Origin of the sequence: Thermosipho africanus Ob7 (assembly GCF_003351105.1) — a bacterium.
Lineage (GTDB): Bacteria > Thermotogota > Thermotogae > Thermotogales > Fervidobacteriaceae > Thermosipho > Thermosipho africanus.
On sequence record NZ_NKRG01000006.1, the window covers coordinates 1 to 115,343 of the forward strand.

The 115,343-nt window shown below is 29.8% G+C and carries 113 protein-coding genes, 4 pseudogenes and 1 CRISPR repeat array (1 of these 118 running past the window's edge); of the genes and pseudogenes, 62 read left to right on the forward strand and 55 right to left on the reverse strand.

What is annotated here, in order from left to right:
* Positions 1-124: 124 nt before the first annotated feature.
* From OB7_RS06900 to OB7_RS06950, 11 genes are all read right to left on the reverse strand, one after another.
* The gene (locus tag OB7_RS06900) at positions 125-970 is read right to left on the reverse strand and encodes a glycosyltransferase family 4 protein (protein ID WP_114702852.1); all 846 of its coding nucleotides are present in this window, start codon (positions 968-970) and stop codon (positions 125-127) included.
* A gap of 4 nt (positions 971-974) precedes the next feature.
* Positions 975-1,841, reverse strand: a complete 867-nt coding sequence (gene mraY / locus OB7_RS06905) for a phospho-N-acetylmuramoyl-pentapeptide-transferase (protein ID WP_004100763.1) — start codon at positions 1,839-1,841, stop codon at positions 975-977.
* 12 nt (positions 1,842-1,853) lie between these two features.
* Positions 1,854-2,204, reverse strand: coding sequence for a beta clamp domain-containing protein (locus OB7_RS06910; RefSeq protein ID WP_004100762.1), 351 nt, complete (start codon positions 2,202-2,204; stop codon positions 1,854-1,856).
* A complete protein-coding gene (locus OB7_RS06915; protein WP_114702853.1) occupies positions 2,201-3,682 on the reverse strand; it encodes a UDP-N-acetylmuramoyl-L-alanyl-D-glutamate--2,6-diaminopimelate ligase in 1,482 nt (493 codons plus the stop codon). The genes OB7_RS06910 and OB7_RS06915 overlap by 4 nt, the downstream gene beginning before the upstream one ends.
* Positions 3,683-3,767: 85 nt before the next feature.
* A complete protein-coding gene (locus OB7_RS06920) occupies positions 3,768-4,568 on the reverse strand; it encodes a PHP domain-containing protein (RefSeq protein WP_004100759.1) in 801 nt (266 codons plus the stop codon).
* Between the two features lie 5 nt (positions 4,569-4,573).
* A complete protein-coding gene (locus OB7_RS06925; RefSeq protein WP_004100757.1) occupies positions 4,574-5,470 on the reverse strand; it encodes a DHH family phosphoesterase in 897 nt (298 codons plus the stop codon).
* A gap of 57 nt (positions 5,471-5,527) precedes the next feature.
* Positions 5,528-6,583 (reverse strand): mannose-1-phosphate guanylyltransferase, encoded by a 1,056-nt coding sequence (locus tag OB7_RS06930; RefSeq protein ID WP_249031048.1) that lies wholly within the window; start codon positions 6,581-6,583, stop codon positions 5,528-5,530.
* Between the two features lie 47 nt (positions 6,584-6,630).
* Positions 6,631-6,960 (reverse strand): sigma factor, encoded by a 330-nt coding sequence (locus OB7_RS06935; RefSeq protein ID WP_004100752.1) that lies wholly within the window; start codon positions 6,958-6,960, stop codon positions 6,631-6,633.
* Between the two features lie 93 nt (positions 6,961-7,053).
* Positions 7,054-7,245, reverse strand: a complete 192-nt coding sequence (locus tag OB7_RS06940) for a hypothetical protein (RefSeq protein WP_012579868.1) — start codon at positions 7,243-7,245, stop codon at positions 7,054-7,056.
* 10 nt (positions 7,246-7,255) lie between these two features.
* Positions 7,256-7,468, reverse strand: a complete 213-nt coding sequence (locus OB7_RS06945) for a DUF2922 family protein (protein ID WP_004100746.1) — start codon at positions 7,466-7,468, stop codon at positions 7,256-7,258.
* A 33-nt stretch (positions 7,469-7,501) separates the two neighbouring features.
* Positions 7,502-7,693 carry a DUF1659 domain-containing protein gene (locus tag OB7_RS06950; protein ID WP_004100739.1) on the reverse strand — a complete coding sequence of 64 codons (192 nt, stop codon included), beginning with the start codon at positions 7,691-7,693 and terminating at the stop codon, positions 7,502-7,504.
* Positions 7,694-8,077: 384 nt separating this feature from the next.
* Here OB7_RS06950 and OB7_RS06955 point away from each other — a divergent pair, with 384 nt between their 5' ends.
* The 23 genes and pseudogenes from OB7_RS06955 to OB7_RS07065 all read left to right on the forward strand — a co-directional run bounded on the left by OB7_RS06955 (position 8,078) and on the right by OB7_RS07065 (position 29,743).
* A complete protein-coding gene (locus OB7_RS06955; protein WP_004100737.1) occupies positions 8,078-8,431 on the forward strand; it encodes a zinc ribbon domain-containing protein in 354 nt (117 codons plus the stop codon).
* Between the two features lie 72 nt (positions 8,432-8,503).
* Positions 8,504-8,947 (forward strand): RNase H family protein, encoded by a 444-nt coding sequence (locus tag OB7_RS06960; RefSeq protein WP_004100732.1) that lies wholly within the window; start codon positions 8,504-8,506, stop codon positions 8,945-8,947.
* 386 nt (positions 8,948-9,333) lie between these two features.
* Entirely contained in the window at positions 9,334-10,578 is a 1,245-nt protein-coding gene (locus OB7_RS06965; RefSeq protein WP_114702855.1) for a sugar transferase, read from the forward strand.
* Between the two features lie 791 nt (positions 10,579-11,369).
* Positions 11,370-11,612 carry a hypothetical protein gene (locus OB7_RS06975; RefSeq protein WP_249031049.1) on the forward strand — a complete coding sequence of 81 codons (243 nt, stop codon included), beginning with the start codon at positions 11,370-11,372 and terminating at the stop codon, positions 11,610-11,612.
* A gap of 283 nt (positions 11,613-11,895) precedes the next feature.
* Positions 11,896-12,728 (forward strand): annotated as a pseudogene (locus OB7_RS06980) (transposase).
* 158 nt (positions 12,729-12,886) lie between these two features.
* A complete protein-coding gene (locus OB7_RS06985) occupies positions 12,887-14,014 on the forward strand; it encodes a glycosyltransferase (RefSeq protein WP_012579861.1) in 1,128 nt (375 codons plus the stop codon).
* A 55-nt stretch (positions 14,015-14,069) separates the two neighbouring features.
* Positions 14,070-15,254 (forward strand): O-antigen polymerase, encoded by a 1,185-nt coding sequence (locus OB7_RS06990; RefSeq protein WP_114702857.1) that lies wholly within the window; start codon positions 14,070-14,072, stop codon positions 15,252-15,254.
* A 33-nt stretch (positions 15,255-15,287) separates the two neighbouring features.
* On the forward strand, positions 15,288-16,382 hold the full coding sequence (locus OB7_RS06995; RefSeq protein ID WP_012579859.1) for a glycosyltransferase: 1,095 nt from the start codon (positions 15,288-15,290) through the stop codon (positions 16,380-16,382).
* Positions 16,383-16,419: 37 nt separating this feature from the next.
* Positions 16,420-17,592 carry a nucleotide sugar dehydrogenase gene (locus tag OB7_RS07000; protein ID WP_012579858.1) on the forward strand — a complete coding sequence of 391 codons (1,173 nt, stop codon included), beginning with the start codon at positions 16,420-16,422 and terminating at the stop codon, positions 17,590-17,592.
* A gap of 24 nt (positions 17,593-17,616) precedes the next feature.
* The gene (locus tag OB7_RS07005; RefSeq protein WP_170128450.1) at positions 17,617-18,639 is read left to right on the forward strand and encodes a glycosyltransferase; all 1,023 of its coding nucleotides are present in this window, start codon (positions 17,617-17,619) and stop codon (positions 18,637-18,639) included.
* A 131-nt stretch (positions 18,640-18,770) separates the two neighbouring features.
* On the forward strand, positions 18,771-18,896 hold the full coding sequence (locus tag OB7_RS10225) for a transposase (protein ID WP_428843309.1): 126 nt from the start codon (positions 18,771-18,773) through the stop codon (positions 18,894-18,896).
* Positions 18,897-19,046: 150 nt separating this feature from the next.
* Positions 19,047-19,259, forward strand: coding sequence for a hypothetical protein (locus OB7_RS09845; RefSeq protein WP_170128448.1), 213 nt, complete (start codon positions 19,047-19,049; stop codon positions 19,257-19,259).
* Positions 19,260-19,450: 191 nt separating this feature from the next.
* A complete protein-coding gene (locus OB7_RS07015; RefSeq protein ID WP_114702859.1) occupies positions 19,451-20,404 on the forward strand; it encodes a glycosyltransferase in 954 nt (317 codons plus the stop codon).
* Between the two features lie 4 nt (positions 20,405-20,408).
* Positions 20,409-21,305, forward strand: coding sequence for a glucose-1-phosphate thymidylyltransferase RfbA (gene rfbA, locus OB7_RS07020; RefSeq protein WP_114702860.1), 897 nt, complete (start codon positions 20,409-20,411; stop codon positions 21,303-21,305).
* Positions 21,306-21,309: 4 nt separating this feature from the next.
* Positions 21,310-21,891 (forward strand): dTDP-4-dehydrorhamnose 3,5-epimerase, encoded by a 582-nt coding sequence (gene rfbC / locus OB7_RS07025; protein ID WP_114702861.1) that lies wholly within the window; start codon positions 21,310-21,312, stop codon positions 21,889-21,891.
* Positions 21,892-21,911: 20 nt separating this feature from the next.
* Complete coding sequence (gene rfbD, locus OB7_RS07030) at positions 21,912-22,769, forward strand: dTDP-4-dehydrorhamnose reductase (RefSeq protein WP_114702862.1); 858 nt, start codon at positions 21,912-21,914, stop codon at positions 22,767-22,769.
* Entirely contained in the window at positions 22,770-23,834 is a 1,065-nt protein-coding gene (gene rfbB, locus OB7_RS07035; RefSeq protein ID WP_114702863.1) for a dTDP-glucose 4,6-dehydratase, read from the forward strand.
* Positions 23,831-24,475: a CatB-related O-acetyltransferase gene (locus OB7_RS07040; RefSeq protein WP_114702864.1), complete on the forward strand. Its 645-nt coding sequence runs from the start codon at positions 23,831-23,833 to the stop codon at positions 24,473-24,475. The genes rfbB (OB7_RS07035) and OB7_RS07040 overlap by 4 nt, the downstream gene beginning before the upstream one ends.
* Complete coding sequence (locus OB7_RS07045) at positions 24,450-25,814, forward strand: MATE family efflux transporter (RefSeq protein ID WP_114702865.1); 1,365 nt, start codon at positions 24,450-24,452, stop codon at positions 25,812-25,814. The genes OB7_RS07040 and OB7_RS07045 overlap by 26 nt, the downstream gene beginning before the upstream one ends.
* A 60-nt stretch (positions 25,815-25,874) precedes the next feature.
* A complete protein-coding gene (locus OB7_RS07050; protein WP_114702866.1) occupies positions 25,875-26,426 on the forward strand; it encodes a DUF4011 domain-containing protein in 552 nt (183 codons plus the stop codon).
* Positions 26,423-26,770: a hypothetical protein gene (locus OB7_RS07055; RefSeq protein ID WP_114702867.1), complete on the forward strand. Its 348-nt coding sequence runs from the start codon at positions 26,423-26,425 to the stop codon at positions 26,768-26,770. The genes OB7_RS07050 and OB7_RS07055 overlap by 4 nt, the downstream gene beginning before the upstream one ends.
* Positions 26,771-26,803: 33 nt before the next feature.
* Positions 26,804-27,847 carry an AAA domain-containing protein gene (locus OB7_RS07060; RefSeq protein WP_282956783.1) on the forward strand — a complete coding sequence of 348 codons (1,044 nt, stop codon included), beginning with the start codon at positions 26,804-26,806 and terminating at the stop codon, positions 27,845-27,847.
* Between the two features lie 63 nt (positions 27,848-27,910).
* Positions 27,911-29,743, forward strand: coding sequence for an AAA domain-containing protein (locus OB7_RS07065; RefSeq protein ID WP_114702869.1), 1,833 nt, complete (start codon positions 27,911-27,913; stop codon positions 29,741-29,743).
* A 310-nt stretch (positions 29,744-30,053) separates the two neighbouring features.
* On the opposite strand, the gene OB7_RS09850 is transcribed toward OB7_RS07065, so the two are convergent.
* Together OB7_RS09850 and OB7_RS10055 are read right to left on the reverse strand one after the other, a co-directional pair.
* Complete coding sequence (locus tag OB7_RS09850) at positions 30,054-30,209, reverse strand: hypothetical protein (protein ID WP_157782486.1); 156 nt, start codon at positions 30,207-30,209, stop codon at positions 30,054-30,056.
* A 281-nt stretch (positions 30,210-30,490) separates the two neighbouring features.
* Positions 30,491-31,271, reverse strand: a pseudogene (locus OB7_RS10055) (transposase); the annotation flags it as partial.
* 102 nt (positions 31,272-31,373) lie between these two features.
* Between OB7_RS10055 and OB7_RS07075 the strand changes: the two are divergent.
* The 22 genes and pseudogenes from OB7_RS07075 to OB7_RS07180 all read left to right on the forward strand — a co-directional run bounded on the left by OB7_RS07075 (position 31,374) and on the right by OB7_RS07180 (position 57,462).
* On the forward strand, positions 31,374-31,610 hold the full coding sequence (locus OB7_RS07075) for a hypothetical protein (RefSeq protein WP_004104354.1): 237 nt from the start codon (positions 31,374-31,376) through the stop codon (positions 31,608-31,610).
* A gap of 458 nt (positions 31,611-32,068) precedes the next feature.
* Complete coding sequence (locus tag OB7_RS07080) at positions 32,069-34,579, forward strand: polysaccharide biosynthesis/export family protein (RefSeq protein WP_114702870.1); 2,511 nt, start codon at positions 32,069-32,071, stop codon at positions 34,577-34,579.
* A 25-nt stretch (positions 34,580-34,604) separates the two neighbouring features.
* Positions 34,605-36,590, forward strand: coding sequence for an exopolysaccharide transport family protein (locus tag OB7_RS07085; protein ID WP_114702871.1), 1,986 nt, complete (start codon positions 34,605-34,607; stop codon positions 36,588-36,590).
* Between the two features lie 50 nt (positions 36,591-36,640).
* Positions 36,641-37,717: a TDP-N-acetylfucosamine:lipid II N-acetylfucosaminyltransferase gene (locus OB7_RS07090; protein WP_004104359.1), complete on the forward strand. Its 1,077-nt coding sequence runs from the start codon at positions 36,641-36,643 to the stop codon at positions 37,715-37,717.
* Positions 37,717-38,589, forward strand: a complete 873-nt coding sequence (gene rfbA, locus OB7_RS07095) for a glucose-1-phosphate thymidylyltransferase RfbA (RefSeq protein WP_004104361.1) — start codon at positions 37,717-37,719, stop codon at positions 38,587-38,589. The genes OB7_RS07090 and rfbA (OB7_RS07095) overlap by 1 nt, the downstream gene beginning before the upstream one ends.
* On the forward strand, positions 38,586-39,665 hold the full coding sequence (locus OB7_RS07100) for a DegT/DnrJ/EryC1/StrS family aminotransferase (RefSeq protein WP_004104366.1): 1,080 nt from the start codon (positions 38,586-38,588) through the stop codon (positions 39,663-39,665). The genes rfbA (OB7_RS07095) and OB7_RS07100 overlap by 4 nt, the downstream gene beginning before the upstream one ends.
* 4 nt (positions 39,666-39,669) lie before the next feature.
* Entirely contained in the window at positions 39,670-40,242 is a 573-nt protein-coding gene (locus tag OB7_RS07105) for an acyltransferase (protein ID WP_004104367.1), read from the forward strand.
* Positions 40,243-40,246: 4 nt separating this feature from the next.
* Positions 40,247-41,317 carry a dTDP-glucose 4,6-dehydratase gene (gene rfbB, locus OB7_RS07110; protein ID WP_004104368.1) on the forward strand — a complete coding sequence of 357 codons (1,071 nt, stop codon included), beginning with the start codon at positions 40,247-40,249 and terminating at the stop codon, positions 41,315-41,317.
* A 62-nt stretch (positions 41,318-41,379) separates the two neighbouring features.
* Positions 41,380-42,774, forward strand: a complete 1,395-nt coding sequence (locus tag OB7_RS07115; protein ID WP_038042752.1) for a lipopolysaccharide biosynthesis protein — start codon at positions 41,380-41,382, stop codon at positions 42,772-42,774.
* A 17-nt stretch (positions 42,775-42,791) separates the two neighbouring features.
* Positions 42,792-43,883: a glycosyltransferase gene (locus tag OB7_RS07120; RefSeq protein WP_114702872.1), complete on the forward strand. Its 1,092-nt coding sequence runs from the start codon at positions 42,792-42,794 to the stop codon at positions 43,881-43,883.
* Between the two features lie 12 nt (positions 43,884-43,895).
* A complete protein-coding gene (locus OB7_RS07125; RefSeq protein WP_114702873.1) occupies positions 43,896-44,870 on the forward strand; it encodes a glycosyltransferase family 2 protein in 975 nt (324 codons plus the stop codon).
* Between the two features lie 5 nt (positions 44,871-44,875).
* Positions 44,876-45,628: an acyltransferase gene (locus OB7_RS07130; RefSeq protein WP_114702874.1), complete on the forward strand. Its 753-nt coding sequence runs from the start codon at positions 44,876-44,878 to the stop codon at positions 45,626-45,628.
* A gap of 470 nt (positions 45,629-46,098) precedes the next feature.
* Positions 46,099-46,545 carry a nuclease-related domain-containing protein gene (locus tag OB7_RS10060; protein ID WP_249031050.1) on the forward strand — a complete coding sequence of 149 codons (447 nt, stop codon included), beginning with the start codon at positions 46,099-46,101 and terminating at the stop codon, positions 46,543-46,545.
* A 651-nt stretch (positions 46,546-47,196) separates the two neighbouring features.
* Positions 47,197-47,895: direct repeats of the CRISPR family, unit length 30 nt; unit sequence GTTTGTACCTTACCTTGTAGGAATTGAAAT.
* A 94-nt stretch (positions 47,896-47,989) separates the two neighbouring features.
* Positions 47,990-48,907, forward strand: a complete 918-nt coding sequence (locus tag OB7_RS07140) for an RAMP superfamily CRISPR-associated protein (protein ID WP_114702875.1) — start codon at positions 47,990-47,992, stop codon at positions 48,905-48,907.
* Positions 48,908-48,922: 15 nt separating this feature from the next.
* Positions 48,923-49,939, forward strand: coding sequence for an RAMP superfamily CRISPR-associated protein (locus tag OB7_RS07145; protein WP_114702876.1), 1,017 nt, complete (start codon positions 48,923-48,925; stop codon positions 49,937-49,939).
* A gap of 50 nt (positions 49,940-49,989) precedes the next feature.
* Positions 49,990-53,112, forward strand: coding sequence for a CRISPR-associated protein Csx11 (locus OB7_RS07150; RefSeq protein ID WP_114702877.1), 3,123 nt, complete (start codon positions 49,990-49,992; stop codon positions 53,110-53,112).
* A gap of 14 nt (positions 53,113-53,126) precedes the next feature.
* Positions 53,127-54,227, forward strand: a complete 1,101-nt coding sequence (locus tag OB7_RS07155; RefSeq protein WP_114702878.1) for an RAMP superfamily CRISPR-associated protein — start codon at positions 53,127-53,129, stop codon at positions 54,225-54,227.
* Positions 54,214-54,591: a hypothetical protein gene (locus OB7_RS07160; protein WP_114702879.1), complete on the forward strand. Its 378-nt coding sequence runs from the start codon at positions 54,214-54,216 to the stop codon at positions 54,589-54,591. The genes OB7_RS07155 and OB7_RS07160 overlap by 14 nt, the downstream gene beginning before the upstream one ends.
* Position 54,592: 1 nt before the next feature.
* Positions 54,593-55,414 (forward strand): hypothetical protein, encoded by an 822-nt coding sequence (locus OB7_RS07165; protein ID WP_114702880.1) that lies wholly within the window; start codon positions 54,593-54,595, stop codon positions 55,412-55,414.
* A gap of 711 nt (positions 55,415-56,125) precedes the next feature.
* Positions 56,126-56,404: pseudogene (locus OB7_RS07170) on the forward strand (AlbA family DNA-binding domain-containing protein); the annotation flags it as partial.
* A 191-nt stretch (positions 56,405-56,595) separates the two neighbouring features.
* Positions 56,596-57,102, forward strand: coding sequence for an ATP-binding protein (locus tag OB7_RS07175; RefSeq protein ID WP_114702881.1), 507 nt, complete (start codon positions 56,596-56,598; stop codon positions 57,100-57,102).
* Positions 57,103-57,249: 147 nt separating this feature from the next.
* Positions 57,250-57,462, forward strand: coding sequence for a hypothetical protein (locus OB7_RS07180; protein WP_147275528.1), 213 nt, complete (start codon positions 57,250-57,252; stop codon positions 57,460-57,462).
* A 210-nt stretch (positions 57,463-57,672) separates the two neighbouring features.
* On the opposite strand, the gene iscB is transcribed toward OB7_RS07180, so the two are convergent.
* The 4 genes from iscB to OB7_RS07195 all read right to left on the reverse strand — a co-directional run bounded on the left by iscB (position 57,673) and on the right by OB7_RS07195 (position 61,502).
* Positions 57,673-58,365: an RNA-guided endonuclease IscB gene (gene iscB, locus OB7_RS10065; protein WP_249031051.1), complete on the reverse strand. Its 693-nt coding sequence runs from the start codon at positions 58,363-58,365 to the stop codon at positions 57,673-57,675.
* Positions 58,320-58,493 (reverse strand): RRXRR domain-containing protein, encoded by a 174-nt coding sequence (locus OB7_RS10070; RefSeq protein ID WP_249031052.1) that lies wholly within the window; start codon positions 58,491-58,493, stop codon positions 58,320-58,322. The genes iscB and OB7_RS10070 overlap by 46 nt, the downstream gene beginning before the upstream one ends.
* A 295-nt stretch (positions 58,494-58,788) precedes the next feature.
* Complete coding sequence (locus tag OB7_RS07190; RefSeq protein WP_249031053.1) at positions 58,789-59,961, reverse strand: KAP family P-loop NTPase fold protein; 1,173 nt, start codon at positions 59,959-59,961, stop codon at positions 58,789-58,791.
* Positions 59,962-60,113: 152 nt separating this feature from the next.
* Positions 60,114-61,502, reverse strand: coding sequence for an ATP-binding protein (locus OB7_RS07195; protein ID WP_114702883.1), 1,389 nt, complete (start codon positions 61,500-61,502; stop codon positions 60,114-60,116).
* 591 nt (positions 61,503-62,093) lie between these two features.
* Here OB7_RS07195 and OB7_RS07200 point away from each other — a divergent pair.
* Positions 62,094-62,354 (forward strand): hypothetical protein, encoded by a 261-nt coding sequence (locus OB7_RS07200; RefSeq protein ID WP_004104379.1) that lies wholly within the window; start codon positions 62,094-62,096, stop codon positions 62,352-62,354.
* A complete protein-coding gene (locus OB7_RS07205; RefSeq protein WP_004104381.1) occupies positions 62,287-62,904 on the forward strand; it encodes a nucleotidyl transferase AbiEii/AbiGii toxin family protein in 618 nt (205 codons plus the stop codon). Before OB7_RS07200 ends, OB7_RS07205 begins: the two co-directional genes overlap by 68 nt.
* 43 nt (positions 62,905-62,947) lie before the next feature.
* Here OB7_RS07205 and OB7_RS07210 read toward each other — a convergent pair whose 3' ends face one another.
* The 3 genes from OB7_RS07210 to OB7_RS10080 all read right to left on the reverse strand — a co-directional run bounded on the left by OB7_RS07210 (position 62,948) and on the right by OB7_RS10080 (position 65,092).
* The gene (locus OB7_RS07210) at positions 62,948-64,351 is read right to left on the reverse strand and encodes an ATP-binding protein (RefSeq protein WP_114702884.1); all 1,404 of its coding nucleotides are present in this window, start codon (positions 64,349-64,351) and stop codon (positions 62,948-62,950) included.
* Between the two features lie 206 nt (positions 64,352-64,557).
* Positions 64,558-64,836: a hypothetical protein gene (locus tag OB7_RS10075; RefSeq protein WP_249031054.1), complete on the reverse strand. Its 279-nt coding sequence runs from the start codon at positions 64,834-64,836 to the stop codon at positions 64,558-64,560.
* Positions 64,837-65,017: 181 nt separating this feature from the next.
* A complete protein-coding gene (locus OB7_RS10080; protein ID WP_249031064.1) occupies positions 65,018-65,092 on the reverse strand; it encodes a hypothetical protein in 75 nt (24 codons plus the stop codon).
* 744 nt (positions 65,093-65,836) lie between these two features.
* Here OB7_RS10080 and OB7_RS07220 point away from each other — a divergent pair.
* The 3 genes and pseudogenes from OB7_RS07220 to OB7_RS07230 all read left to right on the forward strand — a co-directional run bounded on the left by OB7_RS07220 (position 65,837) and on the right by OB7_RS07230 (position 68,993).
* Complete coding sequence (locus OB7_RS07220; protein WP_114702885.1) at positions 65,837-67,006, forward strand: ATP-binding protein; 1,170 nt, start codon at positions 65,837-65,839, stop codon at positions 67,004-67,006.
* 435 nt (positions 67,007-67,441) lie between these two features.
* Complete coding sequence (locus OB7_RS07225; protein WP_249031055.1) at positions 67,442-67,675, forward strand: hypothetical protein; 234 nt, start codon at positions 67,442-67,444, stop codon at positions 67,673-67,675.
* Between the two features lie 197 nt (positions 67,676-67,872).
* A pseudogene (locus OB7_RS07230) lies at positions 67,873-68,993 on the forward strand (IS3 family transposase).
* Here the strand turns inward: OB7_RS07230 and OB7_RS10190 are convergent.
* The 6 genes from OB7_RS10190 to OB7_RS07250 are packed head-to-tail and all read right to left on the reverse strand — an operon-like array spanning position 68,970 to position 70,934.
* Positions 68,970-69,164, reverse strand: a complete 195-nt coding sequence (locus tag OB7_RS10190) for an AAA family ATPase (protein ID WP_114702886.1) — start codon at positions 69,162-69,164, stop codon at positions 68,970-68,972. The pseudogene OB7_RS07230 and the gene OB7_RS10190 sit on opposite strands and share 24 nt — an antisense overlap.
* Positions 69,145-69,312, reverse strand: a complete 168-nt coding sequence (locus tag OB7_RS09855) for a hypothetical protein (protein WP_170128449.1) — start codon at positions 69,310-69,312, stop codon at positions 69,145-69,147. Before OB7_RS09855 ends, OB7_RS10190 begins: the two co-directional genes overlap by 20 nt.
* Entirely contained in the window at positions 69,309-69,482 is a 174-nt protein-coding gene (locus OB7_RS09860) for a hypothetical protein (protein WP_170128451.1), read from the reverse strand. The genes OB7_RS09855 and OB7_RS09860 overlap by 4 nt, the downstream gene beginning before the upstream one ends.
* A gap of 46 nt (positions 69,483-69,528) precedes the next feature.
* Positions 69,529-69,780, reverse strand: a complete 252-nt coding sequence (locus OB7_RS07240) for an AAA family ATPase (protein WP_170128452.1) — start codon at positions 69,778-69,780, stop codon at positions 69,529-69,531.
* Positions 69,761-69,961 carry a hypothetical protein gene (locus tag OB7_RS07245; protein WP_114702888.1) on the reverse strand — a complete coding sequence of 67 codons (201 nt, stop codon included), beginning with the start codon at positions 69,959-69,961 and terminating at the stop codon, positions 69,761-69,763. Before OB7_RS07245 ends, OB7_RS07240 begins: the two co-directional genes overlap by 20 nt.
* A 34-nt stretch (positions 69,962-69,995) precedes the next feature.
* The gene (locus tag OB7_RS07250; RefSeq protein WP_114702889.1) at positions 69,996-70,934 is read right to left on the reverse strand and encodes a UDP-2,3-diacylglucosamine diphosphatase; all 939 of its coding nucleotides are present in this window, start codon (positions 70,932-70,934) and stop codon (positions 69,996-69,998) included.
* Between the two features lie 617 nt (positions 70,935-71,551).
* Between OB7_RS07250 and OB7_RS07255 the strand changes: the two genes are divergently transcribed.
* Positions 71,552-72,748, forward strand: a complete 1,197-nt coding sequence (locus tag OB7_RS07255; RefSeq protein WP_211305598.1) for an ATP-binding protein — start codon at positions 71,552-71,554, stop codon at positions 72,746-72,748.
* Between the two features lie 237 nt (positions 72,749-72,985).
* Here the strand turns inward: OB7_RS07255 and OB7_RS10085 are convergent, their stop codons facing one another.
* The 17 genes from OB7_RS10085 to OB7_RS07325 form a co-directional block, all read right to left on the reverse strand.
* Positions 72,986-73,144, reverse strand: coding sequence for a hypothetical protein (locus tag OB7_RS10085; RefSeq protein WP_249031056.1), 159 nt, complete (start codon positions 73,142-73,144; stop codon positions 72,986-72,988).
* A gap of 35 nt (positions 73,145-73,179) precedes the next feature.
* A complete protein-coding gene (locus OB7_RS10090) occupies positions 73,180-73,491 on the reverse strand; it encodes a DUF234 domain-containing protein (RefSeq protein ID WP_249031057.1) in 312 nt (103 codons plus the stop codon).
* Positions 73,492-73,533: 42 nt separating this feature from the next.
* On the reverse strand, positions 73,534-73,677 hold the full coding sequence (locus OB7_RS10095; protein ID WP_249031058.1) for a hypothetical protein: 144 nt from the start codon (positions 73,675-73,677) through the stop codon (positions 73,534-73,536).
* A gap of 139 nt (positions 73,678-73,816) precedes the next feature.
* Complete coding sequence (locus OB7_RS10100; RefSeq protein WP_249031059.1) at positions 73,817-74,026, reverse strand: ATP-binding protein; 210 nt, start codon at positions 74,024-74,026, stop codon at positions 73,817-73,819.
* A 200-nt stretch (positions 74,027-74,226) separates the two neighbouring features.
* A complete protein-coding gene (locus OB7_RS07265; RefSeq protein ID WP_114702890.1) occupies positions 74,227-75,636 on the reverse strand; it encodes an MFS transporter in 1,410 nt (469 codons plus the stop codon).
* Complete coding sequence (locus OB7_RS07270) at positions 75,633-77,582, reverse strand: alpha-glucosidase (protein WP_114702891.1); 1,950 nt, start codon at positions 77,580-77,582, stop codon at positions 75,633-75,635. The genes OB7_RS07265 and OB7_RS07270 overlap by 4 nt, the downstream gene beginning before the upstream one ends.
* 15 nt (positions 77,583-77,597) lie before the next feature.
* Positions 77,598-78,899 carry an L-fucose/L-arabinose isomerase family protein gene (locus OB7_RS07275; protein ID WP_114702892.1) on the reverse strand — a complete coding sequence of 434 codons (1,302 nt, stop codon included), beginning with the start codon at positions 78,897-78,899 and terminating at the stop codon, positions 77,598-77,600.
* A 12-nt stretch (positions 78,900-78,911) separates the two neighbouring features.
* Complete coding sequence (locus tag OB7_RS07280) at positions 78,912-79,898, reverse strand: LacI family DNA-binding transcriptional regulator (RefSeq protein WP_114702893.1); 987 nt, start codon at positions 79,896-79,898, stop codon at positions 78,912-78,914.
* A 9-nt stretch (positions 79,899-79,907) separates the two neighbouring features.
* Positions 79,908-80,390, reverse strand: coding sequence for an RpiB/LacA/LacB family sugar-phosphate isomerase (locus OB7_RS07285; protein ID WP_114702894.1), 483 nt, complete (start codon positions 80,388-80,390; stop codon positions 79,908-79,910).
* Positions 80,387-81,313, reverse strand: a complete 927-nt coding sequence (locus tag OB7_RS07290; protein WP_114702895.1) for a transketolase family protein — start codon at positions 81,311-81,313, stop codon at positions 80,387-80,389. The genes OB7_RS07285 and OB7_RS07290 overlap by 4 nt, the downstream gene beginning before the upstream one ends.
* A complete protein-coding gene (locus OB7_RS07295) occupies positions 81,306-82,145 on the reverse strand; it encodes a transketolase (protein WP_114702896.1) in 840 nt (279 codons plus the stop codon). Before OB7_RS07295 ends, OB7_RS07290 begins: the two co-directional genes overlap by 8 nt.
* A 14-nt stretch (positions 82,146-82,159) precedes the next feature.
* On the reverse strand, positions 82,160-83,203 hold the full coding sequence (locus tag OB7_RS07300; RefSeq protein ID WP_114702897.1) for an iron-containing alcohol dehydrogenase: 1,044 nt from the start codon (positions 83,201-83,203) through the stop codon (positions 82,160-82,162).
* A complete protein-coding gene (locus tag OB7_RS07305) occupies positions 83,200-84,057 on the reverse strand; it encodes a DMT family transporter (RefSeq protein WP_114702898.1) in 858 nt (285 codons plus the stop codon). Before OB7_RS07305 ends, OB7_RS07300 begins: the two co-directional genes overlap by 4 nt.
* Complete coding sequence (locus OB7_RS07310; protein WP_114702899.1) at positions 84,054-84,872, reverse strand: carbohydrate ABC transporter permease; 819 nt, start codon at positions 84,870-84,872, stop codon at positions 84,054-84,056. Before OB7_RS07310 ends, OB7_RS07305 begins: the two co-directional genes overlap by 4 nt.
* Positions 84,865-85,755, reverse strand: a complete 891-nt coding sequence (locus OB7_RS07315; RefSeq protein ID WP_114702900.1) for a carbohydrate ABC transporter permease — start codon at positions 85,753-85,755, stop codon at positions 84,865-84,867. The genes OB7_RS07310 and OB7_RS07315 overlap by 8 nt, the downstream gene beginning before the upstream one ends.
* Positions 85,739-86,998 carry an extracellular solute-binding protein gene (locus tag OB7_RS07320; RefSeq protein WP_114702901.1) on the reverse strand — a complete coding sequence of 420 codons (1,260 nt, stop codon included), beginning with the start codon at positions 86,996-86,998 and terminating at the stop codon, positions 85,739-85,741. Before OB7_RS07320 ends, OB7_RS07315 begins: the two co-directional genes overlap by 17 nt.
* Before the next feature lie 194 nt (positions 86,999-87,192).
* Complete coding sequence (locus OB7_RS07325) at positions 87,193-88,131, reverse strand: aldo/keto reductase (RefSeq protein ID WP_114702902.1); 939 nt, start codon at positions 88,129-88,131, stop codon at positions 87,193-87,195.
* Between the two features lie 248 nt (positions 88,132-88,379).
* Here OB7_RS07325 and OB7_RS07330 point away from each other — a divergent pair, with 248 nt between their 5' ends.
* From OB7_RS07330 to OB7_RS07365, 8 genes are all read left to right on the forward strand, one after another.
* The gene (locus tag OB7_RS07330) at positions 88,380-90,197 is read left to right on the forward strand and encodes an ABC transporter substrate-binding protein (RefSeq protein ID WP_114702903.1); all 1,818 of its coding nucleotides are present in this window, start codon (positions 88,380-88,382) and stop codon (positions 90,195-90,197) included.
* 63 nt (positions 90,198-90,260) lie between these two features.
* Positions 90,261-91,277 carry an ABC transporter permease gene (locus OB7_RS07335; RefSeq protein ID WP_114702904.1) on the forward strand — a complete coding sequence of 339 codons (1,017 nt, stop codon included), beginning with the start codon at positions 90,261-90,263 and terminating at the stop codon, positions 91,275-91,277.
* 3 nt (positions 91,278-91,280) lie between these two features.
* On the forward strand, positions 91,281-92,123 hold the full coding sequence (locus OB7_RS07340; RefSeq protein ID WP_114702905.1) for an ABC transporter permease: 843 nt from the start codon (positions 91,281-91,283) through the stop codon (positions 92,121-92,123).
* A gap of 2 nt (positions 92,124-92,125) precedes the next feature.
* A complete protein-coding gene (locus tag OB7_RS07345) occupies positions 92,126-93,118 on the forward strand; it encodes an ABC transporter ATP-binding protein (protein ID WP_114702906.1) in 993 nt (330 codons plus the stop codon).
* Positions 93,115-93,918 carry an ABC transporter ATP-binding protein gene (locus OB7_RS07350; protein ID WP_114702907.1) on the forward strand — a complete coding sequence of 268 codons (804 nt, stop codon included), beginning with the start codon at positions 93,115-93,117 and terminating at the stop codon, positions 93,916-93,918. The genes OB7_RS07345 and OB7_RS07350 overlap by 4 nt, the downstream gene beginning before the upstream one ends.
* Complete coding sequence (locus tag OB7_RS07355) at positions 93,918-94,118, forward strand: hypothetical protein (RefSeq protein WP_114702908.1); 201 nt, start codon at positions 93,918-93,920, stop codon at positions 94,116-94,118. Before OB7_RS07350 ends, OB7_RS07355 begins: the two co-directional genes overlap by 1 nt.
* 31 nt (positions 94,119-94,149) lie before the next feature.
* Positions 94,150-95,532: a beta-galactosidase BgaS gene (gene bgaS / locus OB7_RS07360; RefSeq protein WP_114702909.1), complete on the forward strand. Its 1,383-nt coding sequence runs from the start codon at positions 94,150-94,152 to the stop codon at positions 95,530-95,532.
* A 14-nt stretch (positions 95,533-95,546) separates the two neighbouring features.
* Positions 95,547-96,551: a LacI family DNA-binding transcriptional regulator gene (locus OB7_RS07365; protein ID WP_114702910.1), complete on the forward strand. Its 1,005-nt coding sequence runs from the start codon at positions 95,547-95,549 to the stop codon at positions 96,549-96,551.
* 52 nt (positions 96,552-96,603) lie between these two features.
* Here the strand turns inward: OB7_RS07365 and OB7_RS07370 are convergent, their stop codons facing one another.
* From OB7_RS07370 to OB7_RS07400, 7 genes are all read right to left on the reverse strand, one after another.
* A complete protein-coding gene (locus OB7_RS07370) occupies positions 96,604-98,289 on the reverse strand; it encodes a carbon starvation CstA family protein (protein ID WP_114702911.1) in 1,686 nt (561 codons plus the stop codon).
* A gap of 137 nt (positions 98,290-98,426) precedes the next feature.
* Entirely contained in the window at positions 98,427-99,110 is a 684-nt protein-coding gene (locus OB7_RS07375; RefSeq protein WP_114702912.1) for a LytR/AlgR family response regulator transcription factor, read from the reverse strand.
* Positions 99,104-100,771 carry a LytS/YhcK type 5TM receptor domain-containing protein gene (locus OB7_RS07380; RefSeq protein ID WP_114702913.1) on the reverse strand — a complete coding sequence of 556 codons (1,668 nt, stop codon included), beginning with the start codon at positions 100,769-100,771 and terminating at the stop codon, positions 99,104-99,106. Before OB7_RS07380 ends, OB7_RS07375 begins: the two co-directional genes overlap by 7 nt.
* A complete protein-coding gene (locus tag OB7_RS07385; RefSeq protein ID WP_004104412.1) occupies positions 100,765-100,968 on the reverse strand; it encodes a hypothetical protein in 204 nt (67 codons plus the stop codon). Before OB7_RS07385 ends, OB7_RS07380 begins: the two co-directional genes overlap by 7 nt.
* Before the next feature lie 208 nt (positions 100,969-101,176).
* Positions 101,177-102,010: a carbohydrate ABC transporter permease gene (locus tag OB7_RS07390; protein WP_012579683.1), complete on the reverse strand. Its 834-nt coding sequence runs from the start codon at positions 102,008-102,010 to the stop codon at positions 101,177-101,179.
* 10 nt (positions 102,011-102,020) lie between these two features.
* Positions 102,021-102,887 carry a carbohydrate ABC transporter permease gene (locus tag OB7_RS07395; RefSeq protein ID WP_114702914.1) on the reverse strand — a complete coding sequence of 289 codons (867 nt, stop codon included), beginning with the start codon at positions 102,885-102,887 and terminating at the stop codon, positions 102,021-102,023.
* Between the two features lie 71 nt (positions 102,888-102,958).
* Positions 102,959-104,272 (reverse strand): ABC transporter substrate-binding protein, encoded by a 1,314-nt coding sequence (locus OB7_RS07400; RefSeq protein ID WP_114702915.1) that lies wholly within the window; start codon positions 104,270-104,272, stop codon positions 102,959-102,961.
* A gap of 335 nt (positions 104,273-104,607) precedes the next feature.
* Here OB7_RS07400 and OB7_RS07405 point away from each other — a divergent pair, with 335 nt between their 5' ends.
* From OB7_RS07405 to OB7_RS07415, 3 genes are read left to right on the forward strand one after another with little or no spacing between them, the layout of a single operon-like run.
* Positions 104,608-108,522 carry an MG2 domain-containing protein gene (locus OB7_RS07405; RefSeq protein WP_114702916.1) on the forward strand — a complete coding sequence of 1,305 codons (3,915 nt, stop codon included), beginning with the start codon at positions 104,608-104,610 and terminating at the stop codon, positions 108,520-108,522.
* A 7-nt stretch (positions 108,523-108,529) separates the two neighbouring features.
* Positions 108,530-108,928: a hypothetical protein gene (locus tag OB7_RS07410; protein WP_170128453.1), complete on the forward strand. Its 399-nt coding sequence runs from the start codon at positions 108,530-108,532 to the stop codon at positions 108,926-108,928.
* Positions 108,846-109,502 (forward strand): DUF1175 domain-containing protein, encoded by a 657-nt coding sequence (locus OB7_RS07415; protein WP_232618081.1) that lies wholly within the window; start codon positions 108,846-108,848, stop codon positions 109,500-109,502. The genes OB7_RS07410 and OB7_RS07415 overlap by 83 nt, the downstream gene beginning before the upstream one ends.
* A 27-nt stretch (positions 109,503-109,529) precedes the next feature.
* Here OB7_RS07415 and OB7_RS07420 read toward each other — a convergent pair whose 3' ends face one another.
* From OB7_RS07420 to OB7_RS07440, 5 genes are all read right to left on the reverse strand, one after another.
* Positions 109,530-111,470 (reverse strand): S9 family peptidase, encoded by a 1,941-nt coding sequence (locus OB7_RS07420; protein WP_114702918.1) that lies wholly within the window; start codon positions 111,468-111,470, stop codon positions 109,530-109,532.
* A gap of 108 nt (positions 111,471-111,578) precedes the next feature.
* Positions 111,579-111,680 (reverse strand): MetS family NSS transporter small subunit, encoded by a 102-nt coding sequence (locus OB7_RS07425; protein WP_114702919.1) that lies wholly within the window; start codon positions 111,678-111,680, stop codon positions 111,579-111,581.
* Between the two features lie 2 nt (positions 111,681-111,682).
* A complete protein-coding gene (locus tag OB7_RS07430; protein ID WP_012579690.1) occupies positions 111,683-113,200 on the reverse strand; it encodes a sodium-dependent transporter in 1,518 nt (505 codons plus the stop codon).
* Positions 113,201-113,341: 141 nt separating this feature from the next.
* Positions 113,342-114,793 carry a GGDEF domain-containing protein gene (locus tag OB7_RS07435; protein ID WP_114702920.1) on the reverse strand — a complete coding sequence of 484 codons (1,452 nt, stop codon included), beginning with the start codon at positions 114,791-114,793 and terminating at the stop codon, positions 113,342-113,344.
* Positions 114,794-114,889: 96 nt separating this feature from the next.
* Positions 114,890-115,343: the 3' portion of a dihydrofolate reductase gene (locus OB7_RS07440; RefSeq protein ID WP_114702921.1), read on the reverse strand. Its footprint extends 35 nt past the window's final position; only the last 454 of its 489 coding nucleotides appear in the window; the start codon falls outside the window, past its right edge; its stop codon occupies positions 114,890-114,892.

Below are 115,343 nucleotides of genomic sequence, written 5' to 3' on the forward strand. Positions count from 1 at the left end.
CTTAGTTTTATCAACATAAATCATATTGTTATTGACAATATCAGAAAAGTCTTGAAGACCAATGGGCAGACCTTTCACATTTTCACCTCATCAATTTTTAACTATTTCAAGATAATTATATCACTTAATTATTTAGTTTTTTAATGAGGCTGAAGTGGATTAAAAAGAGAATAATGGAGATTGATAGATAGTATAGTATGCTCATATAACTTTTAGGAAGACTTGCAAATAGAAAGGTAAGTAGGTAGGAAAATGGTAAAAAGAGATTTCCCATTTTTTGGGGAAATATATGGTGAAGGTGCTTTCTGTCTGCAAGAAAAGGATTTTCTTTTGAAATGACTCTTCTAATAAAGCTTGCTACCACTTCATAGAATGGGTACCCAAAAAAGATAGTTAGGTATACCATATCATTTTCTAATGATACTGCCGAAGAAAGAAGTATAAACCCTGTAATTAATATTCCGCTTTCTCCCATGAAAAGTTTTCCAAAAAAGTTGAAGATGTATATTGGAAGGTAAGAAAGTGCAAGTTCAAATTGAGAAAGCATTGAAAGGTATATTATTGACACACCGGTTGAAAGGCCATTAAGCCCGTCTATCATATTAAGTCCGTTAAAAAATGCAACTATCCAAAGTGTTGCAAAAATATCTGTGAATATATTATGTATTCCAAATAGTGTTAACTTGTATCTATACACTATATATATAGCTATAACTATTTCAAATACAAACTTTTGTTTGTATGAAAGCTTGAACATGTCATCTAGCATTCCAAAAAGCAGGAGAGAAAAAAGCACTAAAAAGGGATAATCGAAAAAGAAAAGGAGAATTGTAAATAATATAACTCCACCTACTTGAGGTGTAGGTTTGTGGTGGTTTTTTCTCTCTGTAGGATAGTCAAGCAATATATTATACTTTTTTGAAATGTAGTATATCACGAGTGTTATAAGAAAATATGCAAGTAGTTTCAAATTTTCACCATCTTAGTATAGATAAAGAAATTAAGAGATTAATTGCCGAAAAGACTCCAACAATCTTTTCTTCTTTCCACCCCAAAAGTTCAAAGTGGTGATGTATGGGCGACATTTTAAATACCCTCTTTTTGAATACTTTAAAAGAAAATACCTGGATTATAACACTAAGTGTTTCTACTATAAAGATAGATGAGGAAAATACAAGTTGTGTTTCTATGTTATAATACATTGCATATGTTGCAAGAAATGCACCGAGTGCAAGTGAGCCTGTATCACCCATAAATATAGATGCAGGGCGTGAGTTAAAGAGTAAAAACGCAAGAACGGAAGATATTATGATAAGCACGCTGTAGTCTTTGATAAAGACCATGAGCGGAACCATCGAGGTTATCCAAACCCATCCTGCAAGACCATCAAGTCCATCTGTTAGATTTACCGCATTTGATGCGCCAACTATAACGAATGTCCAAAAGATATAATACGTAGTCTTTGAAACTTCAATACCAAATATTGGCCTTACATTTGTAAAGGAGATTAAAAGCAAGGAAAAAATTACCTGAAGCAGAGATTTTTGATATGCTCTAAGGCCTAGAGCATTTTTTTTAAGTATACTTGATATGTCGTCTATAAAGCCAATAAAGCCAAAAAGAATAAGGGAGAGTACGAAAATAGTAGGTGCTTTAGCAAGTAGTAAAAAGATACTTGCGGTTGATATAAATACAATACCCGCTGCAGTAGGTGTTCCACTCTTGTAGTTATGAAGGTCAGGACCTTCTTCTCTTATATATTGGCCAACTCTAATTTTTTTCATAAGTTTTATGTAGTAGTATATTAGTATAGCTGTAATTATAAAGTTTAGTATATACACGTCACCAGCTCCTTAGAGTATTTTTTCTATGAAAAATATGGACAAAAGAAGGTGTAGAATTTCTTCCTCATTTAGTGCTTTTTTAAATACAAATAAAGCTTTCTCACCATCTATGTTAAAAATATACCTATGAAAATTATCGGCAGATTTATAATCTAAAAGGTAGTAGTTTCCAGAGCTTTTTGAGATAAGATATTTTTCTTCTTCAAGCTCAATTACTATAGCATCATCTTTTTTGACTATGCTACATGTTTTGCTGCTATCACAAAAAAATTTGTTTCCCTTTTGGGAAACATTTAAATTTATTGAATCTCCTAAAAATCTTTTAAGAAGTTCTATGTTTATCTTTTCAAATGTAATCATTTGAATGTCTTTTCCCCTTTATTTATTTTTTGAAAGATAATATCTATTGCAACATCCCTATCTTTAAATGGTACTTTGTGATTTTCATCAAATACTTGATATGGTTCATGCCCTCTTCCTGCAATTAATATTACATCTCCTCTGTTTGCAAGTGTGATAGCAGTATCAATAGCTTCTTTTCTGTCTTCAATGGAAAGGCTTAAACTTCCTGGAACAAGACCAGCCTCAACATCTTTAATTATCTTTAAAGGATCTTCACCCCTTGGATCATCAGTTGTAATAATGGTTATATCTGAGTATTTTGATACTACTTCTCCCATCATTGGCCTTTTCCCTATATCAGATTGCCCCCCCGCTCCAAAGACGGTAATAAGTCTTCCTTTTGTAAGTTTTCTAAGCGAGAGTATTACCTTTTCAAGTGCATCGGGAGTATGGGCAAAATCAACAACTATTTCTATTCCAAGTTTCTTTGCCTCAGGTATGATTTCAAATCTACCGTCAACTCCACGGAATGTTGCAACAGATGCAATTACCTCATCTATATCGTAGCCTATTTCAGCAAGAGCAGCTACTACCAATGTAATATTAAATGCATTGTACTCTCCAATTAATTGTGATGCGACTTTCTTTTCACCGTATGGAGTGTCTAACTTGAAGAATGTACCAGACCAATTGGTTGTAATTTCATGTATAACGTAATCTGATGAACTGTCTACTCCAAAGCTAACAAGTTTTATATTTTTGTTTTTGTTTTTAACTTCTTGCAAAAGCTCATGATTTACCACTGCAATTCCATTTGGTTTTAAAAGGTTTAAGATATGAAATTTGGCCTTTTTGTAGTTTTCAAAAGTTTCATGAAAATCAAGATGATCCCTTGTTATGTTTGTTATACCTACAATATCGTAGCGTATGCTTTCCACTCTATACTGTGAAAGAGCATGGGATGAAACTTCCATTCCATAGTATTTTCCACCATTTTCAAGGGTTTTATGCATATTTCTCATTATTTCAATAGCACTTGGCGTTGTGTTTGGATGGTAAAATTTATCACCCATTATATCATTTACCACTGTACCACTTATACTTCCCTTTATTCCAAAGTTGTGCATGATGTGATGGAACAAATGCACTGAAGTTGTTTTTCCATTGGTTCCCGTAACACCAAATGTGATAAGTTTTTCGTATGGTTTGTTGTAAAACATACTTGCAATTATTGATTCAGCAATTCTTGAATCAACAACTTGTATGTAAGGATATTTTCTTATTTCTCTTTCTACAACAAAAACGTTTGCACCTTCTTTGTAGAGGTCATCTACAATATTGTGCGAATCAAAACTAGTCCCTTTTCTGCAAATAAAAAGGGTGTTTTCTTGAATATCTTTTGAGTTTGAAGAGATATAATTAAATTCGAGCTCTTCATCGCAGTTTACCTTAAGAATTAAAGAATTTAATTCTCTTAAAATATCCTTGATTTTCAAAAATAAATCACTCCCTTTTAAAAGGGTTCTTTTTAAAAATTATATAACAAAACATTAAAAAATTCAATATTTTAGGCAGGTAAAATTAAAAAAGTGATAAAAATTCTTTTATATTTTCTCTTCTCACTTCTATTCCAAGTTCTATATCCGGTGTATTTTGACCGTGGAAATCTGAACCTGCCGTTTTTACAAGGTTGTACTTTTTAGCTAGTTTTTCATATGTTTCGATCATACCTTTTGTATGCTTTGAATAATATACTTCTATACCTTTTAGTCCTAAATCAACCATTTTTTTAAGTAGCTTTTCAATTTCATCTTCATCTTCACTTGTTTGATATGGGTGTGCAAATACAGCAATTCCACCTGCCTGAGTAATTATTTCAATTGCATTTTCAAGGTCTAACCTTTTTTTATCTTCATACAGCGGCATTCCTCGTTTGAGGTATTTTTCAAATGCCTCTTTTCTATCTTTAACGTATCCTTTTTTCAATAAAAGCGAGGCAAAGTGTGGACGTCCAATTAGGGTACCGTTTGCCTCTTCTAATAACTCTTCAAGAGTTATATCAAATCCAAGTGCATTAGCCTTTTCAACCATCTTTACGTTTCTTTCGTATCTGTATTGTTTTAATTGATCAAGAACTTTATTAAATTTTTCGTTATTTATATCAAAACCATAACCTAGAATATGAAGAGTTGTAGGATGCTCAATACTTATCTCAACACCTGGGATAAAGTTTTTTTCTTTGATTTGTTTTACTCCATCTATAGTATCATGGTCAGTTAGTGAGAAACATTCAATTTTTCTTTCTTTTACTAGTGTTACAAGCTCATTTGGATTAAACGTTCCATCTGATGCTGTTGAGTGCATGTGAAAGTCTACTAGCAACTAATTCAACCTCCTTTGTAATCTTCAAGCGCCTTTAAAAGAATTTTGTAGTCAAAAAAATTCATCCATATTCCTTGCACTCTTTCTATGTTTAGCTTTTTTTGTATTGGTACAAAAAGCATGTGGTATATTTTTTGAACATATCGTTTTTTCACATGTATTTTTATACCTTCTTTTAGAATTCCAATAAGGACATCTAAGTTTAAGATGTTAAAAAGGCCATCTACAAAACCATAGAATTGATCGTTATCTTTAAATTTTAACACACATACATTTAATCCATTTATATTGTAAAACTTTGCCTTTTTAATTGTTTTTAAAAAAGAACTTTTGTCTATATCTTTGTAGTATACCACATCTAAGATATCTTCAAAACGTCTATTTTTTAAAAACTTTGAAAAGTAGAAAAACTCACCTTCCCTTGCAGTTCTAAACATTGCTGTATCTGTATATAGTGCAACAGCAAAAGAAAAAAGAATCTCATCATTGAGTGGTAGATTTTCTTTTATTGAAAGATTGTAAAGGTTAATAACGTTTGCACTGGAAGGCTCGATATAGCAGAAAAGTGCATTTTCAACAAACTCTCCATCTCTTTTATGGTGATGGTCGAATATAACATATGGTTTATTAATCTTAAAAGGAAGGTCTTGTCTTTTTTCTGTGTCGTATATAAAGATTATGTCAAAATCATCTATACTGTCGGTACTGTTTTTTAAATTGAGCATTTCAATTAATCCTGCAGCACTTCTAAGCTCGTATGGGGGTATAAAGTAGCTCCCTCCAAAAATGGATAGTCCCCAGTAGATAGAGGCAATTCCATCACAGTCAGATTTTACATGTGTTGTGTGAAGAATTTTTTTGCCTTTTAGGTTTAATAACTCTTTAAAACTTATATGTTCCATATCATTTAGATTATACCACTAAAAAAATGCGGCTTTGAACTTCAAAGCCGCCGGAATCTACTTTTTACTTATTTTGTTTTTTATTTCTCTTATTTTTTGAATACTTTCTTTACTTGAGATTATAAGGTAATCGTCTGTTTCTATAACGACTAGGTTTTCAACATCGTTTAAAATTGTTATCTTTTTGCTTTTTACAATATTTGCTTTTGAATCAAAATAGTATGTGTTTTCGTTTATAACATTTCCGTTTTCATCCTTTTTGCTGTGTCTTTCAACGGAAGTCCAGCTTCCTACATCGTCCCATCCAAATTCAGATGGAATGACATATATATCTTTTGCATGTTCCATTATTCCATAGTCAACGGAAATTTTGTCTACCTTTGGGTATAACTCCCCAAGTATTTTCAAATATTCTTTTCCGGAATATTTAAAAATTTCTTCTAAGATGTTATACGTATTTGGAAGAAACTTTTTTGTGTTTTCAAGGATAGTCCCTGTATTCCAGACAAATATTCCTGCGTTCCAAAGGTAATTTCCCTCACTTAAGTATTTTTTTGCAACCTCAAGGCTTGGCTTTTCAACAAATCGTTCAACTTTTAATACAGATTCGTTTATGTTTAAATTGTCTTTGCTTTGATATTTAATATAGCCATAACCTGTTTCTGGTCTATCTGGTTTTATACCAAGTGTTACTATAGCGTTTTTATTTTTGTTTATAAATTCAAAAGCATTGGTTAGTGCTTTTTGAAAGTTTTTTACATCTTCTACAAGGTGATCTGCGGGAAGAACTGCAAGATTTACATCGCCAAGTTTTTCTTTTATATAAAATGCAGACAGTGCAATACATGGTGCTGTATTTCTTCCAGCAGGCTCGATTATAATATTTTCCTCAGGAAGAGTTGGAAGCTGCTCTTTTACCAAATCAACATAGATTTGTCCTGTGACAACAAAGGTATTTTCAATTGGTATGATACTTTTGAGCCTTTCAACTGTTAACTGGATCATGGTTTTTTCATTGAAAAGATTTAAAAATTGCTTAGGTTTTTCATCGGTTGAATACGGCCAAAATCTTTCTCCTTTTCCTCCTGCCATTATAAGGGCGTAGTTTTTCATGCTTTTTCCTCCCTTTGCTTTTTTAACACTTTTAATTATACCATTATTCATTCATACTCTCCGTGGATTTCTTTATAGTATTTTGAATTTTCATCATCTGCAGAAAAGTAGTCAAAGCATAGACATGTAAATGGACTATCTGTACAATACGGTGGTCTTCGATTATTTTTCAGGATTGATATGAGCTTTTGTTTTATAAAGTGCAATACAAAATTTCTTTGATCTCCGCGACCATCAAATTTTGAAAGCGCGCACATTAATATATACCATATGGTTTGCTCTAAATCTTCAAAAGATAAAATTTTGTATTTATATGCCTTGTAATACCTTCCAGCTATATTTTTGACATCATCTTTGTATGTTTTGTATATATCCAAGATACATTCCCCCTTATACACATAAAAATTAACAAATGTATACATAACAGACAAAAATAAAGAGGAGAAGGCGTGTGCCTTCCCCTCAAAACTTTACTTAAACAAAATGTTTGCAAGATAATCTATTGCAGGTGAAAGCACTAGTTCTAAATCTTCTCTGTCTATATCTACGTGTAGATAATCAAATATACTATCTACAAGTTCTATTACTTCTTTTTTCTTTTTTTCACCGTCACCGGGTCGCTCGACTAGACTCATAAAGAGTTTTACAATTGACCATATCATACAGCTCACCTTACTTTAATATGTCTATTAAAACATTTGTGTTTGATTCAAGAACTCTTGCCTCGTCAAAAACATAACCTTCTGGGACAAGACCGTTGTCTATTAAAACTTGTGCGTCTGTTTGAAGCGCAGCTGTATCTATATTTTCAACAGGATTTTGAACATTTACTCTGAACGCTTTACCTTCTTCTTGATTTCTAAAAACAAGTGTAAGTCTTTTCATATATCCCTACCCCCTTAAATTTTTTTATTTTACTTACATTACTGGTGTATATGTAACTAATTGTGCTGAATAAAGTGAATAATTTGTGTACTTTTCTATTGTTTGAGCGATTGAAAGAGCTTTTTGAGCATCGACACTGTCTTGAACATTTAATGACTGTGTTTTTAGTATAGGCTCGCCATTTTCATCAGTTCCAACATTCCATTTTATAGATAGTTTTTTCATTGTTTTAACCCCCTTCAAAGTTTTTGTTTTTCATTTCCAGGCGGCCGCCTTCACTTATATATATCTACGTGAAAAGGAGGTAATTTACTAAATGTATACATATGTATATAAATTGTAACATGTATATATTGACTGTCAAGAATTTATGTGGAAAGTTATAAAATTTTTGTGATTGATCTTTTGTTAATGCTTCTTAAAGATAAAAGAATATCGAAAATATAGTATTTATGTTTGAGCGTTATTGAGATTTTTCTTAGAAATACGTAATTTAAAGAGTTATATTGTAAATTTAGTTTAAATTTACAATAAAAAATAGTTTCCTAAATTTTAAATTGAACATTATATGATATAATCTTTTCGATTTGTAGGAATGGAGGGATTATTGTGTACCAAGGCTGGAAAGAATGTCCTAGGTGTGGAATCGAAGTTAAAAATAATGAGGACTATTGTCCAGAATGTGGATGGGTTTTTTATAATAAAAGGTGTCCAAGGTGCGGAAAATATATGCCAGATTATGCTAAGGTATGCTTTGATTGTGGTTGGTATTTTTATTGGGAAAGGGAAATTGGAGAAGATGATGAAGATTACTATGAATACGATAGCTATGAATATTATGAAGAGGATAATGAACCAGTGGAAGATTATCCAGATATGTTAGAATTTTGGAACTCAGAACTTGGAACAGATTTCGAAGATGAAAATGAACTTGGACAATATTTAGATGATTTAGGGTATTAATTTTAAAATGTCAGATTTTGAAATACAGATTCGTTTAATAAAAGGAACAAGTTGATGAGGAGGGACAAATGCATGCGAATATACGTAGATGGATCCTATTACGATGATTTAAGAATAGCAGGTTTTTCATTTTGCGTAGTTGAAGATGAAGAAATAAAGTTTACGTATAAAGATGCAATGGAAATAAAGAGGGGAAATTCCATTATTGCAGAGTTATTGGGGGTTATTAAAGCATTGGAGTATTGTAATAACCTTGGAGTAAAAGAGGTTACTATAATACATGATTATAACGAAATTCCAATGCTTGCATCTTCGTATAGAAATACAAAAAATCCGTATATTAATTCGTATGCAAGAAAGCTGAGACAGTTTTGTCAAAACTTGCAAGTAAGCTTTGTAAAGGTAAAGGCTCATAAAAATGATAGATTTAACAACTATGTTGATGAAATGTCTAGAAAAAGTGTGGAAGAGTATTTGATAAAAAAGTTGAAGAAAAGTAAGTATTATAAAAGATAAAATAAGAAAGGATTAAATGAGTTGAAATTGGGTTATAAAGATAAAAAGATTTTGTTGTAATTTATAAAAATAATAAACAAAAATCTCTTGTTTGAAGATAGTTTTTGAAAAAATAGTAAAATCAGAGATTTATATTGGATTTCGGTTTCATTCTTACTTTTTTAGAATGGAAAAAATAGAAACATGATGTCTTGAACGATAATGTTAATTTTTTGAAAATATATTATTTAAATAATTTTGTTTGTGCTATAATATTACTTGCAGTCAAGGTTGATTTAGACTAAAAAATGTTGAATCTTAATTTGGATAGTGTTATACTCTAAATGGTAAGTTGATGACTCGTGGTAAGGTAAATACTTAAATAAAAAAAGAAAGAGGGGAATATTGTGAGTATTTCTCGAGCTTTGTTTACTATAGATTTTGTTAGTTTTTTTATAGTTTCATTTTTAACTACAAACTCAGTGTTATTTTCAATATTTTCTTCTTTTTTTCTAGTAATTTCTTTATTTGCATTTAGGGTATATGAAAATATAGAAGTAAAAAACGACCATTTTTTAAGAATAATAGTTGCATACTTTTTTGGTATTGCTATTATTTTGATATTTAACCTTCCTTTTAATTTTCATATCTCAAAATTCTTCTTTATTTCTTCGTTTCTTATGTCTATAACCTTACTTCCAATTATTCACTTTGTGCTTTACAAGTTTGCACTTGTAAAAACACCAGTGAAAAAATATCTTGTTATTGGTAGAAAAGAAGAATTTTATGATATTTTAAAAGAAATTGAAGAAAAATCAAAAGGTAAGATAAAATTTGTTGATTTTATTAACCCATCTCCTGCTGTGCTTAAGGAAAAGGTAAAAACAGCTGATAGGGTTCTTGTGTGTGATTTAGAACTTGAAGAGTATGTAAAGGATGATCTAGAAATTTTGAGTAATACCTATAAAGTGGAGTATTTGCCGAATTTAGTTGAAAAAGTATTAAAGAGAATACCTATTAAAGTGGTTGAAAAATTTGAAGAGTATTATAAAATATCTTTTAGGAATGTAAGTGAATCACCTGCAAAGAGATTGTTAGATATTTTTGGTTCTATTATAGGGTTAATAGTCTTTTCTCCTTTTATGTTAATAGCTGCTATAGCTATACTTATTGAAGATGGTAGACCTGTTGTGTTTAAGCAAGAAAGAGTCGGTAAAAATGAAAGATTATTTGAATTTATAAAGTTGAGATCCTTAAAAAATACAAGAATTGATAAAAATTCACCAAATAAGGATATAGAGAAAAGAGCTTTGAAAATAGGAAAAATAATTAGAAAAACAAGAATAGATGAGTCACTTCAATTCTTGTTAGTATTAAAAGGCAAAATGAGCCTTGTTGGCCCAAGACCGGAAATGATTGAATATCATGAAATGATGAAAGGAAATATTCCATATTATACATACAGACTTTTACTTAAACCAGGACTTACAGGATGGGCTCAGCTTAATTATAAGCATTCTTCAACTTTAGAGGAGTACAAGAAAAAAACGGAGTATGATTTATATTATATAAAAAATAGAAATATTTTTCTTGATTTACAGATTATTTTGCAAACACTTGAAGCTATTTTTTGGAAAAGAGGGGCAAGATAAAATTTATTTTTGTAAATCATGAATTTAGTTAGGTTAAAAGGATTTTGAATATTTTTTATTTTTATTATTTTGTTCTTAGCTTCTATTGATTTAAGACCATGGTCAAAGTAAAAATAGGTTAAACTATATCATAAAAAAACTGAACCTGATAAATTATTTTTGTGCTAAAAATAACTATATTTAAGGGAGTGTAGTTCCTGAAAAAATATTTTCTTCAATATTATTTTATCACAAAAATTGTTCAACAAAAAATCTAATCTTGTCTTTGATAAGTCTGAAAGAATGTATCTAAGAAATCGGTCTACCCCAGGGAATTGGAAAAAATAAGTAAAACTCATTTTTTCACACTTACTGTAAGTTTTTCTAAACTTATTTCTAAATCTTTTATTCTCTCTTCATTCGCTGATGAAAAGTGATTACATATAAATTTTGGGGTTAAATATTTTAATGAAACATGGGGTCTTAGGTTGTTGTAAGAATAGATGTATGAAACATAGTAGTTATATACATCTTCTATATAATCAAATTCAATAGAGTCAACAAATTCATATTACACTGATGAATGAAATGATTTGATATATGCTTGAGAGTGAGGATTATTTTTGTATCCAAATTCATGCGTAATATTCAACTCGTTCATAAATGCTGATGTTATTTTAGCTTTAAATTGTGGCCCATTGTCTGTTCTAATAATTAAGTTTTCTGGATTTACTTTTCTGTACTTGATAGCTTTTTTGGTGTAGTGATAAAATCTTTAGCTTTGATGTAATTACCATACACCAACAATTGATTTGTCAAAGACGTCTATTATACTAAGAATAGGAATATGTCCATCGTATTTAACACTGAAGGCAAAAACAACATTAAAACATAATCATGAAATGAGAGAAAAGTATGAAAAACTGAGGAGAAGAGAAAAGAATCCATTAAAAGTAGTGCAAGCGTTAATAGCAATGGGGCTGAAAATGATAAGGATAGTATTTAAACTAGCAAAAAGTAAGATAAAGTACGAACCAGAGAAAGTTTATGCATAGGTGAGAAGGGAGTTTTCCTCCATAAGGAGAAAATCCAGGATACGAGAACAAGAAAACTTACTATACCTCAAATAGGACGAAGGAATGTAAGGACGGTAAAAGATCCTGGTGGACATAAGAGGTTTAGTTTGAGAGGAAAATGGTAGGGAAGTAGTTGGAAAATTAATTGATGAAGAAATAAAGCTAAAAAATTAATTCATTAAAGAGAAATATACTGCTCCCCTGAAGGATTGGACAGAGAAAAAAGAGAGAGTATAATTATGTAGGAGGGGGAGTAAAAGGTATGAAGAAAAAGTTTTCTGCTGAAGAAAATTGTAGTTGTTCTTGAAGAATTAAGAGGGCAAAAAGCTATAGCTGAAATTTGTAGAGAGCACGGTATTTCTCAAGGGCAGTATTACAAGTGGAGAGATAAGTATTGGTGCAAATTCTGCACTTGAAAATTCTTCCATTTCTTCTCAAGTAACACAATATTAAAGAAAGATACAAGAGCTTGAACAAATTATTGGTAAACAAGCTATTGTTATTCAGCCTAAAAAAACAGTCATTCATCCTGGAGGAAAACAGTAAGTTTATTAATTGAAAAAGGATTCAGTATATCTGAAGCTGTAAGGTATTTGAAAATAAGTAAAAGTACGTATTATTACAAACCAAGAAAATACATGAGAAAGAAAAATGATGAAAGTGTTTGATCATACAAAAGTTAAAGCAGGAACATGCACATTGGGGATATAGACGTATTTGTGCTATAGATGGTAAATTACATAGCAGTAATAGACTGGTATACAAGGGAAGTACTTGGCTCACAAATAAGTCTCAAGTGATAATGGTAGTCAGCCTACAAGCAGGAGATTTATGGAAGAATGTAAGGTATTAGGAATACAGCAAATATTTACAAGTTACAACAATGAACGTGGGAATGCAAATATAGAAAGGTATTTTAGGACGTATAAAGAAGAAGTAGTATGGCCGGTTGAAGAAATGAGTTATTCAGAGTTAGTAGTAAAAACAAAGAAATACGAGAAATTTTACAATAGTAGATATCCACACAGTGCATTGAAATACAGAAGCCCACGAGAGGTATACGTAGAATACTTAAACTACACAAAAGTTTTTTGATTTTTACCAATTTTTCGGGGTGCATTACAGAAAAAACAAAATTATTAAGATAGAGATAAACTTTTTTGGAAGAGAGAAAGTGAAGTAGGAATCTTTCAAAAGAAAATATGGTATTTCAGGAGGCTAAACGGAAATATTTCTTTGAGGAGGAGGACAAGATGAGAAAAAAAATCTTACACATAGTTACTCGTTCAGATTGGACTGGAGTTCAAAAAGTCTTGTACAATATTGTTAGTGGATTAAAATCTAATTACTCCGATCAATTTGAAGTAGAAGTTGCCGCTGGAAAAGAAAATGGAATGTTGTTTAAAGAATTGGAAAAAATAGGCATAAGATATTATGTGTTAGAGAACCTTGTCCGAGAGATTAACCCTATAAAAGATTTGAAAGCTTATTTTGAACTTAAAAAGCTGATCAAAAATGGTAATTATGATATAGTCCATATTCATTCTTCGAAAGCTGGTGTGTTAGGAAGAATAGCAGCTAAAAGATGTGGTGTAAAAAAAGTTATTTACACATATCATGGTTTTTGGGGAATAGAACAATATAAAGGGTTTAAGAAAAAATTTTTAATCTTAGCAGAGCGCATTGCTGCAAAGTATTCAGATTATCTCGTATTTCTTTGCAATAGAGAAAAACAAAAAGCAGAGAAATATAAAATTGGGAAACCACACCAGTATGTTATAATACCAAATGCGATATTGCCAATTGAAAATGTTCAAAAAGGAAAACTAAGGAAAGAACTAAGTCTACCGGACAATGTCAAAATTATAGGCAATGTAGCAAGACTTGATCCTCCAAAAAATCCTATAAGATTTTTGGAGATAGCTAAAAAAATTATAAACGTTAGGAGTGATGTTGTATTTGTTTGGATTGGTGAAAGCATTGTCAATGATTTTTATGGAAAAATTGTTCAAAATTATCTAAGTAAGTACCCAATACTTAGAGAACGAGTGTATTTTTTGCCTTTTAGGAATGACGCCCCTGATTTAATGACTGACTTTGATCTTTTTTTGTTAACTTCTGACAGCGAAGGAGCTCCACTTGTGATCCTTGAAGCCCGGGGAAATGGTATTCCAATCGTTAGTACTGATGTAGGTTGTGTAAGCGAAATGATAGAAGAAGATTTTGTTAGTAATGATGATTATTGTTTGTCAAAAATCGTTTTAGATCTATTAGATAAAAATATTAATTTAGAAAGTAATAAAGAAAATTATTATAAAGAGTTCTTAGTTAAATATGTATCGATTTATAATGAATTTATGTTAGATAGAGATCTTAGTTAGTATTATTTTAAATTAGAAACAATGAGTAATTTTTATTTCTTAGGAGGATTTTTAAATGTCCTATTTAATAATTCTTTTAATTATATCATATTTCGTATATTCATTAGATAAGTATTCAAAAAAGATTTTTTCCATATCAGTAATATTAATTTTGTCTCAGTTTACTTTTTCTTATGTTTTTTATAATAGTGAAATAAATAGAAAATGGATTTTTATTTACGATAAACCAAAAATGTCATGGAGTTTTTTGATTTTTTTTCTGCTGTTTATCTTTGGAATACTTTGGGGTTATTATTTTCAAGAAAAAGTAAAGTTTGTTTTTTCTTTTTTACCTGCTAGGAGCTTGAAATATAGTAAGTTTAAATTAAAACTTATGTATTATTTTTTAGCAATTCTTTCGATTTTAGCGTTTTCTATAGCTATAAGTGGAGTTAATATAAACTTTCTTGTTGTATCTTCGAGGCTATATGAGCAACAATTTGGAAGAAGCACCTTAATTAATTATCTTTATTTTTTAAATGTTGTTGCTATTATTTTAAGTGTTTATTATAGATACTTATTTCAGAAAAGAATAAAATATTCGAAAATTATAAATATTTTGTTGATTTTTATTTCTTTTTTTCATGGAATAAAATTTACTATTTTTGATACTTTTTTGTATCCTATAATATTTTCTTATGTAGTTAATGATGATTTAAAAACGATAAAAGATTTTATTACTCGATATATAATTGTTTTAATATTTTTGTTTATTGCTATAGTGTTATTTTTTATCTTTGTGAGAGGAAATGGTGTTGCTGGTATTTATAACTACTTTTTTTCTAGTGTTTATAATTATTTTTATAATATTGAAACTCGCCCATTTCAATTTGTTAATCCGTTGAGGTTGTTTATACCAAGGGAATTTAATCTGAATTTTAAGTTTGAAATTTGGGGGATCTATGGTTATTCATTAAATGATAGTTATAATACCTATACTGGTTTTAGCATGTTGTACTCAATTTTCAATATTTTTTATCCATTTATATATTTTCCATATTTACTTTTATTAATTAAAAATTTCTACTTAAAGAAAGAAAGTGGACTTTTGAATTCCTTCTTATTAACTTATTTGTTATATTGTAATCTTATGATGTTTTTTTCTTGGCAATTTACAAAGTCAAAGTATATATATTATATTTTTGTGGTTTTTATTATAGATATTTTCTCTAGAAAGCGTAATTGTATTAAGAGTTTTTAGAATTTTTAAAACTTTCAGGTGAGGATGGTAACTATGAAAAAAAAGGGACTAGTATTTATTAGAACAGATTTAAAAAAACATATTGGTGTTTATCATAAGGTTTTGGAAATTTCGAAAACATTATCTTTAAAAGGGAATGTAATTTTAGTTTATAACTTTGGTGGAAAAATAATTTTTTCAGAGTATTGTGAAAATAAATTGGTTTATAAGAGAAAAATTAATAATGTTAATATTATTAAAGTTATAGAAGATTTATTAAAGAAAAACAAGTTTGAATTTGCATATATAAGATTTTCTTTAGGTGACCCAATTTCTCTAATCATTCAAAAGATTTTAAATAAAAATAAAGTAAAGATTTTTCTTGAAATTCCTGTTTTTCCCTTTGATAAGGAAATAATTTCCTTGAAAAATAAGATAAGGTGGTATTTAAATAGCCTTTTTTTTAAAAGTGAAATTTTTCTATCGGATTATATTGTTTCAACTTCGTATAATGTTGATAATATTTTTGGTAAGCCAATAATTAGGATATTTAATGGTATTCATCCAGAAAAATTTCGGTTAAAAAAGAAGCAAAAATTAGAAAGGGATTTTTATTTAATAGGTGTAAGTTCTTTAACTTTTTGGCAAGGATATGATAGGGTTATAAAAGGAATTTATGACTTTAAAAAGAAAAACGAAACTTATAATGTTAAATTTTTCATTATAGGTGAGGGCCATGAAAGAAAAAAATTAGAAAAAATGGTAAAGAAATTAGGTTTAATTGATAATGTAGAATTTTTGGGAGTATTAAAAGGAGAAAAGCTTGATGCGTTTTTTGACATGGCTCATATAGCAGTTGGGGCTCTCGGGCGACATAGAACAAATTCTAATAATATTAGTACTTTAAAAGCATCTGAATACTGTGCAAGAGGTATTCCATTTTTTACGTCAGTTAATGAAATAGCATTTTCAGAGGATTTTAAGTTTATGAAAAGAATTGAATCAAATGATGAGAATATTGATATTTTTGAAATAATAGATTTTTATAAGTACTGTGAGAATTTTGATTATCCATTAGAAATGAGGCAGTTTGCTATGAAAGAATTGTCTTGGCAAAAAGGGTTGAAAAATGTATTAGATCTTATTTAAAATATTTTATGTCTTAAAACTTAGGAGGGATTTATCTATGAAAATCTCGGTAGTAGGATTAGGATATGTAGGATTATCAATAGCTGTATTAATATCTCAAAATCAAGAAGTAATTGGCTTAGATATTTCAGAAGATAAAGTTAAAAAAATAAACAATAAGATTTCTCCTATTAAGGATAAAGAAATAATCGAGTATTTAAAACATAAAAATTTAAATCTTACAGCAACAACTGATAAAGAATTAGCATACAAAAATGCAGAAATGATTTTTATAGCAACACCTACTGATTATAATCCTGAAACAAACTATTTTGATACTTCTTCAGTTGATGAGGTAATAGAAGATGTTTTGAAGGTAAATGAAAAAGCTTTAATCGTAATCAAGTCAACAATACCAATTGGCTATACCGAAAGAAAAAGAAGAGAATTCAATACAGATAGGATAATCTTTTCTCCGGAATTTTTACGAGAGGGAAAAGCATTATATGATAATTTATATCCTTCAAGAATAGTTGTTGGAGATAAAACAGAAAAAGGCGAAAAAATAGCAAGACTTTTACTTGAAGGAGCTATTAAGAAAGATGTCCCCGTCTTTTTAATGGATTCAACAGAAGCAGAAGCTGTCAAATTATTTGCTAATACATATCTAGCTATGAGAGTAGCATTTTTTAATGAACTAGATACATTTGCTGAAATAAAGGGATTAAATACACTTGAAATAATAAAAGGAGTGTGTTCTGATCCAAGAATCGGTGATTTCTATAATAATCCATCATTTGGTTATGGTGGTTATTGTTTGCCAAAAGATACAAAACAGATATTAGCAGATTACTTAGGGAATGGAGTTCCTCATATTTTAATAAGAGCAATAGTTGAATCAAATACAATAAGGAAAAAACATATTGCTGAGATGATAGCAAGTAAAAAGCCTAAACTAGTTGGAATATATAGGCTAGCAATGAAAAAAGATTCGGATAATTTTAGACATTCATCAATTCTGGATGTTATTGATTATTTAAAAGAAAAAGGAGTAAATATGATAATTTATGAACCCATAATAAAAGAAGACAACTTTAAAAGTATAAAAGTAGAAAGAGATTTCGAGAAGTTTATTAGCGTAAGTGATTTAATAGTTGCAAACAGGTTATATGAAGAGTTAAAAATTGTAAAAGAAAAAGTTTATACAAGAGATTTGTTTGAAAGGGATTGATTTATAGACATGGAGGAATTTGATATGAGCAAAAAGAAAAAAAGGATTTTATTAATTCCTAAGCCTTATGTTGGTAATGATTATATTTTAAATTTAAAAGAGTGCTTATCTGAAGAATTTGAAATAGTTAACTATAATAAAAAGACTGATGTTCTACTAAAAAAATATGATTATTTGTATTTAAATTGGATAGAGAATTTGTCAATTGATAGTTGGTTTAAATATTTTGTACTTAGACTTTTTATTTTTTACGTAAAAAAGTTTAAAAGGAAAAAAATCATTTGGACTTTTCATAACAAACTTCCGCATAAAGTAATTGAAAATATTGGGAATAAAAAAGTGTTAAAAAGAGCTCAGGTAACAATGAATTTTATTATTAAAAATTCAGATTTTATAATTTTACATTCCAAATATGCTAAAAATTATCTATTGAAAAATTATAGAACAAAAGCTATTTTAATTGAGGCTCCTCATGGTTCTTACATTAGAAATTTTGATGTTAACAACTTAAAAAAAATGATGAAAAATAATATTTTAAAAGTTGGTTTTTTTGGTACCGTTTCTAAATATAAGAATGTAGAGTTTCTTATTGATACTATAAAGGATATAAAAAATGTTGAGTTTCATGTTTTTGGTTCTGTAGATGAGGAATATAAAAGAAATCTTTTAAGAAAGTATGGTAATTATAAAAATATTTATTTTCATTTTAAGTTTTATGAAAAGGAGGAAGTTCCAAAAGTTTTTTCAGAAATAGATGTTTTAGCATTAAATTATAATGATATTACTTTTTTACATTCTGGAGCAGCTTTTTTATCTTTTTCTATGAAAACACCAGTAATTGCTAATAAAGTGGGAATGTTTAATGATTTTGAAGATAAAAGCTTTGTTTTTTTGTATAATAATAAAAAACAATTAATAGAAATCGTTGAAAATTTAAAATTAAAAAGTAAAATAGAATTATTGAAATTAGGAGAAGAAGCTTTTGAGTATGTTTCAAATAACGATTGGGAACTTTTTTTGAATAAGTTTATTTGTTTTATAAGCTAGTTTAAATATAAATTTTGTATTGAATTTTAAACCTTTTATTCTGTCTCCCTGGAGAATTGGACAGAAAAAATGGAGAGTAAAATTTTTCATGTAGAAAAGGTATGCGAAGAAAGTTTTCTGCATGAATTAAAATTGTAGTTGTTCTTGAAGAATTAAGAGGTCAAAAAGCTATAGCTGAAATTTGTAGAGAGCACGGTATTTCTCAAGTGCAGTATTACAAGTGGAGAGATAAGTGTTGGTGCAAAGTCTGCACTTGAAAATTCTTCCAATTCTTCTCAAGTAGCACAATATCAAAGGAAGATACAAGAGCTTGAACAAATTATTGGTAAACAAGCTATTATTATTCTGCTTAAAAAACACTCATTCATTCTGGAGTGAAATAGTAAGTTTATTAATAGTATAATAGATTGAAAAGATTATCAAAATATAAATTAAGCAAGAAATTAAAAGGACTTTTAAGCGCATTACTAGTTATTGATAGCAGTGAAATTAGAGTAAAGAAAAAGAGACTTCATATATTATATGAAGCAAAAGTATTATTAGATTTTGAGATAGGAAATAATAGAGAAGTGGACCATGCAGAAGTTATGATAGAAGATAAAGAAGAGAGGTATGAATGAAAGAATGCTAAATGCAGAGATTGCATATATTTTACTAGGGTAGCAGTTAACAATATTAATAGACATACTTTCTGCATATCTTAAGATAATTAGATTAATTAACTATTTTAAAAGTTACTTTTTATTAAGAAACAAATAAAAATGGAAATTTAAAATCTTATTTTAAAAATTTTCTAGGAAGGAGTGGTTTTTTGAAAGAAATTGTGACTATAATATTAAATTGGAATAAACCTGAAATGACTATTAAAACTTTTGAAAACATTCAAGAAATAGAGAAAAATAAAACAGATTTTATAATAATAGATAACGGCTCTGAAGTTAGTGAGAAAGAAAAACTAATCAATTATGCAAAAAAAAATAATTGGAGAATTTTAAATGAAGGCGATGAAATTTTAGAAAAAAATGAAAATAAAAACGTAGAAGTTATTCTTTATAATTTAAATAAAAATTATGGTTATGCTAAGGGAAATAATTTTGGATTAAAGCTTGCAGATTTTTTAGGATATAAGTATGCAGTGGTTGCTAATAATGATGTTATATTAGAAGAAGCAGTCATGGAAAAACTTTTACATGTTATTCTTAGTAACGAAGATATTTGTGTCGTTGGACCGAGGGTAATAGGACCAAACGGAAAAAGGCAAGGCCCTTTTTCCAGACCAAATGTTTTTAGTGAGTTTTTGTACCCTATTTTTTATTTTTTTATCTATCCCTTTCATAAATTGTTTACAATACTTTATGAAAAAAAGATTAGTAAAAATGAAGTAGTATATCCATACAGATTGATGGGGTGTTTTATGTTAATAAAATTGGATTGTATGAAGGAAATTGGCTTTTTTGATGAAAGCACCTTCTTGTATGCAGAAGAACCAATTTTATCCGAGAAACTAAAGTTAATAGGGAAAAAAACAGCATATAGAAATGATGTTTATGTAAAACATCTTCACGGGGTTTCAACCATTGAATATGGGGAAAAGAAAAGATTTTTACTGCAACTAAACTCTGATCTTTATTATTTTAAAGAGTATAGGAAATATGGAAAGATTAGATTATTTTTAGTGAAGATGGGGAGATATTATTCCTTTTTTATTCTAAACCCTATAAAAAAAAGTATCAAGAATACTTTAAAATATTTGAAAAGAAGGTGATAAAATGCGCAAAGGAATAATTCTTGCAGGTGGTTCAGGGACAAGGCTTTATCCATTAACTCTTACAACAAGCAAACAATTATTACCTGTGTACGACAAACCAATGATATTTTACCCACTAAGTATATTTATGCTTGCAGGTATTAGAGAGATTCTTATAATTTCTACTCCACATGACTTACCAAAATTTAAAGAATTACTTGGAGATGGTTCTCAATTCGGTGTATCTTTTGAGTATGCAGAGCAACCACAACCAAATGGTCTTGCAGAAGCATTTATAATTGGAGAAAGATTTATAGGTACAAATCCTTCTGCTATGATACTTGGTGATAATATATTCTACGGTCACAATTTAACTAAGTTATTAAAAGATGCAAATGCAAACACAGAACATGCAACGGTTTTTGCATACTATGTCGATGATCCAGAAAGATATGGTGTTGTTGAATTTGATGAAAACTTTAGAGCAGTTTCTTTAGAAGAAAAACCAAAGCAGCCTAAGTCTAATTACGCAGTAACAGGTTTGTATTTTTATCCGGCAGGTGTTTCAGAATATGCAAAATCATTAAAACCATCCTGGAGAAATGAACTTGAAATTACGGATTTAAACAAAATATACCTTGAAAAAGGTTTGTTGGATGTTAAAGTAATGGGAAGAGGATATGCTTGGTTTGATACAGGAACAGTTGAGTCACTTTTTGAAGCAACAGAATTTGTAAGAGCAATAGAAAAAAGGCAGGGGATAATAATTGCTTCACCTGAAGAAATAGCTTACTTAAATGGTTGGATAACGACAGAGAAGCTTTACAAAGCAATAGATAAATATGGAAAGTCTCAATATGGAAAATACCTTAGAAAAGTAGCAGAAGGAAAAATAATATATTCAAAGAATCAGGAGTGAGTATATGGGAAAATTTAAAAGAGTAGATACGCCAATTCAAGGATTATATATAATTGAACCAACAGTATTTGGGGATTCAAGAGGCTTTTTCATGGAAAGTTGGAATAAAAAGGAATTTGAAGAAATAGGAATAAATTGTAATTTTGTACAAGACAATCATTCGAAAAGTAAAAAAGGGGTTTTAAGAGGTTTACATTTCCAAATTGAAAATGTTCAATCAAAGTTAGTTAGATGTATTCGTGGGAAAATAATTGATATAGCAGTTGATTTAAGAAAAAATTCTCCGACATTTGGGAAGTATTTTTCTGTTGAATTATCCGAAGAAAACAGACTGATGTTTTTTATACCAAAATATTTTGCACACGGCTTTTTAGTTGTTTCCGATGAGGCGGAAGTAATTTACAAAGTAGATGAATACTATGATCCAAAATCAGATAGTGGAATAATCTGGAATGATGAAACGTTGAAAATAGACTGGCAATTAGAAAAATATGGAATTAATGAAAATGAGTTGATAATTTCTGAGAAAGATAAAAAATTGAAAACATTCAAAGAATTTATCAATTCAAATATTTGGAATGTATAATATAATAGTAGGTGGATAATATGAAAGTTTTACTTACGGGTGCAAGTGGACAACTTGGAAAAGCTTTTCAAGAGTTATTTAAAAATGAAAATGTAGAATATATAGCAACTGATATAAAGGAACTAGATATAACCAATTTGGAACAAGTATTGTCTTTTGTAAAACGATTTAAAGATATTACGCATATAATCAATTGTGCAGCATATAATCAGGTAGATAAAGCAGAGCAAGATTGGAAAAGTGCATATTTAGTTAATGGTCTTGCTGTAAGAAACCTTTCAATAGCCGCGAATGAAATAGATGCTGAAATTGTTCACTATTCAACTGACTATGTTTTCTCAGGAGAAAAAGGACAACCATATACTATATACGATACACCAAATCCAATAAATAAATATGGTGAAAGTAAAGTTTTAGGAGAAAGATTTCTTATAACAATAGCTAAAAAATGGTATTTGATAAGGACAAGTTGGGTATTTGGAGATGGACCTGTGAATTTTGTTAAAAAAGTTATTGAATGGAGTAAGAAAAATAGTGAATTAAGAATAGTAGAGGATGAAGTAAGCGCTCCAACATATGCCCTAGACCTTGCCGAAGCCACTTACGAATTAATAAAACTTAAAGCGTATGGAATATACCATATAACCAATACAACATGTTCAAGATATGAATGGGTAGAATTTATTCTTAATGAAATTAAATGGAAAGGTAAATTATTAAAGGCAAAACAAGAAGATTTTAATCTTCCTGCAAAAAGGCCAAAGTTATCAATTCTTGATAACTTTGGATATTATGAGACTACTGGAAAAGTAATGCGTGATTGGAAAGAAGTAACAAAAGAGTACATAGAGTTTCTTAAAGCAAGGGGTGAAATATAAATGACAATACTAGTTACAGGGTGTGCAGGATTTATAGGAAGTAATTTTGTATATTACTACCTTGAAAAATATAAAGTTAGAAAAATAATAGGTCTTGACAAACTTACATATGCTGGAAATCTTGAAAACCTTGAAAAATTAACTTATGAGCAAAGAAAAAGATTCAAGTTTATTAAAGGCGATATAAACAACAAAGAACTTTTGGAATACATATTTGAGGAATATGACATAGATGGAGTAATAAACTTTGCAGCGGAAAGCCATGTAGATAGGTCAATATATGATCCACAAATCTTTTTGAAAACAAATGTACTTGGAACACAATCATTACTTGATGTAGCAAAAAAATATTGGTACAAAGATGGAAGATGGAAAGAAAAAAAGAAATTTTTACAGATCTCAACAGATGAAGTATATGGCTCGCTAGGTCCAACTGGATATTTTACAGAAAAGACACCACTTGACCCACACAGTCCATATTCAGCAAGTAAAGCCTCAGCTGATTTATTAGTTAAAGCCTACCATGATACATATAAGATGCCAATTAATATAACAAGATGTTCTAATAACTATGGACCTTATCAATTTCCAGAGAAATTGATACCACTAATGATATGGAACGCGCTAAACCACAAAGAACTTCCAGTATATGGAGATGGAAAGCAAATAAGAGATTGGTTATATGTAAAAGACCATTGTAGAGCAATAGACATGGTATATGAAAAAGGAAAAGTTGGGGAAGTATACAACATAGGTGGACATAACGAAAAAGAAAATATTTATATTGTAAAGAAGATAATAGAGATATTGAGAGAAAAGACAAAAGATGAGAACATAAATGAAGGATTGATAAAACATGTAAAAGACAGGCCAGGGCACGATAGAAGATATGCAATAGATCCAACAAAGATAAAAGAGGAACTTGGTTGGGAACCAGAAGTAATGTTTGATGAAGGAATAGGAATGACTGTCGAGTGGTATTTGAATAATGTAGAGTGGATGGAGAAAGTAATATCTGGTGAATATTTAGAGTTTTATGAGAAAAATTATGGAGGTAGAAAATGATAGGGAAATTATTAAATTATATAAAACTATACAGTTTTAAGAAAAAATGGAGAGAAAAAAATAAGCATAATGAAACTAATCCAGTAAATTTGTTTCCCATAGATATCGTTAAAGTTGGATATTATTCGTATGGCCCGCTTGAAGTATATTCATGGGGTGCAAAAAATGAAAGATTAGAAATAGGGAATTTTGTTTCTATAGCCTCTGGTGTTAAATTTATTTTGGGTGGCAATCACACAATAGACACTTTTTCAACATATCCTTTCAAGGTAAAATTTTTAGGTGAAAAGACGGAAGCGTGGTCAAAAGGACCAATAATAGTAGAAGATGATGTATGGATTGGTATGGATTCAATGATATTATCTGGGGTTAAAATTGGGAAAGGGGCTATTATTGCAGCAAGAAGTGTCGTAGTTAAAGATGTTCCTCCTTATGCTATAGTTGCAGGTAATCCAGCTAAGATAGTTAAATATAGATTTAAAGATGAAATCATACAGAAACTTTTAAATGTAGACTTACTTAAGTTATTGGACAAAAGTTTTGTCGAAAATAATGTTGATTTATTGTATAAAAATTTAGATTTTGAGCTATTAATGAAATTAATAGGTGATAAAGATGAAAATCAAGAAAGATATTATTAGGGTTTTTCTTGTTAATTTTTTGTCTTTAGTGATAGGTATTGTTAATGGTTTTTTAATTCCAAAATTTTTGAACATTGAAGATTATACAATTTTTAAGACATTTACTTTGTACGCTTCATATTTAGGGATCTACCCATTAGGTTTTCTAGATGGTATGTATATTAAATATGGAGGTAAGAAAATAAACGAAATTAATATAAAAATTTTAAAGTTTGAACATATTTTTTTAAACATGTTTTTAATCGTCGAAACTTTTTTAATGTTTTTTTTGTCGATTATTTTAAAAAACAAAATGCTAATGTTATTATCTCTTAGTATATTACCATTTTGTATAAATGGAAGTTTTAGGGTACTTTTTCAAAGTTTTGGAGAATTTAAACTTTATTCATTTATACGTTATTTCGAAATGTTATATATTTTGATGAGTAATATCTTTCTTATATTCGTTTTGAAAAATTATTCTGGCTATGTGTTTTCCCTAAATTATGTTATTTCTTATTTTTTACTTTATATAATTTTAGAAATATTATTTATTAAAAAGTATGGAATTACTGGGTTTACAGTTGATAAGAGCGAGATTAAATATAATTTTAGAGTTGGTTTTTTTATATTATTAGGAAATTTGAGTAACACACTGTTTTATAGTTTAGATAGATGGTTTGTAAAGTTTTTATTGGCTATAGAAAATTTTGCGTATTATTCATTTGCTATTTCCATGATGGGAATAATAAATTTAATGATATCTTCTATTGCAATGACTTTTTACCCTTATTTAGCAAGAGGTTATACAGAAAATTTAGTTAGAGAAATCAAAAAGTATTTACTTATCATTGGTAGTTTTGCTTCTTTTGGATATTTTATTTTAGGTTTTATAGTAAGAGTTTTTTTAGAAAAATATATTCCTTCCTTAAATGTAATATCCATTCTTTTTGCAGGTTTTCCAGCAATTGGAGTTATTAATGCTTTATATATTAACTTATATAAAGTAAATAAACAGGAAAGAAAATATTTCTGGACAGTTTTATTTATGGTTATAATCTCATTTGTTTTAAATTTAATTGCTGTGATAGTAAATAAAAGCAATCAATCTATTGCTTTGGCTACAACTATAGGATTTTATGTTTGGTTTTTTTGGTCATCTAAAGATTTTAAAGGTTTAGAAACAAATAAAAAGGAAATAATGTTTTTGAGTTTATATTTACCATTATTTCTTGTTTCGACATTATACCTAGATTTGGTTAAAGGAACTATTGTTTTTGGAATAGGAGTAAGTGTTTTAGTATTTGCATTTTATAAAAAGGAGTTTGTTGAATTGGCAAAAAAGATTTTAAGAAAATAAAAATATCAAGTATTGTGTTAAGTAACGTCTTAATGATTACATTTAAAAAGAGGGGATTTTATGCAAAAAATACTTGAAAAATATAAAAATAGGTTGATAGACATAAGTAGAAGAAATAGAACTTTGTATTTAGGAAAAATATACAAAAAAAGAAGTTTTGATTTATATTCTTTAGAAAAATTTGAGGAAAATTTCTCAAAAAATATAATTGAGCATGTTGTAAAAAGAAAAAAAGGTAGAGTTATCTTTTTACCAGATCCATATGAATGGAGAAACAAACAAGAAGATAAATTAAATAAATTGCTAAAAGAAAAGAAAATAATCGAAGAAGAATTTGAGAAATCAATGGTAAATTTAGAAAAAGGTTTTGATAATCTTATATCATATTCAAAATCATTACAAAATCTCAAAAGAGAAATAGACTTTATTGAAAAAGAAACGGGCAGATATGAACTATTTCTTGGATATCCATTTGTTGAAGGAAAATTCAAAGATGGGACATATGTAAAATCCCCTCTTTTTCTTTTTCCAGTAAAGATTACAAATGTAGGAGATAAATGGTATTTAGAAAATTTATCTGAAGAAGAAGTAATGTTAAACAAAGTTTTTTGATAGCATATCAAAAGTATAATGAGGAAAAGTTTTTAGAAAATTTTGAAGAAATACCAATAAACGAAGTTTTAGAAGGTAATGTAAGTGTTATAGAATTTTTAGATAACTTGGGTATCAAGGTAAAAATTGATAAAAAAATATATATAGAAAAATTTTCTGAAGGGAAAAAAGAGATTTCAAATGGAAATCTCTACTTGAAATACTATGCAATTTTAGGAAATTTTCACCTTGCAAGTTCTATATACAATGATTATTTAGAATTGGAAAAGTTAGAAAGTTATAACAAACTTTTGGAAAAGATGCTTCTTGGAAAGAATGATGAAAAAGCTCAAAGTGAAGAATAGAATGTAAAAATAATAGAAAAAGATTTTTACTATATTTCTGAATTAGATTTTAGTCAAGAAAAGGCAATAAAAAAAGCGGAATTTAGTGATGCACTTGTAATATATGGCCCACCTGGAACAGGAAAATCCCAAACAATTGCAAATTTAATAGCGGATAATCTTGCTAAAGGCAAAAAAGTACTTATGGTTTCTGAAAAAAGGGCAGCTTTAGATGTGATATACAATAGGCTTTCTAAAATAAATTCTAAGATTGTATTAATTCATGATGCTCAAAAGGGGAAAAAAGAGTTTTATGAAAAGTTAAAAACAGTTTTAGATTCATTATTGTTAGAATATAATTTAAATAATGAAATTGATATTAAATATTATTCTGATAAGATAGATGAAAGTTTAGAAAAGTTAGAAAAATTTGGTAAGGCTTTGTTTGAAAAAAGAGCATTTGGATTAAGCCTTCAAAAGATGTATGCAAAAACAAAAAAGAAATTAAATGAAAAAGAAAAAGAAATTTTTAGATATTTTAGAAAGACTTTATATAAAGCGTATGAAAAAATTACATACAATGAAATTTTAAAAATTGTGGAAAATTTGAAAGAAGATATAGTTGAAAAGTATGTTTTATTTAGAGGTTATAATGAAAAATACAAAGAGGTTATTGAAAGTATAAAAAAGGAATTAGATGGTTTTGAATTGCAATTTTATACAGATGAACTTAAAAAACTTATAAACAACCATCGTTTAAAAGTAAGTTTAACTGGAAAATATAAAAAAGAAATAAAAGAGTTATTTTTAAAAGGAAAGTATGAAGAAAAAGACTTAGAAGAGTTATTGGATAAAATAAATAGAAAAGAAAAAAGCGGGGAATTTAAAAGGCTAGAAAAACTAGAACAATTTCAATGGTGGAATCCATTTTATTATATTTTAAAAAATAAAAGGCATAAAGCAGCAAATGAATTAAGAAAAGAGCTAGAGGATAATAGAAGAAGGATATTTTCGGAGATTAAAAGTGATTACTTTTTATTAAAGAAAGTTATTGATGCATTAGAATTTCTGAAAGAACTAACAAATAAATATGATTAAATATTCACAAGTTTAATAAAGGAAAAAGATGTAAGCAAAGAGGTAGAAAGAATATACGATTTTTTGTTAGTATATGAAAAGTATAAAGATTTAGAATATTTGTTTAAAAATTTTTCAAAAGAAGAAATTGATTTTTTAGATTTTTCCTACGTAATGAAAGATATAGAGTCTCCAAAAGAAATGATAAAAATCCTACCAAAGTTTTTTATCTTACAAAAGATATTTGAAATAGAAGAAAAGGAAAAAGATATAAACCTAATCTATGATTCTTACAAAAGTTTAGTTGAAGAAGTAAAAAGAAACATTTCATTTAAAATGGAGAAAGTGCCCTCACATATAATTAATTTTTGGAATGAAAGATTTAAATATGTGAGCAGTATTTATGAAAACCAGCAATTATTTAAAGAATTTAAAAGGCAAGCATCTAAAAAAAGAAAATTATGGTCAATTAGGAAATACATTGAAACTTTTAAGGATATAGTCTTAGAACTTTTTCCTTGTTTTCTTTTAACACCGGAGACCGTCTCTGAAATTTTCCCACTTGTTGAAGGTATGTTTGATGTGGTTATATTTGATGAAGCATCACAAATTTTTATTGAAAAAGCGATTCCTTCAATTTATAGAGGGAAAAAGGCAGTAATTGCAGGTGATGATAAACAGCTGCGGCCTACTTCATTTTTTATGGTACGTGATATAGATGATAAAGAGGAAGAAAATTTAGAGAGTATGGCAGCAATGGAAGAAGAAAGTTTACTAGACCTTGCAAAGATAAATTTTGATTCTACGCATCTTTTATTCCATTATAGGTCAAGATATAAAGAGTTGATTGATTTTTCAAACCATGCTTTCTATGAAGGTAGATTATATGTCTCACCAAATGTTGAAAATTTTGAAAAGCCGATAGAAAGAATAAAAGTTAATGGAATTTGGGAAAATAGACAAAATCTAGAAGAAGCACAGGTTGTTGTAGAGCTTGTAGATAAAATCTTGAAAGAAAGAAAAGAAAATGAAACTATTGGTATAGTTACATTCAATATCACTCAAAAAGAATTAATAGAAGATTTATTAGATGAGAAAGTAAGAAAGGATATAGAATTTGAAAAATTGTACAATGCAGAATTACTTAGAAAAGAAAATGAAGAAGATAAAAGTATTTTTGTAAAAAACATAGAAAACGTCCAAGGAGATGAGAGGGATATAATAATTTTTTCTACAGGATATGCACCAGACCAATTTGGAAGATTAAGATTAAATTTTGGAGCGTTAAATAAAGATGGAGGAGAAAATAGATTAAACGTTGCAATATCAAGGGCAAAAAAGAAAATATACGTTGTTACATCAATTGAACCAGAAGATATAAAGATTGATAACATCAAAAACCCTGGGCCAAAGCTTTTAAAAGAATATTTGAAATATGTAAGAGCAGTTTCGTTAAATAATAAAAAGGAAGCAGAAGAAATTTTATATTCACTTTCAAATATAAGTTCAAAGGATGAATTAATATTTGAAAGTGATTTTGAAGAAGAAGTATATGAAAAGCTTAGTCAAAGTAAAATAATAAAAGAAAGAAACTTAAGGCTTCATACACAAGTTAGTTCATCTGGATATAGAATTGATATAGGAGTGTATGAACCTAGACAATCAAAATATATACTTGGAATAGAATGTGATGGAGCTTTATATCATAGTTCAAAATCAGCAAGAGAAAGAGATATCCACAGGCAAAAATTTTTAGAATCAAGAGGTTGGAAGATAGTAAGGATATGGAGTAAGGATTGGTGGAGTAATCCTGAAAAAGAAATTGAAAAAATTGAAAATATTTTAGAAAAAATGAATTATAAATTAGATCAGTATAATGACAAAAAAATTACTGATGAGCTACTTGCAAATGATTGATAAAGATAAATAAAGATACTAAAAAATTTTAAAAATTATTAAGTTTAGGAATTTTAATGTATGTGTCTAAATTTAAACTAGCATAAAATTTTATATTAAAAAATACCCTAGAAAAACGCCCAATTGTAATAGAAAATATAGAATATTTAGATTCATATGTAAAAGATGTTATTAAAGAATTTAATAAAGAAATATTAATTTTCAAGTTAAAAAACAAAATGAAATAAGTTAAAATTTACTAATTTACTAAAAGATTCTAATTATTATAGGTTATTCAAAAAACAAAAACTAGAAATTAAAAATTCTTAAGCTATCTTGCAAAAAATGGATCAATAACCCCATATCTTTTATCAACCTTTTCAACCACATTCATCTTTACAAGCTTATCAAGTGCAGCTTTCACACTACCAGCACTTATATCCAAATCATATGGTGATACTTCAAATGCAATACTTTTTAACACCATTTTTTGATTTGCTGTTAGTGAGTTTCACAGTGTTTCAAACATCGCTCTTTCAGATAATATAACCTGATTTATACTTTCCATATTACATTTTCCCTTTGCGTGCGTCATATTCCACAGAGTATGTGATATAAATTGAATATAATACGGATGTCCTTTACTTATTTCATATAGTTTTTCTATTACTTCATTTTCAATTAATATACCTGTTGAATTAAATTTTTGCTTTATAAATCGTACTACATCAATCTTTTCAAGTGGTCAAAGATTATATATCTTTGAAAATCTATCAACTCTGAATAACTCATTTCTTCAACCGACCATACTACTTCTTCTTTATACGTCCTAAAATACCTTTCTATATTTGCATTTCCACGTTCATTGTTGTAACTTGTAAATATTTGCTGTATTCCTAATATCTTACATTCTTGCATAAATCTCCTGCTTGTAGGCTGACTACCATTATCACTTGTCTGTATTACTTTCTTTCCTCTTACTCCGTCTTTATACCCTTCATTTAATGCTTTATTTAGCGTTCCATTCTTCTGTTCTTCCTCTGAGACTTATTTGTGAGCCTAGTACTTCCCTTGTATACCACTTACTGCTATGTAATTTATATAGCACAAATACGTCTATATCACCAATATGGATGTTCCTGTTTTAACTTTTGTATGATCAAACACTTTCATCATTTTTCTTTCTCATGTATTTTCTAGGTTTGTAATAATACGTACTTCTACTTATTTTCAAATACCTTACAGCTTCAGATATACTGAATCCTTTTTCAATTAATAAACTTAATGTTTTCCTCCAGGGTGAATGACTGTTTTTTTAGACTGAAAAACGATAGCTTGTTTACCAATAATTTGTTCAAGCTCTTGTATCTTCCTTTGATATAGTGCTACTTGAGAAGAAATGAAAGAATTTTCAAGTGCAGACTTTGCACCAATACTTATCTCTCCACTTGTACTACTGCCCTTGAGAAATACCGAGCTCTCTACAAATTTCAGCTATAGCTTTTTTCCATCTTAATCCTTCAAGAACAACTACAATTTTCTTTATCAGAAAACTTTCTTCGCATACCTTTCACTCCACCTCATGAAAAATTATACTCTTTCTTTTTTCTCTGTCCAATCCTTCAGGGGAGCAGTATATGTATTTTCAATTTTGATATGTTATGATACCCTTTTATTAGAAACTCTTTCATTCTTAAAAGGTTATGTTGATACTATATTTGTTCCTGCATATAACAAAGGTGTAAATACATACATAGGATTAGCGGATGCTATGAGTAAATTAGTATTTTGTAACTTTGTTATTGCCAACACTGGAGTGTATGGTAATTCAGTTGTTAGAATCCCATATTATGGCATTCACAAAAGGGAAACATTAACACTTGAATGAAATAGGATATTTGGTGCACAATAGATATTCCAATAAAACATTTGCAAGGTTACAGAAAAGAAATTTCAAAAATGGGAGAAGAACCTAATGATAGAAAATTCAAAGCTTTTCCTCCAGGATATGAGTATAGAGAAATTTAATGTTTTTAGTTTACTTTGAGCAAAGAATTTTTTCACTTTTTTAGCATAAAATATTAAAATCCTATACTATTTTTTTAAAAACTGAAAATGTGGAATTGATAAAGAATTCAAGAATACCTAAGATTTTGATATTGCGTATTGACTACATGGAAATAATTGATTAACATGAAAGTATTCATGCTAGCGTGAATTATTCAGAAGCAATCTTTTGTAGAAAAGCAAATGTCTTTTATTATAGCATGCTATATGCTATAATAAAAGTTGGCTTAGGTGAATTTTAAAATAATAAAAATAGCATATAGCTGGGAGGTTTTTGGGATGAAAAAAGTTATCATTTTATTCTTGGTTGTCTTTGTTGTAAGCATTTTTTCATACACCGTAAGAGTAGGAGATACTTTAACAATTGAAGTTTTAAACCAACCTCAACTTTCAAGAACAGTTAAAGTAGCATTTGATGGAACTATTCCTTATCCATATGCTGGGAATATAAAGGTTGTTGGAAAAACAGTTGAAGAAATAGCCCAAATACTAAAACCATATGTTGAAAAAATTGTTAGGGATCCACAAATTACGGTTTATGTTGAAGAATACGCTCCAATGCTAGTTTTTATCCAAGGGGCAGTTAACAAGGTATTTGATATTTCTGTTTATCCAGGCATAACTTTAACAAAGTTATTTTCTTTTGTTGGTATTTCAAAAGATTCAGATGTCGATTTTGAAAATGTTCAAATAAAACGTGGGGATAATATAATTTCAGTTAATCTTTTGCCATATTTTTATCAAGGAAGATTTGACAAAGATATAGTTTTAAAAGAAGGGGACATAATTTATATTCCACCACTTCTAGATAGTAAAACAATAAAGGTTATGGGTGCATATACTCTTGAAATTCCATATGAACCTGATATTAAATTAAGTAATGTTCTTTTAAAACTTGGACCACTAGATGAAAAATCTGCAGATATTGAAAATGCAAAAATATTTATAGATGGAAAAGTTATTGAAATTAATCTTAAAGAAGTTATTTCAAACAAAAAAGATATAGAACTTTCTGCAGGCTCAAGGATATATATTCCAAAAATTCCAGAATTTTACGTATATATTCAAGGGTATGTAAAAAATAAGGGAGAGATAGAGTTTTTAGCTGATGAGAAAAAGACATTAAAAATATTACTTGCAAAAGCTGGTCTTTTAGACGAAGAAGTTGAAAATGAAGGTATAGTGGTGATTAACAATGAGAAAAAATTAAATGCCAAAGATGTAGTTTTTGGAGAACAAGATTACAATTTAAATAAAGGAGACATTGTTCAGGTTTTATACGAACCATTTACTGTTAATGTTGTTGGATTAAAGGGTGGAAGTGTTACACTGCTTCATAACGAGCCGAGGACTTTACCGTATTTGATTAAAAAGATAGGAATTAGTCAGCCTGAATCAATTGAATCAGTTCAGTTGGTAAGAAATGGTAAAATACAGGATTTTGATATTAACACTCTTATTTATCAAAATCCTTCAATTCCACTTGAAAAAAATGATACTATTGTAATTAAAAGTTCTCAGGCAAATGCAGTTTATTTAACGGGAGATATTGCCTCGTATGTAGGTTTTGCCTTAAATGAAAAGATAACGCTACAAAGAATATTAGCAAAAGTTGGACTTTCAGACTATAGAAAAATTGAAAGTATTACATTAAATGGAGAAAAATTAGATTTTAATAAAGACATGGAGATAGAAAAAGGATCAATACTAAATGTAACTTTGAAAAAGCCTATTTATGTAACTGCAATGGGATATATTAAAAACACGGGAAGGGTAGAATTTAACTATTATGAAACAGCAGACCTTAAAACCCTTTTTGGAAAGCTTGGAGGCCTTATTGTAGGTCCTGACTTGTATTATACATCTGATAAGGTTTATGTAATAAGAAATGGGAAAGTTGTAAATACTTTAGATGCTCAAAAGATATATAATGGTGAAGAAAATATGATGCTTGAAGATAATGATTTTGTATTTGTAACTGAAAAAGCTCCAAGGTATGTGTATGTACTTGGAAAAGGAGTTTTAAATAGTATAGTAAAATTCAAAAATACAGAAGAGTTTGATTTTAAAACACTTATTTCAAAAATCGGTGGAATTAAAGATGGAATTAGTAAAACTGTTACCATTTTAAATGGTTCTACGAAAACAACATTTACTTGGAATGAATATACAAATATGGAACTTGAAAATGGTAGCACCATTATATTTGATATTGATACGAAAAATTATGTATTTGTTGTAGATGAAAGTGGAAGACCTAATATGTTTTATCTTAGCAAGGAAAATACAACACTTTATGAGTTAATGAGCAAGGTAAATATTAACAAGGCGTATAAATTTGTAAAACTTACTAGGGATGCAACTGAAAAAATAATTGATATTTCAAACATTGAATATACTTTGTCATTTAATGTAAAACCTGGAGATATTATTAAAGTAATTGATGCTCCACAAAATATAGCATACGTGCTAGGTGAAGTTAATAGACCAGGAGTTATTTCTGTTAATGAGGGAACAACAGTTCTTGAAGCAATTATTTCTGCAGGTTATTTTGGAGCAAAAGCAGCTCCTTCGTCTGTCTACCTATACAAAGGTGGAATAGATGGAGAGGCAATAAAGGTTAACTTAAGTGGAGCAATTAGAGGAGGCAATATTAAAGAAAATCCAAAGATTGAACCAGGAGACATAGTTTATGTACCAGCAGATGCATTTAAAACAGCACTTGACTGGGTGCCAGTTATTAGAAGCTTAATAGGTCTTTATAACGATGTAAACGGGTTAATAAACTAAAACATATTGAGGGAGGGCTGGAATAATGGATAACAACCAAATAGATGAATTAACATTATCTGACATTCTAAAAATTTTCAAAAAGAGGAAACTTTGGTTTTGGGCAGTATTTATACTTACGATCCTTGCTACAGGAGTCTATTTATACTTTTTTGCAACTCCTATTTATGAAGTTTCTACTAAAGTTAAAATACCTGCAAGAAGTGGTGCCTCGTCACTTTCATCATTATCATCTCTTTCGGGAGCTGTTGCTTTAATTTTGGGAGGTAGTAGCGCTGCGCCTGGCATTTCAGATCAGATAGAGATTATAAAGAGCAGAAAGACTCTTACAAAGGTTATTGAGCAATTAAATCTTCTTGAATATTTTAGAAATAAAGTAAAAGATGAAGAGGCAAAGAAAAATATAACTATAAATTATGTTATATCTACACTTCAGGAAGAAATAATAACTGTGGAACCTTTAAAAGACACTTCATTTATTGAAATAAAAGTTAGTTTAGATGATAAAGAGCTTGCATACAAAATTTCTAAAGCACTTATAGATGCATATACAGAAGTTTCAAGCGAATTAAATAAAGATGAAAATACGTATATGATTGAATTTATAGAAAAGCAACTACCTGTTACTGAAAAAGAGCTTGCTGAAATAGAAGAAAAGTTAAAAAATTTCAAGCAAACAAAGTCAGTTCTTCCCTCAAAAGAAGCTGAATTGCTTTTGGATGCACTTTCTGAAATTGACAAGCAGTATTTTGCAACAAAGATACAATATCAAGAAACATTGACAAAGCTTGATGAACTAAAAAAATCTGTATCAGACGTAAAAGACCTTATAGAAAAGCTTAAATATGTTCCTAATAGTCCTATAATAGCATCTTTGCGTGAGAAATTAACGGAATATCAAATAGAATATAACGCACTGCTTCAAAAATATTCAGAAGACTCTGTCGAAGTTTCTGAATACAAAGCAAGAATAGAAGAGGCTCAAAAAAGAATTCAACAAGAGGTTAAAAATATTATTTCAAGCCAGCTAAATACAGATGATCCTATTTTAAGTAGTATTTCATCCGAACTTGTTACTACTCAATCTTCTATTGAGATTCTCAAGGCAAGCCTTAATGCACTATTAAGTTTAAAAACTGAGCTAGAAAATCAAATAAAAAAACTGCCGGAAATTGAGCAAGAATATTTATCACTTCAAAGAGATTATCAATTAAAACAGAGTGCATATGTTCTTTTAAAGTCAAAACTTGAAGAAGCAAAACTTACAACTGCAGGGCTTAATTTAAATGTCCCTATAATTGTTGATGAGCCATTTATTCCTGAAAAACCTGCAAAACCAAACAAGAAACTTACTTTGGCTATTGGTGGAGTTCTTGGAATTTTCCTTGGGATTTTGGCTGTATTTTTGTCAGAGGCAAGTGATAAGAAGATTAGAGACTCGTTTGATATAGAAAAGCTTATTGAAAAAGAACCAATAGTTCTTACAGGTAGTAGCGATTTTACAAACTTGAAATTTTTAAACGATATTAAAACAATTGCGTTGAACTTACTTAAAGAAGGAACACCAAAAACTATTGGTGTTACAAGCATTGGAAAAGTTGAAGAAAAGGATGATGTTACTTTAAGACTTGCAGAATTTTTCTCATCAACAGGTAATACTATTTTGATTGATTTTGAAGGCAAATATATTGCAAGAGGCTTGAAAGGAACTGATAAAAATAATATTTACAATTTCAAGGAAAATTTAGACGTGTTTTCTGCAGCCAAAACATCTGAAATGTCTGAATTTTTGAAATTGGTTAATAGCTTTGAAAAAGATTTTGAAAATATTAAGCAAAATTATGACTATATAATCTTTAACTTACCAAACTATGAAAATCCTGATGTTTTGGCATTTGTAAAATACTGCGAAAAATTTGTTTTGATTGCAAAAAAAGATGTTAGTGAAAAAGAAAGTTTCTTAAAGGCATATGCCGAATTAAAAGAATCAGTAGTTGTCCTAAAAAAATGATTTTTAATTAATTAAATAGTTCTCTATATGATATTTAGGAGGATTACATATTGTATCTTCATATTTTAAATGATAATAAATATTCTGATAAATTTATAGAATTTATAAATCAAAATTTTTCTATATCGGATCATCATTTTGTAACGTTTAGTAAACGCCCTAAATATCTTGATAGAGGCAAGGTAGAGATAGTAGATATCTATAAATTAAGTCAAATAAGATGGTTATATAAAAAAATTTCTAATGCCGACAAAATATTTTTACATTCACTTTTTCGTGGTGGAAAAAGTCTGATGTTATTTTTATTTAATAGAAAAAATCTTTATAAGACCTACTGGGTAGTGTGGGGGGGAGACCTTTACAACTATTGGTTAAAAGATTCTCATTCAGTTAGAGAAAAAGTGTTAGAAAAATTGAAGAGAAAAGTAATAAAGAAAATTTATGGAATAATAGCGTTAGTACAGGAAGATTATTTATTTGCTAAAGAAAAATACAAGACAAAAGCAAAATACTATTATGCATTTTATTTAAATCCAGTTGATTTTAAAATGCTGGATACATTTTCAGATCAAAAAAATAAAGAAGAAAAAACAATATTAATTGGAAATTCTGCAGCACCAACCAATAATCATTTTGAAATACTTAGTAGTTTGTCTAAGTATAGACTTAACAATTTCAAAATTATTTGCCCACTTTCCTACGGTAGTTCACAAGAATATATAAAAAAAGTATGTGAATATGGAGTTAAACTATTTGGAGATAACTTTATTGCATTAACAGAATTTCTCTCCCCGGAAGAATATGCCAAGATATTAGCAAATGTAGATGTGGCAATATTCGCACATAGGAGGCAGCAAGCCCTTGGGAATATATTGGCACTTCTTTATCTTGGAAAGAAAGTGTACATAAGAAGTGATATTTCATCTTGGGCGTTTTTTAACAGATTTGGTATCAAAGTATTTGATACTAAAAACATATTAGATGGTTCTGAGAAAGATATATTTACATTTGAAGAAAAGATTGCAATTAAGAATAGAGAGATAGTATTAAATGAATTTTCAGAAGAACGTTGTGTGCAACTTTGGAAAAATGTGTTTGAATCGAAATTGAACGGGAGAGATATGTAATGAAAGGGATAATACTTTCAGGAGGAAAGGCAACAAGGCTTTATCCAGCAACGATATCAGTAAGCAAACAACTATTACCGGTATATGACAAACCAATGATATATTATCCACTATCAATTTTATTATTTGCAGGTATAAGAGAAATACTAATAATAACCAACCCAGAATTTTTGCCATTATACCAAAAATTGCTTGATGATGGTTCACAATTGGGGATAAAAATAACATATAAGGAGCAACTTAAACCAAGAGGGATAGCAGATGCATTTTTAGTAGGAGAAGAATTTATAGGAGATTCAAATGTAGCACTTATATTAGGTGACAACTTATTCTTTGGTCAAAGCTTTGGTCAGGCAGTGCAAAAAGCTGCTCAATTTAAAGAAGGGGCTGTTGTTTTTGCGTATCCTGTACGTAATCCAAAAGACTTTGGTGTGGTGGAATTTGATAAAAATGGAAAAGCAATATCGCTAGAAGAAAAGCCAGAAAAGCCAAAATCGAATTGGGCAGTACCAGGGCTTTACTTTTATGATAATAAAGTTGTAGAAATAGCAAAAAATCTAAAGCCGTCGGCACGTGGAGAATTAGAAATTACCGATGTAAATAAAGAATATCTTAAAAAGGGGGAATTAAAAGTAATACCTCTAGGCAGGGGAGTTGCGTGGCTTGATACAGGGACTCCCGAAGGATTGCTTGAGGCATCAAACTTTGTAGCAACGATACAAAAAAGGCAAGGATTTTACATAGCATGTATAGAAGAAGTAGCGTATAGAATGGGATATATAACAAGAGAGCAGTTATATGAACTTGGGAAAAAACAAGAAAAAACAGATTATGGAAAATACATTTTAGAATTGGCTGGTGAAATTAAATGATCAATGTAACAAGAAGCATAATGCCTGATTTTGAAAAATATACACAGATGATAGAAAAGCTTTGGGAGACAAGATGGCTTACAAACAACGGAGAATATCTAGTAAAGCTTGAAAAAGCATTGGAGGAGAGATTTAATACAAAATGTGCAGTAGTTTCAAATGGTACATTAGCATTACTAATTGCCATAGAGTTGTTCGATTTTCCGAAAGATTCTGAGATAATAACTACTCCGTTTACATTTGTAGCAACATCAAGTTCAATAATTTGGCAAAAATATAAACCAGTATTTGTAGATATAAATCCAGAAACATTTAACATAGACCCTAATGAAATTGAAAAAAAGATAACAGAAAATACAAGAGCGATATTAGCAGTACATGTTTTTGGGAATCCTTGTGATATTGAAAAAATAGAAGAAATAGCAAAGAAACATAGATTAAAGATAATATATGATGCAGCACACTGTTTTGATGTTTATTATAAAGGAGAATCTATTTATAAATTTGGGGATGTATCAATAGCAAGTTTTCATGCAACAAAGGTATTTCATACAATAGAAGGTGGAGCAATATTTTCAGACAATGATGAATTAATAAGGAAAGCAAAAAGATTAAGAAACTTTGGCTTTAATGAAGAAATAGAAATAGAAGATAAAGGGATAAATGCAAAAATGAATGAATTTCAGGCAGCAATGGGATTATTAAATTTAGAGATAGTTGGAAAAGAAATAAAAAAACGCAAAAAAATTTATGAAAGCTACAAAGAAAAATTAAAAGGGTTAGTAAAGTTTCAAAAATTATCAAGTAATATAACAAAATATAATTACATATATATGCCAGTTTTATTTGAGAATCAAGAGCAAAGAGAAAAAGCATACAAAAAATTAAAAGAAGAAGGCTATAACACACGAAAATACTTTTTTCCATCATTAGATACAGTGTTTAATCAAGAAAATCAATGTAAAACATCGCAAGAAATCTCGAAAAGAATTTTACATTTACCGTTGTATGGTGATTTAGAAGAAAAACATGTTGAAAAAATATGTACAACAATAGAAAAAGTTGTTAGGGGGTAAGCATATGAAAACAAGTTTTTATACACCCGAAGAATTGAAAGAATTAGGGTTTAAATCAATAGGGAAGAATGTTTTAATAAGTAGAAAAGCTTCGATATATAAGCCAGAATTAATTGAGATAGGAGATAACGTTAGGATAGATGACTTTTGCATTTTGTCAGGGAAGATAAAGCTTGGAAGTTTTATACACATAGCAGCAGGTTGTTATTTGTTTGCTGGAGAAGCAGGAATAATCATGGAAGATTTTAGTGGTTTGTCAAGTAGAGTAAGTGTTTATGCTATTACCGATGATTACTCAGGAGAATTTTTAACAAATCCAATGGTACCAGAAAAATACAGAAACATTATATCTGAACCAGTAATTATAAAAAAACATGGATTGATTGGAACAGGTGCGACAATACTTCCAGGCGTTACGATAGGAGAAGGAGCAGCAGTGGGAAGCATGGCACTAGTAAATAAAGATATACCAGAATGGACTATTGCTGTTGGAATACCGGCAAAGCCTGTAAAGGAAAGAAAAAGAGATTTACTTGAACTTGAAAAAAGATTATATGAAGAATTAAAGTTGAGGTGATTATGTGAAATTACTAGTTACAGGATGCTGTGGATTTATAGGAAGCAACTTTGTTTATTATTATCTTGAAAAACACAAAGAAGCTCAAATAATAGGATTAGACAAACTTACATATGCTGGGAATCTAGATAATTTATCAAAACTAAGTGATGATCAAAAGAAAAGATTTGAATTTGTAAGAGGTGATATAAATAACGGAGAATTGATAGAGTATTTGATAGAAAAATATGATATAGATGTAATAGTAAACTTTGCAGCAGAAAGTCATGTAGATAGGTCAATATATAATCCAAGAGAATTTTTAGAAACAAATGTACTTGGGGTACAGACTTTATTGGATGTAGTAAGAAAAAAATGGAACAAAAATGGGAAATGGATAGAAGGTAAAAAATTTATTCAAATATCGACTGATGAAGTATATGGGACACTTGGACCGAGTGGGAAATTTACAGAAAAGACCCCGATTAGTCCTAGAAGTCCGTATTCAGCAAGTAAAGCATCTGCCGATTTACTTGTTTTAGCATATCATGAGACGTATGGTATGCCGGTAAATATTACTAGATGTTCAAATAATTATGGGCCATATCAATTTCCAGAGAAATTAATACCGTTGATGATATTAAATGCTTTAGAACATAAGAACCTTCCGATTTATGGAGATGGCAGGCAGATACGTGATTGGATACATGTGCTTGATCATTGTAGGGCAATAGATTTAGTGATTGAAAAGGGAAAAGTAGGAGAGGTATACAATGTAGGAGCAGATAATGAATGGGAGAACATAAAGATAGTGAGGAAGATAATAGAAATTTTGAGAGAGTTTACTAAGGATGAAGAAATAAATGAGAATCTTATAAAGCATGTAAAAGATAGGCCAGGACATGATAGGAGGTATGCAATAGATAGTACAAAGATCCAGCATGAACTTGGTTGGAAGCCAGAAATCACATTTGAAAAAGGGTTGAGAGATACAATAAAGTGGTATTTGGATAATAAAGAATGGATAGAAAAGATTAGAAGTGGAGAATACAGAGATTGGTATGAAAAACATTATGTGTCTGAAAAAAAGATTTGATAGATAGGCAAAAGCATAATTAAAAATAAATAATAATAAGATCAGGAGTGAATTCTTTGGCGATGAAGAATTATATAAAAAGTTTTTTTTCATTTTCTATTGGGACTTGGATAAGAGCAATAATAGTCTTTTTTTCTACTCCTATTATTAGTTATCTTATTCTTCCTGAAGAATTTGGAAGAGCCTCAATGTTTACATTGGCCTATAATATAGCACTACTTGTTACTTTACTTGGACTGGATCAAAGCCTTGTAAGGTACTATTATGAAGAAGAAGATAAAAATAATGTCTTTTGGTCTTGCCTTTTTCCTTCAGTTATTTTGGGATTCTTTGTTTCTATATTTTTTATAGTTTTTGAAAAATCGTTGAGTATTTTTTTGTATGGAGATTATTACAAAGGGATTGGCTATCTTTTTGCATTTTCACTCCTAAGTGGAATATTTCAAAGATTCAATCAACTTTCAATTAGAATGCAAAAAAGGGGATTTTTATTTTCTTTCATAAACGTAATTTTGGCATTAGGAAATTTTGGAGGAACTGTAGTATTTGCATTAACTGTTTCTAGAAGTTTTTATGCAATTATTTTCGGGCAAATAATAGGGAATATATTTGCGCTTTTAGTGGGCTTTTTTGTAGACAAACAATCAAGGAGTTTTTCAAAGATAGATTTTGAAAAACTATTAGAATTTTTAAAATATGGAATTCCTTTTATTCCATCTTCGATTTTATATTGGCTTTTTTCATCGATTGATAGGATTTCATTGAGGCAATTTTCGACCTTTACTGAAATAGGACTTTACAGTGCAGCATTTAAAATAGTATCGATTATGCAGCTAATTCAAGTAGGATTTACTACCTTTTGGGTGCCTCTTGCATATGAAAAATATAATTCAAAAGCTATTTCAGATAATTTTTTTGAAAAGGCAAATTCATTAATTAGTGCAATTTTATTTATTTTTGGACTACTACTTCTTGCCTTTAAAGATTTAATATTTTTGCTTTTTGCTAAAAGTTATAGGGAAGCATCATACATTGCGCCATTTTTAATTCTTTATCCAATAATGTACATGTTGTCTGAAACAACAGTTTTGGGAATTAATTTTTCAAAAAAGACGTATTGGCATATAGTTATAACTGGAGTTTCTGCATTTGTAAATTTTGTGGGGAATAATCTTCTTGTGCCACTTCTTGAGGCAAAGGGTGCTGCAATTTCTACAGGACTTTCATATGTGGTGTTTTTTACTTTAAGAACGGTTATAGCACAGAAGTATTATACAATGCATATAAAGATAAAAAGGATTTATATGTCTGTAATTTTGATAGTAATAGTTGCAAGTTTAGGTACGTTTTTTAAGGCAAGCTATATATACTATATCTTTTGCATTTTAGTTTTACTTATTTATCTATTGCTATATAAAGATGTAATTTCTTATGTAAAAGACCAGATGAAAAAATAATCTTTGGAGGTATTAGTGTGAAAATATTTATAATTGGTTATATGCATCCAAAGTACGATAAAAGGGTTTTTAGGACAGTAAAAGCATTATCAAAAGATAATGAAGTAATATATCAATATTGGACGGATAAAGAGGAAATAGAGTCTAAAGAGGGGAATATATTTTATAAGCCGATAAAATATGAAAAAAATGTCAAAGCTAACCCAATATTAAAATTAATGCGTAGAAGAAAATTAGATAAAAAGATAGTAGAAATGATAAAAAACTATGACTATGATATAGTATACTTTCATCATTTTCTTGCATCAAGACCGCTTGCACCATTTAAAGTAGCAAAAAAAAGAGATAAAGTGGTAATTTACGATATCCATGAATACCATCCTGAGAATTTTTTAAATACGCTAAAGGGCTTTGCAAAAGTTTTAAAAGAAAAAGTAATGTGGAAAATTTTTGAAAGACAATTAAAAATGTCTGATAAACTTGTTTTTGTATCAAAAGAAACAAAAAGTGATATCTTTGAAAAGTTGAAAATAAATAAGCCTTACTTAATTATTCCAAATTATGCAAGTATTTCTGTTGAAAGCAAAGAAAAAAAGAAAGAAATTTCTTTTGTGGGAAAAGTAACGAGAAATTTATCAAATGAAAAGAAAATAATAAAGAGGCTTATAGAAAAAGGCTTTAAATTTAAAATCATCGGAATGGATTCAGATGTTTTTAAAGATGTTCCTCATGAATATACCACTTTTTTACCGTACGAAGATATGATGGAACAGCTTTCAAAATCTGCATTTTCTTTGATTTCGTACAATACTGTAATGAGTGAAAGTTATAAAAATGATATATTTGCATTACCACATAAGTATTATGATTCTATAGCTGCTGAAACACCTGTAATAGTAAAAAATACTTTTGTGTCAATGGCAAAAGAAGTTGAAAAATATGGAATAGGTGTAGTTATAGATCCAAATAATGTAGATAAGTCTGTTGAAAAGATACTTAAAGCTTACGAAAACTATGAAAATCTTCTAGAAAACATAAAAAAATACAAAGATAGATTTGTTTGGAATGAAAAGAAAGAAAAAGAATTTATTAGTTTTGTGTTAGATTAGTGGAGGCTTGAGATGAAAAAAGTAACAATTGTAATTCCAACAAGAAACGAGGAAAAGCATATTGAAAAATGTATAAATTCAATTTTAGAAAATGATTATCCCAAAAAAGAGATAATAGTTGTTGATGGGATGAGTAGTGATAGAACAAGAGAAATTTTAAAAGGATATAAAGATATAAAGATAATTGACAATCCAGAAAAAATTACTCCAATTGCACTTAATATTGGAATTAAAAATGCCACAGGAGATTACATTATGATAGCTGGAGCACATTCAACATACTCAAAAAATTATATCTCTGAATGTATAAAAAGATTAGACGAAGGAAAATGCGAGATAGCTGGTGGCAAGGTTATAACAAGGCCGGGAAGTGATACAAAAAAGGCGATAGCAATTTCAAAAGTTCTATCGCACCCATTTGGAATAGGTGGAGCAAGGTATAGGATAAATCCTCAAAAAGAAATGTATGTTGACACAGTAGCATATGGAATATACAAAAGAGAGGTATTTGAAAAGGTTGGAACTTTTAATCCAAATCTTGTGAGAAATCAAGATATTGAAATGAACCTAAGAATTAAAAATGCAGGGATGAGAATATTACTTGTTCCAAATGCAGAGAGCTATTACTATGCAAGAGATAATTTTAAAAGTTTATTTAAAAATAACTTTCAAAATGGATTGTGGGTTATTTTATCAACAAAGTATGCAAAAAAGGCTTTTTCTTTAAGGCACCTTGTTCCTTTGTTTTTTGTACTTTTTTTGCTTTCAATCTTATTTGTTTACAAAATTAGCTTTTTAAAAAGTGTGTACTTTTCAATATTAGCATTATATTTATTTTTAAACATATTTTTTTCTTTAAAAATAGCCTTAAAAGAAAAATCTTTAAAGATATTTTTTTATTCATTCATTTCATTTTTGGTTTTACATATTTCATATGGTCTTGGATCGCTTGTAGGGATATTCAAAAGATTATTTAGCAAGGGGTGATTTACATGTATATTTCTGAAACTGCAAAAATAGGTAAGAATGTAAAATTTGGACATAACGTTGTAATTGAAGATAATGTAGTAATTGGTGATGAAGTAGTTTTAGGGCACAATGTAGTAGTTAAAGAGGGCACAGTTATTGGAAAAGGCTGTGTTATAGCAGATAATACCGTTTTAGGTAAAAAGCCTTTTAAGGCAAGTGCTTCGGCTACAACCGAAGAGAAAACTTTGCCACCTCTTGTTTTGGGAGAATATGTAACAATAGGTGCTAACTGTGTTGTATATAGAGGAGCAGTTTTGAAAGATTTTGTTTTTGTTGGAGACCTTGCAAGTATTAGAGAAGATGTAGAAATAGGTGAATATACAATTATTGGTAGAGGCGTTACTGTTGAAAATAAAACAAGGATTGGAAAGTATGTAAAAATAGAAACAGAAGCTTATATAACGGCAATTTCTACCATAGAGGATTACTGTTTTGTAGCACCGGAAGTTACATTTACTAAAGATAACTTTCTTGGAAGGACGGAAGAAAGAAAGAAATACTTTAAGGGACCAACTTTGAGAAAAGGTGCCAGGATAGGCGCAAATGCAACTATTTTACCTGGGATTGAAATAGGAGAAGATGCATTAATTGCTGCAGGTGCTGTCGTTACAAAAAACGTGCCACCTAAAAAAATATTTGCAGGTGTCCCCGCAAAAGAATTTAGAGATGTACCAGAAGAGCAACTTTTGAAAAATCAAAAGTATTATAAAGAATGAGATTAGTTATATACTTTTATTTAAAAGTTTCCCCATCTTTGTGCTAATGCAAAGGTGGGGAATTTTTATTTTTAAGGAGAAATAAAATTAAATAGATAAAATTGTATAAAGATGAGCATAACATAAATAGTAAATACTTTTTTCAAATTGAAAAGTTAGTGGTTAAATAGTATAATAATTTAACAGAATAAAAAATTACATACTAACTTTTTTTAATTGTTTTAAGTTGCAAGGGGGAAGTTTATGTTTGCAAAAATTTTTAGACAAAATAGGGAAATCAAAGAAAAATTTTATAACCTAATTAGTGAAAAAGAGAACAATCAAAAAAAGAATTTTTCTTGAAAAATTTGATAAAAATTTATTTTTAAAAGTCTTAAAACCATTTGCAAATATTTGGTATACTTATGAATTAAAATCAAAAAAGAAAAAAGGTGATGATGGAGAAACCGATGTTTCTTTTTTTTCTTTGAATGTGTCTTTCAAGAAAAGCAATAATTGCTAATGACGCTGTTTTAGAGATAGAAAAAGGGGAGTTTATTCAAATTGATCATTTGATTTTTCATAAAAAAGGAATATTTGTAATAGAGACAAAAAATTGGAATGGAGCTTTAATATGTGACAAAGATATTTGGAGACTTAAGGTAGGAAACATTTGGCAAGAATTTTCGAGTCCTTCAAAGCAAAATCAAAGACATGCTAAACTACTTTTAAAATGGTTTGAAAACAACCTTCCGGAAAGATTATGCAAAAAGGTTAAAAACTGTGTTTTTCCTGTAGTTGTTTTTCCAAGGGCAAATTGGATAAAAGTAAAAAATTGTTCGATGCCTGTCTTTAAGGGAAAACTTTCACTGCTTTTATACATAATAAGTCAAAAAAATAAAATCTTTGAAGAGCACGAATTGATATGTTGCAGCTAAGGTTGTTGGTGCAAAACCGTTTAATTAAAAAATAACTTGTAATGTAGAAATCGTGGTTTTAAACTAAATATATAGGGAAAATAGAATTTGATTTATCTATACTTAAAAATTTTTAAAGTAAAAAATAGTTATTTAAAAATCACAATTATATTTTTGTACCTTATACTAGCCATTTAGAATTATTTATCAGTTTATCTAATAAGTTTATGATTAATATTTTCAATCTAAATTTATTTTTTGTTTGATTAAAAGATAAGTGTATAATCCTTAATTGATTGAGAACTGATTGAATTCAAGAATGATAAAAACAAAAATAGTTATGACATTTTTTAGACATATTCTTTTACAATTTTAAAAAAAGCGTCTCTCTTTTTTGCGTTCTAGAATAAACTAATTTTTTTACTTTGACTAAAGGCAAAATTTTTAATATAATAAATTTTAAAAAAGTATAAAAAAGAAGAAACAAAATTTTTATAGTTAAATTCAGTCGATGTGTAGTAGTGTAAAAAGTCCTGGAGATCGACTGAAAAAAATAAAAAAATTATGTAAATTCAAAGTATTTTACGTTAATATTGTTTATTATTTATTATGATTTTTTCAAAAAGGTTGCAAAAAGTGATAATATGTAATATAATTGTAACGTAATATATGGTTTGTACCTTACCTTGTAGGAATTGAAATTCTAGATATAATGGTGGTATTTTTAATACGTCTGAGTTTGTACCTTACCTTGTAGGAATTGAAATTAATATATCTTTGCCTGATCCAAAGATGGACCACCTAGTTTGTACCTTACCTTGTAGGAATTGAAATGCCGTTTGCTATTTTTACAGTACCTGCAGATTGTATTTGGTTTGTACCTTACCTTGTAGGAATTGAAATGGACAAATTGAAATGATTGACGCTCATATAGTCTATGTTTGTACCTTACCTTGTAGGAATTGAAATGAAGATAATTATGAGAAGTAATAAGGAGGTGTTTTAAGTTTGTACCTTACCTTGTAGGAATTGAAATTCTAGATATAATGGTGGTATTTTTAATACGTCTGAGTTTGTACCTTACCTTGTAGGAATTGAAACTTTAGTACACCTATGGTATCGAGCACTTTGTCTTCGTTTGTACCTTACCTTGTAGGAATTGAAACCCGTGGAAGGCGGTAAGCTCTTTTTAATTGCAAACGGAGGTTTGTACCTTACCTTGTAGGAATTGAAACATAAGTTTGGGATGGTCACTTATTCTTTTAATTAATAGTTTGTACCTTACCTTGTAGGAATTGAAATGGAAAAAGTAAAGTAAGCATATCTGCTAAGTCGCCTGTGGTTTGTACCTTACCTTGTAGGAATTGAAATTTTATTTTACAATCATAGCCAGCTTACGTTCGTAAATTTAGATTTATTTCAAAGAGTTTAAAATTATATATAAATAAAGAACGGGGGACGCTTCATGAATAAAGAGCTAAGAATAAAATTTAAAACTCTCAGTCCTTTGTGGACAGGAAACTATAGAGGAATAACTAATGAAATAAGGCCTTCAAGCTTAATTGGCTCTTTAAGGTTTTGGTTGGATATTATTTGTTATTTTTCTGGTTTACAAATCAATGATTTAGGAAGTTTTGATCCAGAAAAATTTCAAAACTTTATTTTAAAAGAGGGGACTGATTTTGAATCTTTGAACAAAATTTTTTCTGAATTTGGACTAAGTTTATCTTCCAAAATTTTTGGTTGTAATAATTGGGAAGGATGGATTAGGATAAAAGAAATAAAACCAGTCGGGAAATATTGTTTTGGTAACTATTTAAATTTAGATAATGGTTATAGAAAACCGTATTTTTGGGGGACTTTTGAAGTTACTTTTGAAGTAGAAGAAAAGATAATTAATCCGATATTTTATCCCTTGTTGTATTTTATGGAATTATATGGTTTTTGGGGAGGAAAATGGTCTTTAGGATATGGAAGGTTACAAGTTGTGAATATAGAAATAGATGGGAAGATATTGAACAGTGAACAATGGAGAAAAAATGAATTTAAATTTAAACTATTTGGAAATGAGAATAAATTTTTTTTAGAAAATAGTGAAAAAAGTGACATTGTTAATGTTGAAGAGGGCGAAGAAAAAGATTTTGAGATTTTATTATCTAAAAATGAAAAGATTAACGTTTTATTTTTAAAAAATATTGACGGCAAAGGTTATAGTGAATTAATAAAAAAACTTAAAGAAATTAAATCTAATAAACTAAATGAATATAAAAATGGAAGCAAGAGTATGGGAAGTAAAATATTTCCTTTGTTTACCTATCAAATTCAAAAAGATAAATATGAGAGACATTTAAAAGTTGGTTTTATCTCATTTGTTAATTTTTGAAAGGAAGTGAAAAGAATGAAAAAATCACTTAAGTTTGAAACATATAAAAAAATGCTGGAAGAAGGTAAAAAAAATGAAATGCTTGAATATAACGGTTTAATGACAAATAATAATCCACTAAATTTGATAGAAAAAGCAGAAAGACTAAGTGGAATTTTAAGAGAGGATGAGTTGAAAAATTATATAAGTAGGTTAATACCTTATTCGTTTATTTTTTGGGCAGAAATCGAGCTAATTAATCCATATTTTTCGAAAGATGATGAAGATTATAACTTAACTAAGAAAAATTTATGTATTAAGGATAAGGCTTTTAAAATACCTATGATTAGAGGTTCTGCTTGGAAAGGAGCATTTGCTAATGCTTTTAAAATATTAATTAATGAATCATTGTTTTCATCAAATACTGAAGAAAAAGCAATTGACTATATACAATCTTTTGCAAGAATATTTGGAACAGGTTCTATGGAATTTAGGAAATTTACGAAAATGTTGAGTGAATTACTTGAGGATAAATTGAAAGAAAAAGATATGCATGAGATAATTAAGTATTTAATATTTGAATTAGGTCTGAGATTGAAAAAAGAAGATATAGATAATTTGAGAAAAAAGGAAAATTTCAAAGATTGGGTAAGAAATAACATCTGGAAAAAGTATGGAGAAACATCAGAAAAGAATCTTCCTTTTTTCTTGAAACCACATAAAGGGCGCGCAATATTTTATCCTACGTTTTTTAGTAGACTGTCAACGGAAGTCATTAATCCTCACAGCAAAGAAGAAAGAAAAGGGAAAAGGCCTATTTTTTTTGAAGTTGTCTCTAAATATTCAAGAGGGATTGTTCAAATTGTTTATATACCATTTGATGGAATAAGGTTAGAGAGAGAAGTTTTAAAAGATCAAGTAGAAAAAGATGTAAAATTTATAGAATTATCTTTTAAAAAGGTTTCCGACATAGGAATTGGTGCAAAAAGCAAATTAGGTTGGGGAAGATTTACTATAAAAAGCAAAAAATTGAAATTTGCTGCAATGAGGTGAAGTAATATGGATTCATGTGTTATTGAGAAAATTTCGTCCATAAAGAAGATATATTAAAGGCTGAAGCTGGTGCGTTACTTTTTAACATTGGAAAAACTCATGCTGGGATTAAAAATTGGATAGAATATTTCCCTAATGCTGAGCAAAAAATTAAAAGATATGAAGATTATTTTAATAAATTATTTAAAGATGAGATTGATGAAATAGATCAAGTATTTGAAGAATTTTTTAATCAAAAAATTAGGCTACCTAATTTATCAGAAGTTGAATGGATAAAAGTTTTTGATGGAAATTTTAAGGGAATTTTCTTTAGAGGATGTGAAAATCTAAACTCGGGGATTGATAAAGGATTTCCTAAAGAAATACTAAAAAGTTTATATATTTCAAATGCTTTTGGAGGTTTTATTGAAAATGTAGAAGAAAAGAATTTTGATGAAAAGAGAAAGCAATTTTTAAAAAATTTATATGAATATTTAAAAGATAATAATGATTTTAAAAATTCTGATTGGCAGCAAGTAAGAAATTGGATTTTATCAGAAATAAAAAATTGGTACACGCATTTATTGAGTGACAGTAGATTTCCTGTTAACGATGTTACTTTATATGATCAAGTTTATATGGTGGCTTCGCTTTTTAAAGCAACTTTATCAGGATTATACTTATACGAAGAAAAAGTTGATGAGTACATTAATAATCCTAGTAATATAAAATGGTGTATACTTGGTATTCAATATGATAAATTAGGTCTTTCAGAAAAAGCATTAAAGATATCAAATATACAATGGTATAGAAAAAATATAAAAGAGGTAGATCGCAAAGTAAAACAACTTTTAGAAGAGGAATGCCCGATTGGGAATGAAGTTTACAGAGATGAAACGGGAATATATTTTGTTGTTTCTGAACTTTTAAAAGGAAAAAAAGAAGGTGAATTTTATAAATTAAGAGATGATTTAAAAGAACTAGAAGAAAGAATAATTGAAAAATTTAGAAACGTCTTTAATGATGAGATATATCCTGCTATTTTTCTTTCAGAATCATCAAGAGGGCTAATGAATTTGGGAAGATTAATTGAAAAAGCACCAGAAAATTTTTTAAAAGCTAAGGTGTTGTATAAAAATAATGAAAATAACAATAAAAACAGCTTGAAAATAGGTATTTGTCAAATATGTGGGGTAAGAACAGTTGAGAAGAAAGGTAAGTTAAACGAATTAATATGTGATACCTGCTTAAAAAGGCAAGAGGAAAGAATGAAAAACTGGTTAGATAATAGAAATGGTGAGACTATTTGGCTGGATGAACTACAAGACAAAAATGGAAGAATAGCACTTATAACTTTAAAATTTGAATCAAATGAATGGATTAATGGAGATTTAGTAAATACTTTTTTAACTAATGATATAAATACTTTATATAATAAAAGTAAGGACTTTCACATTTTATTTAAAGAAATGTGTAATACTTTAAAAGCTGTTAAAGATTTGAGCAAAAAATCAAAATCGTATGGGTTAAAAGCTTTTACTTCGGATGATTTAAGTAAACTTAAAGATGAAGAATTATTTGAATATTTAAATGAGATCGAAAGGATAATAGAGCCAATTTCCGAAAGTACTATTATAAGTAAATTTGGAAAGTTAGAAAAATCTGGAGAGAAATATTTAATTATTAAAAATAATCATTCAGATTTAATTAAAAATTTATTAAATAATAATAAGTTTAAAAAATTTCTTAAAATATATGATTTTAAAATTTTCAAAGAATTAGCTATGGAAGTTTATAAAAAAAGTTTTAATGATTTTATTAAACAAATTTTCTTTGGAAATATAGTAGATACCAATTGGGAAATTTTTATTAAAAGTACTAGATTAAAGAACAAAATAGACTTTAATAAAGAGGAAATTCATTGGGAATTTCTTGACGATAGAGATATTGAATTTCTATCAACTTTATTATTACAATTTCTCCTCAGAAAAAATCCTTCTCCTGCAAGACTTAGGAGAATTTGGGAAACAACAAAAAATTTCTTTGAGAATTTAGAAAAGGAAAAATTAAAATTATTGAATTTTCCCAAGAGTAGATGTCAAAGATTGTATTGGGAAAGAGTAAATATTCCAGATGGTGAATATGCTGATGGAGATATTCTTTTCTGGGCTAAAAACAATACGGTATATTTAATTTCATCGATAGAGAAAGTTGCAAACAAAGATTCATTTGAAATTAAAAAAATTGATGATGATTCCCACATTATTAAAAAGCTTTATATAGAGGACGCAAATGAAGAAGAATACGAACCATTTTTTACAATACTTTCTCCAACACCAGTAAGTTGGCAGTTTATTATTCCTGCAGAATATGTTCCAAATTTGATTGAAAGCGTAAAAGATGAATATTATAGGCATTTCAAATGGGTTTATGGAAAGCTCCCTTTACATATTGGGATTGTTATTCAAAATTATAAGAAACCTTTGTATGTTGGGCTGAAAGCACTAAGAAAAATTAGAAGAGATTTTCAAAAATGGGAGGATTTGAAGAAAAAAATTGTTGTTAGTGATTTTAAGAGTAGACAAAAGCATGCTGGTTGTTGCTGCAGCTTTGATGAAAATAATAGTGAAAAATATTATTCTTTATTTGAAAGAGCAGACGCTGTTCAAAGAGGATATGCTTTTTATCTATATCCTAGCGATGATGGGAAAGTATGGATTGATACAACACAAAATTCAAATGACAAAGATATTTTTTGGTTTTATCCTAATACATTTGATTTTGAGTTTTTAGATTCAAATGCAAGAAGAAATGAAATATATTATGAAAAAGGGAGAAGGAAAATATCAATTAAGAAAAATAGACCATACGATATAGAAGATTGGCAATATTTTAGTAAGTTTAATAAATTTTTCAAGGATGAAGTTAATTCTGAATCAAAGCTTCAAAAATTAGTTACACTTATATATTCAAAATTGGCTGACTGGAATGATCTATATTCTCTAAAAATCTTCATGCTTTCTTCTTTTGTGAATATCTTAGAACTAAAGGGAACTAAAAAGGATGAGTTTGCAAAAGTTTTCGGAGTGGAAAACTGGGAAAGTTTGGAAAAAATGCCAGAAGATAAATTTGAAGAAAAATTATATATGTTTATCGATATGTTTGAATTTTGGTATAGAATTTTGAAGGTATAAAAGGGGGTAAAAAAATGGTAGATCATATGCTTGTTACAAATAAAAGGATTTTTGCACAAGCCATGGATCCTATTTATATAGGTACTGGAGGATATAACATTGGAAGAGTTGATAATACAATAGTTAGAGATCCTATAACAAATTTACCAAAAATCCCGGGAAGCACTTTAGCAGGTACATGGAGATATTATTCTGCTTTAGAATTAGTAAGTAGAGTAAAAGACTATCAGCCAAGTTTTAAGGATATAAAAAGTATAAATGGAGAAAATTTTAGTAGTAAATTGAAAAATGCCAAATGGAAAAATGATTTTCCATTTGGTGAACATGATTGGAAAAGTTATCCAGGAAATAAAGTTGCAAGAATAAAATGCGCTGGTCAGGATGATTTGCCAAATAAGAGTATTGATGATATTGAAGAAGAAACTGGGCATTGTGGACATTGTATAGTCTGTAAGTCATTTGGTTTTTCAAAAAAAGATATATCAATGCAAGGCTTAGTTTTCTTTTCGGATTTAAAGATATTACTTTATCCAGTTTTTACCATGCAAGGTACAAAATGGATAACATCGGAAGGGTTGTTAAAGGAAGCTGGGGTTTTAGATAGTACTAAGGAAAATAATGTTAACAAACTGGTTTATTATGTAATTACTGATGAAGACAATAAGGAAGGTCATATCAATCTTGGATGGTTATATTTTCCGTACAAAAAAGTGGAAACTAATATAGATTTATCTTTATTAGAAGGTGCTATTTCTCTAAGTGATATAGTAATCGTTCCTGAGCATCTTATTTCACAGATAATAAACTCTAATTTAGAAGTAAGAACATCGGTATCTATTAATCCAATAACAGGGGCGGCCAAAGAAGGTGCACTTTTTACTTCTGAAGCAATTCCAAGAGGTACCATTTTTTATGGTGAGATAAGATTTTTTGATCGCAGTAAGTTAATTGAAGACTTACCATCAAAAGAATTTGTTTTTAAAATGTTGGAAGATTCTAAAAAGTATTACGAAACACTCGGTGTAGGAGGTATGACAACTAGAGGATTTGGAAGGATGAAGGTTTTAACAAAACTTAATAAAAGTAACGGGGGAGATAGCAATGAAAAATCTTGAAGCAAGTATAAACAAAACTAGTTTTGAAATTGCTGAATATTTAAAAAATGAGAATAATGTTAATAAAATGCTTGGAGTTTTGTCAAATTATGGCGTGTATGCTCTTTGGATATTTTCAAAAAAAATATTAAGAGATGAAAAGAATAAAGAATTTTGGGATAAAATTTTTAATGGTTTGAAAGAGTTAATAATATCATTTGGAATTTTAGATAAAAATGATAAAGGATTAACTGAAAAGTTTTTTGAAAAATTGTCGGAAGATATAGAAAAACTTTTATTTTTTAAAGATGTACTTGAAAAAGTTCTTGTATATTCAAGATATCATGTGAAGGCAATGGGTAAAGGTAAAAATGGTGGTGAATAATGTGGAAAGTTCTAGTAAGGGGATTTGGTATAAGTTAGTATTTAAACAAGTTCAGCCAATTCATATTGGATATAAAAGATATGGGGTTATTAATGAGACAAGAATATTTATTCCTGGATGGACAATGTGGGGTGCTTTAACAAACATATATGGTTTGTATACAGGAAGCTATGAAGATATAGACGAGGTTTTTGAAGAAATTTCGTGTTTTTGGCCTTCTTTTGACAAAGGGGGAAATGATGTTTTATTTCCAAGTTTAAGGTATGGAAAACTTCATTTGGGGAATTTTTCAGAAGAAAAATTTAGAACAATGTTTGTTGATACGATTATTTCAACGGCAATATCGCCGGTACTTAGATCTGCCAAGGATGAATCTCTTCACGAGATCGATGTGATTTTGCCAAGGCCAATGGAAGAATTTGTAGGAGAGTTAGATGCTAATATTTCACTTTATTGGGTTGGAATCTTAAATATTAAAGATCAAAAGTTATTAAGTTTTTTAAAGAGTGGACTTGAAATATTTGTTGGTGGAGATATAAAATATGGATTAGGACTTTTGAAATTAGAGTACATAAATGAATGTGAAGAAATTTCAAAATTCAAAAAATATAATTTTTTGGAAATTAATGAAGAAGAATTTAATAGTGAAAACTTAGATAAAATGGGTGAATTAATTTTAGATATAGAAAATACGATGAATGGAGCTACTTTGAAAATAAAAGAAGAAAAATTACTCTTTTTGTGGGATACAAATAATAAGGAAAAAATAGTGGAGCTTGAAAATTATAAGCTAGAAAAGGGAAAATTGTTAAAAAAATTTTAAAGATTAGCACTTTTAATGTTGTTCGTGCATGTTTATATAAAAATTGTTTTAACTTGTAGCTAAAAACAAATATAAAACACAAAATTTGTATAAACTAAGAGCTACTTTTTGAAGTAAAAATTAAAATTTAACTTTTCTAGAGTTTTGAACATTTTTTCACGTAATATATTTTTTGATAAATTATTTGATATAATGAAAGTAATAGATTGAACTAATTAAGATAAAAATATAGTGAAGTTCTAAATATACTTAAAATCTACAAACTTTGAATTCATTTTGTTAAGAAGAGATATATTAGGGAGTAATTAAATTTGTGGGCAATAGTTTAGTTTTTTAAAGTCAAAAGGTTTAAAATTTTTCATGTGTTAGAGTAACAAATACACCTTTTTTATTTGTGACTTTTTATAATATAAAATTTCCAGCAAAATTAGTTAATTGTTAGTTTTAGTTTTTAATTAATCAAGTTAGATTAATACTTTAAGATATATTTCAGAGTATATTACAAATTACAAATAATAGAGTTTTTAAGATAACAATGAATAAAAATCCTAGTTTTTTAATGTTCCTTTTTAAAGTGTTATTAACCCGTCTGTGATATTTGTATTTGAATATAATACGGTTAATAAAAGGGTTTATCTAATTTTTTAATTGAGGTGGAAGTATTATACTTTCTGAAATTAGAAGAGGTGAAGGTAAAATTTAGAATTTAAAGAAAGGCTTTCTGCTAAGAATATGGAATCTTTTTTGAAAACTGTTGTAGCATTTGCTAATGGTTCAGGCGGGAAGATAATTTTTGGAATAAAAGATAAAACAAGAGAGATAGTTGGAATTTTGGAAGATGAAATTTTTTCTATGATGGATAGCATAACAAATATGATACACGATAAATGTTTCCCAACAATTATACCCGAAATATATATTGAAAATGTTTATAATAAAAAATGCTCGTGGTTGAAATTTACCCTGGATCACAAAAACCATATTATTTGAAAGGTAAAACTAAGGAAGTATATATTAGAATTGGAGTCACAACAAGAAAAGCAAGTGAGGAGATAGTATGGTTGCTTGAGAGGCAAAAATTTAACATATCTTATGATGAAGATATAATCTATAATGCAAGCTATAATGAGAAGGAATTTTCTAGTCTAAAAAAAGATTTTTAAAACTTAACAGGTAAAAAGTTGACAAAGTCCGATTTATATAATCTAAAAATATTGAAGAATATAAGGCAAAGAGATTATTTAACAGTGGGCGGGGCACTGTTAAGTGGTAAAGATAATCTTTTTGGTTATGCCAAGATTAGCTATGCAAGATTTAAAGGAATTAGCTTATCCACAAAGGAATTTATTGATCAAAAAGAGTATTCTGGACCTCTTTACAAAAAAGTTGAAAGTGCATTTAATTTTGCTATAGAGCACATTGAAAAAAGAGGAGAGATAAAAGGGTTAAAAAGAGAAGATAGTTATATTGTTCCAATTGAAGCAATCAGAGAAGCTTTAGTGAATGCTGTTGTTCATAGGGACTATTCGATTAAAGGATCAGATATCAAACTTGCAATTTTTGATGATAGAGTTGAAATAACTTCTCCGGGTGGACTTCCTGTGAATCTAAGTGTTGATCTTATTCTGCAAGGTCTCTCAGAAATTAGAAATAGAGTTATTGCAAGATTTTTTAAAGAAATAGGTTAAGTTGAACAGTAGGGAACGGGAATAAAGAGAATTGTGGAATTATGTAAGGCAAGAAATTTAAAAGAACCAGAATTTATTGGTGACGGAGCATTTTTTTAAGTAATAATTTACAAAGTGCCGGATAGTGCCGGGTATGAAAATAAAATCTTGGATTTTCTTTATAAGAATGGTAAGATTACTAGAGTTGATGTTGAACAACTCTTTAATGTAAAAGAAAGAAGAGCAAGATATATTTTGAAAAATATGGTAGATAAAGGTATATTAAAAAGAAAAGGGAAAGGCTCTAAAGTTTATTATGAATTAAATAAAGACAGAGACTTTTTCATCATGATCCAGCGCAGGAGACTCCATCTTCTTTAAGATGGAGAGTAATGCGCTAATCCTTCCTTTCTAACATTAGTGTTTTTGCTTTTTCTAAAAGTTTTAGGTTTGACCACTTAACTGATGAGTGAATTTTTTCTCCACTTAATGAACGCATATCAAAGTATCCAGAGATTCTTAACCCGTAGATTATACCAATTTGATTTTTATATCTTACTTTGTCGAATCTTCTAAACCCTCTAACTTCCTTTACAGTATTTGATGGTCTAATCCCCCCTTTGATTGGATTAGCTTTGTGTAATGACCTGTTTTGTCTTCTAAAAAATTTTCCAAAGTACCATTCAGTGGAATTTTAATCTTACATTCATGCAAGGCTTTGTGTTCTTCTGCAGTTAATACTATTAAATTAGAGGGATTATCAGTACCACCTTTACTTCTTGGAATAATATGATGGACTTCAAGTATGCCTTTTTTACCTGACAGTTCTGATTTATATCCTGCGCACCACAAACAGTATTCTCTTACATCACTAAAACTTTTTTGTGGGCCTTCTTGATATTGAATACCTTCTACGTCAGGATTAACTATTTTGTGTGTACCAAATGGTGCTATTTCAATTACAATTTTTGTAACTGGCAGTATCTTGGCTATTAAATTAACCAGTCTGATGTGTGTATTAACCTTCCATTGAACACTTGGCGCAAGCCATCCTTTGTATCGACGCCTGTTCAAAAATCTTGGTTTTCTATATCTTCTTTTGCGGTACCTTCTGTTTCTTCTATACTCTCTTCTCTCTAAAAGCAATTTCTTTATATCTTGTCGTAGTTCTACTTCCATACTGAGTAGTTCTTGTTTTTCTGTTATTGCTGAAATACCAACTGTTTTTGATCCAATGTCTATTCCGACAGTAACAGGTTGTGTGTATGTCGTTGTGTCATACACAACAACTGAATTGTAAATGGGTCTCTTCTAACAACTTTAGCAAGCCCTTGTTTTAGTAGTCTTCTTACCTTACCATGCCTTTTTGTTGGCATTAATGTTTTACCATCCTTTGAAATAACATATACCATATGCGGTAAGCTTCCTTTGAAGGAGTTAGGTGCTCATCCTTAATGTTAGACAGGCTTGTTATGTGCAGGTCACTGTCCTTACCACTCAGGACTGTTTAGACCCACACGACAGAGCCTGGAACTTGAGCAGCATCTCAGGGTGTCATAACCTGTCTAGCGTAGCCCCGTCAACGTATTGCTGGTGGCTGAGAGTAGTTAACTAAAGCTTTTTACAAGCCTCCGCTTCTATAAGCGGCGGGTAGTTTATTTGTGACTATGTGACTGTTGTACAATTTTGTCTAAAGCTGTGACAAATTTAAAGAATTTCTACATAATATTTTATTTTTGATGGTAAATACAGTATTCCAGATTTTTCAAGTATAATACCTTCATCTTTCATTCTGTTTATATATGTATAAACAGTTTGACGTTTTACCTTTTTTTCAAGTCTTTTGACAAGTGTAGTTCTATCTACTGGTTCTTTTGCAAGCTCTTTTAATATTGTTTTTTGTATATCTGTAAAAGACAATGAATTATTAAGGTTTTGAGAGATTATTCTTCTTATCCCTTTTTTTACTAACTCTTTGGTAATTTTATTTTTATCTGTATTAAACAGTGCTACTTGCTGTGCTATCCATAGAGCATCCCTTGGATTTCCATCGCTGAAAGTTGCTATCTCATCTAGTGCATCCATTTCAAAGTAATCAGGGTATTCTTTTATTCTTTTTAAAATCATCTTTTTAATATCTTCTGCTTTTAACGGTTCAAGAAAGACCATATCTTTAAATATATTTTCTAAATTACCACTTTCATTCCATCTCATTCTATCGTTTGAATATTCTCTGTATATAGAAAATGGCAGTGAAACAATTGTTATTATATTTTCTTTAAACAAAACACTTTTCAGAGAATCTAAAATATTTAAAACTTCTTCTTTCTTTTCCTTATCTAACTCATCGACTATGATCAATACTTTGCCGTATTCTTCAATTAGCAAAGATAAGAGATTGTCAATGTGTTCTTTAACTGAATAAATATTAAACCTCTTTTTATTGTTTATTGATTTTTCATATGAAACGTTGGCAGCAAAATTAATTCCCCCACCGTATGAGGTATTGTAACTCATTTCGTTCAGTATAAAATCTCTTGCCTCAGTTGCTAATTTTCTAACCTTATTATTTTTTGAGTTTATCTGTAAAAGAGAAAGTTTGTATAGAAAATCACCTATTATTACTTCCTTAGAGTCTTTTTCAGTTATTAGTATATATAGCCTTTTTGCATTTTCTGCATTAATAAAGTTTAATGTAGTTGTTTTTCCAACACCGGTTTCTCCGCATACTCCGAAGATACCCATAGGTTGAAAATATGCTATTTTATTTAAATGTTCAAGTTCTTTTTTTCTGTTTACTAAAAGCTCTTTGTCATCAATAGGTTTGTCAAACAATGCTTCAACTATATATTTAAGTTTTTTATTTTCCAGATTGATCACCTCTAAAGTCATTATATCATATTTTGTGACAATGTGACAACTGTAGAAAATATGTATTTAGTTGTGACAAAAGAAAAATTGTTTGATGGCTATGTCTTTGCTCAAAAGTTAATCTGGTCAATCTTGTAAGATGCCGAAATCCAAAATCATTTTTACTCTTTAATAGCAAAAAATAACCATGCAGGAATTCCAACTATATTTTCATCTTTAAAAACTTTATCTTTAGTTATTAAAATTCCTTTTTTAAAAACTTTTTTCATGCCAAAATAATCAAATTTATTTATCTTATTTTGATATTTAACCTCAATGGGAATTAATTTTCCTTTGTAGTCAAAAACAAAATCAATTTCGTTACCGCGATCGGAATACCAAAAAAAGGGGCCGTGGTATAAGTTTAAACCATTATCAACTACGTCTTCATTTTTTAAAATGTGGTTAAGGGTTAACATTTCAATGCGTTGAGGCAGTCCTATTTCTTTGCCGGTCAAGTCGTAAATTACTAAATTTACAATATTGTCCAAAGGATAAATTTTCTTTTGTTTTTTTGGCTTTATAGTTTTTTTGGAAATATCTACAAAGAAAACAGTTGAAAAGATAAAACTGTATCCAAAATATCCAAAGTATTTTTGAACTGTATCAACGCTTTCAAAAAGACCACTTAAATGTTCTTTCAAAGAATTCCAAGAAAACCGCTGACCTATTATATCTGGAATTTTTTTGAAAATTTCTATAATGTTCGTTCTTGATTTTATGTATTTTTCTGCATCTTCCAATACAAAATCTTTGTAAATTTTTCTTGTTAACTCACTAATTGTTCCAGTATCAAAAAATTCATCAATAATTTTGGGAAAGCCACCACAATTTACATATTTTAGAAAATATTCTTGAATAAATGAGTATTTAAATTGTAATGTTTTTAATTCTTCTTCTGTCGAAGATAAAATTTCTTCAATATCTTTTTTTTCAATTTCAACATTTAAGCTTTTTAAAAATTCTCTGAAAGTTATTGGAAGATAAACTAAATCTTTTCCATACCCCTTTCTTCCAGGAAGTCTTTCGCTTGAGCTTTTTAAATCGTATGCAGATGAACCTGTAAGAATTAGCAAAGAGTTATCCAAAATCCCAATATCTACCAAATACTTTATTGAATATTGCCAATCTTCTATTGATGTTACTTCATCTAGAAAAATATATTTCATATCTTTTTTAGATGTATTGTACGTTTGAAAATAAACTTTGAGAATTTCTGTTAATTCATGTCTGCCTTTTAAACCATCACATGTTAGATAAAATATATTTAATGGATTTGTGTTATTTTCAATGAGTTTTTTTGTTAAAAGCTTTAAAAATGTAGTTTTTCCTATTTGCCTGGGACCTCTTAACGTGTATATACCAGGATTTGATAAATCTATTTCTCTAAATAATTTTTCTGGATAATACTTGAATTTACTCTTTTCAAATGAAACTATGTGTTTATCGTTATAAACTTCATTTTTAAGTTTCCACCAGGGGTTCATTATGTATAAATCATCAAAATTCATTTTAATCATCCCCTTTTTGTATTGTATTTCAATAAAATTCTAACACAAACTGTTCTGTTTTTTCGACCACATTCGATAAAAGCGCACGCTTTTGTCTAATATATTCGATAAAAAACGACACTTTTGTTTAATATTTTTAGATGTTTCAACTATTGCTACGATAAATTTTGACATTTGCACTTTTTGTGAAATGAATATATCAAAATTTTCGTTGAGTGAATAAGTTATTCTAAAATTTGGCAATTTTAGTAGAAGAAGCTGTAGTGCTTTCTAGAAAAATTGAATAAAAAAGATGGAGTTTGAGAAATGGAATAAGAACGGGGTGTTATAATTAAAGGATATATTTGGTTTTAGATTTAAAATTAGTTAGTTTTTTTACCTTGTTAAAACTTTATAACTTTTCAGATAAATCTCTTTCAAAAAATAGTTTCACCACTGATAAATATTCACAAGGTATATTAAGTATAGATACTTACAGGATGTATACAAAAATTAGGTAATATTTTTTATTTATGTTTCAAATTGACAAATCTTGTTTAAAAAAGCGCTTAAGGAGGATTTTTATGGTATAATAATATTGGAGATGGTATTATGAATTTTATATGGGATTATTGTTTTGGAACAGAAACAATAATTAGAAAAATGGTATTGGGTAATCTTGAAGATTTTAGTGAGCTTCTAAATAAATATAAAGAAGATGAGTTGAAGGAGATTTTTTTAAGCAATCTCCATAGGTTTAATGGTAAAGATAGAAGTTTTTGGAAAGTTATTTTGGAGGTTTCTAATGAAGAAATTAGAAGAAAATCAAAAGAAAGTTTTAGAAAAGATTTTGCGCTTAGAAATTTTCCATGATTTTTACCTTGCAGGTGGAACTTGCCTTCTGTTAAAGTATGATCATAGACCATCCCTTGATTTTGACTTCTTTCTTTTTCCAGATAAAGATTTTTCAAATGTATATGAAAACACAATATACAGTAAACTGAACGTAACATTTGTTTATAAAGATCCTCAGACTCTTATATTTGAGTTAGATGATATTAAGATTTCGTTGTTTGAATATAAATACCCGCTTTTAAAGCAACCTGATAAAGTTGGAAAGCTTTATTTGGCAAGTGATGAAGATATTGCATGTATGAAAATGAGTGCTATAGCTCAAAGAGGACTAAAAAAAGATTTCTATGATCTTTGGTTTTTAATTAATATCCATAAATGGACTATCAAGGAGCTAGTTTCAATGCTTGAGACTAAGTATAAAGGATATAATCCTCTTATTTTTCTTAAAGCTTTAGTTTATTTTGAAGATGCAGAAAAAAATAAAGATTTTAGAGAAGTTGAAGAAAAGTGGGAGGATATAAAGAAATTTTTTAATGATTTTGTTAGGTCTTTTAGAGAATATATTTAGTTTTAAATTTCAAAAATCGCTAGCTTTTTTACCTTGCTAAATCTTAATTATTTTCGGATAAATCTCCTTCAAAAATAAGTATATTTTTTTCCTTTTTTACTTTATCTATAAAATTTTTTGTATATCCATTATAGGAAAAGAAAGCAAAATACAAATTATTCTGATTGTTATCTTTTAAAAGTTTTTTTGATTTTTCTACCAAAGCATAATACACGTCTAAATCTACTGGTTTTTTTGTGTATTTACACTCTCCAAAAAGAATTGGTTTATTTTCTCTGTCTACTCCTACAATATCAATTTCTAAGTTTTTGTCCCACCATCTTCCAATTTTTGATAATTTTACTGGTAATTTATCATTTAAATTTAAATCTATCAATTTTTCTTTACTAATATCTTCGTATATAAAGCTTACATGTCTTTCAATAAAGGATTTTTTTATTATGTTCATAACAAAGTCAATGTTTCCAATTTCTATATAACTTTTATACGGATATATAAACTTAAACCAAAAATTTAAAAAATTATCTTTTATTTTATATATCCCTTTTTTACTTGTCTGTGGATTTTTTTCTAAAATTGGAACTTCTCTTTCCAATATATCGAGCTCGATTAGATTGTTTAGGTAATAACTTAGGGATGTTTGCTTTATGCCAAGGCTTGTTGAAATTTTTGAGAGTTTGTTATTTCCGTTTGCGATGGCCTTTATTATTGAAAAATATGAGCCTATATCTTTTAACTCTTTTTCTAGCAAAAAATAGGGTTCTTCGAATAGATAAGAATTAACGTTTAAAAAATTCTCTTTAATAGTGTCATATATATTCTCTTTTGATTCTAATATTTCTACATATTTTGGAATTCCTCCTGTTAAAGAATAGAGTTTTATTAAGTCAATATTTTTATTTTCAAAAAACTCTTTGAAATATTTAAATTTAATTGGCTTAAGATTCATTTGACCAGTTCTTCTTCCATATAGTGGACTTGAATATGAAAGAACTTCTCTTTTTATCATAGAAAGTGCTGATCCAGAGATAATTAGCATTATATTTTTATCTTTCAAATATTCATCCCATGATTTTTGCAAAATAGATGAAAAGCCTTTGTTAGACTTTAATAAATACTGGAATTCATCTATCACTATGATTAGTTTTTTCTCTAATTTTAAGGTTGAAATTATGTAAAAAAGGTCATTCCAGCTTAATAATTTGTTATTATCAAGCAGTGGAATTTTATATTTTGAATAGAGGATATTTTGGAATGTTTTAATATTTTCTGCTTCACTTTCCTCGGTTGCCAAAAAATATACACTATCTTTGTTTTTGATAAATTCTTTTATAAGTCTTGTCTTTCCCACTCTTCTTCTGCCATACAATACTATAAAGGAAGAAGTTTTTCTCTTATACTCTTTTTCTAAGAATTTTATTTCGTCAATTCTATCAACAAATTTCATAATATCACCTCAAAAACATTATACCATATTATTGTAAAAAATATTATAGTTTAAACTATTATAGTTTAAACTATAATTATAAAAATACGGCTCTGAAATTTTACGTAATAAGCAAAAACGATTCAATTGGAAGTGCTACAACATTATCCTTATTACATACAGTATAAGGTAAAGTAATCCTCAATTGTATTTTTCGAACCAGTTCCTTAAATTTCGTTATAAAGAGAATTCCAGGTAAAACGTTGACCTATTAAATCTGGAATCTTAAAAAGTAATTGATTTAATATTAACCTTGAGCGATTAAATCGTTCAATATTAACATACAAGTAGTTTGTATATGTATTTAAAGTTTCTTCAGATATAGAGTTATTTTCAAAAAAATCATTAATTACTTTTGGAAACTCTCCAGTATTAATGTATGTTTTAAAATCTTCTTTAAACCTTGTAAGTTTTAGATTTAATGTTTTTAACTCTTTTTCACTCATTTCAAATAAATCTTCCAATTTGTACTGAAAAAGTCAATGTTATGATTTTGATTAATATACTCCTTAAAAGAAACTGGTAAATACACTATATCTTTCCCAAATTCCCTTCTTCCAGGAAGCCTTTCAGAAGATTTTTTCAGATTATATGAAGAAGAGCCAGTTAATACTACAAATGCATTTTCTAGTCTTCTGTATCATATAAATATTTAATAGATTTCTGCCAATTATTTACACTCGAAATTTCATCAAGGAACAAATACTTTTTTTCTTTTATGTTGTTTTTAATGGAAAATAATCAATTAGAATTTGCGTAAGTTCATTCTTGCTGCTTATTAAATCAAGGGTTACATAAAGGAGATTGATTAACATTTTTTTCAATAAAATCTTTGATGAGAAGTTTTAATACTGTTTTTTTCCAATCTGCCTTGGACCTTTTAATATGTAAATACCATTCTTGTAATTTTTTAATTTTTTCATAAAACAAGGTATGTATTTAAATTTACTTTTTTCAAATTTTCTTATATGCATATCAAGATATATTGATTTGCTATCTTCCCACCATGGTTTTGGCTATAGACATATGAAAAATCCATGTTTTTACCTCCTGAAAAAGTTATATTATGGCATATAGTAAATTCACTGACCAAATTGGGCCTAATTTAGTCAGTGTATTGACTAAAAATGAAAAGTTAATTGTAATTCTCTAATTTAATTGATTAATATGATGATAAAAAACATAGAGGGAAAGTTACAAGAAATAAATTCTTAGACCGGTATGAAAATTGCTATTTTATTAATCTTTGACAATATAACGCTCTTTTATACAATTTTCAAAAGTTTTATTCATACATTAAATAATCGTTCTATTTTAAAACGTTTTTCGAATTATATCGTTTTATTATAAAACGATATTTAAAATTAAGCCTATATAACGTTTTATTATAAAACGATAATATGGTATAATAGTTTTGTGATAGAACGAATTAATGGGGGTAAAAATATGAAAAAAGTAGAAATACTTGAAAAATTTGAAGAGAAAAAAGAAAGGATGATTAATTTTCTTCCTAATAAAAAAAGACTTTATTTTGAAAATATTGAAAAATTTGAAAATGAAAGAGGATTATTAATATATGGTCCAAGGGGCGTAGGTAAGACAACTTATTTGTTAATGAGTGCAAAAAAAAATAATCTATTTTATGTTTCAGGAGACGATCCACTGTTTTCACAAATTTCACTTTACGATCTTGGTGAAAGTGTTTTTCAAGAAGGGTTTAACGGATTAATTGTTGATGAAGTCCATTATTTAAACAACTGGAGCATTCAAATAAAATCGTTGTATGATTCTTTCCCAAATAAAAAAATCTGGATAAGTGATAGTAGTAGCATTATTTTAAGGAAAGGAATTTCTGACCTTTCAAGAAGATTTGTTAAAGTAAAGCTACCATTATTATCTTTTAGAGAGTATTTATACTTTGAAACTGAAAAAAAATTTAATAAAATTTCTTCACCATTTGATTTTGACAGAGAATATATTATTTCGATAACAAAGGATGTAGATATTTTGAAATATTTTAAAAATTATTCAACTTCAGGAACTCGTCCTTTTTATATTGAAGGGAATTTTTCAGAAAAAATGAAAAATGTTCTTGAAAAGACAATTTATAGTGATATTCCATATTTTCTAGAAACTATTAGAGATAACCATCTAAGATTAATGTGGGCTATTATTAGCTATTTAATTTATTCAAAAATTCCAACGATTAATGTTGAATCAATGAGCAAAGAATGGAACGTTGGAAAGCAAAAATTATACGAAATACTATATGTTTTGCAGGAGTCAGGACTTATAAATATAGTGAACAGAAAGGGGAATTTTAAAGTTAATACAAAAGGGGATAAAATATTTCTTTCTGATCCATCATTTTACCATATTTTTGATGGTGAAATTGGTAATTTTAGAGAAGCATTTGTGGTTTTTGCTTTAAAAGAAATAGGAAAAATCTATTCAATTAAAAATGAAAGGGATGGGGACTTCATATTCGATAATTATAAAATAGAAGTTGGTGGTAAAAATAAAAAGCTGAAAAATTCAGATTTTGTGATAAGAGATGATCTTGATATTCCAATCAAAAATAAAATTCCGTTGTGGGTACTTGGCTTTTTGTGGTAAGATTAATCATTTTAATTTAAGTACATGATAAATCTTAAGATTTGTATCTTCAAAGATAAAATTTTGCATTTTAATGCATTTAAAACTAATATTCATCTTCTGTAGCTAAATCTTATTCAATTCTTTTTCATGATTTTCAAAAAGTAAAATTATATATCGTATCAAATATTTCTAATAAATTAGTTTTATAACTTAAGTTTGATACACGTGCGTTTTTCATTGCACAAAATTGTTAATAAATGCATTTTATTTTCTATTAGTTGATTAAATTTTATTTTATGCAAAATTTATTTTGAACTTTAAAAAACAAGAATTACTCATATTTTGATTAAAATATAAAATATGGTATGACCTAAAGTAATATATTGAAGGTGATATTATGAGTAAAATACGCTATGTAAGAAGCAGAGAAATACGTTCTAACCCCGCTATTTTATGGAAAGAAATGAAACAATTATTACTTCAAATGGGAAGCCAAAAGCAATTGTTATCCGTATCGAAAATGATATTGAAGATATTGAAAGTACTTTAGCAGCATTTAGACAGGTAAAAGCTATGAGAGCAGTTGAAAAAATGAGACTTATTTCAAAACAAAAAGGGTTAGATAAAATCAGTGACGAGGAAATAGACAAAGTAATTGATGAGGAGCAAGGTGAAGGTAGTTGTTGATGCTAATGTAATAGTTTTGGAATATTAAAAGCTGAAAGCCCCCTGCTAAAATTTTGAATTTCATTCTTTCAGAAAAAATATTAATATGTGCTGACAGTAGGATAATTAGCGAGTATAGAAATGTTATACTGCTCCCCTGAAGGATTGGACAGTTAGAAAGTAGAGAGTATAATCATATACGAAGGGGAGTGAAAGATATGAGAAAGAAGTTTTCTGCTGAAGAAAAGATGGCGATTGTACTCGAAGGATTAAGAGGTAAAAAAACTATAGCTGAAATTTGCAGAAAGCATAGTATTTCTCAAGGGCAGTATTACAAGTGGAGGGATAAGTTTCTTGAAGGTGCAAAGACTGCTCTTGAAACTTCTGGCAATTCTTCTCAAGCAGCACAATATCAAAGAAAGATACAAGAGCTTGAACAAATCATTGGCAAGCAAGCAATTGTTATTGAGACATTAAAAAAAACAATCATTCATCCTGGAGGGAAATAATAGATAATTTGGTCAAAGAAGGTTTCAGTATATCTGAAGCTGTAAGATATTTGAAAATAAGTAGGAGTACGTATTATTACAAACCAAAAGAATACAAAAGAAAGAAAAATAATGAAAGTATTCTTAAACTCATACAAAAGCTAAAGCAAAAACACCCATATTGGGGATATAGACGCATCTATGCGATGTTTAGAAAGCAAGGAAAAAAGATTAATCACAAAAGAGTTTACAGAATAATGAAAGAAAATGGATTGTTATTAAAGCAAAAGAAAAAGAAAGCCAGAAGAGTATTTCAAAGCAAAATAATTCCAAGCAGGCCGAGGCAGGTACTGGGAATAGACATGACAAAAGTACTGACAAAAGACGGAGGATGGGTAAATTACATAGCAGTAATAGACTGGTATACAAGGGAAGTACTTGGATCACAAATAAGTCTTAGGGGAAGAACAGAAGAATGGTTAAAAGCATTAAATAATGCATTAAACAAAGGATACAAAGACGGAGTAAGAGGAAGAGAAGTAATACTTGTAAGTGATAACGGGACACAACCGACAAGTAGAAGATTTATGGAAGAATGTAAGATATTAGGGATAAAACAAATATTTACAAGTTATAACAATCCAAAAGGAAATGCTAATACAGAAAGATACTTTAGGACATACAAAGAAGAGGTAGTATGGCCAGTTGAAGAAATGAGTTATTCAGAGCTAGTAGCAAGAACAAAGGAATACGAGGAATTTTATAACAGTAAATATCCACACAGTGCGTTGAAATACAGAAGTCCGCGGGAGGTATATGAAGAATATCTAAGTTTTACAAAAGTTTCGTAATTTCTGTCCAATTTTTCGGGGTGCATTACACAAATCTGTATCTTTATCTTCCAATCTAGCAATAAAATATGCAAATGCTATGGCTGTTTTTTCACCTTGACTTAGATTTTTAGCTTTTTTACCTTCCTTTAAAATTTGAAATTTATTTTTCTCAGTTGGTTTTATTACCAAATAAAAATTTTAAATAACTATTAATTTCTTTAACTGCCTTAGAAATATCAGATAAACTCTCTTCGATATGGTTAATATTCTTTTTATTTTCCTGAATTTCAACATTTATTTCAGCTATTTTTTGCTGTATCTTTCGTATTTCTTTCATTTTGGAAAAGAATCATGCTCTTTTGCAAATTCTGCTGCATAATGCTTTTCCAACATTTCAAAAATCTCATATTGTTTTTTCATACGCATATTATAAATACTATTATGTTCTTTTATCACTTTATTCATTTCCTCAATTGAAAACTCAATTTTATTAATTATAAGAGTCATAATCACCCGCTAGAAGATTTGGAGAAGAAATAAGGTGATGGTATCATTAAATTAATAAAAATGGGGTGATTTTTATGAAAAAAAGAAACAAGTATTCCCGTTTGTCTCCAACTCTTCTTGCTTTTGTTTCATTTACATCACCAGTTAATCCCCATTCAAGAGCTTCAAAAAAACTGGATTTTCCTTTACCATTTTCTCCATACAAGAAGAAATGTTTCTTGTCTAAACGAATAACGTGAGGAGTTTCATGATACATAAATCCTCTTATTCCATTAATTTTAACTGTTTTTATTTTCATATACTTCATCCTTTTTATGGATTTTATAAAATTCCTCTATTCCTTTGTATTTATTACTTAAAAAATTTCTTCCTTTGTTAATTCCAAATTCTTCTTCCCTTAAATTCAATAAATATTCTTTAAAGATTGAATTTTCAATTTTTTCTATTATTTCTTCTAAAATTTTTAATTTTTTAGACATATTTTTCACTTCCTTCTCATAAAAAATTTTATAACTATTCTTTTTTATCAAGTAATATTGATTTGCTGTTATCCCATTCATACAACGATAAAATTTTCTTTTCATCATCAAACACACAGAAAGTTGGAGTTTTTCCAACCCAGCTTCCAGAATTTGCATAAACAATATTTTCAGTAACTTTTTCAATCTTTGGTTTGTGTGTATGCCCTAATACAACAAATGCTTTTTCATATCCTTTTTCAATTAACTTTTCTCCCAAAGTTATTGATCCTTTTTCATCATATTCTTTATAGTTACCTTTATAATCCTTACTTGCAGGTGTGACATAAGATTGAAGATTACCAGCTACCTTATAAAATGGAGATGAAAATTTATTTTTTAAACTTCTCCACACATCTTTTACACCATCCATTAGATTTTCTAGTTGTTCATCTATATCTTTTGCTCCCATCTTTTCAATAATTCCAATTGTTTTTGCGATGAAGTATCCTATTACACCTTTAGAGCCACCTGCAAGTGTGGAAACATCTCTGTTATATATATCAAATCTATGACCATGTTCAACCCATAGATTCCCCTCACGATAATAGGGAAATATCAATTTTCTTTTTTCATCAATATCGTATTTATCTGTTAATTGGATGGGGCCAAAAGGAAATGGAGCAGCTTTGTAGACTAACTTTGCAAAAGGAAGAGAATCATGATTCCCGGGGATATAAATTATCTTTTTTCCAGTTTCTTTTAATTTTAGTAAAACTTTCCATAAATCAACATACATTTGTAGAATTTTTTCAACCTTACATTGCCATAGTTCAAACAAATCGCCTGCTATAATTATTTTTCCTATTTCCTCATCTTTTTCAATATATTCAAGAAAGGCTATAAATTTTTCAAAATTACCGGAGGTATAAAAATCATCGGCATCAGACATGTCACCGATGTGTAAATCACTCACAATAACCGATTTACTCATCCCTACCCCCCTAAAAATAAAGAAATAAATCTAACAAAATACTACCATACTTTTTGTAAAAGTCAAGTTGTAATAACTAAAATTTCATATATTGTTAAAAAATAGTTTGTATATTATCAAATAAACAGAGTAACTACTATTTGCTTTACTTTATCATATTCTCTGGAATAATTAAGAGCAGAACATTAATACAAAATAATTCATTTTTAACCCCAGCTTTTGAAAAGAGAATACATTTTTCTTTCTCCCTTCCACAATCCACATAGCTGCTTCTAATCAACAACTTTTTATAATCCTCCATATCAATTTTTTGTCAGTCCAATTGCAATTACCAAAGCAACATTTTCGGTTGTATGCAACAAATAGACAGAAAAATTGATGAGGTACGAAACGGAGGTAGTCGTTAATAGTTTTTGGTATAATGAAATCGGGAAGACTTCCTCCTAAAATTTTGAATTTATTGCCTTTTATTTTATTATTTTCCTAAATCACTTCATAAAATATCGGGCTATTCATAAAGTATATTTCTAAAAATCTCGTACTAAATTAGAAGTATACTTCCTAAATTTTCGTGTTATAATTTAAATGAATATATTTTCAAAAAAGAGGGTGAAAATATGAATCTAATAAAAAGAGAGCTTCTTAAAGAGATAAAAGAACATTTAAACAAACCTGAAATTACAGTTATTACCGGTCCGCGACAAAGTGGAAAAACTACATTAATGAAAGTTATTGAAAATGAACTTATTTCATCTGGAGAAAAAACTTTGTTCTTGAATCTTGATATAGAAGAAGAAATGAAGTATTTTAAATCACAAGCAGATTTATTAAAAAAAATTGAATTAGAAATTGGAGATTCTAAAGGTTATGTATTTATCGATGAAATACAGAGAAAAGAAAATGCTGGATTATTTTTAAAGGGAATATATGATATGAATTTACCATATAAGTTCATAGTTTCAGGTTCAGGAAGTATTAATCTTAAAGAAAAAATTCAGGAATCACTTGCTGGAAGAAAAAGAATTTTTGAACTTCCAACTATAACTTTTGAAGAATTTGTAAATTACAAGACAGGTTACAAATACGAGAATAAACTAGAAAAATTTTTTAGTTTAGAAGAAACTAAAACTCTATCTTTTTTAGAAGAATACATGAATTTTGGAGGTTATCCTCGAGTTATACTTGAAACAAGTTTAAAAGAAAAAAATGAGATAATCAAAGAAATTTATCAAAGTTACATAGAAAAAGATATAGTTAGTCTTTTAAAAGTTGCCAAAATTAGTGAGTTTAATTTATTAGTTAGAATACTATCACATTTAACTGGTAAAACTCTTAATTTTTCGAATCTTTCATCAGAAACAGGAATATCTACAAAAACTTTAAAAGATTATATCTGGTATCTTCAAAAAACTTATGTAATTGATTCGATCCAACCATTTTTCACAAATAAAGCAAAGGAATTAACAAAATCACCAGTTTGTTATTTTAAAGATTTGGGTTTAAAAAATTATGCATCTGGTGAATTTGGAAATGTAAATGACTTCAGTTTTTTATTTCAGAATTTTGTTTATATAAATCTGTATTATTTATCAAAAAAATACGATTTTTCTATTCATTATTGGAGGACAAAAGACAAAGCTGAAGTTGATTTTATTTTAAGAAAAGGTATAGATTATATTCCTATAGAAGTTAAATATACAAATCTAAAAAAATTTAAAATTACAAGAGCTTTAAGAAGTTTCATTAAAAAGTATCAACCAAAAGAAGCCATAGTTGTAAATTTGCTATCTAAACATGAAAAAAAAATTGGATAAAACAAAGGTCAAAATAATACCTTTTTATGAAATAAAAAAAGTTGTATCTGATAATTTTAAAAGTATTTGAAAAACTAAATCTCGATCCTTAAAGAAAATATTGGATTCTATTTCAAATGTTATAAGTCATATAACTCATGCTATTCGTGCTTAATAATGATTTACAAAAACAAATTCAAATAAATATTACTCTGATGGTGAAATGACGTAGAAATTGTATCAAAAAATATGAGAATTTTATGGTACGTTTGATTTAATTTTTTCTACAATATCTTCAGGGGTTAATAAAATTAAGTCTTTTATACCTAGCAATTCACTTTCAAACCCAGCTTTTGAAAAGAGAATATATTTTTTCTTTCTCTCTCCAAAATCCACATAGCTGCTTCTAATTAACAATTTTTTATAATCCTCCATACCAACTTTTTGTTAGTCTATTTGCATTCACCAAAAACAACATTTTCTGAGTCATATGCAACTATGTCTATATTAAATGATTCATTTTTCTTTCCAGGAACTTTTCCCCACGTATTTCCAATTTTCTCTGGAATAAATCCTAAAACTTCTGGTGTTTCTTTCAAAAATCTTTGACAAATTGTTTCAAATTTTAATCCAAAATATTGAGGAAGATTTTTCCATATTAATTCTAGCTTTTTTTCCGGAGAAAATTCTATGGTTGAAATGTACTTTCGTATAAAATTAAAATAGAAATCAAAATAAAAATCATTTATTTTGTATTTTTTCATTCTCTTTTTTTGAGGGAAAAGTGGTTCGATAGATTTTACAATTTAATATTCTTCTTCTAATTCTTTTAAATAAAGTGGAAGTGAGGTTTTTTCAATCTTTGATAGTTCTGAAATTTCGGAAATATTTACTAAATAATCTTTTCTTCCAAAAAGTGGCATTATGTAATCGTAGAATAGTTTTTTCATAAGTCCAACGTATGAACCTAGTACAATGAGTTTTGTGTTATAGTTTCAGTATTTAATTTTGTCCCATGCTTTTTGAAGAGAAAAAAGTATGGAAGGGGAAACTTTGTTGAAATTTTGAAATTCATCGAAAATGACAAACTCAAATTTTAAAAACAGCTCTTGAAAACGAAAGACTAGTTTTTTCAAGCAAGTTATTTGGCTTTAAAACATCTACAAAATAATAGAAAACATTTTCTTCTTTTTCAAAAGCTTTTCTTACGAGTGTAGTTTTTCCAATCCTTCTTCTTCCATAAACGACTATAAAAATATTTTTTTGCCTTTGAGATTTAATTTCATCAAAAAATTTCAATTCTTTTTTTATTATAAAATTCCATTAAAATCGCCTCCCGACGCAAATATTATATTTCATATAACATTATGTTGGTCAACATTATGTTATCCAACATATTACAGACATAATAATTTTAAAGAAGATATAAAATCAAAGAATGCTTGAAATTAATCAATCAAAGTTGATATTAAAAAATCCCCCTTTCGGGGGATAATGTATCAATCAGCTTTATACAAAGATTCATATTTGTAACCAGTTACTTTTTCGATAATTTCCTTTGTATTTTCGTCTACTTCTGTTTTGCCGTTTCTAAAGTCGTTTAATTTATTCATTAGCAGTTTGTGAATCTCAGGTGTGATTTTGTATTTCAATGAAACAATAATTCCAAGGATAAGTAAAATTACTGGGAATAGGAAAAATGAAAGTCTAAGCCACAAAAGAGTTGTTTCAGATTGTGTTGTGTTTGGAACGTATCCAATGAGATCTAAGAAAACCCCCAACAAAAACAAAGTTACAGCTTGCACAATCTTCCTTATTAATGTCATCATTCCAGAGTATAACCCCGCTCGTTTTTTGGTAGTTATAAGTTCATCAATATCCACTATTGTAGGTATCATAGCCCATGGGATCATAACTCCAGCAGAAAGCCCCATTCCAACTATTGCACTATTGATTATTAGTACAACATTTGAGGTGCTTTTTGGTAGCAAAAAGAGCAAAGTCATACCCAATACCCAAATCGATAAACCAATTTGATAAGCCCTTGCCTTTCCAAATTTATTGGAAATTTTTACGTAGAGAGGAAGAGATATAATCTGGAAAATTAATATACTTCCCATACAAATTGAAAATAGATTTTCTTTTCCAAGGTAATAAGTAAGATAGTAAATAAAGAGTGCCATTAAAATATCCATTGCGGTATATGCAAATATATACATTAACATATGAAGTCTAAACATTTTGTTTTTAAATATTGTAAACAAGTTACCTGAGGATTCTTTTTTAGATGAAACCTTAACTTTTTCGAATGTTCCTAAGAAGACAAAGATCCATGGAATTGCGTATAAAATTCCGAATGTTATACCCATCTTTAGAAAACCTTCAGATTTTGTCTTTGCACTATCTATTATCAATTTTGGTAAAACACCTGAAATAAGAGCTGAAATCTGTGAAAACATTATACGCGAACCAGTTAATTTAGTTCTTATTTTAAAATCTTCCGTCATTTCAGCATTTAGAGCTGTATATGGAACCATAACCAGTGTATAAACGGTTGAAAAGAGGATATATGCAAATGAATAATATAGGAATAAACTTAATTGTGAACTTCCTGAAAATGGATACCAAAGTAAAAAAAAGCTTAAGAAGATGGGGAAGATCCCAACAAGAAAGTATACTCTTCTTCTTCCAAATTTAGACTTGGTATTATCTGAAATATACCCCATTAATGGATCTGAAATTGCATCCCAAATCTTACCTATAACTAAAACAAGACCTGCATAAGATGGTTTTAGACCTACAACATCAGTTAAAAATAACAAAAACAGAGTGCCTATTACTATAAAAGATCCTCCACCGAAAATATCTCCCATACCGTATAGAATAATGTTTTTTGTCTTAACTTTCATATACTCCCCCCTCCGATATTTTCAAAGAGCTTTGAAAATTTAGAACCTTTTCTATAAAACACAGGAGGATAACCTAATTTAGACTCAATTTCATATTCTCCCCCGCTGTATGTTTTGCCGCTCCAAAGATGGACCCATTCATCTTCGGGAAGTTTTACTTTCCTAGTTTTTTTGCCTTTTTTCAAAACAGGTGCAACTAGTAGATCTCTTCCAAAAAGGTACTCATCAAACACATAAAAATTTTTGTACTCAAAAAATACGGGATAAATTAATGGCGTGCCCGTCATTTGATATTCTTCTAAATAAAACTTGATATAACTTTTGAGCTTGCTGTGAATCTCAACCATTCTTGAAAGGTGCTTCAATATTTCATCAGATGAATCAAATTGAATGTTTGAATCAGGTCTGTTTGTTTCGTGGGTTCTCATAACCGGAGAAAATGCTGAAAGTTCAACCCACCTCATGAATAACTCAGGGGTTCTTTTTACGTTGAATAATGATGTATAACCTCCTATATCACAGTGTGTTACGCCTACACCGGAAATTGCAGAAGAAAGGAAAGCAGTTACTACAGAGGGAATTCCATCATCTTTTGACCAGTTTACTAGTTGATCACCCGCCCACATAAGAGGAATATATTTTTGAAAACCAGTAAAGCCAGATCTAACAAAGAATAATATTTCGCCTATTTTTCCAGATTCTTTTAATGCTTCATAGTTTAATTTGGACCAAAGAACTGGCCAGAAGTTGTGTATTTTTTTGGGATCACCCTGGTATAGGACGCTATCATATGGTAAATACTCTCCAAAGTCTGCCATCCAACCATCAAGACCAAATTCAATTAAATTCTTTATAATCACTTGCTTGTACCATTCATATGCTTGGGGATTTGTAAGATCAACAATTCCACCGTAAAATTCCCCAAAGTCAATTAAATAAGGCTCCCTCTTCGAGTTTTTTACTAAGAAGTTGTTTGTTAATGCTTCTTTGTAAAGAGTTCCTTCACTTACCAAATAAGGATTGATGTATCCCAAAAATCTTATTCCATTTTCTTTTAAATATTTTATCTTTTCATCAAGGTTTGGATACATTTCTTTATTCCATTTCCAGTCCCAAAATAATCTTTTTCCAAAGGATGTTACTTTCTTTCCAACCCAATCTTGACACCATACACCACTGACCTTAATACCGTATTTTTTTGCAATTTCTAACTTCTTAAATAAAGTATCAGTTCCACCTTGAATTCCAAGTATTATACCGTCTAATGCCCAATCAGGTAAAATTGGCTGTCTACCAACATAACTTGTAAATTTTTCAGTGATATCTTTATAACTTTCTCCATAGAAAAACTTAATCTTTGGAAAATCCCAAAATTCAATTTCGATATAATCATTATTAGTAAAATCAAAGTTCATATACGAACTGCCTTCAACAAGAAGGGAATAACCTTTGCTGCTTAGATAATAAGGTTGTGGAAAGTTTGTTGTATAGTAATTTCCTCCTGCTTTTCCTGAGATATCAGCAAGCCATGTTACATAGTATTTTTTATTTCTTCCAACACCCGGTTCTGAGACCCAGATAGGGAATTTTTTCCCTTTTAGATTAACATAAGAAAATTGCTCGCCAAGTCCAAATATCTTTTCATCTTTCGTTGAATTTATCTTTATCCACAACCTGTTTAAATCTTTCTTTAGAGGTATAAACTCTAGAGTATCAAAATTTTTTACAACCTTTAATAGATCTTCAGAATCATTTCCAAATACGTACTCATTATTTTGTATTTTTAATTTATTTAAAGGGATTTTTTTTACTTTCTTTTCTTTAATTGAAAAATTACCACGGTACATATTTACATATTCATTTGCTCTTCCAACGAAAAAGCAAGGATTATTTATAGAATGCTCTATTAATTTTAGATTTTCTATGCTAAATTCAAAATTAGGCATTTTGGTCACCCCTATTTATCCAAGAAACTGCCAGTTCATTATCTTTGCAAATATTTTATATGTTCTATAATAATCACCGTAAACCATTGCAACATGGTGTGCAATGCCATTTGTAATTAATCTATCTAATACATCTTTAACAGGCTTTTCAAACTTTACTTTTGCATATGTTCCCTTTAAGAGTTTTTCCATCTCAAAGGCCTTTCCTTTTTCGGCAAACACTCTTGTTTTTCCGCGGGCAGAATCTATCCTGAGAATAGTAATTTCACCTTCTTTTAAAACAAAGTCCGCTGTAACACCTTTTCCGCCTGCAAAGTAAGTGTCTAAACTTCTATTTGATTTCCCATCCCAGAGGTTTGCAGGGGCAACTCCACAATGCCATAACAGGGTTTCATCTTTTTCTAGATCGACCTGCGAAAGATCTGCAAGAAATGGAGTTTTATTAGATGCAGCTTTTGCTGCAATCATAGAAAGTGTTCCTTCTAAATCACCTTCGCAGCCTGTTATATATCCCTTTGCTTGTAAATATGACATGGCTGCACAAGGTGATATTCCATAGTCCCCTGCAAATTCTGGCCAGCATCTAATAGCGACACCTGCTAATTTTTTTTCATCCAAGAATTTTTTTAGGGCATAAGTTAATTTTGATACTTTTTTTAGCTGTTCTTTTGAAATGCTTGAAACTTCGTATACCTTAGAAATTTCTTCTTCATATACTTTTTCATCTGCATTTTTTGCCAAATCGTATAATTCATTTAACTGATAGTAGTCTACAATGGTACCAGAATTCCCAAAAAGATTTAATTCATCAACACTTAAATTGAAAAATCCATGTGCCCTATTGCCAAGGATTCCAATTTTTGAATCCGATATAGCCTTTTTCATATTAATCGCTTTTAGCCAATCTTCATCTACTCTTTCACCTATTACATAGTGAAAGTTGTCTACACCAGATTTATATAGGTTAGAAGCATTTAGGTTCAAACCGCATACCGAATTTAATCTGATTTTGCCTCCATCATATGGAAGCTCATTAAATGCCCATAGAAGAATTGGAACCTTGTATTTCTTTTGCAAGGATATTGCAAGATGACCTAGATGAAATGTACCACTAATTATTATCAACCCATCAATTTCTTTTATGTTTTCATATACCCTTTCAAGATCTTCTACATCTATTACAAGTTCATCGTATATTTTAAAATCTACATAATCTATCTTTTTTAATTCTTCTACCTTTGATTTGAAAATTTCTTCTGCTGCTTTAAAATCGAAAGTTTTACGTGCAAGGCAAACTACGCCAATTTTAGATTTCATTTTTTCACTCCCTTATGTTGTTTTTCTTTTAACTAACTCCACGTCAAATACATATTCTTTCTTTTTGTGCCTTTTCTTGTTTATCCTCTGATGCAAAATTTCAAAAGCCTTTTCACCAATTGCAAATTTGTCAACTTTTACTGTTGAAAGACCTACGATGCTTGAAAATACTATATCGTCATATCCAATGACTGCTACATCTTGCGGAACTTTTATGCCTTCCTCATTAAAGAATTTCAATACCGCAAGTGCAAATATGTCGTTGTAGCAAAAAATACCATCTATTTTTACATTTTTTCTTTTCCAAAATTGTTTAAATGTTGAAAACGCTTCTTCAAACCCTTCTTTAGAGAATAATGTATTTTCATTTAAGCCATGCTCTAGTATTGCCTTTTTATACCCCTCACATCTTTTTCTTGTTGCATATTTAAAGCTTGAGCCTGCAAAAAAGAGAATATTTTTCTTTCCACTTTCTATTAAGTGTTTTGTTGCAAGATAGCCACCCTTTAAGTCATCTATATATACCTCATCTATATTTAAATCTTCGTTGTGATATTCGACCAATACCGTTGGAAAATTTATCTCTTGAAGAAATTTCAAATCTTCGATTTTTGTTTGCATAGCAGTTATTATTAACCCATCTACCCTTCTTTCAAGGAAGGTGCGAATAGCCTTTTCCTCGATTTCGTATTTTCTATCGGTATTCATAAAAAGGATTTGGTAATCCTTTTTTCTAGCAGCGTATTCAACACCCTTGAGAATGTCTGAATAAAATGGGTTTTGAGTGTCTACTATAACTACGCCTATTGTTTTTGTTTTGTTGTATTTTAAAGATGTTGCAGTAATGTTTTTTACATAGTTGAGTTTTTTTGCAACCTGAAGGATTTTTTCTTTTGCTTCTTTGCTTACATATCCTTTGTTGTTTAACGCTCTTGAGACGGTTATGACAGAATATCCAGATTCTCTTGCAATATCCTTTAAGGTTACAAATCTTTTCATATTTCCCTCCTATTTGAAGTTTTTATCTTCTATTTTTCTAATTTCATTTAGTGCATTTTCTAAAAATTGCTTTCTGTTTTCATCAATGAAGTCAAGGCCCTCTGCAAACTTTGCGTTTAACCAGTTGTCAATTATTTCCTTTGCCTCAAAAGGAGTAATTAGCCATCCTCCCATAGTTAAAACATTAGAATTGTTTATTATTTTAGACAATTTTGCGGTAAATGGTCCTTCTACAACAGAAGCATACACTCCTTTGAATTTATTTGCAACTATTGCCATTCCCATTCCCGTGCCACAACACAAAATGCCTCTTTCATATTCCCCTTTAGAGACTTTTTCCGCAACCATAGCTGCAGATACATAATAAGGTCTTACTTCTTCATTTTCGTACATACCAACATCTTCAACTTCGATACCTTTTTCTAGAAGATATTTTTTTATTTCTTGTTTTAGTGAAAATCCAGATTTATCAGAGCCGATTACAATTTTCATGCCAATCCCTCCTTGATGCTTTCATATATTGATTGTGAATCAATTTTGAACTTTTTCATTAAATAATCCGCCTTTCCAACAAAACCATAATGATCCCTAATTCCTATTCTTTTTACAAAAACTGGATAATGTTCTGAAACAACTTCTGCAACAGCACTACCCCAACCGTTTATAATACTGTGATTTTCTACGACAAATATTTTTCCTGTTTCTTTTGCAGCCTTTACGATGCTTTCCTCGTCAACAGGTTTTAATGTATGCATATTAAGTACTCTAATGCTGTATCCTTCACTTTCAAGCATATCAACAACTTTTTTTACTTCGTATAGCATTATTCCAGAAGTAATAATTGTAAAATCTTTTCCGTCTTTTACTTCAAATATTTTTCCAATTTCAAAGTTGTCGTTTTCACTGAAAAATACTCTTTTTTCTTTTCTATTTAATCTTAAATATGAAGGACCTTGATATTCGATTATTTGCGGCAGTAATTTTTTTAGTTGTATAAAATCAACTGGTTCGATAACAATAAATCTTGGGAGATTCCTCATGATTCCAGCATCTTCAAAGCTCATATGAGTCTGACCGTTTAATTCTGCCATAACGCCAGGATCAGATCCAACGACTTTTACAGGAAGATTTGCAAGTCCAACTGAAATTGCAAGTTGATCGTAAGTTCTTCTTGTGGCAAAGGGTGTAAATGAATGCACAAATGGAATTTTTCCCATATTAGAAAGTCCTGCGGCAATGCCAACCATATTTGCTTCTGCAACACCTACGTCAATGTACCTATCTGGAAATTTTTCTTTGAAGATATCTGTTCTATGTGCTTTCATAAGGTCGGCATCTAGCACCATTATCCTTGGATCTTTTTCCGCTAATTTTACTAATTCTTTGTTGTATAGAATTCTTAATTCTTCATTCATATTTTTTCACCTCTTCTTCAAGCAATTGATGCGCCTTTTGCCATTCTTCTTTGCTAACCTTCATGTTGTGGCAAGAAAGTTTACCTTCTGCAAAATAAGCTCCTTTTCCTTTTATTGTGTTGAGTATAATTACAGATGATTGTTCTTTATTTTCCTTTGCCCTTTTTATAGCCTCATAAATTTGATTTATATCATGACCATCTATCGATTGTGTGTGCCACTTGAATGCCTTAAGTTTCTCTTCAAGGGGTTCTAAATCGTTAAGTTCTTTAATAGGAGCATCTATCTGCATTTTATTGTAGTCTATAAAGACTATTAAATTGTCCAGTCTTTTGTTTCCACCAAAGAGCAGAGCCTCCCATACCTGGCCTTCTTGTAGTTCTCCATCACCCAAAATACAATATACGTTGATATCTTTTTTGTCTAACTTTGCCGCTATGGCCATACCTATTGCTGCGGAAAGTCCTTGACCTAATGATCCGCTTGTCATATCAACACCAGGAGTTACGAGTCTATCACAATGACTTGGAAGTTTTGTTTCAGGCTGATTTAGTGTATCAAGGTATTCTTCAGGAATGTATCCTATATCTGCAAATATTGCATATAGTGCAGGCCCTGCGTGCCCCTTGGATAAAACAAGTCTGTCTCTATCCTCCCAATTTGGGTTTTTTGGGTCTATTTTCATAACCTTGTAATAAAGTACTACCAGTGCCTCAACAATTGACATACTACCACCAATGTGTCCAACACCTAAAGTTCCTATTTCCCTTAGTATGTTTTGCCTAACTCTTACCGCTTTTTTCTTTAGATAGATTTCTGTAGCTTTGTCCATACAAAGTCCTCCCTCTAAAAAATTTTCTTTAGAATTTGCATTAAATTGTCTTCTGTGAAATTTGCGGGTGTTAATTTTATAATATTGGCCTTAAATGAATCTTCAACAATTTTAGGTAATTCAGTTTCTTTAACACCATAATCTCTAAGTTTTAAACTAAATCCACCTTCTGTTATTGCATTATCTATCCATTCTTTTAAATCTTTAACATCAGTTTTTAGAAAATCTAAAAACTCTTCCAGTATAGATTTATTATTTTCGTATACAAATTCTATTAAGTGGCTTAAAGTTAATGCACAAGCAATCCCATGCGGGATTCCATACCTATTTGTTAGTGGAAAACTAATTGCGTGTGCGGCAGTTGTTCGTGTTTGTGAAAATGCAATTCCTGCAATAAGACTTGCTTTTGACATTTCATCTCTTGCTGAGTAGTCGAAGTTGGCTGATTTTAAAAGATTTTCTTTTATTATTTTTGCAGCTTTTAAGGAGAGTGCCTGACTGATATCTTGTGTTGATGTTGCCCAATATGATTCTATGGCGTGGGTAAACGCATCAAGGCCAGTTGAAATAGTAACGTTTTTGGGCATTGAATAAGTAAGTTCAGGATCAACTATGGAAAGGTCAGGCCAAAAGGCATCTGTTACAACAGGCATTTTTAATCCACTTGAAAAGGTATAAACTCCAACATTTGTAACTTCGCTTCCAGTACCAGATGTTGTAGGGCAAACAATTAATTTTGTTTTCTTTTCTTTAGGAACCTCATTTTCAATATTTTCAGCAAAGCAACTTACCGCTTTTGCGGTATCGATTGTACTTCCACCGCCTATTGCAACAATAGTTGTTATGTTTTCTTTTTTAGCAATTGATACCGCTTTTTTAACCTGCTGCGTTGGCGGGTTAGGAATAATTTCGCTAAAGACAACCTTTCCAAAATCGATTTTATCTTTAAGGAAAGGATCACAGATTACCATGGTGTTTTCATCGATATACTCCTTTAATTTTTTGAACTCTCCTTTTCCATATATTATTTTTACAGGCATAAAGTAACTAAAATTCATAAATTTGCCTCCTTTCTTTTTTGTGAAAATATGATAAAGAATACACCAATTAAGATAGCAGCAACACCAAAGACTTGATTGATATTGAGTTTTTCTTGAAACAAAAACATACTAACTATAATTACGTATATGGGCATAGATAGCAAAAAAGTCCTTATGATCCATATTTGGAATAACTCCATAGCTTTGTAGTAAACAATGTAAATAAGAACTTGAAATACACCAGCTATGAATAGTGATAAAAATGATTCGATGTTTACTATCTTTAAAGAAGAACCACTAAATATTGTTAGAGCTGAAAAAGATACCAAAGCAAACAAATTGTTGTAAAAACCTATAGATAAATTACTTAAATTGTATTTTTCCTTTACATTTTTAATTAAAAACGCATTTAGTGATACAAAAAATGCGCTCAAAATGAAGAATAAATCGCCGACATTTACGCTAAAGCTTTTAATATTAAACACAAATGCTATACCGATAAACATCATTAAAGTTCCAAGCCAATCAAAGATCAAAAATTTGATACCAAGAAATATAGAAATTAGGTTTGTAAAAAAGACATCAGTTCTCAGCAGCAGTACTCCATTTGAGGCAGTAGAGTATTTTAGACCCAAAAAAGCAAAAAAATCCAATAAAAAGCCTACAATACCAATTAAAATCAGACTAAAGGGAGCATTTTTTATAGAAGATAATTCTTTTTTTCTTGTAAAAATTAACATAACTGCTAATGCAAATAATCTTACATAAAAGCCTACGACCAATACATCTTGATACGAAGTTGCTATTTTATTTGCTATGTAATAACTTCCCCAGATGATAGAAAGTAATACTAGAAATAAGTAGTTTTTCATCCTTTAACTCCACCAGCCATTAAACCTTTTATAATGTATTTTTGAAGTGTTAAAGTAATGACGAACGCGGGTATTAACATCAAAGTACCTGCTGCAGATAGCTTACCCCACATTGGTGCGTATTGACCAAGATAGGCGTTAACTACTAAAGGAGCAGTTTTTGCTCTTATGTTTGTTAATATAAGTGCGTATAAAAATTCATTCCAAGACATTATGAAAGAAAAAACAAATGATACAACAAGTCCGGGGGATACTAATGGAATGAAGATAACCCAAAAGATTTTCTTTTCACCGCATCCATCAACCTTTGCTGCTTCTTCAAATTCTTTTGGAATAGCTGCAAAAAATGGAAGAAGGAGCCAGATAACATAAGGAATATTAAAACTTATATGTGCAAGTGTTAAACTAAAAACATTGTCTAGTAAGTTTAAACTTCTAAACAGCATGTACATAGGAACGGCAAGAGAAATTTGAGGAATCATTCTTGATGTTAAAAATGAGTAAGCGACAAATTTTTTTCCTTTAAATTTGTACCTGGTTATTCCATATGAAGCCATTGCACCTACTATAACTGAAAATGCAGAGGATATTAAAGCAACAATAAGACTATTTTTAATACCTCTTAAAAAAGTTCTATCTTTTAAAACGGAAATATAGCTTTTTAAAGTAAAATTTGTGGAAAAAGGAGTAGAAGAAAAAATATCGATATCTCTTTTAAAACTATTTGAGATAACTACCAATATTGGAATCATCTCTATTATTACTATCAAGAAAGCTAAAATTATTAATATTACATTTTTTGCTTTTTTATTCATAACTCTCACCCAAGTCAAAACTGTTTTTTATGAGGAATCTTGTAAGTATTAAGGAAGATATAATAAGTATTATTGCCATAGCAGATGCGTATCCAATGTTGAAATATTCAAATGCTTGCTTGTTTATGTACAAAGAAAGAAGTAATGTTCCATTACCGGGGCCGCCACCTGTCATTACATATACTTCTGAAAAAATTCTTAAAGCATCTATTGTTCTAAGCAATATAGCCATAACTATAGTTGGTTTAAGATACGGCACTATAACATAATATAGTTTTTCAAAAAAATTTGCGCCGTCTATTATCGCAGCTTCTTCCAGCTCTTTTGGCATTGTAGAAAGACCTGCATAAAGCAGAATAAACATAAATGGCCACATTCTCCATATATCTTGAATAACAACAGCTGCATAGGCTGAGCCTGGGTATGCTAGAAATGCCTTTTGCTTTAAACCAATCAAAGAAAGAAAGTAGTTGATAGTTCCATACTCTGGTTGAAGCATAAAACTCCAAGTTAAACCAGATAATATTGGAAGGATGAACACTGGTAAAAGTAATAGAGACCTTAATATGTTAACACCCTTAAATTGTCTATTCATTAATATTGCAACGAAAAAGCCTATAACAAGTTCTATAGGAATAGCTATAAATATAAAACCAAACTGTTTTAGTAGAGCGCTCCAAAATATTTTATCTTTGAATAAATTAATGTAGTTTTTCAAAAAGACAAAAGCTCTATTTTGAGTGCTAACTAGATTCCACTCAAAAAAAGAAAGGCCTGTGGCATAGACAATTGGAAAAATAAGAACAACAAAAGCTGATAAGATGGCTGGCATTAGGAAAAAGAGGGGAAAGTTACCCCTCTTTTTTTTATTTTTCAACGACATTTTTTAATTCCTCCACCATTTTATCTAAGGCTTCATCGATTGACATTTGTCCTGTTACACCAGCAAGCCAGTAAGTTCTAATCACATTTGAAACTTCTGGATAATTTTCGATTCTAGGTCTGCTTATAGCATATTTCATAGATTCGAATATTCCTTCAAACCATGGTCTATCTTTTGCAAGTTCAGGATCTTTTAGTAAATCTACTCTTGCTGGAGTCATTCCTACTTTAACTAATTCTTTTCCAGCCTTATACGATGACCACCAGTATGCAAATTCTGCAGCTGCTTCTTTGTTTTTAGAAGCTTTTGGAATTCCAAGAACCCAGGCGCCTCTAACTGCTGCTCTTCTAATATCACCAGATGGTGGAGCTGAATAAATGATATTACCAACAACCATAGACTTATCAGGATTTTCATGATCAGGAATTATTGCTGGCCATTGGAACATTGAAAAGACTTTACCTTGGTTAAATGCGGCAATTCTTTCTGAGTGACCATAGTTATTTGCGCCTTCAGGAGCGTACTTTAATAATTCTTTATACATTTCCATTGCCTTTTTTGCTCTTTCTTTGTTTAGAACAACACGATATTTTCCGGTTTCCTTGTCAAACATAATAGGTGTGGTACCATATGCTTCAAACATCATCATAGCTTCACAAGTAGAACCTTCTGTTGATTTTGTAAATGGAGCAAATCCATATATCCCTTTTTTCTTTAAAAATTTTGCCATATCAAGCAGTGCTTCAAATGTCTGTGGAACCATCATTTCGTATCCATATTCTTTCATAAATTCATCTTTGTACTTTTCTATTATGTCTTTTCTTGTCATCCATACATAGACGTTACCATTAATTGGAAGCCCAACAATTACATCTCTTAATACAGCTGCTTTAAACGTTTCTTCCAGAATAACGTTTAAATCTGGTTTTTCATAATACTTTCCTTTTGGCCATTTGTCATATGGTTCAAGTAATTTACCAATTTGTGGAACGTAAGGTTCATCAACGGCAACTATATCATACTGTGTAGAATTGCTAGATACACCAACTGCAATTTTTTGAAGGACATTTCCGGAAGGTACTAATTCCATTTCCACTCTAATTCCAGTTGCTTTTTCAAATTCTGGAAGTTTTTCAAGAACGGCTCTGGTCAATGCATCATCCCAAACTAAAACCCTTATTGTAGGCCCTGCAAAAAGACTTACGACTAATACGAGCAGCGTTAAAAACAACACCTTTTTCACAACAATCCCCCCTTAAAATGGTATGATAACGTTATCTGATAACGTTATCACACATATATTAACACTTTTATAAAATATTTTTTAAATGTAATTTTATACCAATGAAGATAATTTTTTATAGATATTCTTAAATGTTTGAAAAAATCTTTTGGTTTTGGAATGATAAAAAAGAAAGCTCCGGATTGCGGGGCTTTTCACCAAGGAAGTGGATTAGGGGCTATTTCATTGTCATATAATTCTTCATACTTTTTCACTTTCTCTATATCCATTTTAATATCGCTTGCTTTTAGATTTTCTTTTAATTGTTCAATATTTTTACTGCCAACAGCTATAGTTGAAATTGCATCGTAAGATAGAATAAAACTTAAAGCCTCATGGACCATTGAAACATTTTCACCTTTTATTTTTCTTACTTTTTCAACTAACATTGCACGCCTTTCTATATCATTTACACTCCATCTACTTCTTATGCCTGTAAAACGACTGTTTTTGTTGTGCTTTCCAGTTAACCACCCTGAATCAAGGGGAACTTTTACAATTACTGCATACTCTTTTTCCTTCAACTTATTAAATGATTTTCTTACATCTTGAAAGAAAATATTAAAAAGAATTTCTACAACTTCGCTATAGGTTCTTTCTATTAACCTATCAACTTCTTTTGAAAAATCGAGAGATGCACCATATGCTTTAATTAGACCTTCGGATTTCATCTTTTCTAACACTTTAAATTGCTCGCTTTTTTGATCAAGTAATTCTAATGGCGGATTGTGCAATATAACAGAATCAAGATAATCTGTTTTTAGTTTTTTTAAACTATTTTCTATTGTTTTTTGAATTACATAAGGGTCGAAGCCATTTTCTAACCCTGGTACATGTCCAACTTTTGTGTTAATCACTATTTTTTCTCTGTTAAAATCTTTTAAGGCTTCGCCTAAAATCATTTCACTTTTTCCTTCTGCATAATTTGGAGCAGTATCAAAAAAATTACAACCTAGTTCAACTGCGGTATGAACTAAATTTATAGCCTCTTCATATTTTGGGCCATCCCAGTCTTTTTCATTACCAAGTTGCCATGCTCCAAATCCAATTTCAGATACTAATTTTTCACTTTTTCCATATTTTCTATAATTCATAATATCATCTCCTTCTGTTTTCTTTTTAAGTTTCTTACAAAATATTATCATATCAACTATATAAATATTATTTCTCATATTCTTAGTTATAAACAGTAAGCAAAAGTATTTTTCATTTATTTGTATTTATATTTAAAAAATTGAGTTTCAAAACTTTTTTTTATGTAAATAATTACATTGATATAGTTAAATTGTGTTAAGAAATAAAGATTTTGTCTTTATTTCTAGAAAATCAAGGAGGTGAAAGGATGAAAAAGCTTTTTGGGATTTTATTAGTTTTTATTATTTCTTTATCAGTATTTTCTCAAGTTCCTCTTCCAAGAAATGAAACTATTTACGTTGCAGGAGGTCTTTGGGGACCGGCAACAACTTGGAATTTGTATGCGCCACAGAGTACTTGGGGAACCCAACAATTTTTGTATTTGCCCCCATATCTTTATGATCTTGGAAAAGACGCATGGCTACCTTTAATTGCCGAAAGTTATGAATTTGTAGATTCAAAGACACTTAGATTGAAGATAAGAGATGAGGCAAGGTGGAGCGACGGAAGGCCAATAGATGCACAAGATTTTATTTACACATTTGAACTTACCAAGAAAATGGGAGTTGGACCAGGTCTTGCTTGGGAGAATTACATTGAATCTATTAAGGCTATAAATGCCAAGGTTGTAGAATTCAAGATTAAAGAAGATAATGTAAATTATTTCCAATTTATTAACTATGCTTTGACAACAATTCCTGTACCAGAACATGTTTACAAAAAAATTGAAGAAAGTGGAGAAAGTATAAAGGATTGGATAAATAATAATCCAGAACAGCAAGTTGTTTCAGGTCCATACAAACTTTATCATTCAGATCCTAATATAGTTGTCTATGAAAGAATAGATGATTGGTGGGGTAAAGATATATTTGGACTACCAGCTCCAAAATATATAGCACATGTTATTTACAAAGATAATCCTGTTGCAAGTCTTGCTCTTGAAAGAGGAGAAGTTGACTGGGCAGGACTATTTATTCCAAGTGTATGGGATCTTTGGGAAAAGAAAAAATTACCAATTGGTACATGGTATAAGAAAGAACCATATTTCTTACCTGATGGAGTTGGATTCCTTTATATAAACAATACGAAAGAACCTCTTAACAATCCTGCTGTTAAAAAAGCCATTGCATTTGCAATTCCATACAATGATATGTTAAAGAAAGCATATTTTGGATATGGAAAACAAGCACATCCATCAATGGTTATTGATTTGTTTGAACCAAACAAACAATACATTGATTATGATCTTGCAAGAAAAGTATGGGGAACTGAAGATGGTAGAGTGCCAACAGATTTAAAGATGGCAGAAAAGATTCTGGATGAAGCTGGATTTAAGAAAGGTCCAGATGGAATAAGAGTTTCCCCAGATGGAAAAAAACTAGGAACATATACAATATCTGTTCCATATGGTTGGTCGGACTGGATGATGATGTGTGAAATGATTGCAAAGAATTTAAGAGAAATTGGAATTGATGTTAGAACAGAATTTCCAGACTTTTCAGTTTGGGCAGATAAAATGACAAAAGGTACTTTTGATCTTATAATTTCCTGGAGTGTTGGACCAGGATTTGATCACCCATACAACATTTACAGATTTGTTGGTGATTACAGACTTACAAGCCCTGTTGGAGTTTCAAATTGGGCAGGAGACTGGGAAAGGTATAAAAACGAAGAAGTTATGGAATTGTTAGATACCGCTGTAAGAACTCTTGATCCAGAACAAAGGAAACAAGCATACTTTAAGATTCAAAAGATTTTCTATGAAAATATGCCAAGTATACCAGCATTCTATACTGCACACTGGTATGAATTCTCAAATAAATATTGGGCAAATTGGCCAACAGAAGATAATCCATACTGGTACAGACCTTCTCCATTCCATGTAAATACATTACCAACATTGTTTGGTATTTCTCCAGCAAACAACCCAAAACCAGTACCAACCTGGTTTAATACTACCGAAAATGGAGGATATCTTGTTCCAACTAAAGAAATATTTGAAGATTTACAAAATGCATCTAAGTAATATAATTTCCACCCCTGCTTTGTCAGGGGTGGATTATATCCAGAAGTGAGGAGTGGTAGATAGATGTTTTCAAAGCAAATGTGGAAGTACCTTTTTAGGAAATTGATTTTTCTTTTAATAACTTACATAATTGCTACTACAATTGTCTTTTTGCTTCCAAGGATAATTCCTGGAAATCCTCTCTCACAAATACTTTCTAGGTTATCACAAGTTGCTCAAGCAAACCCTGAATCTATTAGAGCAGCTGAGAAAAATTTAATGGAAGAATTTGGATTTGGCAAGCCATGGTATATTCAATACTTTGATTTTATTATAAAAGCATTGAGTGGAGATTTAGGAACATCTATTTCATATTATCCTAGAAAGGTTTTGGACCTAATTATACCAGTATTACCTTGGACTTTGATTTTGCTTCTTCCAGCAACAATAACTGCTTGGTTTTTGGGGAATAGTCTTGGTGCAAAGGCAGGTTATCGAAGAAATAGTTGGATTGATAAAGGAGTTTTAACGACTTCGTTGATTGTTTCTCAAATACCATATTATTGGCTTGGAATGATTTTGATTTACTTTTTCGGAGTACAACTTGGTATTTTACCAGTTGGAGGAGCTTATACTCAAGGACATTTTCCAAGCTTTACATGGAGTTTCTTCTTTGATGCTTTAAAACATTATATTTTGCCATTTTCATCAATTGTTATATCTGCAATGGGTGGCTGGGCGATTGGTATGAGATTAATGGTAATTTATGAACTTGGAAACGATTACGTTAGATTTTCTGAAGCACTTGGTATGAAAGATAAAAGAATCTATAGATACGTTTTTAGGAATTCACTTTTACCTCAAATTACTGGACTTGCTTTAAGCTTAGGCGGTGCATTAGGTGGAGCACTTATAACTGAAATTATTTTTAATTATCCTGGTACAGGCTTTTTATTGTTTAAAGCTTTAACGACACTTGATTATCCCCTTATTCAAGGTATATTTGTGATTTTAATAGCCGCTATTTATCTAGCAAATTTTGTTGTTGATTTTGTTTATGCCTTAATTGATCCAAGAATAAGATTAGGTCAGGAGGAATGAGAAATGTTTAAAACTATGTTTAAACCTCTTTTTAAAAGTAAGAAATTCATAATCGGCCTTATAATATTTTTCATTTTCCTTGCTTTGGGGATTTTAGGGCCAGTTATATATAGAGTTGATCCAACTGAAATGACGTGGGATTTTGAACAACCACCATCAAGTGTTCATCCTCTAGGTACAGATACATATGGAAGAGATATATTAGCACAATTGCTACATGGAATACGTGCTTCTTTATATGTAGGATTTTTAGCGTCTATAATTTCGCTAGTTATAGGAACGATTGTAGGAACTTTTTCAGCCGTAAAAAGAGGAATAGTAGATGATCTTTTAATGTCATTTACTAATATTGTACTTACCACGCCATCAGTATTAATAGCAATTTTGATTGCAAGTTACTTAAATGTTAGAAGTCTAGAAGTAATTGCACTTATCTTAGGTTTATTCCAGTGGCCGTGGTTTGCAAGGGCAATAAGGGCACAGCTTATGAGTGTTTTGTCAAGGGAGTATGTATACCTTTCAAGAATGGCAGGATATTCAGATTTTAGACTGATAATTGAGGATTTAATTCCAACTATTGCAACATATGCGTTTATGTCTTTTGTTCTATTTATAAATGGAGGAATTATGGGAGAGGCAAGTTTAAGTCTTATTGGGCTTGGACCAACTCAAGGAATCTCCCTCGGAATAATGCTGCAATGGGCAGTTATGATGGATGCGATGAGACGTGGTCTTTGGTGGTGGTTTGTTCCACCTGGAATTGCAATTGTTGCTGTAACAACTTCATTGTTGATTATTAGTACTGCCATGGATGAGGTATTTAATCCAAGGTTGAGGGAGGAATGATGATGTCTGATTCATTAGTTAAAATAGAAAATGTAAAAGCATATTACATGTTGAAGGACAAATATGTAAAAGCAGTTGATAATGTTTCTTTTGAGATAAAAGAAAATGAAGTTATTGGTGTTGTTGGAGAATCAGGTTGTGGTAAATCTACTCTTTCTAATATTTTGATGATGAATATTATTAAACCACTTACGTTAATTGATGGAAAGATTCTTTTTAAAGTTGGTAATGATTATAAAGAGATTTCTTCAATGGAACGTGAACAGGTAAAGAAAGAGTTTTGGGGGAAAAAGATTGCACTGATACCGCAGGCAGCCATGAATGCCCTCATGCCAACTATTAAAATAGAAAAGTATATAGAACATCTTGCAGATGCTCATAACATTCCGAAAAAAGAATTTTTAAAAAAAGCCAAGGAGAGATTTGAAAAAGTTGATTTAGATCCAATGTGGTTAAAGAGATTTCCTTTTGAGCTAAGTGGTGGTATGAAACAACGTGCAGTTATTGCAATTGCAACCTTGTTAGATCCTGATTTATTAATTGCGGATGAACCTACATCTGCTTTGGATGTAGTAAATCAAAAAATGTTTTTAAAAATTTTAATGGAAATGAAAAGACAAGGAATTGTAAAGAGTATTATTTTTGTTACACATGATATTGCTACAATAAGGCAAATTGCAGATAGAATGCTTGTTATGTATGCTGGAAAGATTATGGAAATTTCTCCTATTGATCAAATTGTTGAAAAACCTTTAAATCCATATACACAGGGACTTTTAAATTCTGTTTTAACACCTGAACCGGAGATAAAAAAGAGGGGCATTTCAACAATTCCAGGTGCTCCTCCAAATTTAATTGAGCCTCCAAAGGGCTGTAGATTTCATCCAAGGTGTCCACATGCAATGGATATATGTAGAGAAAAAGAACCTCAATTTAAAGAAATAGAGCCCGGAAGAAAAGTTGCTTGCTTTTTATATTCGGAGGAGAGAGCATGAGTAGACTTGTTGTAAAAAACTTATCGAAAACATTCTTAGTAGGTTTTTTTTCAAAAAGAAAAGTTGAAGCAGTAAAAAATGTATCTTTTGAAGTAAAAGAAAATGAAATTGTTTCACTTGTTGGTGAAAGTGGTTCTGGAAAAAGTACAACTGCAAAGATGTTATTAAGATTAATGCCTCCAACAGAGGGAGAAATTATTTTTGAAGGGAAAGAAATCTGGAAAGATATAAAAAATAATGATGAAGTAATAAATTTCAGGCGAAATTTGCATGCGGTTTTTCAGGATCCTTTTGCAAGTTATAATCCTTTTTATCCAGTTGAGAGAACCCTCTGGCAAGTTTTAAGACTAAAGGATAAAAACATTTCCAAAAAAGAAGGGCTTGAATTAATTAAAGAATCATTATTTAAAGTCGGCCTTGATCCCAAAGATGTTCTTGGAAAGTTTCCTCATCAAATCTCAGGTGGTCAAAAACAAAGGATTATGATAGCAAGGTGTTGGTTGTTGAGACCAAGTTTTATAATAGCTGATGAACCGACATCTATGGTTGATGCTTCTTCAAGGGGAGGAATAATAAAGCTTTTAACAAAATTAAGAGATGAAGAAGGAACATCTATAATGTTTATAACCCATGACCTGGGACTTGCATATTATGTTTCAGACAGAATCTTTGTTATGAAAAGCGGTGAAATTGTTGAACAAGGAACACCAGATGAAGTTGTTTTAAATCCTAAGCATGAATATACGAAGCAGTTAATAGGAAGTATTCCAAAGCTTTACAAGAAGATGGAGGATATATAATGTTTTTTAAGTCTCTTATAACAATTTTTGTATGGGCTTTTATTTTAGAGCTCTTAACTTTAATTTATTATCTTTCAAATGGTCAGAGACCTTTTGAATTTTATTTAAATTTGTTTCTGCTTATTTTTACTTCTATATTTTTATTTTTCTTCGTTTTAAAAGAAAGGAAAAAGATGAAAGATATTGAAAAGGATGAGTAATTGTTCCTTACGAGTGAATGGAGGTGAAAAAATGTTTCCAAAAGATTTTTTGTTTGGTGCATCTCTTTCTGGATTTCAATTTGAAATGGGAATGAATGATGTAGATGAAAATACAGATTGGTATCATTGGGTAAGAGATATGAGGAATGTTTTAAATGGTGTTGTGAGTGGTGATCTTCCAGAAAATGGAGCAGATTACTGGAATAAATATGAAAAAGTTCATTCTCTTGCTAAAGATTTTGACATGAATGTATTAAGGATTGGTATAGAATGGTCTAGAATATTTCCCGAAAGCACTGAAAAAGTAGATTATGGTTCGGGAAATATGCTTCAGGAGTTAGATGAATTGGCGAATCATGATGCGTTGGAACACTACAGAAAAATTATGGAAGATATTAAAGAAAAAGGGTTAAAGTTATTTTTAAACCTTAACCATTTTACTTTGCCTATATGGCTTCATGACCCAATAAAAGTTCTCAAAGGTGAAGAAAAGGAAAAGATAGGATGGGTAAAAGATAATGCTCCAATAGAATTTGCTAAATTTGCAGAATATGTAGCATGGAAGTTTTCAGACATTGTTGATTTGTGGTCAACAATGAATGAACCTAACATCGTTGGATGGCTTGGATATTTAAGTATTAACGCAGGATTCCCACCAAGCTATTTTTCTCCTGATTGGTTTGTAAGAAGTTTTAAAAATCAAGCAAAAGCTCATAATTTAGGATATGATGCAATAAAGAAATATACAGATAAACCGGTTGGAATTATATACTCATTTTCCTGGGTTGACACGTTAAAAGATGATGAAGAAATATTCGAAAAAGCTATGTATTATGAAAATTGGTATTTCATGGATATGGTCAAAGAAAGACTTGACTTTATTGGTGTAAATTATTACACTAGAAAGGTAGTGGATAAAATTCCAGGTTTTGAATTAGCAGGTTTTAAAGTTGATTGGAGGATTCTTCCTGGTTACGGATATGGATGTCCGGAAAAAGGTTTTTCAAAAATTGGTAGACCTGCAAGCGATTTTGGCTGGGAAATTTATCCAGAGGGTTTGTACAAAATGCTTAAGCATCTCTATGGTCGATATTCAAGGCCTTTGATTGTAACTGAGAATGGAATAGCTGATGAAAGTGATAGATACAGATCACAATATTTAATTTCGCATCTATACGCGGTTGAAAAAGCATTGGATGAAAATGTAGAGCTTTGGGGATACCTACACTGGTCAATTATAGATAATTATGAATGGGCAAAAGGATATTCAAAAAGGTTTGGACTTGCTTATACAGATTTTGAAAGAAAAGAGTATATTCCAAAACCATCAATGTACATATATAAAGATATTATTAGAAAAAAGACAACCGAGCATTTTAGAAAATTTGATCCATTTGGTATTATGAATTTTTAATCGAGGTGAATCATTTGAAAGTTAACATTAAAAGAGTAGCAGAGGAAGCCGGTGTTTCAACTGCTACAGTTTCAAGGGTAATAAATGGTTCAGATAGGGTTAAAGAAGAAACACGCAAAAAAGTTTTGCGTGTTATTAAGAAGTTAGGCTATAAGCCTATGCCGGCTCTGAGAAAAATTGCTGATTTAAATTATACTATTGGGGTTTTAGTACCTAACCTTGTAGGAGATCATTACAATGAAATGGTAATGGCCATAGAAGATTATGCAAGTAAAAATGGTTTTGAGCTTATTGTTTCTATACCAAAGATGCTTCCCGAATCTGAAAGGTATGTTTTAGACCAGTTTTTTAAAAGAAAAATAGATGGTGTAATATTATGCGAGTTGTACACCGGTGTTACATACCTTGAGCCATTCTTGAAAAGTGGGGTTCCAATAGTTGCTCTTGATTACAATATAGAGGATATAACCTGTGATTCAGTAAACGTTAATAATAAACAAGGAGCATTTATTGCAATGAATCATTTATACGAAAATGGGCATAGAAAGATTTTATTTATTAGAGGGCCTCATCTTTCGCCTGCTGCTTTAGAAAGAGAAAAAGGAGTTTTAAAGTTTCTGAAAAAACATGATGATGTGGAAGTTTTTTATAGTGAGTTTGAAGGATATGAACCAGAGATTGGCTATGAATCTGTTATAGCACACTTAGAAAAGTATGGAAAGAACTTTACAGCTATTTTTACAATTAACGACTGGACAGCTACCGGAGCTTTGAGTGCACTGTATGAAAAAGGTTTAAAGGTCCCTGAAGATATATCTTTAGTAGGATTTGATGATGCACCTTACGTTAAATATATTGTTCCACCTTTAACAACGATAAAGCAGCCTAGATGGGAAATGGGACAAACTGCGGCGCAATTGTTGATTGAAAGGATACAAAATAAAGGTTCGAATATACCAAAGAATGTAATTCTTCAACCGCAACTTATAGTTAGAAAATCAGTTAAAAAAATTGGATAAACTTAAAGAAATTCCCCCGGACTTTTTAATTAACATCCGGGGGTTTTATTAGTTAAATTTCTTCTTCCACAGGTACGATTTCTTTATTAGACTTAAAGATAACTATAAATCCTTCTATCATTATCCATAGAGCAATTACAAGTGTTGAAATAGTTACGAATATTAATAGACCATTTCCGCTGCTTATAAATTTTTTGAGATTTAATACTGTTGCATACAGTGTTATTATAAACATAAATATCATTGGTATTCCTGTAATCCATATTGGTTTTTTCTTTTTTGCTAAATAGACCGTACCAATTAATAGGGCTAGAGCAGCAAGTAATTGATTTAATGCACCAAATACTGGCCACAATGTTAAAGCACCTTTACCATCTCCTGTTGATAATGCTAGTGCTAAAGCTGCTAGTATTACTATTGCAGTAGCAATAAATCTGTTTTTTAAAGGTTTGACTACTACTTCACCTTTTTTGTTGGAGAATAACTCTTGCAATGCAAATCTTTGAATTCTTGTTGAAGAGTCCATGGTTGTTCCTGCAAAAGAAACTATAAAGACTGCCATTATTGTTTTTGCTAAATCTAGTGGTATTCCATATGAATGCATCAAGTTTGCCGAGCCATTGATTACGGCTGCTAGTTTTGCGCCCAAACCACTTGCTGTCGCCCATGATGCATAATGTGATGTAAATGCTTGTACTCCTCCACCATTCATTCCAAGCCCTGCGGTAACAGCAATAATTATTATTGTAGCTAAAACACCTTCAAGGATCATTCCACCGTAGCCAATTAAATGAGCATCTGTTTCTTTTTCCATTTGCTTAACTGTTGTACCAGAAGCTGCCAAACTATGGAAACCTGAGATAGCACCACATGCTATTGTAATGAATAAAATTGGAAATAGTGGAGGTGCATCTGGAACTGTTTGGAATGCTGGAGCAACTATTTTAGGATGTCCAATTATAACGCCTAGTACTAATAGTGACATAGCAATTAAAAGTTCGTGAGAGTTTATATAATCTCTTGGTTGTAGTAACTTATGAACTGGCATAGTAGAGGCTATAAATACATAAATCATTAAAATGTATATCCAGCCAAGAAGTGATATACCACTAATTGGGAACACTACGCCAATAGCAATTGTTACATACATTAATATAATTGCAATTATGGAATATAACGTATCATTTTTTCCTTTGTTGTAAACCATGTAACTTAACCACATAGCAATTGGAATTTCCATCCATACTGGAAATACAGATTGTGGGTACATAATAAATAGTAAAGCTACTATCATAGCAAAGACAGCTAATACTATCCATAGCAAAAATTGTATTAGCACTAAAAATATTTTAGCTGTTCTTTCATTTATAAGATTTCCTGTTAATTCACCAATGGTTTTACCTTGATGTCTTGCAGAAATTACAAGAGAAGTAAAGTCATGAACTGCACCCATGAATATTGAGCCAAAAAACACCCAGATAAATGCCGGAACCCATCCCCAAATAACACCTATTGCAGGACCTACAATAGGGCCTGTACCTGCTATTGTAGTAAAGTGGTGACCAAGTAAAATATGTTTTTTTGTTGGAACAAAATCAACTCCGTCTTCAAACTCTTTTGCTGGAACAGGGTTTTTATCATTTAGACCAAAAATCTTCTTTGATATCCACTTTCCATATGTGTTATATGCCACCCAGTATCCAACGAATGCTAGTATAGCCAGTATCAAAGAATTCATAAAAATTTCCCTCCTCTCTAATGGTTTTCCAAAATCTAATTTATCATTAGAATAGGCGGTTTAATCTTATACGTTAAAAAAATGGCCTAAACGGCCATTTTTTAGGAGCAAAAGATATTGATTTTTCTTGACAAAGGTTATATTTTTAGGATTTTTTTAACTTCTTTTAGGTGAGTTTTTCCTATAGGAAGTAATTTTTTGTTTTTCATTTCAAGAGAGATAGGTTCTTTAATAAATTTTTCAATGAAGTTGAGATTTATGATATATGATTTGTGGATTCTAACAAAGTTTTGTGGAAGATCTTTTTCTAAACTTCCAAGACTTTTGTAATGCTTAATTACAAATTCATTATCTTCTGTAATTGCGATGATATTTTTTTCAAAATATTCGAAATATAGTATATCATCAAAGCTTAAAAAAATTATTTCATTGTTGTTTTCTGCTGCAATCGTATTAATAATTTTTTTTGTACATAATTTTTCTTCTATTCTTTTTATAGTTTCAAGAAATCTTATTTCTGACACAGGTTTTGTTAAATAATCAAGGGCATTAACCTCAAAAGCGTCAACGGCGTACTCTGAATAGGCAGTAACAAAAACTATTTCGTACTTATCAAGGTACTTTGCAGCTTTAATGCCGTTTATAGATGGCATTTCAATGTCCAAAAAAATAACATCAGGTTTTTTATTTTTTTTATTTTTTAAAAATTCTTCAACGCTTTCAAAGCAACCTATTATTTCAAAATCTGTCATTTCGTTTATTAGATCTTTTAAACTTTCCCTTGCATAGTATTCATCATCTATAATAGCTACTTTTAGCATACAGCTTCACCGACCTTTATACTAATGCTTTTTATTTTTATCTCAACTGTTGTTCCACCAAAGATTCCGTTTTTTATAGAAAAATTATAATCTTCACCGTATATTGATTTTAATCTTTTTTGTATTAGCTCAAGCCCTTTTCCTTTTTTATTTGAAGATTTAAAACCTTTACCATTATCTTCAACAGAAATTTTTACATAGTTATCGATGCTCTCAACCTTTACTTTTATTATCAACTCATCTTCCTTCATTCCGTGTTTTATAGAGTTTTCAACAAGGGGTTGTAGTATAAAAGGTGGAATTTTTATTGTATTTTCAACGTTTACCGTTATTTCATAACTTAATTTATCTTTGTACCTTAATTTCATTAATTCTAAATAGTTAGTTGTGAATTTTATTTCGTCTTTTAAAGAAACAAATTTTTTGTTTTCATATAGGGTATATCTTAATAGTTCTGAGATGTTGTCAATAAAATAATTTACTTTATCAGGTTCCTTTTTTGAGATATATTTTATGGCATTTAGTGTGTTAAATAGAAAGTGAGGGCTTAAGTTAGACATTAATTCTCTTAGTTTTTCTTCAGTTGCTAGCTTTAAACTTTCATTAACTCTAGCCAATGAAATAATTAGTGATAATGTCTGAGCAAGTTTTTTTCCAAAGATTATGTCAGAATTTTTAATTTCGCCTTTTTTTGAATAATATAATTTCAAGGTTCCAATTAATTCATTATTTAAATCCGTTAGAGGGATTATTATTCCAGAATAAAGCGGACAATTGTAAGCAGAGCAACTGATCCCTTTTTTTCCAACAACCTTTAAACCATGTCCGCTTTCAATTACTTTTTTTGTTGCATTGGTTTGTATGTTCATTCCAGTAACGTGGTGATCACTACCAATGCCTACATGAGTCAATATTTTATTTTTATCCGTAATGGCTACGGCATCAAAATTTGTGTTGTTTAATATTGTCTCTGCTATTAATTTTGCGTTTTTTTCGTTAAAACCTTCTTCAATAGAACTTAAACTTTTTTCCATTATGACAAATATAGAGTTTATTGTATTTTCTGCTGTTTGCTCCAATTGTTCTTCTATATTTTTAATCATGTAATTTAAAAAAGAAACACCAAGAGAATTTGTTATTACCATTGGGAAAAGTATTTTAAATGTTATATCAAAGGCAAGAGAATATGGTTTTACCATAACCAAAACGTATGTAAGGTGTATGATTTCAATTAATACAGTATAAAGGAGTGTTCTAACGAATGTAAAGTGTTTTCTTCCATAAAGATGTGAGATAAAGCCACTTATAATTCCTGCGGTTATTGTTCCAAGAAAACATGGAATAACGGTTATACCACCTAAAAAGAGTCTAAAAATTGAAGATATTAAAGCAGCAATTAAACCGGCAGGTATTCCTCCTAGCATTCCTGCAAAAATAACTCCAATATCTCTGTAATTGACTATGGCACCATTATATCTGATTCCAAAAACTGTTCCTAAGATTCCTAAAAATCCTCCGATAATACCTAAAACAAGTCTATTTTTTGCAACTAAGGTTTTACCAAAAATATTTTTGATAAAATAACTTTGAAAAGTTATATATGTAATTACCAATATTAAGGAAACCCTTTCAAGTAAAATTAAACTTATATTTTCTAGCATGGATCTCTCATCATCGCCCTTTCACCAAAATCTCCTAAATCTTTTAACTCGCAATTGCCAAGTTTTTTTGCTTTCACCTTTGCATCTTTGTAAAAGTTTAAAGTTATGAACACTTCAACATTTTTAAGGTCTTTAAGCATTTCTTTAGCTTTTCCTTGCGGTTCTTTAGCTGTATATATTAAAACTTTTTCATACATGTTCAAAACTTTCTTAATGCCCCTTATATCGATAACCCCTAAAGCAGTACCGTATAAAATGAGAGTTTTAATGTTATCACATCCTTTTTGTTTTTATTTCCAGCTTATATTGTATCAAATAAAAAACATTAAAGGAAATTCCTGTATTTTACAGGAATTTCCATTATTTGTAAATATTTTCCTTTTATTATCTTTGATAAGGTATAAATTAGCCTTTTAGACCGCTGCTAACAAGGCTTTTAACGAATAGATTTTGAATGAGGAAGAATACTAAAAGGGTAGGTGCAAGAACAATCATAGTACCTGCCATAATTGTTCCCCAGTTGTTTGCAGCTTCTGCATCAATTAACATTTTTACTCCGATTTGTGCTGTTTTCATTTTATCATCCATTGTAACAACAAGAGGCCACAGATACATGTTCCAGGCATATACAAAGTTGATTAATGCAGCTCCTCCGATCATAGCTTTTGATAATGGAAGTAAAACTTTGAAAAGGTATTGCATTGGACTTGCGCCATCTATTCTTGCTGCGTCACTTAATTCCATAGGAATGGTTCTAAAGTGTTGCCTCATTAAAAATGTATTTGTAGCACTTGCAGTAAATGGGATTATTAAAGCATAATAAGTATTTACCCATCCCAGAGATTTCATTAACAAGAAAAGAGGAACAATCATTACTGTTTCAGCTGGAAGAAATAGTGTAATAAACAAGGTAGCAAAAGCGACTTTCTTGCCTTTAAAGTTAAAATTTGCAAAAGCATAACCTGCTAAAATCCCGGTTATTAGCTTTCCAAGGGTTATAAACAAAGCTACTATAGCAGAATTAATTATCATTCTTCCTAGTGGCACAAGTCTTAATGCTTCTTTATAGTTTTGCCAATATAAGCTTTTTGGTATTATTTTTGGAGGAAAGCTAAATACTTCAGCAGGAGTCATAAAACTCATCATAAAAGCAAGGAAAATTGGAGAAAACATAATAATTGTAACCAAGATTAAAATGATTTCTGAAATAATAAAGGAAACTTTATTTTTTCTATTCACAATTATCACCTCACTGATAATGTACACCTTTTTCAACAAATCTAAAGTAAAGATATGTAATTATTGACATTACACCAAACATTACTACTGATTCAGCAGCTGCAAGGCCGTTGTCTTGGAAAGCAAATCCATCCAGATATAACCTGTAAATCATTGTAGTTGTACTTCCCAATGGGCCTCCTCGAGTCATAATATCTATAATTCCAAAAGAGGAAAACATGGTTGTGGTAAAGTTCATTATAAATAGATAAAAGGTAATAGGAGTTACAAGTGGGAATTTAATTTTCCACATTCTAGTCCAAGAGCTTGCCCCATCGATGAGGGAAGATTCTAAGATTGAATCTGGAATATTTTGGAGAGCAGCTATGTAAAAGATCAGATCAAATGGTAGCATTTTCCACACGGTTGCTGCTATTAATGCGATCATAGCATATGGCACAGTTGTTAACCAGTCAACGTCTATATGGAAGATAACTTGAAAAAGATAGCTCAAAAGACCTGCAGTTGGAGTAAACATCATTGACCAAAGGGTTGCAGAAATTGCTGGTGAAACTGCATATGGTGAGAACATTAAAGTTCTAAAAATTCTAGTACCAGGTAAGTTTTTAACTAATAGTTGTGCTATTAGAAATGCAAGAAATATAGTAATACCAACACTAGAAAGTGAGTAGATAAAAGTTGTTCTTAAAACTTTATAATACTCACTATCGGTAAATAAATCAATATAATTGTCTAGTCCAACAAAAATAGATTTATCACCAAAGAAAGATTCTTGAAAGAAGCTCAATTTAAAAGAATTAAAGGCTGGAAAATAAATAAAAAGAATGATTATTAAAAAGGTTGGAACTAACAAAAGATATGGTGTTAGTTTTCTCAAGACAACACCTCCTATTTCTATAAAAGCGCCTCCAAAAAGGAGGCGCAACTAAAAATTAATAAAAGAACTTATTATTCATATAGCCTATTGTATTTCTTCAATGCTCTTGTAACTTGATCAGCTGCCCAATTGAGAGCTTGGTCAACTGTCATTTCACCGTTTATAACTTTCTCGTATGCTGTTTCTATAATTTCTCTTGTTTCTGGGAACACTCCAATAATTGCACCGTTTGTATTAGGTGTTTGTTTTGAAAGAAGGAGTTGGAATATTGCTGTTAAGTAATTTGGATGATCAGCGTAGAATCCTTCCATTAAAAGTTGTTCTAATGCATCTTTCCTTACAGGGAAGTAACCAGTTTCAAGGTGCCACTTAATTTGTTGTGCAGGTTCTGTCATCCATTTTACAAATTCCCATGCAGCATCGATTTCTTCTTTTGGATGGTTCTTAAGAATCCAGAGTGAACCTCCACCTATTACAACACCACCCTGGATAGAAAGGCTTGGTTTTGGCAAGAATGCAGTGCCAACTTCCCAACCATTTTCTTTTGCGGTATCAGTTATGAATTTAACATCTGAAGTTGAGTAAAGTAACATAGCAGCTTTACCGGAGAGGAATATCTGTCTTGCCCCGCTCCAATCTTCTCTCTTTGTGTTTATTAATAATCCTTCTTTAGTCATCTTTGCTAATAGTTCGAAAATATTTTTACCTGCTTGACTGTTGAATACAGCCTCGGTAGGTCTTTTGTCTCCTCTACCATTGTCATAGTTTACTAGTGGTGCATCTTGAACTGCCATAAGTTGTTCAAAGAACCAAGAGTGTGTTGGCCAAGTTAAACCATATCTTATAATATTTCCATCTTTATCCTTTTTGACCAGTTTTCTGCTATATTCGATTAATTCATCGAAGGTTCTTGGTGGTCTATTTGGATCTAACCCTGCTTCTTTAAAGAAAGTTTTGTTGTAGAATAAAATTGCATTTGAAGAATTAAATGGCATAGAATAGAGTTTTCCGTTAACTGTGTAATAATTTAGAACTTGAGGTAAGAAAGCTCCTAAATCAATACTTGGATCTTTGGCAATAAGATCTCCTATTGGGACAGCTATGTTTCCATCGATCATAGCTCTTGTTCCTATATCGTATATTTGTACAACGTGCGGTGCATTCCCAGCTTTTACAGCTGCAATTGTTTTGTTGAATGTATCTCTGTAAGATCCTGTGTACTGAACGTTTACTTGGATATCTGGGTGAGTTGCCATAAATTCTTTGGCCATGTTTTCAAGAAGTTCAATTCTCCAACCACTCATAGCATGCCAAAATTCAATAGTTACTTTTGAAAAGCTGAGTATACTTATAACAACAAGAATTAAAACCAACAGCTTTTTCATTTTCAATCCCCTCCTTTTTTAAGTTGCGGATTAATTATACAATAATTTAAATTAATAAGAAAAAGTATGAATTTTACAGAAACTAAAAGTTATAAAAACAATATTGATAATAATAAACTATAATTAAAAGAGAGCAACAATATCTAATTTACATAAAAATTAATCTGGTTTTAAATATATAAAGTAACTAGATTTGAACTTCTCAAAAAGATTTTATTAAATGTATATTTAATTTGTTTTTGGAAATATTAAGATATATTAAGGTACAAAATTAATTTTTTCTATTAAAGTGATGTATAATTGTTTTGTATAATCACATTAGTGGGGGTAATAATATGAAAAAATTTTTTGTGTTTTTCTTATTAACAACCATAGTACTTTCTTTTTCTTTTAGCTACTTTAGAACACCAGATGTTTTACTTTATCCAAATAGAACTATATCGTTTTATTCAGATGAGCCTGTTTCAGTAAGAGTATACAAGTTTGATATAACTAAAGAGATATTTGAAAAGAATTTAAAAGATGGAAAATCAGTAAGATTTTTGCTTGAAAAGTCTGATGAAAAAGTGTTTTCAATAATTCTTCCACAAAGTCCAGGGGCATATTATGTTGTTTTGGAGGGAAAAGATAAATATGTCTCCAATTTATTTTTTCTTACAAACTATGAAGCCTTTGTAGCAAGCAATGATAAGGAATTTTATTTTTCGGTGTATGATTTAAAAGAAGGAAAATTTGTAAGTAAACTTTTTTACTTTGATGATGATTATTTAAGGATGGTTTCAGTGCCTGTTTTTAAAGCTGATATAGAAAAATACAAAGGAAAAGTCTTTTTTTATGAAAACAACGTAGTCTTTATCTCAAGGTATTCTGCATACAATCCTTATTCAGAAAAAAAGGTTTTGGTGTTCTCAGATAAGCCTATTTATAAACCTGGTGATGTGTTAAGGTTTAGGGTTAATTTATTTAAAAGAGAAGGTAGTAAATACGTTCCATATTCGTCGAAAATATTAGTCCATTTAAGAGATCCATTTTCAAATGAGATTTTTTCTCAAGAGTTTAATACGGATGATTTTGGAGGAGTATCATTTGAATATAAGACAACAGATGAGATAATAACTGGAAATTATGTATTAACAATAGAAGAGAAGGGAAAAGCTTTAGGTTATCACTACTTTTTATTGCAAGATTATGTAAAACCTACTTACACAATAGAGCTTACCCCTTCTGCCACACAATCTATTGTAGGACAAACTGTTAACGTAAAACTTTCTGCAAGGTATTTAAATGGAGATCCAGTAAAAATGGCTCAAGTTCTTTTTTATGCGTTTAGAGATGGTAGGTTGATTAATAAAACTAAAGCAGTAACAGATGAAAATGGACAGGCAGTGTACGGATTATATCTAAAAGAAGGTGGATATTATCGTATACAGTCTCTTGTAGTGGATGATTCAGGAAGACAATATGAAAAACAAGTTTTTATAGATGCAAAAAAAGATAATGTAAGTATAGATGCAAAGATAAACAACAATAAGTTGAATTTGTACATAACTGATCTTTCAGGCACGCCACTAAATGGAGTTGCTTTGATTAAAATAAACGAGAAAGAAGAATATGTAACAGTTTTAGATGGAAAAAGTTTCTTGAATTTGCCAAAAGATACATGGTATGTTGAAGTTCAATTTGGAAAGGAAAGAAAGTTAGTATTTAAAAGATACAGAGAAAGCAATGCAGGAATATTAACTGTTGATAGAGATAGTATAGAACCAGGAGGAAAGGTAAAAATAACGGTAGAGCCGAAAGACGATGTTGGAGTGTTAGTTGCCGGTGGTACAAATATTGATGTGTTTGAGATCATAGATAATAAGCTGGAAAGTGTAGAGGTTAGTATTCCAAAAGAAGAAATATCAGATGGATATTTTATCTCTTATTATGGATTAAAATTTAATGATAATATAAAGATAAATATTTTGCATGATAGGGTAAGAAAATTAGAAATAAAGACAAATAAGGATGTTTATAAACCAGGTGAAATTGCTAAAGTTTCTTTTAAAGATTCAAAATCATTAAAAGTGGTAAGCATTGTCGATGAAGGCCTCTATCTTTTGTCTGATAGGGGTTCTGTTATAAATGACTTATATCCAAGACTTTATTATTCAACTTTTGAAGTCTATAAATCTTCGAAATATATTTATTTAGACTATCTAAGTCGATTTGAAAATGAAAAAGAAAAGCATATATTTGCAAGTTCGAAGGAATCGGAAGAAAAAAACATTAGAGAGTATTTCCCAGAAACTTTGTACTGGAGTCCTAATCTTTTTGAAGAAAATTTAACCTTGAAAGTACCAGATAGTATAACAAAATGGAGAGTTCTAGCATATGAAATCTCAAGTGACTACATTTCAGAAGGAAGTGCAACGTTTGTAGTTACAAAGCAATTTGAGGTGAAATTATTTGTTCCAGAATTTTTAACAAATAATGATCAACCAGATTGTGTAATTTATGTAAAAAATTATACTGGAAAATCAGGAAAAGTTGAGGTGAAATTGAGTGTTAAAAATGCAACTTCAACTTTTGAAAGTGGTGTTTTTAATATAGAACGTGATTTAAGAATACCATTTTCACTTAAGGGTGTTAGTGGAAAAAATGTAGATCTTATTTTGGAAGCATCTTTGAATGATGAACATGATGCTATAAAGATTAAAGTGCCTGTGAATGCAGCTTATATTGAAAAAGTATCAAGCAAAGTTTTAAGAATAAAAGGTAAAATGGAGTTTGAAAAAGATGTAGATATAAAGGTTATAAATAATTTAAAAGATTTACTTGCTGAATCTATTGAGAATTTGATAACTTATCCTTACGGTTGTACTGAACAGACTATGAGTTCTTTTTATCCAGCTTTGGTTGCAAAGAAAATATTGGAAAGAAAAGACATTGATGACATAGTTTTAAAAGGGTTTCAGAGAATTTTAAAACTGCAGCAAAGAGATGGTGGTTGGGGTTGGTGGTCTAATGATAAAAGTGACGTTTATATGACTAGCTATGTTTTAGAAGGATTATATTATGCAAAACAGAATGGATATTACTTTCCACAAGTTTCTTTGGATGAAGCAATAGGTTATCTAAAAAAACAAGAGTTAAATGGATATGCAATTTTTGTGTTAAAGTTATACGGAGAAGAAGTAGACTTTAAATCAAAAAATATTATTGATGAAATATTTACCACTCCAGAAAAAGTTTTGAAATATGCAAAAGTTGGAGAAAATTTTGCATATATAGAGTCGAATGGATTTTATTCTTCGGTATATCTAACAAGCTATGCGTTAAGACTTCTGTCTTTGGAAGAAAAATATCCGGATTTAAGAGAAAAAATGGTAAATTATCTTCTTTCGAAAAAGGACGGTCCCTTCTGGTATTCGACGAAAGATACAGCTGCTTCTGTTCTTGCAATTCTTGAGAGTGATAGTTTTAAAGACATAAAGAGTGATATAGCAGTTAAAAGTGAAGGCGGAAAAGTAATTGTAAATGGTGAAGGGTTCATTGAAGTAAAACAAACTGAGAGAATTGAAAAAGAAGATCAATACCATGGAATAAAGTTAAAAACAGAAATTTTTAAAAGGTATGAATTTTTATTCGATGGAGAGTATATTGATGCGTTTTTACCAGTGAAAAGTAGTTGGATCCCAATTAGTATGGAATTAGTCGATTCAACACCTGTGCAGATTTCAAAAGTGACTAAAGAAATCTCAGTATTATTGAAAGAGGGCACTCCACTTTCTTTTGAAAACGGGAGATTAGCTGTAGAAGGACCGTTTAAATTTGTGGGAAATGAGTATAGTTTTGGTAAAGGATACTATGAAATTCAATTTGTAGAAAATGATAATTTTGAAATTCAAAAAGGAGACTTTTTAAAGACGCAAATTACCATTGATGGTACCGGAGAATATTTAGTGGTTGAAGAATATCTTCCTGCATGTGCACAGGTTAATAAATATTACTATGAAAAAACACCGGAGTATTACAGTAAATTTTCGTATAGATGGTATGAAGATAGTAATATATGGTACAGCTATAGAGAGGTAAAAAAAGATAGGGTAGCATTTTTTATTAGATACCTTACTCCCGGAAAACTTACATATTACTGGAGAGTGACTTCTAGTGGAAAATATATTAAAAAGCCTACGTACGTTTACAATATGTACTACGAGGATACTTACGCTATCTCTCATATTGATACCTTTGTTATTAAATAGTCAAATTTTGTTTGAAAAACAAATTCCAGATTTGGTATTAATAAAGTTAGATGAATTTTTAAGCCAGGCAAGTATTACAATTCCTAAAAGACCTGTTGTTATATTTGAAAGTAGGTCGTTGCAGGAATTTAACAAAATTACAGGAATGCCTTATAGCATTGGAGGAGTATATTTTGATTTTAAGATAATTTTGCAACCGATAAATATCTTGACGAAAAAAGGAGTATATGAGAAAGTATTACTTCATGAGTTATTGCATTGGGTATTATATGGTTTAGATGAAAAATACCAGGAAGGTTTGATATATTGGTGGTTGAGAGAATATGATAGAAAAGAAGTTGAAGATTTTCTTAATGTTTTTGATGGCAATTTGCACAACTTTATTATTTCCCATTGGAATGAATGAAGGATTTTCAAAGCTTGCATTAGACTTGAATGATAGTTTAAATTTTAGACTCTGGTTTGTCTCGATTGCCCTTGACAACGTAGATAATGAGCACCCCTCGTTCAAAACAAAAGATTGTGCTGGTTTTGTATTTTATTCATTAAAAGAGGCATTAAAAAAGCATGACATGAACTGGATAAAAAAAACAGGATACAGGGGGCCGATTTTTGAGGATGTTAAAAAATACAACTATCCTGATACTCCACTTTCAGTTAATATCTTTTTTGACGGAAAAGATTTTGTGCCGTATGTTACAGCTTACAATCTTTTAATGTATAACGTTGAATTTGTTTCTTTTGAAAAAAAGCATGCAAAAGTTGGCGACCTAGTTTTCTTTTTTCACCCAGAAGATCCAGACTTTCCATTTCATGTAATGATTTATACAACAAATGGTTTTGTTTACCATACAGGACCAGGTGGAGAGATAAGATATGTAAGGTTTGAAGATATGATGCTTGGGGATATGACATGGCGGCCAATAAGGCTTAATAAGGCGTTTTTGGGATATTTTAGGCTAAAATTTTTAAATGATTGATTGTAAAAAAAGAGTGATGCGAATGCATCACTCTTTTAGATATTTGTTAAACCAATTTGTTATTTCTCTTAGGCGTGTTATTCTGTTTTTTGGTTTTCCACTTCTGCTAAGATCGTGATTTTCGCCTTTTAAAATAACAAGACGACTTTCAACTCCAAAATATTTGAGAGAAGTAAACATTTGAATTGCTTCTGCAATCCAGCATCTATAATCTTCATCTGAGTGAATGAAAAGTGTAGGAGTTTTAACTTTATCTGCATATTTCATAGGAGAATGCCACCAGAGCTTTTCAAAATTGTCCCATGGGGTAGCTGATTGCTGATCTGCTACAAAGTAGTAACCTATGTCTGTTGTTGCAAATTTAGATATCCAATTAGAAATACTTCTTTGAGATACAGCAGCTTTGAATTTATCTGTATGACCTATTATCCAATTTGTCATAAACCCACCGTATGAACCACCAGTTACTCCTAACCTTTCTTTATCGATAAATGGATATCTTTTTAATGCTTCATCTACAAAGCTCATTAGATCTTCATAGTCTACTGTGCCGTATTTGCCTCTAATATCTGCAAATTTATTGCCTCTTCCGTCGCTTCCTCTTGGGTTTGTAAACATAACTACATAGCCTTCACTTGCCCATATTTGCATTTCGTGAAAGAAAACTTCTCCATATACAGTCTTTGGACCACCATGAATATCTAATATTGCAGGATATTTTTTTCCTTCTTCAAAATCTACTGGTTTAATAATCCAACCTTCTAGTTCAATTCCATCTTTGTTAGTGAATGTAAACTTTTCTGGTTTTGATATTTTTCTTTCATTTACAAGCCGTTCATTAAAGAACGTTACTTGTTTTTCTGCTTTTTCAAGCTTGTATATTTCTTGCAATTTAAAATTTTTTAGGCCAATGAAATAAATTTCTCCATTTTTTACGTCAAATCCATCGATTGAGCCACCATTTACTGTAAGTTTTTCTATTTTACCAGTTTTATCTATTCTATTTAAGTAGGAACTACTATATTCAGTGGTTACAAAATAAAGGTAATTTTCGTCGACAGCAGCATTATTGTAACTACCATATCTGCAATCTGAACCGACACTGTTTCTTATACTTAAATCAAAATTAGGAGTTAATAATGTGACTTTTTTTGATTTTGGATCAAGAAGATAAAATTTTGGATTTTCATTTACTCCAAAATTTTTCATGTCACTTCCAGCAAATATAATTGAATCATCTAAAAAGTAAGCGTATGCATATCTAAATGGATCATCATGAGTTAGCTTTTCTTTTCCTTTGGTTTCTAGGTTATATATAAACAAGTCTGAGCGTATCTCCATTTTATCTTTATATTCATTTGAAATAAATAATATATTTTTTCCATTTTTTGCAATATCAAAATGTGAAACATTTTCATACTCTCCAGATATTGGAATAATTTCTTTATTTTTTAAATTGAAAAGATATAACCTGGTTCTTTTTTTGTTTGTAAAACCTGCACCATTAGACCAAAATGGTATTTCATCTAAGATAATGTAATCTTTGTCGTTGTCATATATATTATATTCACCAAGAATTACAAAATTTTCACTGTCGAGCTTTTTAATTTTTTTAACAATTAGTGGTATTTCAAAATATTTTTCAGCTTCTCCTCCATCAACGCTTATTTTATAAAATGAAGAAAATTTTTCTCCATTTTGCTTTCTCTGCTTTTCATCATCTTCTCGAATACTTTGAAAGAGTATTGTTTTGTTATCTAGCCATATAAAATTGCTTTCGTTTCCGTATGTTGTTAGCTTTTTTAATTTGCTATCCGTTGTATGAAGAAGCCAAATATTTGATGTATAGTTGTTTTTTTCTTCATTTGCTTTGCTTACTACAAAGGCAAGATACTTTCCATCATCTGATAATGAAATCCCTGACAAAAAATTAAAATTAAATAAATCTTCAATTTTTATTTTTTCCATTTTTTCACCTCCGTTTATATTATACATCTTTTTAGTTAGTTTTGCGAATTAATGTATATAAAAAATCCCCCATCCAAAAAAGGATGGGGGATATAGATAAATGTTATATTACTTTTTTTGAGATTTTGCAGCGATACCAAGTGCCCAGAAAAGCCCACCGAACAAGACAACACCTGCTAAAATTAAGAATATAATAGCACTTACACTCATGATTAGTTTCCTCCTTCCGTAAGATCAATTTCTACTTTTTTGTAATAATCTTTATCTTTTGGAGGAATCTTTGAAAGTATAATTGCAATTATTGGGGTTATAATAAGCATTGAAAATCCGGTCCACAATGCCCATGATGGATAATCACCGTATGGTTTTTTAAGTTCATCAAAGAAATTGAGCCCTAAAATTATAATTAGTACAGCAGGTATAAGGAACTTTATTGAGAAATTAAACCATTTTCCAATTTTAATTTCAGAGACTTCATTGATGTATTTTCTAAGTTTTTCTGCACCAAACAACCAACCTATTATTATTGATTCCAAAATTCCAGCAATTAAAAGTCCATAAACGCTTACAAAGTGGTCGATGATGTCAAGCCAGTAAAGTCCTCCTTGTGTTGAGAACAAAAGGCCTGCTAGGAATCCAAAGATTGAAAAGCCTATCAAAAATGCCTTTTTATTTACCTTAAATTTGTCTGATGCAGCAGCTTCGACTGCTTCGACAAGGGAAAATGCAGAGTCAATACCTAGTGTTAAAAGCATTAAGAAGAATAAAAGACCGATAATTGATTGTACAACAACTCCACCTGGGAAGAGAGAAATAGCTTGTGGATAAACTACAAATGCAAGGCCTATTCCACCACTGACTACTTTATCAACTGGAACGGATAACTGAGTTGCCATATAGCCAAGAACAGAAAATACTGCAATACCTGCAAGGTAAGATGTTGCACTATTTCCAAGAGCGGTTATAATAGCGTTGTTTGCAATATCTTCTTCTTTTTTGTTATAACTACCATATGCGATCATGATTCCAAATGCAAGACTCAAGGTGAAGAATATCTGGCCAAATGCATTTGCCCAAACTCTTGGATCAGCAAGTTTTGCAAAGTTTGGTTCAAACAAGAAATTCAATCCTTTTGCAGCACCATCTAACGTGATTCCCCTGATTCCAAGGATTAAAAGAAGTACAACTGGAAGTGGTACTGTCCATGCAACTGTTTTTCCGACTGAAGTTGTACCTTTTCTTAGTATAAAGTATATCCATAGCCAGGTTAGAGCAAGACCAATAACAATTGGCCATCTAATTGAACCAAGCTCACCAGGTCCACTTGAAACTTGTAAAAATTTTCCAAAGAAGAAACCATTTGGATCATCTTTCCAGGCAACTCCAAAGGAGTAGTAAAGATAGTTGAAAATATAAGCCATAATGACGTTATAGTAGAAAGTAATGATTGCACCGCCAATAACGGCAAACCAACCAATGAACTCTGCGTTCTTTCTTATTATTGCCATTGACTTTGGAGCACTACTTTGAAGCCCTTGACCGATTGCAAATTCGGCCATAAGTAGTGGAATACCTACCAAAAATAGAGCAATAAAATATGGAACATAGAAAGCACCACCACCGTTTGAATATGCCATGTAAGGGAATCTCCAAGCATTACCAAGACCAGCAGCTGACCCTACTGCCGCAAGAACAAAAGCCCATCTAGATCCCCACTTTTGCCTAGCCACCATATCCCCTCCTCTCAAAAATGTAATGCTTGGTTAATATTATATCAAAAAACATAAAAGTTAGTCAAATAAAATTTACTTTGTTAATTTAAAAACAATACAGGCAATTTAAACGTAACAAAAGGCGGGTAAGGAGGGAGGTTACTTCTTTAGCTTCTTTTTTTCATTCTTCATAGTGTATAACCTTTTATCTGCAACACTGTATGCTTTATCAAAGTTAAAATTGTTGGAAATACCATATGAAAAATCTAATTTTAGTTTCTTAATTGAATTTTTCCTGATCCTATTAACCAATTGTTCTGGATTTTCTGTGTCAGTAACTATGGCAAATTCATCGCCGCCAAGTCTTATAACATAATCTGTTGATCTTGTGTTTTCTTTTAAAATATCTGCAAATTCTTTTAAAATTTTATCTCCAAATTGATGGCCGAGGGTGTCGTTTAATTCTTTAAAATTGTCTAAATCTATTAAAATTAATTTTCCCTTGTTTGGGATGTTTTCAATTATATTGCGATTAAAAAGTTGTGTCATAGGATCTACGAATGTAAGATCCTTGAGGTTTTCTTTTTCTTTTACAATCTCTTCAAACTTTTTTATTAAAATTAAGCTTATTCCAGTTCTAAAGATTACAATACCATATGGAAGCATAATTTCACTGGATGCTTTTGTAAAAAGAAGATATATTGTTTGCAAAATTGATAAAATAAGAAAGTTTGTGCTAAAATAAAATATTTTAAGTTTGTTTTTGTATACCAAATAAAAAATAGAAGAAGATAGAATTATTATGTAAACATTTAAAATACTACTTAAAAGATTGAATGAACTTAAAGAATTAAATGCAAAGAAAATGGACAATAATATAAGTGTTGGAAGAAGAAAGATTTTTTTGTTTTTGTTTAAAAGCGAACTAAAGCCTATAACGTTAAAGCATTGGGCAAGTACCGCAGAAGATATAAAGATTTTTCTAAAGAATATAAATGTTGAGATATCTCCTGAATAAGCTCTAAATTGAAAATCAAATAGCATTAAAAATGTAAAAATTGAAGAAAGACCGGTGTAGAAAATAGATTTTTCGATATTTTTTTCAAATTTTAAAGAGGACAATATTAGAATTATTCCAACAATAAATGTTATACCTTGTGAAAAGATATAAAAATCTTGTCTGAATACTTTAATTAATGTTGCATGGAGGTTAGCAGCTTTTTGGTCAGTCAAAACTGGAGTATAATGTATGCCGATATCGTAAACTCCAAATAAAATGACTTTTAAATTTACCTTTTTATTGTAAAATTTTTCTGGGATCTTTACAACAATTGCTTTGGGCCATAGGTTTCCAGAAACTGTTCCAAGCTCAAATATTTCATCATTTTCTACAAGAATTTTAATCTTGCTTGCGGAAACCTTTCCAAAAAAGAGATAACTATAAAACTTGTCAACTTTAATAGTAGTTGACAAAGTAATTGTTGAAGGTTTGCTAAGTGTAGTATATGGTAGGTTAATATCGTTTAATGGGATACCGTCTACTTTGACTAATTGGTTTAGAAACAGGAATAATAGTATAAATATAAGAATAGAGAAGCCGAGTTTTTTCATTTTTTCCCCCACATATATTTTAATAAAAAAATAATATTTTAATCAAAATTATATTATCATTATTATAGAAAAATGGCAACTATTATGTAAAGATTTTCATTGTAATTTTGAATATTCTAGGAGAATGGTTCCTTTTTCATTTAAAATATTAGTTGAAATTAACTTGAATTGTTGATATGGAAAAGAAAGTTTTTCTGCATTTTCAAGAGTAATTGGTTCAATTGTAATATAAATTTTATCAATATATGGAAAAAATTGCTTGAAAACTGATTTACCACCAATAACTGCAGCTTCATTAATTTTATTTTTTTCCAAAAATCTTATTACTTGAATTGGTGATTCATTTAAAAAAATAAGATTTTCTGAATTTTTGTAATTTTTACTTGTAAGAACAATATTTAAGCGGTCTTTTAGAGGAAAACCAATACTTTCGTACGTTTTTCGCCCCATTATTACTGTTCCGATCTTTGTTGTAAGTTCTCTAAAGTGCGCTTTATCTTCTTTAGATCCCCACTCTATTTTATCGTATTCAGAAATGGCAAAACCTCCA

Bases quoted from the DNA above. Each gene is read 5' to 3' on its own strand.
- OB7_RS06910 (WP_004100762.1), bottom strand. From the start codon at position 2,204: ATGATTACATTTGAAAAGATAAACATAGAACTTCTTAAAAGATTTTTA.
- OB7_RS06925 (WP_004100757.1), bottom strand. From the start codon at position 5,470: ATGGAACATATAAGTTTTAAAGAGTTATTAAACCTAAAAGGCAAAAAA.
- OB7_RS06930 (WP_249031048.1), bottom strand. From the start codon at position 6,583: ATGAAAAACTACGCCCTTATAATGGCAGGAGGAAAAGGAGAAAGATTT.
- OB7_RS06940 (WP_012579868.1), bottom strand. From the start codon at position 7,245: ATGATATGGTCAATTGTAAAACTCTTTATGAGTCTAGTCGAGCGACCC.
- OB7_RS06945 (WP_004100746.1), bottom strand. From the start codon at position 7,468: ATGAAAAGACTTACACTTGTTTTTAGAAATCAAGAAGAAGGTAAAGCG.
- OB7_RS06950 (WP_004100739.1), bottom strand. From the start codon at position 7,693: ATGAAAAAACTATCTATAAAATGGAATGTTGGAACTGATGAAAATGGC.
- OB7_RS06960 (WP_004100732.1), top strand. From the start codon at position 8,504: ATGCGAATATACGTAGATGGATCCTATTACGATGATTTAAGAATAGCA.
- OB7_RS06985 (WP_012579861.1), top strand. From the start codon at position 12,887: ATGAGAAAAAAAATCTTACACATAGTTACTCGTTCAGATTGGACTGGA.
- OB7_RS06990 (WP_114702857.1), top strand. From the start codon at position 14,070: ATGTCCTATTTAATAATTCTTTTAATTATATCATATTTCGTATATTCA.
- OB7_RS06995 (WP_012579859.1), top strand. From the start codon at position 15,288: ATGAAAAAAAAGGGACTAGTATTTATTAGAACAGATTTAAAAAAACAT.
- OB7_RS07000 (WP_012579858.1), top strand. From the start codon at position 16,420: ATGAAAATCTCGGTAGTAGGATTAGGATATGTAGGATTATCAATAGCT.
- OB7_RS07005 (WP_170128450.1), top strand. From the start codon at position 17,617: ATGAGCAAAAAGAAAAAAAGGATTTTATTAATTCCTAAGCCTTATGTT.
- rfbA (WP_114702860.1), top strand. From the start codon at position 20,409: ATGCGCAAAGGAATAATTCTTGCAGGTGGTTCAGGGACAAGGCTTTAT.
- rfbC (WP_114702861.1), top strand. From the start codon at position 21,310: ATGGGAAAATTTAAAAGAGTAGATACGCCAATTCAAGGATTATATATA.
- rfbD (WP_114702862.1), top strand. From the start codon at position 21,912: ATGAAAGTTTTACTTACGGGTGCAAGTGGACAACTTGGAAAAGCTTTT.
- rfbB (WP_114702863.1), top strand. From the start codon at position 22,770: ATGACAATACTAGTTACAGGGTGTGCAGGATTTATAGGAAGTAATTTT.
- OB7_RS07040 (WP_114702864.1), top strand. From the start codon at position 23,831: ATGATAGGGAAATTATTAAATTATATAAAACTATACAGTTTTAAGAAA.
- OB7_RS07045 (WP_114702865.1), top strand. From the start codon at position 24,450: ATGAAAATCAAGAAAGATATTATTAGGGTTTTTCTTGTTAATTTTTTG.
- OB7_RS07050 (WP_114702866.1), top strand. From the start codon at position 25,875: ATGCAAAAAATACTTGAAAAATATAAAAATAGGTTGATAGACATAAGT.
- OB7_RS09850 (WP_157782486.1), bottom strand. From the start codon at position 30,209: ATGGTGTTAAAAAGTATTGCATTTGAAGTATCACCATATGATTTGGAT.
- OB7_RS07080 (WP_114702870.1), top strand. From the start codon at position 32,069: ATGAAAAAAGTTATCATTTTATTCTTGGTTGTCTTTGTTGTAAGCATT.
- OB7_RS07085 (WP_114702871.1), top strand. From the start codon at position 34,605: ATGGATAACAACCAAATAGATGAATTAACATTATCTGACATTCTAAAA.
- rfbA (WP_004104361.1), top strand. From the start codon at position 37,717: ATGAAAGGGATAATACTTTCAGGAGGAAAGGCAACAAGGCTTTATCCA.
- OB7_RS07100 (WP_004104366.1), top strand. From the start codon at position 38,586: ATGATCAATGTAACAAGAAGCATAATGCCTGATTTTGAAAAATATACA.
- OB7_RS07105 (WP_004104367.1), top strand. From the start codon at position 39,670: ATGAAAACAAGTTTTTATACACCCGAAGAATTGAAAGAATTAGGGTTT.
- OB7_RS07115 (WP_038042752.1), top strand. From the start codon at position 41,380: ATGAAGAATTATATAAAAAGTTTTTTTTCATTTTCTATTGGGACTTGG.
- OB7_RS07125 (WP_114702873.1), top strand. From the start codon at position 43,896: ATGAAAAAAGTAACAATTGTAATTCCAACAAGAAACGAGGAAAAGCAT.
- OB7_RS07130 (WP_114702874.1), top strand. From the start codon at position 44,876: ATGTATATTTCTGAAACTGCAAAAATAGGTAAGAATGTAAAATTTGGA.
- OB7_RS10060 (WP_249031050.1), top strand. From the start codon at position 46,099: ATGTGTCTTTCAAGAAAAGCAATAATTGCTAATGACGCTGTTTTAGAG.
- OB7_RS07140 (WP_114702875.1), top strand. From the start codon at position 47,990: ATGAATAAAGAGCTAAGAATAAAATTTAAAACTCTCAGTCCTTTGTGG.
- OB7_RS07145 (WP_114702876.1), top strand. From the start codon at position 48,923: ATGAAAAAATCACTTAAGTTTGAAACATATAAAAAAATGCTGGAAGAA.
- OB7_RS07155 (WP_114702878.1), top strand. From the start codon at position 53,127: ATGGTAGATCATATGCTTGTTACAAATAAAAGGATTTTTGCACAAGCC.
- OB7_RS07160 (WP_114702879.1), top strand. From the start codon at position 54,214: ATGAAAAATCTTGAAGCAAGTATAAACAAAACTAGTTTTGAAATTGCT.
- OB7_RS10070 (WP_249031052.1), bottom strand. From the start codon at position 58,493: ATGGTATATGTTATTTCAAAGGATGGTAAAACATTAATGCCAACAAAA.
- OB7_RS07195 (WP_114702883.1), bottom strand. From the start codon at position 61,502: ATGAATTTTGATGATTTATACATAATGAACCCCTGGTGGAAACTTAAA.
- OB7_RS07200 (WP_004104379.1), top strand. From the start codon at position 62,094: ATGAATTTTATATGGGATTATTGTTTTGGAACAGAAACAATAATTAGA.
- OB7_RS07205 (WP_004104381.1), top strand. From the start codon at position 62,287: ATGAAGAAATTAGAAGAAAATCAAAAGAAAGTTTTAGAAAAGATTTTG.
- OB7_RS07210 (WP_114702884.1), bottom strand. From the start codon at position 64,351: ATGAAATTTGTTGATAGAATTGACGAAATAAAATTCTTAGAAAAAGAG.
- OB7_RS10075 (WP_249031054.1), bottom strand. From the start codon at position 64,836: ATGAGTGAAAAAGAGTTAAAAACATTAAATCTAAAACTTACAAGGTTT.
- OB7_RS07220 (WP_114702885.1), top strand. From the start codon at position 65,837: ATGAAAAAAGTAGAAATACTTGAAAAATTTGAAGAGAAAAAAGAAAGG.
- OB7_RS07225 (WP_249031055.1), top strand. From the start codon at position 67,442: ATGGAAAGAAATGAAACAATTATTACTTCAAATGGGAAGCCAAAAGCA.
- OB7_RS09855 (WP_170128449.1), bottom strand. From the start codon at position 69,312: ATGAAAGAAATACGAAAGATACAGCAAAAAATAGCTGAAATAAATGTT.
- OB7_RS09860 (WP_170128451.1), bottom strand. From the start codon at position 69,482: ATGACTCTTATAATTAATAAAATTGAGTTTTCAATTGAGGAAATGAAT.
- OB7_RS07240 (WP_170128452.1), bottom strand. From the start codon at position 69,780: ATGAAAATAAAAACAGTTAAAATTAATGGAATAAGAGGATTTATGTAT.
- OB7_RS07245 (WP_114702888.1), bottom strand. From the start codon at position 69,961: ATGTCTAAAAAATTAAAAATTTTAGAAGAAATAATAGAAAAAATTGAA.
- OB7_RS07250 (WP_114702889.1), bottom strand. From the start codon at position 70,934: ATGAGTAAATCGGTTATTGTGAGTGATTTACACATCGGTGACATGTCT.
- OB7_RS07255 (WP_211305598.1), top strand. From the start codon at position 71,552: ATGAATCTAATAAAAAGAGAGCTTCTTAAAGAGATAAAAGAACATTTA.
- OB7_RS10090 (WP_249031057.1), bottom strand. From the start codon at position 73,491: ATGAAAAAATACAAAATAAATGATTTTTATTTTGATTTCTATTTTAAT.
- OB7_RS10095 (WP_249031058.1), bottom strand. From the start codon at position 73,677: ATGAAAAAACTATTCTACGATTACATAATGCCACTTTTTGGAAGAAAA.
- OB7_RS07265 (WP_114702890.1), bottom strand. From the start codon at position 75,636: ATGAAAGTTAAGACAAAAAACATTATTCTATACGGTATGGGAGATATT.
- OB7_RS07270 (WP_114702891.1), bottom strand. From the start codon at position 77,582: ATGCCTAATTTTGAATTTAGCATAGAAAATCTAAAATTAATAGAGCAT.
- OB7_RS07275 (WP_114702892.1), bottom strand. From the start codon at position 78,899: ATGAAATCTAAAATTGGCGTAGTTTGCCTTGCACGTAAAACTTTCGAT.
- OB7_RS07280 (WP_114702893.1), bottom strand. From the start codon at position 79,898: ATGAAAAGATTTGTAACCTTAAAGGATATTGCAAGAGAATCTGGATAT.
- OB7_RS07285 (WP_114702894.1), bottom strand. From the start codon at position 80,390: ATGAAAATTGTAATCGGCTCTGATAAATCTGGATTTTCACTAAAACAA.
- OB7_RS07290 (WP_114702895.1), bottom strand. From the start codon at position 81,313: ATGAATGAAGAATTAAGAATTCTATACAACAAAGAATTAGTAAAATTA.
- OB7_RS07295 (WP_114702896.1), bottom strand. From the start codon at position 82,145: ATGGACAAAGCTACAGAAATCTATCTAAAGAAAAAAGCGGTAAGAGTT.
- OB7_RS07300 (WP_114702897.1), bottom strand. From the start codon at position 83,203: ATGAATTTTAGTTACTTTATGCCTGTAAAAATAATATATGGAAAAGGA.
- OB7_RS07305 (WP_114702898.1), bottom strand. From the start codon at position 84,057: ATGAAAAACTACTTATTTCTAGTATTACTTTCTATCATCTGGGGAAGT.
- OB7_RS07310 (WP_114702899.1), bottom strand. From the start codon at position 84,872: ATGAATAAAAAAGCAAAAAATGTAATATTAATAATTTTAGCTTTCTTG.
- OB7_RS07315 (WP_114702900.1), bottom strand. From the start codon at position 85,755: ATGTCGTTGAAAAATAAAAAAAAGAGGGGTAACTTTCCCCTCTTTTTC.
- OB7_RS07325 (WP_114702902.1), bottom strand. From the start codon at position 88,131: ATGAATTATAGAAAATATGGAAAAAGTGAAAAATTAGTATCTGAAATT.
- OB7_RS07330 (WP_114702903.1), top strand. From the start codon at position 88,380: ATGAAAAAGCTTTTTGGGATTTTATTAGTTTTTATTATTTCTTTATCA.
- OB7_RS07335 (WP_114702904.1), top strand. From the start codon at position 90,261: ATGTTTTCAAAGCAAATGTGGAAGTACCTTTTTAGGAAATTGATTTTT.
- OB7_RS07340 (WP_114702905.1), top strand. From the start codon at position 91,281: ATGTTTAAAACTATGTTTAAACCTCTTTTTAAAAGTAAGAAATTCATA.
- OB7_RS07345 (WP_114702906.1), top strand. From the start codon at position 92,126: ATGTCTGATTCATTAGTTAAAATAGAAAATGTAAAAGCATATTACATG.
- OB7_RS07350 (WP_114702907.1), top strand. From the start codon at position 93,115: ATGAGTAGACTTGTTGTAAAAAACTTATCGAAAACATTCTTAGTAGGT.
- OB7_RS07355 (WP_114702908.1), top strand. From the start codon at position 93,918: ATGTTTTTTAAGTCTCTTATAACAATTTTTGTATGGGCTTTTATTTTA.
- bgaS (WP_114702909.1), top strand. From the start codon at position 94,150: ATGTTTCCAAAAGATTTTTTGTTTGGTGCATCTCTTTCTGGATTTCAA.
- OB7_RS07370 (WP_114702911.1), bottom strand. From the start codon at position 98,289: ATGAATTCTTTGATACTGGCTATACTAGCATTCGTTGGATACTGGGTG.
- OB7_RS07375 (WP_114702912.1), bottom strand. From the start codon at position 99,110: ATGCTAAAAGTAGCTATTATAGATGATGAATACTATGCAAGGGAAAGT.
- OB7_RS07380 (WP_114702913.1), bottom strand. From the start codon at position 100,771: ATGCTAGAAAATATAAGTTTAATTTTACTTGAAAGGGTTTCCTTAATA.
- OB7_RS07385 (WP_004104412.1), bottom strand. From the start codon at position 100,968: ATGTATGAAAAAGTTTTAATATATACAGCTAAAGAACCGCAAGGAAAA.
- OB7_RS07400 (WP_114702915.1), bottom strand. From the start codon at position 104,272: ATGAAAAAGCTGTTGGTTTTAATTCTTGTTGTTATAAGTATACTCAGC.
- OB7_RS07405 (WP_114702916.1), top strand. From the start codon at position 104,608: ATGAAAAAATTTTTTGTGTTTTTCTTATTAACAACCATAGTACTTTCT.
- OB7_RS07415 (WP_232618081.1), top strand. From the start codon at position 108,846: ATGATAGAAAAGAAGTTGAAGATTTTCTTAATGTTTTTGATGGCAATT.
- OB7_RS07420 (WP_114702918.1), bottom strand. From the start codon at position 111,470: ATGGAAAAAATAAAAATTGAAGATTTATTTAATTTTAATTTTTTGTCA.
- OB7_RS07425 (WP_114702919.1), bottom strand. From the start codon at position 111,680: ATGAGTGTAAGTGCTATTATATTCTTAATTTTAGCAGGTGTTGTCTTG.
- OB7_RS07435 (WP_114702920.1), bottom strand. From the start codon at position 114,793: ATGAAAAAACTCGGCTTCTCTATTCTTATATTTATACTATTATTCCTG.